Genomic DNA, 111,676 nt, shown 5'->3' with positions numbered 1-111,676 from the left:
CTGTTCTCCCCGGCCTACTTCGAGCCGGAGCGGTTCACGACGCCCGAGTGGACGTCCGTCGTGGCGATGAAGGAGAGGATCACCCCGGTACGGGTTGCTGAGGTCGTCTCACCGGCGATCCTGCGCCCCCTGATCAGCCGGGACCTGTTCGGGCTGGGGGAGGAAGCCGCCCGCCGGGCATTGCTGGAGGCGGTCAACGGGCCGTCCCGCCCGACCAGCCCGCCCGCCTTCCCCGGAGCCCCGCCCACTCCCCCCGGGGCGTTACGGCAGCTGGGTGGCAGCGGACCCCGCCTGCCCGGCTCGCTGCCCCGGGTATGGAACCTGCCCGCCCGCAACGCCTCCTTCACCGGCCGGGACACCCTCCTGGTCCAACTGCGCCAGACGCTGGCGGCAGGCGGGCGGGTGGCGGTGCAGGCGTTGCACGGACGGGGCGGGGTCGGCAAGACCCAGCTCGCGATCGAGTACGCCCACCGCTTCGCCGGCGAGTACGAACTCGCCTGGTGGATCGCCGCCGAGGACCCCGCGCTGATCCCCGACCAGCTGGCCCAGCTCGCCACCCGCATCGGCGCCGCACCTGCCGACGCACCCTCCGCCGACGCCGTGGACGCCCTGCTGGGTGAGCTGCGTACCCGCTCCCGCTGGCTGCTGATCTTCGACAACATCGAAGACCCCGCAGCTCTGACTCCCCACCTGCCGGGGGGTGGCGGCCATGTGCTGATCACCTCACGCAACCCGCACTGGCACACCCATGCCGCGCCACTGAACGTCGACGTGTTCACCCGGGCCGAGTCCCTCGCTCTGCTGCGGACCCACGGCGCGGCCCTGAACGAGACCGACGCCGATCAGCTCGCCCACACCCTCGACGACCTTCCGCTGGCCCTCACCCAGGCCGCCGCCCTCCTCACCGACGGCCTGTCAGCGGCCGACCTAAGCGCCGAACTGGCCCGCAACACGGCCGCGGTGCTGGCGCAGGGGCACCCAGTCGGCTACCCGGTCTCGCTGGCCGCGCAGGTCCGTCTCACCACCAGCCGCCTGGCATCCGACCACCCCGGCGCAGCCGCCCTGCTGTCCGCTCTCACGCTGCTGGCACCCGAGCCCTTCCCCGTCACCACCTGCGCCGGCCATCTCCCCGACAACACCTCAACCCCCTTGGCGGAAGCGTTGGCCACCCGGCTGACCACCGGCACAGCGCTGCACGCCATCACCCGACACAGCCTGGCTCGAACCCAGGACGGCACCATCCAGCTCCACCGCCTCAACCAGACGGTCCTGCGCGACCAGCTCACACCCGACCAACGCGAGCAGACGGGCCAGGACGCCGAGGCTCTGCTGGCCGCAGCAGCTCCCGGAGACGTCCTCCTTCCCTCGACGTGGCCTGTCTGGCGGGTACTGCTGCCCCATCTCCTCACGGTGGATCCGGTCCTGATCACCACCGAGGCAGGACGGGATGCGGTCCGTGACGCATGCTGGTACCTGCTGGAGCGCGGCGAGGTCCACCCGGCGCGGGATCGCCTCCGGCACTTGCATCACACCTGGTCTCGGCAACTCGGTCCGGACCACGAGGGGACCCTGTGGACCGCCCAATACCTCGCCCACGCCCATGCCAACGCCCAGGACCATGCGCGGGCCCGCTCACTGGACGAGGACACTCTGCGGCGCCGCCGCCTTCTCCTGGGTGAAGACCACCCCCACACCCTGATCAGCGCCCACAACCTGGCCGTTGATCTGGCGGAAGTGGGACAGCCGGAGGAAGCCCGCGCCCTGGACGAAGACACCCTGAACCGACGGCAACGAGTCCTCGGCGAAAACCACCCCGACACCCTGACCAGCGCTACCAACCTGGCCCTACGGCTGGCGGAAGTGGGACAGCCGGACGAAGCCCGCGCCCTCTCCGAAGACACCCTCAACCGACAGCAACGAGTCCTCGGCGAAAACCACCCCGACACCCTGATCAGCGCCTCCAACCTGGCCGTCCAGCTGGCGGAAGTGGGACAGCCACAGAAGGCCCGCACCCTCGCCGAAGACACCCTCAACCGACGGCGACAAGTCCTAGGCGAAGACCACCCCGACACCCTGACCAGCATCAGGTTCTTGAAGCACTTGGATCAAAAACAACAGGATCCCGGTGCCGAAGAGTGACCAGGCAGCTCCGCCCGAGCAGCAACACCAAGGGGCCGACGCCAAACCCCCGTCGGCCCCACATCCCAAACCCAGCGGAAAACCCGCCCCGCCCTACCCCCTACAGCACCGGCAAGTTCTTCCGCAGCTCAAACGCCGTGACCTCGCTCCGGTACTCCTCCCACTCCGCCTTCTTGTTGCGCAGGAAGAAGTCGAAGACGTGCTCGCCGAGGGCCTCAGCGACAAGGTCACTTCGCTCCATCAGGGTCAACGCCTCGCCGAGGTTCTGCGGCAGCGGCTCGATGCCCATCGCGCGGCGTTCCGCGTCGGAGAGGGCCCAGACGTCGTCCTCGGCGCCCGGCGGGAGCTCGTAGCCCTCTTCGATGCCCTTGAGGCCGGCGGCGAGGAGGAGGGCGTAGGCCAGGTACGGGTTCGCGCCGGAGTCCAGGGAGCGGACCTCGACCCGCGCCGAGCCCGTCTTGCCGGGCTTGTACATCGGGACGCGGACCAACGCACTGCGGTTGTTGTGGCCCCAGCAGATGTACGAGGGGGCCTCGCCGCCGGCGCCGGCCGTGCGCTCGGAGCCGCCCCAGATGCGCTTGTAGGAGTTGACCCACTGGTTGGTGACCGCGGAGATCTCCGCCGCGTGCTTCAGCAGGCCCGCGATGAACGAGCGGCCGACCTTGGACAGCTGGTACTCCGAACCCGACTCGTAGAAGGCGTTGCGGTCGCCCTCGAACAAAGACAGGTGCGTGTGCATTCCGCTTCCCGGGTGTTCCGAGAACGGCTTCGGCATGAAGGTCGCCTGCACGCCCTGCTCCAGCGCCACCTGCTTCATGACCAGTCGGAAGGTCATGATGTTGTCCGCCGTGGACAGGGCGTCGGCGTAGCGGAGGTCGATCTCCTGCTGGCCGGGGGCTCCCTCGTGGTGGGAGAACTCGACCGAGATGCCCATCGACTCCAGCATGGTGATCGCCTGGCGGCGGAAGTCCATGCCCACGTTCTGCGGGGTGTGGTCGAAGTAGCCGGAGTTGTCGGCGGGGGTGGGGCGGGAGCCGTCGAGGGGGCGGTCCTTCAGGAGGAAGAACTCGATCTCCGGGTGGGTGTAGAAGGTGAAGCCCAGGTCGGAGGTCTTGGCGAGGGCGCGCTTCAGCACGTAGCGCGGGTCCGCGAAGGACGGGGAGCCGTCCGGCATGAGGATGTCGCAGAACATGCGGGCCGTGCCGGGGGCCTCGGCGCGCCAGGGCAGTACCTGGAAGGTGGAGGGGTCCGGCTTGGCGATCATGTCGGACTCGTACACGCGGGCGAAGCCCTCGATCGCGGAGCCGTCGAAGCCGATGCCCTCGTCGAAGGCCTGTTCCAGCTCGGCGGGGGCCACGGCGACGGACTTGAGGAAGCCCAGCACGTCCGTGAACCACAGCCGTACGAACCGGATGTCGCGCTCCTCCAGTGTCCGGAGCACGAACTCCTGCTGCTTGTCCATCTTCCGCTTCCCCATCCTTGCTGGTCAGGCCGCCTGTCCTCGTACCGCAGGAGGCGGTCGGGCACCTGAGCATCCCACCACAACACCATTTCGTGCGCGTTGCCGACCTTGATCGACCGGCCGTCCTCGGGCTGAACGGCTCACGAACGGCAGGTGTCCCGCGCCGATGCCCGCGTGATGCCCATCTGCTGACCATCTTGCCTGCTCGGACTGACATTCGTAATGCCTGGCATGGGGGCATCGCGCACTTCCGCGGTCTTTGCTGTGGGCACCCTTCGAGAACCCTTTCCTCCCCCACTACGATCGGTGGGTCCCGACCTTCCCGTCCCTTCCCCCAAAAGGACACACATTTCATGGGTTCCGCGAAGAACACCGGCAACGCGGCGCGCAAGGCCCGCATCGAGGAGATGCGGCGCGCCGAGCAGGCCCGCGAGCGGCGCGCCAAGCTCGTGAAGATCGTGGCGAGCACGGTGGTCGTCGCCGGTCTCGTCATCGGCGGGGTCGCCGTCGTGCACGCGCAGTCCGGCAAGAAGGACAGTTCCGCGGGCGACTCCAAGAGCGGCGACGGCTCGGGGCACTTCGTGGCCGGCGCGGACGGCGTGAACACGTGGAAGGGGACGCTGGGCCGCACCCACGTCTCCGGCACGGTGAACTACCCGATGCGCCCGCCGGTCGGCGGCAACCACAACCCGGTCTGGCTGAACTGCAACGGCGACGTCTACACCAAGGCCGTCAAGGACGAGAACGCGGTGCACGCGCTGGAGCACGGCGCGGTCTGGGTGACGTACAACAAGAAGGCCTCGGCGGCCGACGTGAAGGCGCTCGCGGCGAAGGTGAAGTCGACGCCGTACTCGCTGATGAGCCCGTACGACAGCCAGAAGGACCCGATCATGCTGTCGGCGTGGGGGCACCAGCGCACCGTGAAGAGCGGGAGCGACCCGGACGTGAACAAGTTCTTCGCCGAGTTCGTGCAGGGCAAGCAGACGCCGGAGCCGGGTGCGGCCTGCACGGGCGGGCTGTCGCAGTGAGGCAGGTGGGACTGATCGCGGGGGCCGCGGCGGTGGCGCTGGTCGCGGCCGGCGCGATCACCTACGCGGTCGCCGAGGACGGGAGTGGATCGACCAACTCCCCCACTCCTACGGCGGATTCGGCGGACGCCGGGTTCGCGCGGGACATGGCGGTCCACCATCAGCAGGCCGTCGAGATGTCGTACATCGTGCGGGACCGTACGAAGAACGTGGAAGTGCGGCGGCTCGCATACGACATCGCACAGACGCAGGCCAATCAACGGGGCATGCTGCTGGGCTGGTTGGACCTGTGGGACCTGCCGAAGGTGTCGGCGGATCCGCCGATGACCTGGATGGGCATGGGTGACATGGCGTCCGGGAAGGACGGTGCGCTGATGCCGGGGATGGCGACCAACACCGAGCTGAAGAAGCTGAATTCACTGAGCGGCAAGCCCGCCGAGGTCTTCTTCCTCCAGCTCATGACGGACCATCACAAGGGCGGGATCCACATGGCCGAGGGGTGTGTGGAGAAGTGCACGGTGGGGGTGGAGAAACGGCTGGCGCAGGGGATGGTGGACGCGCAGCAGTCGGAGATCCAGTTGATGGCCGACATGCTCAAGGAGCGTGGCGCAAAAGCGCGTTCGTAAAGCATCCCCGGTCGTTCGTTACACGCCCGTAAGGAAAAAAGCCCTCAATTCGCCCTGAGTGACGGTTCCTTGGGTTTCTCTTGACTTTCGCGTTCCCCTGGCATGAACGGTTCATCGAAAGAGTGGCCCCCACGTGTGATCCATCCACGGACCCTCCCGCCGCAGGTTCCGTGCGGATCCCGCATGACCGACCACTCCATGCGTCGAACCGCATAGCAGGGGGTTTTATGAGATCCAATCGCGCCACCATGCGCGCCGGCGTGAGCATGGCAGCGACACTGCCCATGATCGCCGGCGCTCTGGCGCTCGGTATACCCGCGGCGCACGCCGCGGACACCCCGGGCAGGGACGCCCTCGCGGGCACCAAGCCCGCGTGGGCGACGGCCAAGGCGGACAAGGGAGCCACCTCCGACAGCTCCAAGGTCTCCGCCCGGGTCTACCTCGCCGGCCGGAACGCCTCCGGTCTCGCGGCGTACGCCAAGGCCGTCTCGGACCCGAGTTCGGCTCTGTACGGCAAGTACCTGAGCGCCGCTCAGGTGCAGCAGCGCTTCGGCGCCACGACGGCCCAGGTGACCGCCGTCAAGTCCTGGCTGAAGTCCGCCGGGCTGAAGGTCACCGGCACCACGCAGCACTACGTCACCGTCTCCGGTGACGTGGCCGCGGTCGAGAAGGCGTTCAGCACCTCGCTGCACAACTACTCGAAGGGCTCGAAGACCTACCGCGCCCCGTCGAAGACGGCCTCCGCGCCGGACAGCCTCAACGGTGCCGTCCTGACCGTCACCGGTCTCGACAACGCCCCGCACAAGGCGAACCACGACGACACGCTGCCGGGTCCGACCGCGGTGTTCAAGAACTCGGGACCGTTCTCCTCGTACTACGGCTCCAACACCGCGACCACCCTGCCCTCGGCGTACGGCCAGAAGATCCCGTACGCGATCGAGGGCTACACGGGCAAGCAGCTGCGGGCCGCCTACGGCGCCGGCAAGTACACCGGCAAGGGCGTGCGCGTCGCCATCACCGACGCCTACGCCTCGCCGACCATCGCGTTCGACGCGGCCACCTACGCGAAGAACCACGGCGACGCCAAGTGGAAGACCAGTCAGCTGAAGCAGGTCCTGCCCAGCGACTACACCAACACCGGCGCCGACGAGTGCGACGCCTCGGGCTGGTACGGCGAGGAGACCCTCGACGTCGAGGCCGTGCACGCGGTGGCGCCGGACGCGAACGTCACGTACGTGGGCGCCGCTTCCTGCTTCGACGACGACCTGCTCGACTCGCTCAGCAAGGTCGTCGACAACCACCTGGCCGACATCGTCTCCAACTCGTGGGGCGACATCGAGGCCAACCAGACCCCGGACCTCGCGGCCGCCTACGACCAGGTGTTCCAGCTGGGCGCGGTCGAGGGCATCGGCTTCTACTTCTCCTCCGGTGACAACGGCGACGAGGTCGCCAACACCAAGACGAAGCAGGTCGACACCCCCGCCAACTCGGCGTGGGTGACCGCGGTCGGCGGTACCTCGCTGGCCGTCGGCAAGGGTGACAAGTACCTGTGGGAGACCGGCTGGGGCACCGAGAAGGCCGCGCTGTCGACCGACGGCAAGAGCTGGACCAGCTTCCCCGGCGCCTTCACCTCGGGCGCGGGCGGCGGCACCAGCAAGACCGTGGCCGAGCCCTTCTACCAGAAGGGTGTCGTCCCGGACGCGCTCGCCAAGGCCAACAGCGCCACCGGCAACCGTGTCGTCCCGGACATCTCGGCGATCGCCGACCCGAACACCGGCTTCAAGGTCGGCCAGACGCAGACCCAGGCGGACGGTTCGGAGTCGTACAGCGAGTACCGGATCGGCGGCACCTCGCTCGCCTCCCCGGTGATCGCGGCGGTTCAGGCCCTGGCCCAGGAGGCGCGCGGCGGCAAGGCGATCGGTTTCGCCAACCCGTCCATCTACGCCAAGTACGGCACGAAGGTCTACCACGACGTGACCGACAACCCGACGGGCTCCGGCCTGGCGGTGGCGCGCGTGGACTTCGCCAACGGCTACGACGCCACCAACGGCCTGCTGACCTCGGTCCGCAGCCTCGGCAAGGACAGCTCGCTGTCCGCGGTCAAGGGCTACGACGACGTGACCGGCGTGGGCACGCCCGCGAACGGCTACGTCGAGTCGTTCGTCTCCCCCAAGGGTCACCACTGACCTGGTAGGCGATGGGCGAGTCACCTGTTGATGGGGTGGCGTGGGGTATTCGACACCCCGCGCCACCCCATCGCGTCTCACTGACGATTACAGTGGACGCGTGCCTCCACTGAACTTCTGGTCGATCTATCAGCACGGCTTCGCCCGCGTCGCCGCCTGCACGGGCCACACCGTGATCGCGGACCCGCACGCCAACGCCGAAGCCGTCCTGCGCCACGCCCGCCGCTGCGACGAGGAGGGCGTCGCCGTCGCCGTCTTCGCGGAGATGGGCCTGTGCGGCTACTCCATCGAGGACCTGCTCCTCCAGGACGTACTGCTCGACCAGGTCGAGGAGGCGCTGCGGGACGTGGTGACGGGGTCCGCGGACCTGCTGCCGGTGCTGGTCGTCGGCGCCCCGCTGCGCCACCGCAACCGGATCTACAACTGCGCGGTGCTCGTGCACCGGGGCCGGATCCTGGGCGTCGTACCGAAGTCGTACCCGCCGAACTACCGCGAGTTCTACGAGCGCCGCCAGATCGCCGACGGCGCCGACGAGCGCGGCGGGACGATCCGCGTCGGCGGGGAGGAAGTCCCGTTCGGCGTGGACCTGTTGTTCGCGGCGCGGGACGTCCCGTCCCTCGTGCTCCACGCGGAGATCTGCGAGGACATGTGGGTGCCGGTGCCGCCGAGCGCGGAGGCCGCTCTGGCGGGCGCGACCGTCCTCGTCAACCTCTCCGGCAGCCCGATCACGGTCGGCCGCGCGGAGGACCGCAAGCTCCTCTGCCGCTCGGCGTCCGCGCGCTGCCTCGCCGCGTACGTCTACGCGGCGGCCGGCCTCGGCGAGTCGACGACGGACCTGTCCTGGGACGGCCAGGCGATGATCTACGAGAACGGCGTCCTGCTGGCGGAAACCGACCGCTTCCCGCTGGGCGACGAGTACGCGGTGGCCGACATCGACCTGGACCTGCTCCGTCAGGAGCGGCAGCGGATGGGCACGTTCGACGACAACCGCCGCACGCATCGCGCGCGGACGTCGGACTTCCGGACGGTCGGCTTCGAACTCGCGCCGCTGCTCACGGACTTGGGCCTCCGTCGCCGCCTGGAGCGCTTCCCGTTCGTGCCGGCCGACGCGGAGCGGCTCGCGCAGGACTGCTACGAGGCGTACAACATCCAGGTCGAAGGCCTTCAGCAACGGCTCGCGGCGATCGGCGGCCCGAAGGTGGTCATCGGGGTCTCCGGGGGCCTCGACTCGACACACGCGCTGATCGTCGCCGCGCGTGCCATGGACCGCGCGGGCCGTCCGCGCAGCGACATCCTGGCCTGGACGCTGCCCGGTTTCGCGACGAGCGACCACACGAAGGACAACGCGCACGCGCTGATGCGGGCGATCGGCGTGACGGCGGCGGAGCTGGACATCACGCCCACGGCCCGCCTGATGCTGAAGGAGATGGGCCACCCCTTCGCCTCCGGCGAGCCGGTGTACGACATCACCTTCGAGAACGTGCAGGCGGGCCTGCGCACGGACTACCTATTCCGCCTCGCCAACCAGCGCAACGGCATCGTGCTGGGCACGGGCGATCTGTCGGAACTGGCACTGGGCTGGTCCACGTACGGCGTCGGCGACCAAATGAGCCACTACAACGTCAACTCGGGCGTACCGAAGACCCTCATCCAGCACCTGATCCGCTGGGTGGTGAGCAGCGACCAGTTCGACGAGGAGACAGGCAAGATCCTCACCGCGATCCTCGACACGGAGATCAGCCCCGAGCTGGTCCCCGGCGAGGAGATGCAGTCGACGGAGTCGAAGATCGGCCCGTACGCCCTCCACGACTTCACGCTCTTCCACGTCCTGCGCTACGGCTTCCGCCCGTCGAAGATCGCGTTCCTGGCGTGGCACGCGTGGCACGACGCGGGGGCGGGGGCGTGGCCGCCGGGCTTCCCGGAGGAGAAGCGGGTGGCGTACGAACTGCCGGAGATCCGGCGGTGGTTGGAGGTCTTCTGCCGCCGCTTCTTCGGCTTCGCCCAGTTCAAGCGCTCGGCGATGCCGAACGGGCCGAAGGTCTCGGCGGGGGGTTCGCTGTCGCCCCGGGGGGACTGGCGCGCGCCTTCGGACGGGTCGGCCACGGCCTGGCTGCGCGATCTGGAGCGGTTCGACTAGTCACTGACCGTTCGGCGCCTCTCCCGAAGGCCGACGGTACGCGAGGCCTCCGGGAGGGTGCAGCCGGGAAAGTGTGTCACTTCGCACAGAAGTGTCATACTTTCTTACGTAGGGTCCCCGCCCCGCTGGTGCGCTTTCGGACCCCTGCGGTCTCACCGGACCTCCACGAGGAGGTCCCGCAGGGTCAGATCGGTGCCGACCGCAGTACGAGGGCGTTCCTTCATCGTCGAGGTGCATCGCAGCTTGTTGCCGTGGAGAACCCCTCAACTGCCCGAAACGAGTGGGTGGGTGGGCAAAAATCAGTGGTGCAGCGCCGGGGACTGTTCGGGGACGTGGGCTGCGACCAGGCGTTCGCGGCCCGGTACCGCTCGGCGTCGGTCCACGCTCCACGCCGTGGCGGCGACTCCCAGTCCCAGCACGGCCAGTACCGCTCCGGCCAGCGCGGGCGACGTCGCGCCGAAGCCCGCCGCCAGGGCGAGGCCGCCGATCCAAGCGCCGCCCGCGTTGGCCAAGTTGAAGGCCGCCTGGTTGGCGGAGGAGGCCAACGAGGGGCCCGCTGCGGCCTTTTCCATCACCATCAGCTGGAGCGGGGAGCCCGTCACGAACGCCGCTACGCCCAGGAGGACGACCGCCAGGGCCGCCGTCCACTCCGTGGTCATCAGGAGGGGGAAGAGGGCCAGGACCGCGCCCAGGGACACCAGGCCGCCGAAGAGGGTGCCTCGGAGGGAGTGGTCCGCGAGTCGGCCGCCGACCAGGTTGCCCGCCGTCGCGCCCACGCCGAACAATGCCAGCAGCAGCGTCACGCTGCCGTCGGCGAAGCCCGCCGCGTCCGTCAGCATCGGCGTGATGTAGCTGTAGGCGGAGAAGAGCGCGCCGAAGCCCGCCACCGTCGTGCCGAGAGCCAGCCAGACCGGGAGGGACCGGAGGGCCGCCATCTCGCGGCGCAGGCCCACCGCCGGGGCGTGTGCGTGGTCGTGCGGGATCAGCAGGGCCAGCGACGCTATCGCCGCCAGGCCGATCACGCTCACCGCGAGGAACGTGGCCCGCCAGCCCAGGTGTTGGCCCATCAGCGTGGCCGCGGGCACGCCCACGATGTTGGCGACCGTGAGGCCCAGGAACATCAACGAGACGGAGCGCGCCTTGCGTTCGGGCGCCACCATCGTCGTAGCGACCACGGCCCCCACGCCGAAGAAGGCGCCGTGCGGCAGGCCGCTGAGGAAGCGGGCGACGAGGAGGTAGTCGTAGTTCGCCGCGAGGGCGGAGAGGGCGTTGCCCGCCACGAACAGGACCATCAGGCCGATCAGGACCGTGCGGCGGGACAGGCGGGCGGTGACCGCCGCGAGCAGCGGGGCGCCGATGACGACCCCCAGCGCGTACGCCGAGACCAGGTGTCCCGCCGTGGGGATCGAAACGTGGAGGTCGTCCGCGACCTCGGGCAGCAGGCCCATGATCACGAATTCGGTGGTGCCGATACCAAAAGCGCCGACGGCCAGGGCGAGCAGGGCCAGGGGCATGGAAGTGCCTGTGCCTTTCGAGGGAGAGCGGAGCTCCGTACTGAACGAGCTTAAGTTCAGTTACGGAACAAAGACTCCCAGGTGCTCTATTCCACGAGGTTAAGAGCCCGTGTCCAGGTTCACACGGGCCGCGATCGGGAGATGGTCACTGCCGGTCCTGGGGAGGGTCCACGAGGTGACCGGTTCCACGCCCTGGACCATGATCTGGTCGATCCGCGCCATCGGGAACGAGGCCGGCCAGCTGAACCCGAAGCCGTCGCCCGCCGCGCCCTGCGTCGAGCGCATCTGGGAGGTGACGGCGTTCAGCGAACGGTCGTTCATCGTGCCGTTGAGGTCACCGAGGAGGATCTTCCGCTTCAGCGGCTCGGCGGCGATGGCCTCACCGAGCGCGTCGGCGCTCGTGTCGCGCTGCCGGGCCGTGAACCCGGCCTTCAACTTCACCCGCACCGACGGGAGATGGGCGACGTAGACCGCGATCCGCCCCTCGGGGGTGGTGACGGTGGCGCGCATCGCGCGGGTCCAGCCCAGCTTTATGTCCACGGCCTGGACGGCGGTCATCGGGTCCTTGCTCCACAGGCCGACCGTGCCCTCGACCGCGTGGTACTTGTACGTCGACGCGAGGGCCTTCTCGTACGTCGGGACCGCCGAGGCCGTCAGCTCCTCCAGGGCGACGATGTCGGCGCCGGACGCGGCCACGTCATGGGCCGTACCGGCCGGGTCGGGGTTGTCGGCGTTGACGTTGTGAGTGGCCACGGTCAGGTCGCCGCCGGTGCCGGTCTTGTCGGTGAGCAGCAGCCCGCCGAAGAGGTTCAGCCAGACGACCGCCGGGAGTACGACGGCGATCAGCGCGGTCGCCGACTTGCGGACCAGGCCGAGGATCAGCAGCAGCGGGATCGCGATCCCGAACCAGGGCAGGAAGGTCTCCGTGAGGCTGCCGAGGTTGCCGATCCGGTTCGGGATCCGCGAGTGCAGCAGCATGACGAGGGCCAGGACGACCGCCAGCGCGGCGAGGATCAGACCCCGGCGCCAGATCCTCCGGTCGCCGCGCCAGCCGTCGAACAGTCTGTTCCGCAGGCGCCGAAGTCGGTTTCCCTGCGGCTCGTCCCCCGAGCCGCCGTCGTCCGTCTCCGCCACATACGCCTGCTGTGCCATACCGTCGCCTCACTACCTGCCGTGCACACCATCGTCCCCGTGCCTACGACCCTAGGGGATGATCGGTTCCGATCCGCCGTCCCATGACGGCCGTACTGGCACGAGGACGAACAAGTCGGCGCCGCGGGTTCCGAATCCGGGTCCGTAGGCCCCGTTTGTGACGAGACGCGCACATACGGGTCCGCTAGGGCTTGGCCGGGCGCAGGGCCACCAGCACGGTGTCCACGAGGAGTTCGGACAGGCCCTCGGGGAGGTCGGCGTCGAAGCGCATGACGGTGCGCAGGAGCATCGGGCCGACCAGCATGTCGTTCATCAGCTCGGGGTCGAGGTCGGTGCGGAGTTCGCCGTTCTCCTGGCCCCGGCGCAGCAGGTCGACCTGCTTGCGGCGGCGGGGCTCCACGACGGTCGCGTGGTAGGCGGCCCACACCTTCGGGGTGCTCTTCATCTGCGCGTACACGTTGTGCAGCAGGGCCGAGGAGCGGGTCATCAGGCCGCGCTGGCGCAGCTGTTCCATCATGGCGACGAGGTCGTCGCGCAGGGAGGTGCCGGGCAGTTCGGGGTCGTGCGGCTCCGCCTCGCGGACGACGTCGACGAACAACTCTTCCTTGCCCGGCCAGCGGCGGTAGATGGTGGCCTTGCCGACACCGGCGGTGCGGGCGATGCGCTCGATGGAGAGTTCGGCCAGTGGCACGCCCTCCTCCAGGAGCTTCATCACGCCTTCCGTGATGGCACGTTCGACGGCCTCGCTGCGCGGGCGCCCCCTGGTGGGGGCGCACTGCCGGGTCCCGTTGTCGGTGCCGGTGGCGGTGCCGGTGGCGGTGCCGTTGTCGGCAAGGCTCACTTCACTCCGTCCCTTCGCTGTCACCCCGTTTTGCCGTCTGTGGTGATTGTCGTCGCTATTCGCCCACGACGACCAACTCCTGTTCCTCCTTGCCCTCCTGACGGACCGTCGGCTTCCCGGGCAGGAAGAGGAACGCGACCACCGCTCCTACGACCGCGACGCCCGCGCCGCACAGGGCGGTGACGTGCATGGCGTGCAGGAAGGCGTCGTTGGCCGGGGTGATCAGGGCCCTGCCCTGCGGGCCGAGCTTGGCGGCGACACCGAGGGTGGCCTCGATGGACTCGCCGGCCGTGTCGCGCAGGGCGGCCGGCACCGAGCCGAGCTTGCCCTCGATGCCGTTGCGGTAGGCGGTGGAGAGCACCGAGCCGAGTACGGCGATGCCCAGCGCGCCGCCGACCTGGCGGAAGGTGTTGCTCAGCGCGGACGCGGAGCCCGCCTTCTCGCGCGGCAGGGCCTGCATGATGACGACGCTGGTCGGGGTCATGACGTGTGCCATGCCGGTGCCCATGAGGAAGAAGACGACCTCCAGGATCCAGATCGGCGTGTCCGCCTTGAGGGTCGCGAACGCGGAGAGCGTCCCGGCGAGCAGCAGCAGGCCGACGCCGGTCGTGATCCGGTTGCCGAAGCGGTCGACGACCAGCCGGGCGCGCGGCGCGAAGATCATCTGCGCGGCGGCCAGCGGCAGCATCAGCAGACCGGTCTGGAGCGGCGAGTAGCCGCGCACGCTCTGGGTGTAGAAGACCGAGAAGAAGGTCACGCCCATCAGCGCGAAGAAGACCAGCGCGATGGCGGCGATCGCGGCCGAGAACACCTTGTTCTTGAAGTAGGTGACGTCGATGGAGGGGTGGTCGCTGCGCTTCTCGAACCAGACGAACCCGGCGAGGACCACGACACCGGCGAGGATCGTCGACAGCACCTTGGGCGCCGTGAAGTCGGCCAGTTCGCCGCCCTCGATGATGCCGTAGACCAGCAGGACGAGGCCTACGACGGACAGGATCACGCCGATCGGGTCGAGGCGGCCGGGCTTCGGGTCGCGGGAGTCGGGGACCAGCCAGATCATCAGGGCGAGCGCGACGATCACGATCGGCACGTTGATCAGGAAGACCGAGCCCCACCAGAAGTGGTCGAGGAGGACACCGCCGGTGATCGGGCCGATCGCGATGGCGAGGCCGACGCCGCCGGCCCAGATGCCGATGGCCTTGGGCTGCTCCTCGCGCTCGAAGACGTTCATGAGGACGGCGAGGGTGGCGGGCATCACGAAGGCGGCGCCGAGCGCCATCAGGGCGCGGAAGCCGATGAGCTGGTCGGGCGAGCCGGACTCGGCGGCCAGCGCGGAGCCGATGCCGAACACGAGGAGACCGCCGAGCAGGACCTTCTTGCGGCCCAGCCGGTCGCCGAGGAGGCCGGCGGTGAACAGCAGACCGGCGAAGACGAGGGTGTAGGCGTTGATCGCCCACTCCAGCTCGCTCTGTGTCGCGCCCAGGCCGGTCGGAGCCGGGGTGGAGATGGTCTTGATGGCGACGTTGAGGATCGAGTTGTCGAGCACCACGATCAGCAGGCTCAGCATCAGCACGCCGAGGATGGCCCAACGGCGACGGTGCACCGCTTCGGGTATCCGGGTGCCCGGGACGGGTGGAGTGGTCATGCGGTCCAGACTAGGGAGTCCCGGGCGAATTCCGATACGAGACCGTGCCGTATCGTAAATCTTTTACTCAGACCTTACGTACGGGCCGCACGTGATGTGGGTGACGTGGGCCCCTCTGGCCCTCCGTGGCACGAGGTGCCACCATGGAGGGGATCTGGGGACGCCGTGAGGGTGCCTCAAGATGACTGAAGGAGCCGTTGCAATGACGCAGCTTTCGGCTGCCCAGACTGGGAAGACCAGCTCCTCCGACGGCAGCAAGGCGCTGTACGGAGGCAAGGGCACACGCCGTATCACCGTTCGCGACATCGCCCTCGCCAAGGAACGCGGCGAGAAGTGGCCCATGCTCACCGCCTACGACGCGATGACCGCGTCCGTCTTCGACGAGGCCGGGATCCCGGTCATGCTCGTCGGCGACTCGGCGGGCAACTGCCACCTCGGGTACGAGTCGACCGTGCCCGTCACGCTGGACGAGATGACCATGCTGTCCGCCGCGGTCGTACGGGGCACACAGCGCGCGCTCATCGTCGGCGATCTGCCCTTCGGCTCCTACCAGGAGGGTCCGGTGCAGGCGCTGCGCTCGGCGACCCGGCTGGTGAAGGAGGCGGGCGTGGGTGCCGTGAAGCTGGAGGGCGGCGAGCGGTCGCACGAGCAGATCCGGCTGCTGGTCGAGTCCGGGATCCCGGTCATGGCGCACATCGGTCTCACCCCGCAGTCCGTGAACTCGATGGGGTACCGCGTGCAGGGGCGCGGCGAGGAAGCCGCCCAGCAGTTGCTGCGGGACGCCAAGTCCGTGCAGGACGCGGGGGCGTTCGCGGTGGTTCTCGAACTGGTACCGGCGGAGCTGGCGGCCGAGGTGACTCGGGTGCTGCACATTCCCACGGTCGGGATCGGGGCGGGGGCCGAGACCGATGCCCAAGTCCTGGTGTGGACCGACATGTTGGGGCTGACGGGCGGCCGGATGCCCAAGTTCGTGAAGCAGTACGCCGATCTGCGGGCCGTCATGGGCGACGCGGCGAAGGCGTTCGCGGAGGACGTGGTCGGCGGGACGTTCCCGCTGGAGGAGCACTCGGTCCACTGACCGGTTGAGAGCCACTGCGGCACCATGGCAGCCCGCCGAACTTCCCCCGTCGGCGGGCTGCCTCTTTGTCGCCCACAACACGAAAGCCCCGTACGGCAGTTGGGCGGCGGGAGCATTTCGACGGCCATGGAAATGCTTGCCGCGGCTCGCTCGCCCCCGAAGGCTGGAGCACACGGCAGGGAGTTGTCACGCGTTGACGCCTCTCGCCGCATCGACCACCAAAGGGGATAGCTCATGCGAAAAAGGCTGATCACCGGAATGACGGGAATCGCCACGCTCTGTGCTCTGCTCATGACTCCGCTGACGACGGCGACCGCGAACGCCGCTCCGCTGAGCCCCGCGACCTACCGCGGCACCTACCTCCTCAGAGGGGACGTGCTGGCTCCCGGCGACTACATCACCTCCAGCGGTGGCGACTTCACGCTCATCATGCAGAGGGACGGCAACCTGGTCGAGTACAACAACGCCGGTAGCGGGTACGCGTGCTGGGCGACCAACACCAATGGACAGCCCGGCAGTTACGCCACTTACCAAGGCGATGGCAACTTCGTGGTGTACACCGGCGGTGGCAGCGCGCTCTGGGCGAGCAACACCGTCGGCGACAGGGGCACAACCGTGGACATCAGCGAGAGCCTGCGAGATTTCGGCTCGCTGTATGTCGGCCTGACGAGGGTCCACCTCTACTGCTGACACATCCGCTGACATCCGCTGGCACCGGGCTTCCATGAGGCCCGGTGTCCGACGGGTGGGCGGGCAGGTGGGCGGGTGTACAGCGGTCGGTGTCGGTCGGCTGTAGGCCGCTGTCGGTGGGATGTCGGTGTTCTGTCGGCAGGCCCTGGCACTGTCATCGGCATGACGCGAATCGACAACACTCCCAGCGGCACGGCAGTGACCGTGCGGGGGCTGGTCAAGCACTACGGCGAGACCAAGGCGCTGGACGGCGTCGACCTGGACGTCCGGGAGGGCACCGTGATGGGTGTGCTCGGGCCGAACGGTGCCGGTAAGACCACCCTCGTACGCATCCTGTCCACGCTGCTCGCCCCCACCGCCGGCGAGGCATCCGTCGCCGGCTACGACGTCCTGCGCCAGCCCCGCCAGCTGCGCCGGGTGATAGGCCTCACCGGCCAGTACGCCTCCGTCGACGAGAAGCTCCCCGGCTGGGAGAACCTCTACATGATCGGGCGGCTGCTGGACCTCTCCCGCAAGGACTCCCGGGCCCGCGCCGACGAACTCCTTGAGCGGTTCTCGCTGACGGACGCCGCCAAGCGGCCCGCGAGCACCTACTCCGGCGGTATGCGGCGGCGGCTCGACCTGGCCGCCTCGATGATCGGGCACCCGCAGGTGCTGTTCCTCGACGAACCGACCACCGGTCTCGACCCGCGCACCCGCATGGAGGTGTGGGACGAGGTGCGGTCCATGGTCGGCGGCGGCGTGACCGTGCTGCTCACCACCCAGTACATGGAGGAGGCCGAGGCCCTCGCCTCCGAGCTGACCGTGGTGGACCACGGCAAGGTCATCGCGAACGGCGGGATCGACGAGCTGAAGGCGAAGGTCGGCGGACGGGCACTGCGCATCCGGCCGACCGATCCGCTGCAACTGCGGCCGCTGGCCCGCGCGTTGGACGAGCTGGGCATCACCGGACTCGCCACCGTCACCGTGGACGTGGAGAGCGGAACGGTCCTGGTACCGATCCTCAGCGACGAGCAACTGACCGCCGTGGTCGGCGCGGTGAGCGCCCGCGGCCTCACCATCGCCTCCATCACCACCGAACTGCCCAGCCTGGACGAGGTGTTCCTGTCTCTCACGGGTCACCGCGCAAGCGCCCCGCAGGACTCCGTGCCCACCCCCGACCGCGAGGAGGTCGCCGTATGAGCGCCGTCGCCGTGAACTCCGCCGCCGCTCTGGCGGACCCCCGTATCCCGCTGCGCAACCATCTGCGCCACACCGGTGCCCTGATCCGCCGCAATCTGCTGTGGATCCGGCAGGACCCGGAGTCGATGTTCGACGCCATCCTGTTCCCGGTCATCTTCACGCTGCTGTTCGTGTACGTCTTCGGCGGCTCGATCGGGCAGTCGCTCGGCGGCGGGCAGGAGGCGTACGTGCAGTACGTCGTGCCCGGACTGCTCGCCATGATGGGCATGAACATGGCCCAGGGAGTGGGTACCGGCTTCAACACCGACTTCCACACCGGGGTCATGGACCGGTTCCGCTCGCTGCCCATCGGGCGCGCCTCGGTGCTGATCGCCAAGATCTCGGTCGAGATGATGCGGATGCTGGTCGCGTCCGCCGTGCTGATGGTCGTCGGTGTCCTCGTCGGCTTCCACATCCACCACTGGCTCGGCATGTTCGCCGCGATCGGACTGTCCGCGGTGTTCGGCTCGGCCCTGATGTGGGTGTTCCTCACCCTCGGCGTGACCATGAAGAGCGCGCAGTCCGTGCAGGCCATGGGCTTCCTGGTGCTGATGCCGCTCCAGTTCGGCTCGTCGATCTTCGCGCCGACCGGTTCGATGCCGGGCTGGCTTCAGAACTTCACCGACTACAACCCGCTCTCCGCCCTGGCGGACGCGGCCCGCGGGCTGATGGTGGGCGGCCCGGTCGCCCACGGCGTGTGGCTGACGCTGGCCTGGTCGGTGGGGCTCACCGCGGTGATGGCCCCGATCTCGATCTACAAGTTCCGCACCAAGACCTGACCGGGCATGCGTCCCGTCCCAGCGGGTTCGTGCCGGCTCACACCAGGGCGGCGGCCTCCTTCGCGGAGAGGCCGCCGCCTTCGGCGTACCCGGCCGCGCACTCCTCGTAGGCCGCGTCGCCGAGCACGGCGCGCGCGTGTTCTTCGGCCCGGCGGTAGACCTCGCGTTCCAGGGAGGTCCGGACATGCCCGGGCGGCAGCAGCGCCTTCGCGGAGACCAGGCAGCGGACGCCGTCCCGGGCCCGGTCGCCGCCGGCGGACTCGGTGAGGGCGACCGCGGCGATCCCCAGGTACAACGAGGTCATGTGCGGGGCGATGGCCTCGGACAGCGGGTCACCGGCCCGCTCCAGCGCCTTGCGGATCTTGTCCAGGGATTCGTCGTACTCGCCGTCGAGCGCCGCGACCCAGGCCTCGGAGCCGAGGATGAACGCGTCGAAGACGATGAAGTGCGCGATGTGGAACTCCTCGCGCAGCAGGCGCAGTTCCTCGCGCGCCTCCGCGATCCGGCCGGACATGGCGAGGCGGCTCGCGAGGAACATCCGGGCGGCGGGCATCGCCTCGGTGGCCACGCCGTGCGGCCGGTCGATGACCTCGCGCAGGATGCGCTCGCCGCGTTCGAACTCGCCCTCCTCGATGAGCACACTGCCGAGCCGGGCGCCGAGTACGGCCGTCTGCCCATGGGCGCCGAGCCGTTCGGCGTGCTCGATGGCGGCCTCGTAGTCGGCGGCGGCGAGCCGGTACTGGCCGACGCGTTCCCGGGCCTCGGCGCGGGCGGAGAGCGCCTCGGCGACGCCCCAGATGTCACCGATGCGAAGGAAGATCTCCAGCGACTCGTCGGCGTCCCGGGCCGCGTTTCCCGCCCAGTCGGTGCGGTTGGCGAGCATGTTGGCGCGCATCTGGAGGGTGGTGGCGAGCTCCCACTCCATGCCGGGGGTGGTCCGGCAGGTGTGGACGTCGGCGTCGAGGATCTCGGGCAGCCGCTGCACGCTGCCGCTCAGCATCACCGCGAAGAACCAGAACATGCCGGGCGTACGGCAGGTCTGCGGCAGCCCCGGTTCGTAGACCTGGGCGATGAGGCGCAGTTTCTCCTTCGCGGCCGGTGCCTCCCAGGCGTCCAACTCCGTGTCCATACAGGCCAGATGGGCGAGGTGGAGGCCGCGCCGGGCCTCGGAGAGGAGTTCTCCGGTGAGCGGGGGCGGGATGTCGGTGCAGCGCTGCCAGACCGGTGCGGCGCGCTGGACGGGGGCGGCGAAGGGGTCGGGGCCCAGGGCCATGACCTCGACGCACCAGTTGCGGGCCTCGATGCGGACGTCGCGCATCTGCCAGTACCAGATCAGCGACAGCACGAGGCAGATGGCCTCCTGCTCGTCGCGCTCGGCGACGGCGTGCCGCAGGGCGGTGCGGAGGTTCTCGTACTCGCGCTCCAGCCGCTCCACGGCGGCGAGTTGGCCGGGGCCGCGCAGCAACGGGTCGGTGGTGCGGGCGAGTTCGCGGTAGTACGTCAGATGGGCGCGTTCGGCGGCGGGGCGGCGGCCGGACTCGGCGAGCCGTTCGCCCGCGTACTCGGCGACGGTCTCCAGGAGCCGGTAGCGCATCTCGCCCTCGCCCGAAGGGGCCGCCACGACAAGGGACTTGTCGACCAGGGAGCCGAGCGTCTCGAACGCGACGGGTCCGCACACGGCCTCGGCGGCGGCGAGGTCGCAGCCGCCCGCGAACACGGACAGCGTACTCAGCACGTCCCGTTCGTCCGCGTCGAGGAGGTCCCAGGACCAGTCGACCACGGCCCGCAGGGTCTGCTGCCGGGGCAGGAGCGTACGGCTGCCCGAAGTGAGCAGCCGGAAGCGGTCGTCGAGCCGGTCCGCGATCTGACGCGGCGTCAACATCCTTAGCCGGGCCGCCGCCAGCTCGATCGCGAGGGGCATCCCGTCGAGGCGCCGGCAGATCTCGGCGCAGGCCTCGATGTCGTCCTCGACCGTGAACCCCGGCCGGGCCGCCGCGCCCCGCTCGGCGAGCAGCCGTAGCGCGACGGGGTCGGGCAGCGGCTCCACCGGGCGCAGCAACTCCCCCGGTACGCCCAGGGGTTCGCGGCTGGTGGCGAGCACGGTGAGTTCGGGGCAGCGCTCCAGCAGGGCCTCCACGAGGCGGGCGGCGGCGTCCACGACGTGCTCGCAGTTGTCGAGGACGATCAGCATCCGGCGGCGCCCGCAGTGTTCGGCGAGCCGCTCCACGGGGTCGTCGTGCCGGTCTCCCCCGGCGGCCCGGATCGCCTCGGCACCGGCGCCGTACAGCACGGTCTCGCGCGCCCCGAGGGCGGTGAGCACGGCCTCCGGTACGGCCTCGGGGTCGTCGACGGGGGCGAGTTCGGCCAGCCACACCCCGTCCCGCGCCGCGTCCCGCACCCCTTCGGCGGCCTCCTGCGACAGCCGCGTCTTCCCGGCCCCGCCGGGCCCGAGCAGCGTCACCAGCCGGGCGGCGACGAGATCGGTCCGGATGACGTCGATGTCGGCCTCCCGCCCGACGAAGGAGGTGAGGCGGGCGCGGAGGTTGCCGGGGGGTGGTGAGGCGGGGACAGCATCGGCCTCGGTCCGCACGGGGATGGTCCGCGCCCCGCTCTCCCCGTCCGCGGACCGCAGCAACTCCCCGTGCAGCGCCCGCAGTTCAGGCCCCGGGTCGGAACCGAGCCGGTCGGCCAGCAGGTGTCGTACGTCCTCGTAGGCGGCCAGCGCCTCGGCCGTGCGGCCGGTGGCTCGGAGGACCTGGAGGCGGAGGGACTGGAGGGGTTCGTCGAGGGGGTGGGTGTCGCACAGGGCGGTCAGTTCGGGCAGGGCGGTGTCCGCTTCGCCCAGGGCCAGGCCCGCAGTGAGGCGGGCGCGGCGGGCGTCCAGGTGGCGGGTCTCCCAGCGGGCCGCCTCCGCCGTACGGTCGGGCAGGTCCGCGAGGGCCGGGCCGCCCCACAGGGCCAGCGCGTCGTCCAGGGCCTCGGCCGCCTTCGCGGGGTTGCCGTCGGCCAGCGCCCGCAGCCCCTCGCCGGTCAGCCGCTCGAAACGGTGCAGGTCGATGTCGTCGGCGGCGACGGCGAGCCGGTAGCCGCTCTCCGTGGAACCGACCGCGTCCGCGCCGAGCGCCCGGCGCAACCTGCCCACCAGCGCCTGGAGCGCGCCCGTCGCGTCCGCGGGCGGGTCGGCGCCCCACACCTCGTCCACCAGGAAGCTCGCGGGCACGGCCCGGTCGGGCCGCAGGGCGAGCACGGTGAGCAGGGCGCGCAGCCGCGCCCCGCCGACCGGGACGGGAGTGCCGTCGGGGCGGAGTGCCTGGGTGGTGCCGAGGATGCGATAGCGCACGGGGTCCATTGTCTCCGGTGGCGACGGAAGCGGTCACGGGGTTGTGGCGGCGCGGCGCCGGGCAGGGCGTACGGGAGCCGCCGCCCCTGAAATGGGGGGTGACGGGATCGCGGATCGCGTGCCAGAGTCCCATGCGCCCACCTTCCCCGGAACCGGTGGCCACCCGCGAGACGTTTTCCCTTGTGCCCGGTACCGTCGGGCTTCGCGATCCACCGACCCCCAGCAGGGAGCCCGCCCCCATGACCGCCACCACCACCCGCCCGAGCGACCGGCGGATCAGTCCCGTCTTCCTCGGGATCCTGGCCGTCACGGCGGTGACCGGCTGGGCCACCTGGAGCGGGTTCGCCGAGAAGCCGGGCATCGCCGTGTTCCTGTTCGTGACGGCCGCCTGGATCGTCTCCCTGTGTCTGCACGAGTACGCGCACGCGCGCACCGCGCTGCACAGCGGTGACATCTCGATCGGCGGGAAGGGCTATCTGACCCTCAACCCGCTGAAGTACACGCACGCGCTGCTCAGCATCGTGCTCCCGGTGATCTTCGTCATCATGGGCGGCATCGGTCTGCCCGGTGGCGCGGTGTTCATCGAACGCAACCGCATTCACGGCCGTTGGAAGCACAGCCTGATCTCGGCGGCGGGCCCGCTGACGAACGTCCTGTTCGCGGCGGTCTGCACGGCCCCGTTCTGGCTGCACGCCCTCGACGGGGTACCGGCCGACTTCCAGTACGCGCTGGCCTTCCTGGCCCTGCTCCAGGTGACCGCCGCGATCCTGAACTTCCTGCCGGTGCCGGGCCTGGACGGCTACGGCGTGATCGAGCCCTGGCTGTCGAACGACGTCAAGCGCCAGGTGGAGCCGTTCGCGCCGTTCGGCCTGCTGTTCGTGTTCGCGCTGCTGTGGGTGCCGTCGATCAACCGGGAGTTCTTCGACATGATCGACGCGGTCCTGCGGGGCCTTGGCGTCAGCAACTGGGAGACGTCGAACGGCTACAGCCTGTACCAGTTCTGGCGCTAGGAAAGGTCTCAGGCCGCGCGGCCGCGCTTCAGGTAGTACCAGCACATGTTGGACGAGAGACCGGCCAGCAGGACCCACACGATGCCGATCAAGCTGCCCTCCACGAAGGAGACGACCGCGGCCGCCACGGCGAGCAGGCAGACGACGAGGGCGTAGAGGGCGAGGCGGGGCATGGGATCGGCTCCTGTCGGCAGAACAGATGGGGACACTGGCGGGTCGGTCGCCACCAGTGTCCCCCACCCGCTCAGACGTCCGTGACGCGCAGTCCCGCGTGGGCCTTGTAGCGGCGGTTGACGGAGATCAGGTTCGCGACCAGGGACTCCACCTGGTGGGCGTTGCGCAGCCGCCCGGCGAAGACACCGCGCATGCCGGGGATACGGCCGGCCAGCGCCTGCACGATCTCGACGTCGGCGCGCTCCTCGCCGAGCACCATCACATCCGTGTCGATCTCGGCGATCTCCGTGTCCATCAGCAGGACGGCCGACAGGTGGTGGAAGGCGGCGGCGACCCGGGAGTCGGGCAGCAGGGCGGCGGCCTGTTGGGCGGCGCTGCCCTCCTCCGGCTTCAGCGCGTAGGCGCCCTGCTTGTCGAAGCCGAGCGGGTTGACGCAGTCGACGACGAGCTTCCCGGCCAGTTCCTCGCGCAGCGACTCCAGGGTCTTGCCGTGGCCGTCCCAGGGCACGGCGACGATCACGACGTCGCTGCGGCGCGCGGTCTCCGCGTTGTCGGCGCCCTCGACCCCGTGGCCGAGTTCCTCGGCGGCGGCCTGCGCGCGGTCGGCGGCGCGGGAACCGATGATCACCTTCTGGCCGGCCTTGGCGAGCCGGTAGGCGAGGCCCTTGCCCTGCGGCCCGGTCCCGCCGAGCACGCCGACGACCAGTCCGGAGACGTCGGGAAGGTCCCACGGGTCCTTGGCGGGGGCCTTCGCCGGGGGCGTCGCGGGGGTCTGTGCAGCACTGTCGGTAGAGGTCATGGGCCGACTTTACGTCCGCCCCGGCGCACGTACCGGCTCAGGTGAGGTCCGTCACGGCACCGTTCGGCTCAGCCGAGGTCCGCCACCGGCACCCGGCGGAACGTGATCGTCTCGTACGCCCCGAAGTCCCCGGTCTCGTAGAGGAGTCCGAGCGTGTCGTCGTCGACGCGGACGAGGTCGGAGTAGGCGGCCGGCAGGCCGTCGACCGTGTACACCGGGCGCCAGGTGGTGCCACCGTCGGCGGAGGCGCGCAGGGTCATCAGGGCGCGGGCGGCCGGGTCACCGGGGCCGGAGTACAACAGCAGGTCGGGGTCGCGGAGTTGGAGGACGCTGCCCTCGCAGACGGGGGCGGCGAGGCCGGCCTGCGGGCGGAAGGGCTTGACGAGGGTCTTCCCGCCGTCCTCGGAGTGGGCGTCGGCGCGGTTGCCGGGGGACGTCGAGTCGTTGCGGGTGTTGAAGTAGACGCGCCCGTCCGGGAGTTCGGCGGCGGTGGTCTCGTTGCAGTTGATGTAGCCGTCGGTGTTCTCGTCGACGTAGCCGAGGTACCAGGTCTCGCCGCGGTCGTCGCTGAGCAGGCAGTGGCCGCTGTTGTACTTGGGCTCGTTGCCGACGTCGGTGCCGGTGGGCGGGACGGTGTGGTTGCCGGGGACGACCACGCGGCCGGTGCTCAGCTGGATCGCGTGCCCGGGGGTGGTGGCGTACCAGCGCCACTCGGGCTTCTTCACCTGCCCGGTGATCTCCTTGGGGGTGGACCAGGTGACCCCGTCGTCGTCGCTGTACCGCACCCACACCCGCCGCCCGTCGGCCGCCTTCACCTTGCCGCGCAGGATGGCGTCCTCGCTCGCGGCGGCGGCCGAGCGGACATGGACGAGCAGGATGCGGCCGGTGTCCAGGACGACGGGGGCCGGGTTGCCCGCGAGGTCGGCGCCGTTGTCGGCGGCGACGGTCAACGGGCCCCAGGTGCGCCCGCCGTCGGTGGAGCGGCGCAGGACGATGTCGATGTGGCCGTAGTCGCTCGCGGAGGCGATCCGGCCCTCGCAGAACGCGAGGAGGGTACCGGCGCGGGAGACCACGACCGCCGGGATCCGGTAACTCGCGTAGCCCCCTTGCCCCGCGCTGAACGGAACGGTGACTTCCGCGGTGTCCGTCATGAGGTGGCTCCTTGCGCGACGTGACGTGACCGACGTGACATGACGTGCGGTCGATGAGCCCGCACCATCCCCAAGTTGGGCGAATTCGTGGTGAACTCCACGTCACGAGTGGCCGGTTGCGGCAGGATGCGCGGACATGGACGCCGTACGGGTCGCGCTGCTTCGTGAAGTGCTCGCCGGGACCGAGTGGTTGGGGGCCACCCGTCGGTTCGCGGGGGTGCTGCGCGGGTCCGTGGTGACGCACGGGGGCGGACTGCTGCTGGTGGGCACGCCCGCGTACGAGCCGTGGCATCTCGCGGCCCATCTGGTCGACGAGGCCGCCTGGTCGGGCACACCGGAACTGGCCCCGACGCTCGTACGGCACGACGCGCGCCCCTCCGACCCGGCCCATCTGGCCGTCGGACTCGGCCGGATCGAGGCGGCCCGGCGCGGCGAGACGCTGCTCGTGGTGTCGCCGGAGGGGCCGGGTGATCCGCTCCTTGAACGGGTGCACGACGCGCGCCGGGCCGGCGCGACCGTCCTCTCCCTCGGCTCCGGGAACAGCGAACTGGCGTCCCTGGCCCACGAGTCACTCACCGTCCCCGAGGGCACCGACCTCGATCTCGACACCATGCAGCATCTGGTGAGCGCGGCGGCCGGGGAGAACGTGCTGCCCGCGGCGCGGGGACGGCGGCGGTTCCGGGACCGACTCTCCCGCCTCACCGACCAGTTGACGGCACCGCCACCCGCCCGCTGGTAGGCACAAAAGCAGTTGCCCGCGGCGACTCCCCCGCCCAACGATGCTCTGTTGTGACCGCCTCCGGCCTGCGTGCCCTCCTCCCCGACCTCTCCCCCTGGCACGCCTCCGCCGACTTCCGCAGGCTCTGGCTCGCGGGCCTGATCTCGAACTTCGGGAACTTCCTGACGTTCGTCGCGCTCCCGGTGCAGATGAAGGAACTCACCGGCTCCGCCGCGGCGGTGGGCGCGATCGGGGCCGTAGAACTCGTGCCGTTGATCGTGTTCGGGCTCTACGGCGGTGCGCTCGCCGACGCGTGGGACAAGCGGAAGCTGATCGTGTGGACCGAGGTCGGGCTCGGTGTGCTGTGCGGGGCGCTGCTGTTCAACTCGCTGCTGTCGAAGCCCGCCGTGTGGCCGTTGTACGTGATCGCGGCACTGACCTCCGTCCTCGGTTCGGTGCAGCGGCCCGCGCTGGACTCGCTGTGGCCGCGGATCGTGGCCCACGAACACATGACGGCCGCGTCCGCGCTCAACTCCCTGCGCTGGACGGTCGGCGGGGTCATGGGACCGGCGCTGGCGGGTGTGGTGGTGGCGTTCGCGGGCCTGCCCTACGCGTACGCGGCGGACGTGCTGACGTTCGTCGTGTCCGTGGTCCTGATCTTCCGCATCGCCGCCTCCCCCGGGGCTCATGAGGCGCGGAAGCCGTCCCTGCGGTCGATCGCGGAGGGCGCCCGGTACGCGTGGAGCCGCAAGGAACTCCTCGGAACGTACGCGATCGACCTCGCGGCGATGTTCTTCGCGATGCCGCTGGCGGTGCTGCCGTTCCTCGCGGACGACCTGCACGCGGAGTGGGCGCTCGGGTTGATGTACTCGGCGGTCCCGGCCGGTGCCCTGCTGGTGAGCGTGACCAGCGGCTGGACCTCGCGGATCCACCGGCACGGGCGGATGGTGGTGCTGGCCGCCGCGCTGTGGGGCGCGGCGATCGCGTGCGCGGGTGCCGTGGCCAACGTATGGCTGGTGCTGCTGTTCCTCACCCTCGCGGGCGGCTGCGACATGGTCAGCGGTGTCTTCCGCGGAGTGATGTGGAACCAGACGATCCCGGACGAGCTGCGCGGCAGGCTCGCCGGGATCGAGCTGCTGTCCTACTCGGTGGGCCCGCAGCTGGGGCAGGTCAGGTCTGGTGGCATGGCCGCGCTGTCCGGGGTGCGGACCTCGGTGTGGGCGGGCGGGCTGATGTGCGTGGGCGCGGTGGGGCTGCTGGCGGCGGGACTGCCGAAGCTGATGTCGTACGACGCGAGGACGGACGAGCACGCGCTGCGGCTGAAGGAACAGCGCGCGGCCACGGCCGCCACGGCCGAGGTCTGATCAGTCGTCCTCCGCGCTCCCCTTCGTGGCGTCGTGCCACTTGGGGTCGTTCTCCCACTCCAGGTTGCGCTCGCGGGCCGTCTCCATCGCGTGCTCGGCCTCCGCGCGGGTGGCGTACGGCCCGAAGCGGTCCTTGGCGGGGCACTCCGGCCCCTCCTCGACCTTCTTGTGTTCGAGGCAGTAGTACCACTCGCCGGGCTTCCCGACGGTGCGCTTCTTGAACAGGGCCATGAACGGCTCCTTTCACCACGATCAATGTTCCCCCATGTCCGCTGGTTAGACTCGCTGACATGTCTGGCCAGTCGCTGCTCGTACCAGGGGAGCTCTCTCCCACCCGTTCCGTGCCCGGAAACATCCGTCGCCCCGAGTACGTCGGCAAGCCCGCGCCGACCCCGTACACGGGGCCGGAGGTGCAGACCCCCGAGACGATCGAGGCGATGCGGATCGCCGGGCGGATCGCCGCGCGGGCGATGGCGGAGGCCGCGAAGGTCATCTCGCCAGGGGTGACCACCGACGAACTCGACCGCGTGGCGCACGAGTACATGTGCGACCACGGCGCCTATCCGTCGACGCTCGGCTACCGCGGCTTCCCCAAGTCCCTGTGCACCTCCCTCAACGAGGTGATCTGCCACGGCATTCCGGACTCCACGGTGCTGCGCGACGGCGACATCATCAACCTCGACGTGACGGCGTACATCGGCGGGGTGCACGGCGACAACAACGCGACGTACCTGGTCGGCGACGTCGACGAGGAGAGCCGCCTGCTGGTCGAGCGCACCCGCGAGTCCCTGGACCGCGCGATCAAGGCGGTCAAGCCTGGCCGCCAGATCAACATCATCGGCCGGGTCATCGAGTCGTACGCCAAGCGCTTCGGATACGGCGTAGTCCGGGACTTCACCGGCCACGGCATCAACTCGTCCTTCCACTCCGGCCTGATCGTCCCGCACTACGACAGCCCGCACGCCACGACGGTCATCCAGCCCGGGATGACGTTCACGATCGAGCCGATGCTGACGCTGGGGACGTACGAGTACGACATGTGGGACGACGGGTGGACGGTCGTCACGAAGGACCGGAAGCGGACGGCACAGTTCGAGCACACGCTGGTGGTGACGGAGACGGGGGTGGAGGTGCTCACGCTGCCGTAGCGGTGGTGACGCCCTGCACGCGCGGTCCTTCCTCGTAGTCGGCGACGGCCTTCACCTGGACTGGTTGGTGAACTTCGTGGTCGACGCTCGATGGGCTCGACACGGAAGGTCAGGCGGAGAGCTGCGCGAGCAGTTCCTCGGTGGTGAGGACGGCGTGTGCGTAGGTCGGCCCGTTGACGGCGTGGGCGGTGTGCATCGCCTCCGCGCTGAAGGCGGCGGTGGCGTCCTTGACCAGGGTGACGTGGTACCCGAGTTCCATGCCGAAGCGGCCGGTCGCCTCGATGCAGGTGTTGGCGACGAGCCCGATGAGGACGATGCGGCGCACGCCGTGCTGTTTGAGCCGCAGGTCGAGGTCGGTGTTGGCGAAGCCGCTGGATCCCCAGTGCTCGTGGGCCACGACATCGCCCGGCTGGGGCTGGAAGTCGTCGTGGAACGTTCCGCCCCAGCTGCCTTTGGCGAATGCCTCCGCCTTCGCCGTGGCGAGCTGATAGGGCGTGGGGAAGTCGAAGGAGACGTAGTCGCCGGGCTCCCAGCGGTTGTGCGGGACGAAGAAGATCTTCAGTCCCTGGTCCCGGGCGGTCGAGATCACCTGCCGCAGGTGATCCAGGAGCCCCACTTCCTCGGCGATCGCCTTGACGCGGGGCCAGAGTTTCCCGCCCTCGCTGAGGAAGTCGTTGTAGGGGTCGACCAGCAGGATGGCGGTGGTCGAGGCGTTGTTACCCATATCGATTCGTTCTCCTGTCCCGCCGATTCGTTCTCCTGTCCCGCCGTCATCCGCCGCGCTTGGCGACGGCCTGCCTGGCTCCGTACCAGAGCACCCGCGGATTGTCGCGGTCCCCGTGCAGCTCCAGCATCGCGGCGACGATGTCCGCCACGGTCTCCCGCTCGTCCACGATGCGGCTGAAGTCGCGCAGGTACTGCCGGCTCTGCTCGATGGTCGCGGGGGTGTCGGGCGCACCGACCCGCTTGTGGCCGGAGACCACCGTGGTGGGGTTCAGCGCGGCGATGGCGTCGAGGTTGGCGATCCAGGCGGCGCGGGAGTCGGCGTCGGTCTCGGCCGTCATCATGTGGACCTGGTTGTAGACCACGTCGCCTGCCACGACCGCGCCGATCGACGGGGCGTACACGATCGCGGAGTGTTCGGTGTCTCCCTGGCCGACGTCGATGACCTGGAGTTCGTGGCCGTCGAGTTCGACGCCGCCGCCCTCCAACAGGCTTGGAAGCACCGGGCTTTCCGGGATCTCACCGGGGAAGCAGGTGTGCCAGTACGCCCGCAGGCCCTCGTCCGTCGACTCGAAGCGGGCGCGGTCCAGCACCTTGGCCGTCGCCAGGCCCCGGGCGTCCGGGAAACGTTCGAGCAGCCGGGCCAGCCCGATCCAGTGGTCGGAGTGTCCGTGGGTGATCAGGATCGAGGTGACGCGCTTGCCGTGGCTCTCGGCCCAGTCGGCCAACGCGTCCACCTGGTCGTAGGTGATGAGCGTGTCGACCAGCACCGCGTCCTCCGCTCCGGCGATGAGGGTGCTGCTCATCGGCGACCAGAGGGGCTGATCACCCGCTCCTTGCGACGAGGCGCCGACGAACGGTCGCATGGGCGCCACGTGGACGTCGATGCCGAGATCGGACGGGGAAGTCATGACGGACTCCTTCGGATGTGACGTATGCCGGTCGGGGCGGGCGTCAGGCCTTGCCGAGCAGTGCCCGGACATGCTGGACGATCTCCTCGTTGGTGTAGGCGTGGCCTGCGATGCCCCAGCCGCCGGGAACGGCCTCGGTCAGGGAGACCCAGGTGCGCTCCTCCAGGGACGGATCCCCGGCGGCCTCGGCGACCAGGGCGGTGAAGTCCTTGACCAGCCCGAGCTGTTGTTCGCGGTCGAGTGCGCCGGCGTTGGTGGTGACGTGCACACGCACATGGCTGCTGTCGCCGCCGGCGGTCGAGAAGGAGTCCGGTGTCAACTCATGGACGAACGCTGCGGTGTTGTCGCTGAAGAAGGGGATCTCGGGCACCTTCTCCCATCGCATGATCGTCCGGGCCAGTTCCTGGGCGAGGGTGTGCTTGTCGCTGAACGTGCCTGCGGGGGCGTACACGTCGATCATCGGCATGACGAGTTCCTCTGGGATCTGTCGGCGACGCCATCAAGATGATGACCGTCATCCACTTCGATGAGGATGACAGATATCATCTTGTTGAGCAACGCGTCACCGGCAACCGGAGGTTTCATCGTGGGTACGTCCCAAACGGCCAAGGCGGAGACCCATGACCGCATCCTCGACATCGCCGCGGCACGGATCCGCCGCGACGGTGTCGCCGGTCTCGCCGTCGCCGAGATCATGAAGGAGGCCGGACTGACCCACGGCGGCTTCTACCGGCACTTCGCCTCACGGGAGCAACTCGTCGCGGAGGCGGCGCAGCGGGCACTGAGCCGGGGCAGCGAGTGGACGGTCGCCTCCGGCGAACTCGGCGGCCGACGGGGATACGCCAAGCTCGTCGACGGCTACCTCAGCACCTGGCACCGGGACCACCCGGAGTCGGGCTGCGGCGTGGCCGGTGTCGCCGCGGACGTCTCCCGCGACGACGGCCCAGCTCGCGCCGGCTACACGCGACAGGTCAAGGAGGTCCTCGCCGTGCTGACCGACCTCATCGACGCCCCGGCCCCCCGGACCGGCGAACGCGAAGCGATGCTCACGCTCAGCGCCCTGGTCGGCGCGATCTCCATCGCCCGGGCCGTGGACGACCCCGACCTGTCCGAGCAGATCATGTCCGACGTCGCGACCGCACTGCGCGAACGGACCCGAACCGACGACAAGGACACTTCAAGCCCCAGATGACCATGCCCACCTGCGGGTCCACGGGTCCCTCTTGTACGCTTTTACCGACAGGGTGTCGGCAACCTGTTGACTTAGGTAAGGCTTGCCTTAGAGGATAGGGCTCATGGACTCCTTCTCGACAGTCATCCGCACCGCGTCCCACGAACAGCACGTGGAGGCCGAGACCTCAACCTTCATGAGCGATCTGCTCGGCGGCCGACTGGGCGTGGACGCGTACGCCCGCTACACCGAGCAACTGTGGTTCGTGTACGAGGCGTTGGAGACCGGTGCCGAGCGGCTGACGGCGGATCCGGTGACCGGACCGTTCATCCAGGGCGAGTTGTTCCGACTGCCCGCGCTGGAGCGGGACCTGGCGCATCTGCGGGGTACGGACTGGCGGTCGGGGCTGACGGCACTCCCCGCGACCCAGGCCTACGCGGACCGGGTGCGCGAGTGCGCGGAGTCATGGCCGGCCGGTTACATCGCCCACCACTACACGCGCTACCTCGGCGACCTCTCCGGCGGCCAGATCATCCGCGACAAGGCGGAGCGGACATGGGGGTTCGCGCGGCGGGGAGACGGCGTGCGGTTCTACGTCTTCGAGGAGATCGGCAACCCGGCGGCGTTCAAGCGGGGGTACCGCGAACTCCTGGACGGCATCCAGGTCGACGATCTGGAGAAGCAGCGGGTGGTGGCGGAGTGCAAGCGGGCGTTCGCGCTCAACACCGGGGTGTTCCGGGCGTTGGGCGAGGAGTTTCCGCTGAGCGCGTGACGGGTCCGTCCGTCACAGGAAGCGCAGTCGCTCCATCGCCGTACGCACGTCATCGACCCAGCGGGCGTGGGCGGGGACCTGTTGAAGCGCCGCCACTTGGCAGTCGACCAGCGGCAGCAGAACCCACTCACCACGGAGCCCCTCGGTGAGAGGCGCGATGCTCAAGTACCTAAGCGCCATGGGCGTATCCCACCGGGTCCAGGTACTGGCGGGCTTCCATACCAGGAGCTGTTCGACGCCGCGCGCACGTCCGCGCTCTCTCCTGTGGAATCCCTCGCCGTCATCTGACACAGGGCCAAGGAGTACCGGGCATGAACACCGCACGCCACAGCACGCCGGACCTGTCGGGCGCGGGGTGGCGGTGCAGCAGCTACAGCGGTGGCAACAACGAGTGCGTCGAACTCGCCCTCAACATCCCCGCCTTCGCCCCCGTCCGCGACAGCAAGAACCCCACCGGGCCGGCCATACCCTTCGGCCGCGCCGCCTGGCGTGCCTTCGTCGCGCAGGTCAAGTAACGCTGTTCCCAAGGGCGTTCAGCGTTCCAGGAACACCCGCCCCCCGACCTCCACCCAACCCCCTGGCTGTGGAGCCGTAAGCAGCTGCGACCCCGCGCCCTGCGTGATGTTGAGGGCGCGGCCCAACTGGTCCGTCAGCAACAGCGCTGCCGCGCCCGTCGCCTCGTCCTCGTGGATGCCGTCGTCTCGGCCGGGGAAGGCGCGGGCGCGGATGCGGCCCGCTGCCTCGTCCTCCCAGGCCCAGGCGTAGATCCACTCGCCGGGCGGGGGGACGGGGAGGGCGTCGACCTCGGTGGCGGTGGCGTACTGGCGCAGGGTGCGGGGCGGGGCCCACTCCGGGAGGGCCTCGATCCAGCTGAACTCGCCGTCCAGGCGAGCGCCAACTACCCCTGCTGGCGTGACCAGTTCGGGTATGTCCAGGAGCCAGGCCGAGCCGACGCAGGGGTGGCCGGCGAAGGGCAGGCGGGTGGTCGGGGTGTAGATGTCGATGACTCCGCGCTCAGGGTCGTCGACGAACACCGTCTCGCTGAAGCCGAGTTTCCCGGCGAACAGCTGTCGTTCGTCCGGGTCCGGCATGACGGAACCCTCGCGGACGACGCCGAGTTCGTTGCCGTATCCGCCACTTGGGCCGCAGAAGACACGCAGTACGTCGTAGTCGGTCACGAGGGAATTGAAGCACCCGCCAGGGCGGTCCCGTACATCGGCACGGGACCGCCCCGGCTCGGCCCTACGCCTCCGTACGCCGCCTGCGCATCGCGAGCACCACGCCCGCGCCCGCCGCCACCGTCACCGCGGCTGCCGCGCCCAGTGCCGTCGCCGGGATGCCGGAGCCCGTCGAGGCGAGGGAGCCGGTCGCGCCGCCTGTCGTGGAGCCCGTGACGCCGCCCGAAGTCGAGCCCGTCGTACCGGAGTTGCCGGAGGAGCCGGAAGAGCCCGTGCCGCTCGTCGACGTCGGGTCGTCCGAAGGGAGCGTGGCGTCCGCGGTGAGGGCCACCGACAGGTCGAGGGGGTCGAGGGTCGCGCCGGTCTCGTAGAAGCCGCCGAAGGCCTTCGCGCCTGCCGCGGTCAGGGTGGTGGTGACGTCGTCGAGGGTGATGACGTCGTCCTTCGCGGTGAGGTCGGTCGAGGTCGACTTCAGGTCGGCCAGGACCACGTCCTCGGACTTCTCGCCCAGGCTCGTCACGTCCGCCGTCAGTTTGCCGGAGCCGCCGTCGAGAGTCGCCTTGAGGTCGGTGAAGGTGAGGTCGAGGCCGTAAGTGCCGTTGTCCTCATGGCCCTTGAAGTTCACCGCACCCTCGAAGGCGGCGGAGAGGGTGTCGGCGTCCGTGTCGTAGCTGCCGGTCGCGCCGGTGAAGGTGAAGACGCCGTTGGCGGTCGCCTGAGCCGCGCCGTTCGACGTGGTGATCTTGCCGTTGGCGACGCCGCCCACGACGTAGGAGCGGAAGGACTCCTTGACGCCCCAGGTGAGGGTGCCGTCCGCGATGTCGCCCTTGGTGGCGGCCGGTTCGGAGGCGGTGTCCGAGGGGCTCGCGGTGTCGGAGGGTGTGGTGGACGGGGTCGTACTCGGGGTGGCCGTCTTGGTGGGGGTGGGGGACGGGGACGGGGACGCCGACTCCGTCGACGAGTTGGACGGGGTCGGGGACGTAGTCGACACCGGCTTGACCGCCGACAGCGGGTCGCCGGCCGCGTTGGCGTACGACGGGCTGCCGAGGAAGTCGGCCGCCGCGCTGGTCAGCGTGGTGGCCAGGTTCGTCAGGTCGGCGCTGGTGGGCGCGGCGACCGTGGCGAGCGTCACGTCCTGCTGCTTGGCGCCGCCGTTGGAGACCAGGTCGGCGGTGAGGGTGCCCGCCGCGCTGTCGTACTGGAAGTCCGACATCTCCCGCACGAATCCGTGCGCCGTCGACTTGGCGGTGACCGTGCCCTTGAAGGTGAGGTGCAAGGTGTGGCCTGTGGTGTCGTAGGTGCCCGTGCCGTCGGTGAAGGTGAAGGCGCCGTTCTCGGTGGCCTGCGAGGCGCCGTCCGTCGCGGTGAAGGAGCCCGCGGCGGCGCCGATCACGTAGCCGCGGTACGACTGCTTGATGCCCCAGGTCAACTCGTAGCCGCTGAGCGGGACTTCGGCCGCCGACGCGGTGGTCGTGGCGAGCGCGGTGGCGCCGAGCGCGGCGGCGGTCGCGACAGCCGCGGCGAGGGCGAAGGACGGGCGAGGTCGTCTGACGGGCATGTCCGTGGTTCTCCTTGAGAGATGAGTGGGTGGTCCGCCTGCGGGCGGATGAGATGCGGGGGGGTCAGTCCTCTTCCGGTCCGGAAGAGGGCCTGGTGCGCCTGCGGACGACCAGCACGGACACCGCGGCCACCAGCAGCAGGGCACCGGCCCCGAGGCCGATCGGCAGGGCGGCCGAACTGCCGCTGCCGGAGGTGGAGTTGTCGGCCACCGGTTCGGCCGAGACCGTGGGCTTGGCCGACTGTCGCGTCGGGGTCCCGGTCGGCGTGGGGGTGGTGCCCAGGTCGGGCAGGGCGGGCAGTTTCGCGTCGTCGGTGAGGGCGACGGCCAGGGACACCGGGTCCATGGCGGTGCCCGCCTGGTACATCCCGCCGAAGGCCTTGGCGCCTTGCGCGGTGAGCTTCGCGGGGGCCTCGGTGAGCTTCGCGAGCCCCTTGACCGCCTTGAGGTTCTTGGCGGTGAAGGTGACCAGCGGGACCTTCTCGCCGGTGAAGTCGCCATCGGCGCCCGCCACATCGGCGTAGAGCGTGCCCTTGCCGTCAGCGACGGTGACCCGGACTCCGCTGAGTTTCAGGTCCAGGCCCTGCGCGCCGGTGAAGCTCACCGCGCCCTTGAACGAGGCCGTCAACTCCCCGTCCTTGTACGTCCCTTGGCCGTCGGGGAAGCGGAAGAGGGCGCCACCGTCCTCGGCTCCCGCCGACAGCGTCCACTTGCCCTTGGCGATGTCCCCGGTGACGTACTCGCGGAAGGTGCGGCGCACGCCCCAGTCGACGGCGCCGTCCGCGATCGCGCCGCTCGAAGTCCCCTTCTTCGTCGCCGACTTGGAGGGCGTGGGCGTGGCCGCCTTCTTCGTGGCCGCCGCCTTGACGTCCGCCGAGAGACTCACCGGGTCCAGGACCGTGCCGGCCGTGTAGTAGCCGGCGAAGGACTTGGCTCCCTGTGAAGTGAGCGTGGCGGGAAGGTTGTTGAGGACGACGGCGGTGCCGCCGCCCTTCATGTCGATGCCGCCCAGGGAGAGGTTGGCGAAGGGGACCTGGGATGAGGTGGTGACCGTCCCTGTTCCCTTCGCCTTGCTGGTGACGTCCAGATAGAGGGTGCCCGTCGAGCCCGAGATACGGACCGTGGGGCGGCTCAGGGTGAGGTCCAACTCGTAGCTGCCGTCGGTCTTCCGGTGGCCGACGAAGTGCACACCGCCCGCGAAGGACGAGCGGAACGCGCCCGTCGAGCCGTCGTACGAACCCGTCGCCGAGGGGAAGCGGAACTGGCTGCTGCCCACGGTCGCCGCGCCGCCCGTCAGCGAGTAACCGCCGTTCGCTATGGGGCCGGTGACATAGCTCTGGAACGAGGACTTGATGCCCCAGTCGAGCCTGCCGCCCTGCACGGTTCGGCTCTCGGCGTGGGCGAGGGCCGCCGGGAGGAGGGCGCCGAGGACGGCCGCGAGCAACACGGTGACCAGGGCTCTTGGGCGCGCGGGCATGGGTGGGTCCTCCGGTGACGACAGCCGGTAGCGAACGAAGGTAAGGCTAACCTAAGCTTTCTTCACCAGAAACGACAGTGTCCGAGTGGAACAACAGGGTTCGGGGGAACCGACAGTGTCCGAAGGACCGAGAGAGACGGGCGGGACCGTGCCACGCTTGCGCACACGACTGGCGGGAGCACTGTTGACCGTGCTCGCGCTCACGCTCACCGGATGCGGGGGCACCGGCACCTCCGCGGCCACGTCGTCCTCTACGACCGCTGCCGCAGCCAACCGCGTGGAACCGCTGAGCGACGCTCCCGAGCCTCAACTCCCGGTCACCGTAAGCTCGGCGGACGGCAAGAAGGTCACCGTCGGTGAGGCGCGGCGCATCGTGCCGCTCTCCGGCAGCCTCAGCGAGATCGTGTTCACGCTCGGTCTCGGTGACCGGGTCGTCGCCCGGGACATCACCGCCACCTTCCAACAGGCCGCGAAACTCCCGCTGGTGACCCGCAACCACGATGTCTCCGCCGAGAGCGTGCTCTCCCTCAAGCCCGATCTCGTGCTCGCCGAGAAGACCACCGGGCCGTCCGAGGCGATGGGCCAGATCCGCGCGGCCGGTGTTCCCGTCCTGGTCGTCGATCCGGCGCAGGGGCTGGCGGATGTCGGTCCGCGGATCCAGGCGGTGGCCGACGCGCTCGGCGTACCGGCCGCCGGCAAGGAGCTGACCGAGCGCTCGGAAGACCGGATCGCCGCCGTGCGCAAGGCGATTCCGGCGCACGAGGAGAAGCCGCGGGTCGCGTTCCTCTATCTGCGCGGGTCCGCGTCCGTGTATCTCATCGGCGGTAAGGGCTCGGGCGCGACCTCGCTCCTGGAGGCGGCCGGGGCGGTCGACGCGGGCGCGGAGTCGGGGCTGGAGCAGGACTTCACGGCCATCACCACCGAGGCGCTGGCGAAGGCCGCGCCGGACGCGATTCTCGTCATGACCAAGGGACTTGAGTCGGTCGGCGGGATCGACGGGCTGGTGAAGATCCCCGGCGTCGCGCAGACCCCGGCCGGGATGGACCGGCGGGTCGTGTCGATCGAGGACGGGGTGCTGCTCAACTACGGGCCGCGCACCGACCAGGTACTCAAGTCGATCGTGGCGCAGTTGTACGGGGACGACACCAAGTGAGACGCGAGTACAGCACCGCCTGGCTGCTCACCGCCGGGCTGGTCCTCGCCCTTCTCGTTCTCGTGCCGGTGGCCGCGGGGCTGGGCGCGTACCCCATCCCCGTCGGTGATGTGCTCTCCTCCGTCCAGCACCGACTGGGGCTCGGCGGGGGCGCGTTGGAGCGGGTACCGGAGTCGGTGTTGTGGAACGTGCGGTTCCCGCGCATCGTGCTCGCGCTGCTCGTCGGGGCCTCCCTCGGGTGCGCGGGGGCGTTGATGCAGGGCGTGTTCGGGAATCCGCTCGCCGAACCGGGGGTCATCGGGGTGTCCTCGGGGGCGGCGGTGGGCGCGGTCGCGGTGATCGCGCTCGGGCTGGACTTCCTCGGCAACTGGACGGTGTCGGCGGTGGCGTTCGTGACGGGGCTCGCCACGGTCCTGCTGGTCTACGCGATGTCGCGCTCGGGCGGCCGTACGGAGGTCGTGACGCTGATCCTCACCGGGATCGCGGTGAACGCGTTCGCGGGGGCGCTGATCGGGCTGTTCCTGTTCTTCGCGGACACGGCGGCCGTCAACCAGATCACGTTCTGGCAGCTCGGCTCGCTCTCCCAGGCGACCTGGCCGAAGGTGCTCGCGGTTCTGCCGTGCGCGGTGGTCGGTCTGACCCTCGCGCCGTTGTACGCCGGCCGGCTGGATCTGCTGGCCCTCGGTGAACGGCCCGCGCGCCACTTGGGAGTTGACGTGGAACGGCTCCGGGTCGTGCTGGTCCTGGTCATCGCGTTGCTCACGGCGGCGGCGGTCAGTGTGTCCGGGATCATCAGTTTCGTGGGCCTGGTCGTGCCGCATCTGCTGCGGATGGCGGCGGGGCCGGGGCATCGGTTTCTGATCCCGGCGAGTGCGTTGTTGGGGGCGCTGGTGTTGCTGGCGGCGGACCTGACGGCCCGCACGGTTGCCGCTCCGGCGGAACTTCCGCTGGGGGTCTTGACGGCACTGCTCGGGAGCCCGTTCTTCTTCTGGTTGCTGCGGAGGACGCGGCGCAGGCAAGGGGGGTGGGCGTGAACCAGGTCCCATCGAGACTGCCACGGGATGTGTGTTGGGGGGTGCGGGTCGGTGGGGGTTGGCCGCGCAGTTCCCCGCGCCCCTGTTGCTCCTGCCGTCAGTTCGCCACCGCCCGCCGGTTCTTCTCCGCCGCAGCTGCCCCCAGCCCCCACCCGCAAGGAGCCCGCGTATGAGACTCCTCCGTCGTCGTCCCGACGTCCCCTCCCCCGTCGAGCCAGGCGATGTCCTTGCCGAGGCCGAGGACCTGCATGTCAGGCTCGGCCGGCGTACCGTCCTGCATGGGGTGTCCGTGCCCGTTCGGGCCGGTGAGGTGTTGGCACTGGTCGGGCCCAACGGGGCCGGGAAATCGACCCTGTTGGGCGCGCTCGCCGCCGATCTGCCGGCCGCCGCAGGGGTCGTACGGATTCATGGGCGGCCCGCCACGGAGTGGTCCGCGGCCGAACTCGCCCTGCGGCGGGCGGTACTTCCCCAATCGGCCACGCTCTCCTTCCCGTTCACCGTCGAGGAGGTCGTGCGGATGGGGCGGGCGCCGCACGCGACCACCCCCGCCGAGGACGATCTCGCCGTGGCGGAGGCGATGGCGCGGGCGGAGGTCACGGACTTCGCGCTACGGCCGTTCTCGGCGCTCAGCGGCGGCGAGCGGGCCCGGGTCGCGCTCGCCCGGGTGCTCGCCCAGCGGGCGCCACTGGTGCTGCTGGACGAACCGACGGCCGCGCTGGACCTCCGGCACCAGGAACTGGTGCTGCGGCTGTGCCGGGAAAGGGCGCACGCGGGGGACGCGGTGGTCGTGGTGCTGCACGATCTCGCGCTGGCCGCCGCCTACGCGCACCGGGTCGCGATTCTGCGCGCCGGTCGTGTCGCCGCCGACGGTCCGCCGGGGGACGTTTTCACCGAGGCGTTGCTTTCGGACGTCTACGACCAGGCAGTTGAGGTGTTTCCGCATCCGCGAACGGGGGCGGCCGTCGTGGCTCCGCGGCGGCCCGCTTGACCTTCCATTGACCGTCCCTTGACATCCATTTTTCGCCGTCGAGATCAAGCCGTGTCTGTGATTTTTCTGTGGGAGGTGAATACCCACCCGGACGGGTATGAGTGAGGTAAGCCTCAGGTAAGTTAGGGCAGCCTCACCACACTGCCTCACCAGACACTCCCGCTTGGAGCCTGCATGCGTGCCGTCCGACTTCCCGTCGTCACCGCTGTCGCCGCCGCGGCCGCACTGACCGCCGTCACGGCGTGCACCGCGAAGAGCGACGCCAAGGACGGTGACGCGATCCAGGTCACCGCGGCCGACTCCAAGTGCACGACCTCGACCAAGTCGATACCGGCCGGCCACGTCACGCTGAAGATCGAGAACACCGGCTCGAAGGCGACCGAGGTCGAGATCCTCTTCCCGGACGATCGGATCGTCTCCGAGAAGGAGAACATCGGGCCGGGGACGAAGTACACGCTCACCGCCGAGGTGAAGGCCGGGTCGTACGAGATCGCCTGCCGCCCGGGCATGAAGGGGCACGGTGTACGGCAGAAGCTGACCGTCACCGGGGGCAGCGTCGCCAAGCGTGATCCGAAGCTGGACGCGGCCGTCGCCGCCTACCGCGAGTACGCGCAGAACGAGGCCGACGCGACGATCCCGAAGGTGGAGACGTTCGTCAACGCCATCAAGGCGGGCGACCTCACCGCCGCCAAGAACGCCTACGCCCCCTCCCGCGTCGGCTGGGAGAGCACCGAGCCGATCGCCGAGTCGTTCGGGGACATCGACCCGAAGACCGACACCCGCGCCGACGGCCTGGAGAAGGGCCAGAAGTGGACCGGCTGGCACGCGCTGGAGAAGGCGCTGTGGCAGGACAAGAAGATCGGCGCCGAGCAGAAGACCCTCGCCGACGAGCTGCTCACCGATCTGAAGGACTGGCAGAAGCGGGTCGGCAAGGCCGAGATCACCCCGACCTCGATGGCCAACGGCGCCAAGGAACTCCTCGACGAGGTCGCCACCGGCAAGGTCACCGGCGAGGAGGACCGTTACTCGCACACCGACCTGAGCGACTTCAAGGCCAACGTCGACGGCGCGAAGAAGGCGTACGAGCTGCTCAAGCCGGTCGCGCAGAAGAACGACGCGGCGCTGACCACCGAGCTGGACAAGCAGTTCGCCGCGATCGACACGCTGCTCGACAAGTACCGCTCCACGTCGACCTCGGACGGCTTCGTGTCGTACGACAAGGTCACCAAGGACCAGCGCAAGGAGCTGTCGGACGGGGTCAACGCGCTCGCGGAGCCGCTGTCCAAGCTCGCCGCCGCCGTCGTGAAGTAGGCGATCACCATGGCCGAAACCCCGAAATCCGAAGCCCCGAAATCCGAGAGCCCGTCCCGCCGTTCGCTGATCGGCTGGGGCGGTGCCGGGCTCGCGCTCGGTGCCGTCGCGGCCGGTGGTGCGGTGGCGATGACCCGGGTCGGCGAGGACGTCGATCCGGCGGGCGCCGACACCGGTGCCGCGGTCGCCTTCCACGGCGCCAACCAGGCGGGCATCGCCACGCCCGTGCAGGACCGGCTGCACTTCGCCGCGTTCGACGTGAAGACCGACGACCGCGCCGAGTTCGTGCGGATGCTGAAGGACTGGACGGCCGCCGCCCGGCGGATGACCGGCGGGCACGCGGTCGGCGAGGGGGCCTACGGCGGGCTCGCCGAGGCACCGCCGGACGACACCGGCGAGGCGCTGGGCCTGAAACCCTCGCGGCTGACCCTCACCATCGGCTTCGGGCCGTCGTTCTTCGAGAAGTTCGGCCTCAAGGACGCCCGCCCCGAAGCCCTGGTCGACCTGCCGCGGTTCCCCGGCGAGAACTTCGACAAGTCCCGTACGGGCGGCGACCTTTGTGTGCAGGCGTGCGCGGACGATCCGCAGGTCGCCGTGCACGCGATCCGCAACCTGGCCCGGATCGGCTTCGGCAAGGTCGCCATCCGCTGGTCCCAACTCGGCTTCGGGAAGACCTCGTCGACGACCCCCGGGGCCCAAACCCCGCGCAATCTCATGGGGTTCAAGGACGGCACCCGCAACATCGCGGGCACCGAGACGGACCGGCTGAAGAAGTACGTGTGGGTCGACGAGGGGGATGCCGGTAAGAACTCGGCCTGGATGACCGGGGGTTCGTATCTCGTCGCCCGGCGCATCCGGATGAACATCGAGACCTGGGACCGGACCTCGCTCCAGGAGCAGGAGGACGTCTTCGGCCGCGACAAGGGCGAGGGCGCGCCGGTCGGCAAGGCCAAGGAGCACGACGTACCGTTCCTGAAGGCGATGAAGCCCGACGCGCACGTCCGGCTCGCGCACCCCGACTCCAACGGCGGGGTCACCATCCTGCGCCGGGGCTACTCCTTCACCGACGGCACCGACGGCCTCGGCCGACTCGACGCGGGGCTCTTCTTCCTGGCCTACCAGCGCGACGTGCGCAAGGGGTTCATCCCGTTGCAGCGCAACCTGTCGGCGACCGACGCGCTCAACGAGTACATCCAGCACGTGGGTTCGGCGGTCTTCGCCGTCCCGCCGGGCGTCCGCGACAAGGACGACTGGTGGGGCAGCACGCTGTTCTCCAAGGAAGCCAAGGAAGCCAAGGAGTCGTAGACCGTGTTCTCCAACTATCTGATCGGTCTGCGCGAGGGCCTGGAAGCCAGCCTCGTCGTCTGCATCCTGATCGCCTATCTGGTCAAGACGGAGCGGCGGGACGCGCTGCGGCCGATCTGGATCGGCATCGTCGTCGCGGTGCTGATCGCGATGGGTTTCGGGTGCGCGCTCGAATTCGGCTCCCAGGAGATGACGTTCCAGGCGCAGGAGGCGCTCGGCGGTTCGCTGTCGATCCTCGCGGTCGGGCTGGTGACGTGGATGGTGTTCTGGATGCGGCGCACCGCCCGGCACCTCAAGTCCGAACTGCACGGCAAGCTGGACGCGGCCCTCGCGATGGGCACCGGCGCACTGGTCGCCACCGCGTTCCTGGCCGTCGGCCGTGAAGGCCTGGAGACCGCGCTGTTCGTGTGGGCGTCGGTGCACGCGGCGAGCGACGGCACCCCGCGCCCGCTGATCGGCGTGGGCCTCGGCCTGACCACCGCCGTGTTCCTGGGCTGGCTGTTCTACCGCGGTGCCCTGAAGATCAACCTCGCCAAGTTCTTCACCTGGACCGGCGCGATGCTCGTCGTGGTCGCGGCCGGTGTGCTGGCCTACGGCTTCCACGACCTCCAAGAGGCCGACTGGATCCCGGGGTTGACGAATCAGGCCTTCGACATCAGCGGCACGATCCCGCCGGACAGCTGGTACGGCACCCTCCTGAAGGGCGTCTTCAACTTCCAGCCGGACCCGACCGTCCTACAGATCACGGTGTGGCTGCTGTACCTGATCCCCACGCTCACCCTGTTCTTCGCCCCGGTAGGGTTCGCCTCCGGGAAGGGGAAGGTGAAGACACCTGATGAGCAGGGATCGCAGCCCTCGAAGGCTCCGCAGGCTTGACCGGCGCGTACTCATAGCGGCCTCGATGACCGCTTTGTCGCTGACGGCGAGCGGATGCGTGGTGGTCCACGGGGAACGCGAGGTCCTCCCGGCCGCCACGCGCGCCGAGGCCGCCAAGGCGCTCCAGCAGTTCACGACCGCGTACAACGCGGCGGACAAGGCCTACGACAGTGCCCTGGACGCCGCTCATGTCACCGGCGCGCTCGGTGACATCGACGCGGCACGGCTGAAGGCGGGGCACACCAACTACCCGTCGGGGAACCCGAGTTACTCCCCGCTGGAGCTGACGGACGCGAAGTTCACCATTCCGAAGAAGGCCGGCTGGCCGCGCTGGTTCCTCGCCGACACCGCCGCCAACAAGGGCGGCAGCGCCCGCTGGCTGCTGGTGTTCACCCGCAACGACCTGTCCGAGCCGTGGCAGGTGTCGTATCTGACGCTGCTCGCGCCCACCGCCGTACCGAAGTTCAGGACCGACAAGGACGGCTGGGCCGAGGCCGTGTCCACGAACTCGGCCGAACTCGCCGTAGCGCCCGGGGAGTTGAGCCAGCGCTATGTGACGTATCTGAAGAGCGGCGGGACGGACTTCGCGGACGGCGCGCACACCAGCGCGTGGCGGGCGGACCGCGAGAAGGCCACCAAGCCCGGTCTGGCCGTCCAGTTCCTCGACGAACCGGTGACGAACGGCGACTACGCGCCGCTGGCACTGCGCACCGCGGACGGCGGGGCGCTGGTGTTCTACACCACGCGCTACTTCCAGAAGGAGACCGCGGCGACGGGCACCTCGGTACCGGCCCAGAACAAGGACGTGCAGGCGCTGACGACGGGCGCCGTGCAGCAGTCCCTCACCCTCCAACTCATGTCCAACCAGGTGGCGTTGGACCCGAAGCGGGGCGGCAGGGTGTCCGTGCTGGGCCGGATCGAGGGGCTGACCTCCGCGCAGGGCGGCTGACGATCAGGCGGTCAGGAACTCTTGGCGGTCAACGGCCCAGTGGCCAGGCCGCGTCGGCGTGGTCGGGTTCCTGGCCCGCGTGGCGGGCGCAGGCGTCCGTGAGGGTTTCCAGGAGGGTCAGCGGGTCGGGCAGCGGATGCTCGGGGCCGCGTACCCAGTGCACGGACTGGTTGTCGCCGGGCAGTTGGGCCGGGGGGACCAGGACGTAGGAGCCGCGGCAGTGCCAGCGCAGCCCCGGGTGTTCGTCCATCGTCTCGGGGTGGCAGTCCAGTTCGCACGGCCACCACTCGTCCTCGTCCTCGGGGGTGCCGCGGGTGAGGGTGAAGAAGAGCAGCCGTCCGTCGTCGCTCGCGGCGACCGGTCCGACCTCGATACCGGCGGCGAGCAGCCGCTCCAGCGCCTCGCGGCCGGCCGCCAGGGGGACGTCGAGGACGTCGTTGACCATGCCGGTCGCGGTGATGAAGTTGGCCTGCGGCTGGTGGCGGGCCCAGCGCTCGATCTGCGCGCGGTCGGTCGTGGACTGCGTCTGCCAGGCGAACGACACCGGGTGCCGGGCGGGGGTGGGACAGCCCACACGGTCGCACGAACATCGGTACCCCGGGGCGGGGTGCGCGGCGGGCGCGAGCGGCAGTCCCGCTCCGGCGGCGGCGAGCAGCAGCGCCTCGCGCTCACTGCCGTCGGCGGCCTCGTCCTGCGGGCGGCGTCCGCGCAGCCACGAGGAGAGTCTGCCCTGCCGACCGGTCCGGCCACCGAACGTCGCGCTCATCTATCTCCTCGCCTCGCTGTTGTCGCCCTGCTGTTCTTGTCCTGCTTGTTGTGCGGACTTGTCGTACGGAGAACCTCCCCCATCGTCGCACCATCCTGCGCCCGGGGAGGCGGTACCCCACATGCGGGGTAGGTGGGACGAGACACACCCATCCTGAAAAATGTGACACTTCCGGCGCAAGTGTCACACTTCTTCGGACCAGGGGTCCCCCCAGCTCGCGTCCCGTGCCGTCTTGTACAGGCCGCCGTGGCGTTTGGTGACCGTCGTGCGGCGCAACTGCTCGTCTCGCTCGCAGAGGTCGAGGAGTACCTGCCCCTTGCGGATCTGCGGACGCCGTACGACCCGGGCGGGGGCGGGTTCGACGGGGAGGCGGGTGGCGGCGACGTAGCTGAACTTCTCGTCCTCGTACGGCAGCGAGCCGCCCTTGACCTGGCGGTGCAGGGAGGAGCGGCTGACCCGGGTCGAGAAGTGGCACCAGTCCTCGCCGGGGACGATCGGGCAGGCGGCGCTGTGCGGGCAGGGGGCGGCGATGTGGAACCCGGCACCGATCAGCCGGTCGCGGGCCTCGATGACACGGGCGTAGCCGTCCGGGGTGCCGGCCTCGACGATCACGACGGCCTGGGCGGCGGACGCGGCGGCGTCGACGAGGGCGGCGCGGTCGGGGACGGTGAGTTCGTTGAGGACGTAGGAGACGGTGACGAGGTCGGTGGGGTCGAGGGTGAGCGCCGAGCCGATACGGGCGCGCCGCCAACTGGCGTTGCGCAGGCCGGGGTTGGCGGCGGCCAGCTCTTTCCCGAGGGCGAGTGCGGGCTCGGCCCAGTCCAGTACGGTCACCGGGCGGTCGCCGGACCAGGTGGCGGTGACGGCCCAGGTCGCGGCGCCGGTACCACCGCCGACGTCGGTGTGCCCCTGCGGAGCCCAGCCGGGCACGGCATCGGCGAACGCGTCCAGCGCGGAGCGTACGGCCTCGAAGGTCGCCGGCATCCGATAGGCGGCGTAGGCGACGACGTCCGCACGGTCCCTGAGGATGGGGGCGTCGGTCGGGGTGGCCCCGCGATACTTGCCGATCAGGCGCTCCACGGCACCGGCGGCCTGCCGGGGCGGAAGCCCGCCGAGCAGGGCGGCGAGAGCGGTACGGAGGGTTTCGGCGGGGGCCACGGGGTCGTTCACCCGCCGATTCTAAGTGGCCCTGGCCGGCTCAAAAACCTCGCACCGCCCGCGCCACCCGCGTCCCCGCCGCCGCCCTGGGCCCGCTGTCCGGGCCCCTTCTCCGGGGATGGACGGTGTTCGCCAGCAACACCAAAAAAGTGTCCGTCGCCGGATCCAGTACCACCGACGTGCCCGTGAACCCCGTGTGCCCCGCCGCCCCCCGCCCCGCCAACTCCCCCATGAACCAGGCCTGATCGACCCCGAAGCCGAGCCCAGGTGGGGTCAGGAGCAGCTCCACATAGTCCGCGCCGAGGATGCGGGCGGGGCCGTAGGAGCCGCCGGCCAGCAGCGTGCGGCAGAAGATCGCCACGTCGCGGCCGGTCGAGAAGAGGCCCGCGTGGCCCGCCACTCCCCCCAGTGCCCAGGCGTTCTCGTCGTGGACGACGCCCCGCAGCATGCCCCGGTCCGCCTTGGCCCACGGGCGGCGCTGGTCCTCGGTGGCCGCCGCGCCGGGGCAGGGGCCGAAGTCGGTGGACGTCATGCCCAGGGGGCGGGTGATGCCGTCGTGGACGAGGACGTCGAGGGTGCGTCCGCTGACGCGTTCCAGGACGAACTGGAGCAGGAGGAGGTTCAGGTCCGAGTACAGATACTCGCCGGGCTCCCCCACCGGCGCCTCCGCCCGCAGCATCGCCAGCCGTTCCGTGTCGTCCGCGCAGTCGTACAGCGGGAGTTCGGGGCGCAGGCCGGACGTGTGGGTGAGGAGCTGGCGGACGGTGATGTCGTGGCGGGCGGCGGCGCGGAAGTCCGGGAGGTAGGCGCCGACGCGCGCGTCGATGCCCAGGGTGCCCCGCTCGATCTGCTGCATCGCGGCGACGGACGTGAAGAGCTTGGTGAGGGACGCCAGGTCGAAAGGGGTGTGGACCGTCATCGGGACGCGGGAGGACGGCGGCAGTTCCACACCCGCGTCCGTCTCCGGGTCGTAGGCCGAATACCGTACGGCCCAGCCCGCCGCCTCCTCCACGGCGATCACCGGGCCGCGCCCCGCGACCACGACGGTGCCCGCCGCCCAGGGGCGGTCGCCGGTGGTGAGGTCGTGGACCTCGCGGATCAGGTGACGGAGCTCCCCGGGGTCGAGGCCCGCTCGTTCCGGTGTGTCGCTGCGCAGTCTGGGGGCGCTCAGCTGCCCACTCCCTCCGGAGTCGTACGGGTGTTCCAGGGTCGGCACATTCCCACGAAGCAGGCCACCGCCACCAGTGCGGCCGCCAGTTGGACGACGGCCATCGGGACGGCCGTGTGCTCGCCCGCGATGCCGACGAGCGGGGAGGCCACCGCGCCGATGAGGAAGGAGGACGTGCCCAGGAGCGCGGAGGCGGAGCCCGCGGAGTGCTTGGTGCGCATGAGGGCGAGGGTCTGGGCGTTGGGGAGGGTCACGCCCATCGCCGACATGAGGACGAAGAGGGCGGCGGCCACCGGGGCCAGGCCCACCTCGCCGAACGCGCCCGTCGCCATCAGCAGGAGCGCGGTGGCGGCGGCCACCACCACCGCCAGGCCCGCGCCCAGCACCTTGTCCATGGAGACCCGGCCGACCAGCAGCTTGCCGTTGATCTGGCCGACCGCGACCAGGCCGACCGAGTTGACGCCGAACAGCAGGCTGAAGGTCTGCGGGGAGGCGCCGTAGATCTCCTGGACGACGAAGGGGGACGCGGAGATGTAGGCGAACAGGGCGGCGAAGGCGAAGCCGCCGGTGAGCATGTAGCCGGTGAAGGGGAGATCGGCGAGGAGGCCGCGCATGGAGCGGAGGGCCTCGCGGGTGCCGCCGCTGTGCCGGTCGGCGGGTGCGAGGGTCTCGGGGAGGCGGGTCCAGACGAGGACCGCGAGGGCCGCCCCGACGAAGGTCAGGATCACGAACACGCCCCGCCAGTCCGTCACCCGGAGGATCTGGCCGCCGACGAGCGGCGCGACGACGGGGGCGACCCCGGAGACCAGCATGAGGGTGGAGAAGAAGCGGGCCATCGCGACGCCGTCGTAGAGATCGCGGACGACGGCCCTCGCGATCACTATTCCGGCCGCGCCCGCCAGGCCCTGGAGCAGGCGGAAGGCGACCAGGAACTCCACGTTCGGCGCGAACGCGCACAGGGCGGTCGCGACGACGTACACCGCGAGACCGGTCAGCAGCGGGCGTCTTCGGCCCCATCTGTCGCTCATCGGGCCGACCACCAGCTGCCCGAGCGCCATGCCGGCGAGGCACGCGGTGAGGGTGAGCTGGACGGTCGCGGCGGGCGCGTGCAGGGCGCGGGTGACCGCCGGGAGCGCGGGGAGGTACATGTCCATCGACAGCGGCGGGGTCGCGGTGAGGCCGCCGAGGATGAGAATGACGAGGAGGCCCGCTCTGCGGGTCGCCGTGAGCGACGACGGCGGTACGGCGGACTGCTGCGCGGCCGGTGCCTGCGCCCTCTGCTCGGGCATGTGCCCCTCCCTCCCTGGCTGGTCCGCCACCTATGCTCTCAGCTCGTACAGGGTGCCGAGGGTCTGGTGAACGAGGGTGGGGCCGCGATGACGGAAGAGAACGTGCGCTGGGGAGTCCTGGCGACCGGTGGGATCGCCGCCGCGTTCACGGCGGCGCTGGTGGATCTGCCAGACGCCGAGGTGGTCGCGGTGGCCTCTCGGACGGAGGAGTCGGCGAAGGCGTTCGCGGAACGGTTCGGGATCGAGCGGGCCTACGGCGACTGGGACGCGCTGGCGGCGGACGGGGACATCGATGTCGTCTACGTCGCCACCCCGCACTCGGCGCACCGCGCGGCGGCCGGTCTCTGTCTGGAGGCCGGGCGGAACGTGCTCGTCGAGAAGGCCTTCACCCTCAACTCCCTTGAGGCGACCGAACTTGTCGCCCTGGCGGCTGACCGCGGCAGCTTCCTCATGGAGGCCATGTGGATGTACTGCAATCCGCTGGTGCGGCGGCTGAAGGCGCTCGTCGACGACGGTGCGATCGGTGAAGTGCGTACCGTCCAGGCCGACTTCGGGCTCGAAGGCCCCTTCCCTCCGTCACACCGGCTGCGGGACCCCGCGCAGGGCGGGGGCGCACTGCTGGACCTCGGGGTGTACCCGGTGTCGTTCGCGCACCTGTTGCTCGGTGAGCCCGCCGACATCAAGGCGTCGGCCGTGCTATCCGCCGAGGGCGCCGATCTCCAGACGGCGGCGCTGTTCTCGTGGGACAGCGGCGCGCTGGCGGCGCTGCACTGCTCGATCGTCGGGGGTACGGGGACGTCGGCGTCGGTGACGGGTTCGCTGGGGCGGATCGACATCCCGGACGGTTTCTTCCACCCGGAGCGGTTCGTACTGCACCGGGACGGCCGTGACCCCGAGGAGTTCGTCCTCGACCCGGCGGACGGGCCGCGCAACACGCTGCGGCACGAGGCGGCCGAGGTGATGCGGGCGCTGCGGGCCGGTGAGACCGAGTCGCCGCTGGTGCCGCTTGAGGGCACCCTCGCGGTGATGCGCACGCTGGACGCGGTACGGGAGCGGATCGGGGTGCGGTACCCGCAGGAGGGCTGACTCGTAGGCTGCGGCCCATGGACGCAGAACAGATGAGGACCGCCGTGGTGACCGGCGCGGGCTCCGGGATCGGCCGCGCGGTCACCGTGGAACTGCTGCGCGCGGGCTGGTCGGTGGCGCTGGCCGGCCGTCGCGCCGGGACGCTGGAGGAGACGGCCGCGCTGGTGCCCGAGGGTGCCTCCATCGCCGTAGCGACGGATGTGGCGCGGCCGGAGGACGTGGACGCGCTGTTCGACGCGACGGTGGAGCGGTTCGGGCGGGTGGACCTGCTGTTCAACAACGCGGGGACCTTCGGGCCCGGTGGGGTGCCGGTGGAGGAGCTGCCGTACGACGCGTGGCGGCATGTGGTGGACACCAATCTCAACGGGGCGTTCCTGTGCGCGCAGGCGGCGTTCCGGCGGATGAAGGAGCAGGTGCCGCAGGGCGGGCGGATCATCAACAACGGGTCCATCTCCGCGCATGCGCCCCGGCCGCACTCGGTGGCCTATACGGCGACCAAGCACGCGTTGACGGGGCTCACCAAGTCCCTTTCGCTGGACGGGCGGCCGTACTCGATCGCGGTCGGGCAGATCGACATCGGGAACGCGGCGACGGACATGACGCGGCGGATGGAGACCGGGGCGTTGCAGGCCAACGGGGTGGTAGCCCCGGAACCGGTGATGGATGTCGCGGATGTGGCGCGGACGGTGCGGCACATGGCGGAGCTGCCGTTGGCGGCGAATGTGCAGTTCGCGACGGTGTTGGCGACGTCGATGCCGTATGTGGGCCGTGGCTGAGGCAAGTTGCACAAACGGAATTTGACCGTCCGCACCGTTGCGCCCGGTTACTGACTTATGCTCAACTCTTCTCCACCAAAGCTTCACAGTTGGGGGACTGAGCTTCCGTAGGCCAAACCCGAGGGGGGAGGCGGCAGTCGTTCCACTGCCCGGGTGGGGGTGGGCCTCGCGTGGGACCGCGAGGTGTCACACCGGGCGGTGGAACGGCTGTCGCACAGTCTCAACTCCCGTCTTCCTCCAGGGACTTCGCCGCCGCCACGGCCGCCCGCCGCTTCCGCAGCGCGAACGCGCCGCCCGCGAGCAGGACCACCGCCCCGGCCGCGCCCTCCAGCAGATGCCAGGGCGAGGAACCGTCCGACGACGTGGCCGCCGCGCCCGTCGCCCCCGGAGCCCCCTTGGCACCCTTCCCCGACGGCGTCGGGCTCGCGCTCGCCCCGCCCTCGCTCAGCGGGTCGACCAACGTGCCCACCGCGCGGGCCGAACTCCCTTTGCCGAAGCCCCAGTCGAGCAGCGCCTCGGTCTCCTTGTAGACCTCGTTGCCGCCGTTGGCCGGGTGCATCACGGTCACCAGCAGGGTGCGGCCGTCGCGGGTGGCGGCGCCCGTGAAGGTGTTTCCGGCGTGGCTGGTGTAACCGTTCTTGACGCCGATCATGCCCTGGTACGGGCGCAGTCCGTAGGCGCCGGTGAGCAGGCGGTCGGTGTTCTGGATCTGGAAGGTCTTCTTGCCGCCGGCCGGGAAGTTCGCGGTCCTGGTGGAGCAGTAGGCGCCGAAGTCGTCGTCGTGCAGGCCGTGCCGGGCGAAAAGGGTGAGGTCGTACGCCGACGAGACCTGCCCGGGGTGGTCGAAGCCGTCCGGGCTCACCACATGGGTGTCCAGGGCCTGGAGGTCCTTCGCCTTGGCCTGCATCTCGGCGACCGTCCTGGCGATCCCGCCGTTCATGTGGGACAGCACATGCACGGCGTCGTTGCCGGAGCGAAGGAAGACGCCCTGCCACAACTGGTGGACGGTGTAGGTGATTCCGGGCTTGACGCCGACCATGCTGGAGCCGGACGGGACGTCGGCGAGGTCGGCGTCGGTGACCCGGTAGGTCCGGGTCCGCTCGAACTTCCCCAGCACGGTGTCGGCGAACAGCATCTTCAGCGTGGACGCGGGCGCGAGCCGCTGATGCGCGCGGTACGAGGCGAGCACCTCACCGGTCTTGTGGTCGGCGACGAGCCAGGAGCGGGCGGTGAGTTTCTTGGGCAGACCGGTGGCACCACTCGTCTGGATCCCGTCGCGGGCCAGACGCTCACCGCCTATCACTGTCGCCGCGGACGCTGGAGTGGCCGCCGCCACGGGAAGGGCGGCGGCGGTCAGACCGAGAGCGGCACGCCGGGTGAGCCGAGAGGAATCGCGCATCCGGGGACCGTACAAAATCGGGGCCGGGCGGTGCACGGCGGGGGTGGCGAAAAGAAGCCGCCGCGAAGGCGCGGCACCCCACACCAACAGGCCATTGAACTGGGGTTTCCTGGCAGGACGCCCTCCGCAGCTTAGGAATGAGCTGTCTGACACAATTCTGATTTCGGGCGTCTTTTTCTCAGGCCAGACACATCCTTTACTCAGGTCGACTCAAAGGTTCCTCCATAGCTTGTGGCCGCGCCCACAGCGGGCGCCAAGAACCTTTGGGGAATGGGATGTTTGGCATCTATCTCAAGCGCGAGCTGAGCCGGCGCAAGAAGGCGGCCCTGGTCATCGCCATGGGTCTGGCGCTCGGTATCGCGCTGGTCATCACCGTCAACTCGGTGTCGGCCGGCATGAGTCAGGCTCAGGACAAGGTCCTCAAGTCTCTGTACGGTCTCGGAACTGACATGACCGTGACCAAGGCGCAGTCGGCCCCCAAGGCCGGCAGCTCACAGGGTCCCAGCTTCAAGTTCGGCGGCACCTCCACCAGCAGCTCGCAGAGCTCGGACCGGGTGAACACGCAGGGCGGTCAGGTCCTCGCGTCCTCCCTGGTCACCAAGGTCGCCGCGCAGAAGGGCGTGTCCAGCGCGGTCGGCTCGCTCACGCTGAACGTCACCAAGGTCGACGGCTCCTTCACCCAGGGCAAGGCGAAGTCCTCCACCACGTCCGGTTCCTCCTCCGGTTCGCAGCAGGGCGGCCCCGGCGGCGGTGGCGGAACCAGCAGCACCGGCGCGCCGCAGGTCCAGGGCGGCGGCGCCAACTTCAACGTGAACTCGTACTCGGTCGCCGGCATCGACGTCACCAACCAGACGCTCGGCCCGCTGTCCACGTCGAAGATCACCTCCGGCAAGACGTTCACGACCTCGCAGACCAACGCGAAGGTCGCCGTCGTCAGCGCGTCGTACGCCAAGTCGAAGAAGTACAAGGTCGGTTCGACCTTCTCGATCTCCGGCACCAAGTTCACGGTCATCGGCGTCGCGACGCCGAACAGCAGCGAGTCCACGATCGACGTGTACCTGCCGCTGAAGCAGGCGCAGACGCTGGGCGACTCGAAGAACAAGGTCACCACGATCTACGTCAAGGCGACCGACTCCAAGCAGATCTCGACCGTCAAGACGACCATCCAGAAGAACATCTCGGGTACGACGGTCACCACCTCCGCCGACCTCGCGTCCACCGTGTCCGGCTCGCTGTCCACCGCCTCCAACCTGGCGACCAGCGTCGGCAAGTGGCTGTCCATCGCGGTCCTCATCGCCGCGTTCCTGGTGGCCGCGCTGCTCACCTCCTCCGCCGTGTCGCGCCGGGTGCGTGAGTTCGGCACCCTGAAGGCGCTCGGCTGGCCGAGCCGCAAGGTCACCCGGCAGGTCGTCGGCGAGTCCATGGTCAACGGTCTGATCGGCGGCGGGCTCGGTATCGCGCTGGGCCTCGCGGCGGCCTACACGGTCACCGCGATCAGCCCCAAGCTGACCGCGCAGCTCGGCTCCACCGGCGGCGGTGGCGGCCAGGGCGGCCCCGGCGGCGGTCAGGGCGGCCCCGGCCAGCAGGCCACCCAGAACACCCTGGAGATCGCCCTGAACGCGCCGGTCTCGCTGACCACGATCGCCCTCGCGGTGGGCCTGGCCGTCACCGGCGGTCTGATCGCCGGCGCGATGGGCGGCTGGCGTGCCTCCCGGATGCGTCCGGCGGACGCGCTGCGCAGCGTGTCGTAGGACGGCGGCTGCCGCGGAGCGGTCGCTGTCACAGGCCGCCGCACCCCCTGATCCGGGGCGCCGCCTCCACTCCCCCCGGGAGGCGGCGCCCCAACACTCTTCTTCTTCACGGACTCATCGACGGAGATCCCATGTACAAGCTCACCGGCGTCACCAAGCGCTACACGCGGGGCAAGGAGACGGTCGAGGCGCTGCGCGGCGTCGACCTGACGATCGAGGACGGCGACCAGCTCGTCATCCAGGGCCCCACCGGCGGCGGCAAGTCGACGCTGCTCCAGATGATCGGCGGCCTGGACCGCCCCACCGAGGGCAGTGTCGAGCTGGACGACGTCAACCTCGCCACCATCAGCGAGGCCAAGCTGACCCGGCTGCGGGCCGAGAAGATCGGCATCATCTTCCAGTCCTTCAACCTCATCCCGACGCTCACCGCGCAGGAGAACGTCGAGACGGCCCTGGTCCCGCTCGGCGTCAAGCCGGCGGAACGCCGCGAGCGGGCGGCGGAGGCGCTGACGTCGGTAGGCCTCGGCGACCGCCTCAAGCACGCCCCGTCCGAACTCTCCGGCGGCCAGCAGCAGCGCGTGGCGATCGCCCGCGCGCTGGTCAAGAAGCCGAAGGTGCTCCTCGCCGACGAGCCCACCGGCAACCTCGACGAGGGCACCCGCGACGACATCATGGGCCTGCTCGAAGGCCTCTGGCACGAGTACGGGCTGACCTTCATCATGGTCACCCACGACTCGTCGATCGCCCGCCGCGCCCCGCGCCTGGCCACCATCAAGGCCGGCCAGATCACCCTCACCGAACAGGGCCGCGGCACCGGCCAGTTCGCCCCTCAGCAGAGCAACTCCGGCCAGCAGTACGCGCAGTACGGCAACCAGGGCTACTGAGCCCGCCCGCCGATCCCGTCGGGGCCGTTCACCTCCCGAGCACCTGGTCGACCTCGGCCAACTGCCCGGCGGTGAGCGGCCCCTTCGCGATCGCGCCCGCGTTCTGTTCGGCCTGGGGGACCGAGCGGAAGCCCGGGATCGGGACGGTGTGGGGGCTGCGGGCCCACAGCCAGGCGAGGGCGCCCTGGGCGGACGTACGGCCCTCGGACGTGAGGATCTCGCGGAGGGCGTCGACCTGGGCGACCCAGTCCTCGTCGGCCCCGGCGCCCTGCTTGAAGCCCTGCATCCAGGCGGGCGGGGTGTTGCGGATGTCGCCGGCCTCCAGGGTCCGCCCGGCGGCCTGCTTGCCGGTGAGCAGGCCCATGGCCAGCGGGCTGCGGTTGATGCTGGCGAGCTCCAACTCATCGCACAGCGCGAACATTTCGGGCGCGTCCTGGAACACGTTCGCCGCGTGCTGTACGGCGGCACAGTGCTCCCCCTCGGCGAACACGGCGGCACGCGCGGGGTCGTCGGTGCTCCAGGCGTAGGCCCGGATCAGCCCCTCCCGCACGAACTCCTCGCACTGGTCCCGGAGTTGGGCGGCACACCCCAAGTCGGCGTCGGACAGGTGGAGTTGGTAGAGATCGATGTGGTCGGTGTCGAGGCGCCTCAACGACGCGGTGAGCGCGCGGCGGGCGTACTCCGGGGAGTCGTCGGAGCCGGTGAGGGTGCGGGTCTCCTCGTCGAAGACGTTGCCCCACTTGGTGGCGAGGACCACGTCGTCCCGGCGCTTGCCGAGCGCCCGGCCCAGCACGCGCTCACTGTGCCCGGCGCCGTAGGTGTCGGCGGTGTCGAAGAAGGTGACCCCCAGGTCGAGGGCGCGCCGGACCGCCCGTACGGACTCCTCGTCGTCGACCTTGCCCCAGCCCAGCGGCTGCCCGCTCGCGTCCTGCCACTCCCCGCCGATGGCCCAGCAGCCGAAGCCGAGAGCGCTCACGTCGATGCCACTGCGTCCCAGGGTCCTGCTGTTCGTCTCCATGCCTGCGGACACTAGGAGTTGGAGCGCACTTCAGGGCAAGGGTTTTTACGTCGCTCAGGCCTGCCCGGTCTCGAAGCGGGCGATCCTGCCGTCCTCGCCGACCGTGAAGCGCCACGCGGTGCGCATCTCGCCCCAGGTGTCGTTGGCGTAGCCGGCGACGAGGGAACGGCCGCCGTCGGACTCCCGCTCGACCTCCATGTGGCCGTGGGAGGAGAAAATCTCCCGGTCGATCCAGTCGGTGAGGTCCCGCTCGGAGCCGTCGTCCGACATCGTCGCGTCCGGCGTGAGGAGCGCCAGGAAGGCGTCGCGGTCATGGGCGTTGACGGCGCTGACGAAGGCCCGGACGGATGGATCGCTGAGTTTGGCTGGCTGAATCGTCATGCGGGCCAGACTCACACCGTTCCCCGGGGGCCGCCACCCGAACGGCGGTCCCCGCAGGCCCGCCGCAGGCCGGAGGTGCGACGGTGGAGGGACCGTCCGCGCCGTCCGTCCGGGGAGTCACCGTGACCTGTTACGACCGACAAGATCTGGGCCTGCTGCTGCTCCGGCTGGGTACCGGCGGTGTGCTGGCCGCGCACGGTTCGCAGAAGCTGTTCGGCTGGTTCGGCGGGGGCGGGATCGAGGGCACCGGCGCGGCCATGGAGGCGATGGGCTACTCCCCCGGCAGGCGCAGCGCCACGATGGCGGGCCTCGCGGAGGCGGGCGGCGGCGCGCTCCTCGCGATGGGTCTGGCGACCCCGGCGGCGGGCGCGGCGGCGGCCGGTGCGATGGCGGGCGCGACCGCCGTGCACGCGCCCAACGGGTTCTTCGCGGCGGGCGGCGGCTACGAGTACGCGGCCTCCCTCGCCCTGACCGCGGCCGGCCTCGCGATCACAGGGCCGGGCCGTATCTCCCTGGACCACACGCTCGGCCACGCCGTCAACCGGAACTGGATGGTCCCGGCGGCCCTCGCGGTGACCGGGGCGGCGACGGCCGTGGTGGTCGGGATGCGCAACCGACGGGTGCGGGAGTCGAAGTCGGCGGAGTTCGGGCAGGAGACGCTGTTCGACGAGTAGGGAACCGATGGCAGGCTGGACGCATGAATGATCAGAAGGACCAGCCCACCGCGCTCTGGACCGGTATCGAGGACCTCTGGACCTGGGTGGACACGAACCGTCCCCTCGACGGCCGGGAGGGGCTCCTCCTGCGCATCCTGAAACTGTCCGAGGAGGTCGGCGAGGTCTCCGAGGCGGTGATCGGGGTGACCGGTCAGAACCCGCGCAAGGGCGTCACCCACACCTGGGACGACGTCCAGGCCGAACTGTGCGACGTCGTCATCACCGCGCTGATCGCGCTGCGCACCCTCACCCCCGACACGCAGGAGGTCTTCACCCGTCACCTGGCCCGGGTCATGGACCGCTCCCTCGGCCCGTCCGCCGTTGTTCACCCTCAGGACCTGCCCGCGCCGCGCCAAGTTGGTGACATCCACTGAGCCTTCTCGTCGACACCGAGCCGACGAAGGGGTCCCAGTGCAGGACTACGTTTTCTCCAGCGGGCGCAGGACGGTCGCCGTGGCGGGCACCTGCCTCGCCCTCGCCGCCCTCGGCCTGAGCTTCGACACCCAGGCGCACGCGGCGAGTTACGGCACACCGACGATCTCCCTCTCGGCCACCTACCTCTCGGGCGCGGTGGGCGGCGTCGGCGATCCGACGGTCCAGGTGACGGTCGCTCAGAGCGGCGCGGACGTCAGCGCGTTGACGGTCGCGGCGAGCAAGAGCAGCAAGACGTCCGTGGCGCCGACGAGCGCGGTGACCGTCACCGGCACCGGCGCCACCCGCCAACTCGCCGTGGCGGCAGCCGCGCAGGGCTACACCGACCTGACCGTGAAGGTCACGGGCCTCGGCGGCAAGACGGCCACCAAGACCCTCCACTACGCGGCCTCGGCGTCGGTCCAACAGCCCGCCGACACCCGCTACTTGACCGGCTCCAGCGACGCCTCCGCCGCGGTCGACGTGGGCGGCGGCTACGTCGTCGTAGCGGATGACGAGTCCAACGTCCTGCGCCTGTACGACCGTTCGGCATCCGGCGCTCCGCTGAAGACCTGGGACTTCAGCGACGACATCGACGTGTCCAAGGAGATCGACATCGAGGGCGCGGCCCGCGTCGGCGACACGATCTACTGGACAGGATCGCTCGGCAACAACAAGGACGGCGAGTACAAGGCGGCCCGCAACACGGTCTTCACCACCAAGGTGACCGGCACCGGCGCCAACACCGTGCTCTCCTACGGCAGTTCGTACGGCAAGCTGCGCGACAACCTGGTCGCGTGGGACAAGGCGAACGGCAACAAGTACGGCTTCGCCGCGGGCACGGCGGACGGCGAGATCCCCAAGGAGATCGACGGATTCAACGTGGAGGGCCTGGAGTTCGCGCCCGGCTCGACGACCACGGCGTACATCGGCTTCCGCGCGCCGCTGGCCCCGGCGGTCGCGGGCGGCAAGGCGCTCCTCGTGCCGGTCACCAACATCGACAAGGTGGTCGCGAACGGCACGGCGGCGACCTTCGGCACGCCGGTCGAACTGGACCTCGGCGGCCTGTCCGTGCGCGACATCCGCAAGAACACGGCGAACCAGTACCTGATCGTCGCCGGTTCCTGGGCCGCCGACGACAACTCCGACCCGTACGCCCTCTACTCCTGGACCGGCAACGCGGCCGACAAGCCGGTCAAACTGCGTGACCTGCCGACCACGGACCCGGGCGCCTGGGAGGCGGTCGTCGACGTACCGGACCTGACGGTGGCGGGCGCCCGCGCCCAGCTGATCACCGACGACGGCGCGGCCGACCTGTACGGCGACGGCACCGAGGCGAAGGACCTCACGCACCCGGAGTGGCAGAAGTCCCGCTCGACCTGGTTCACGGTCACCGGCTGACGGGCGAAGCCTTCCCATGCCGCGCGCCCGGTCGGGAGGCCGGGCGCGCGGCACCCTGGCACCCTGGTCCTCGACAACACCGTCGAGGACGAAAGCCGAGTCATGACCACCGAGAAGCTCACCGTAGGCGTCCTGGGCACCGGCATCATGGGCGCCGCGATGGCCCGCAACCTCGCCCGCGCCGGACACACCGTCCACGCCTGGAACCGCACCCGCGCCAAGGCCGAACCGCTGGCCGACGACGGCGCGCACGTCACCGACACCGTGGCGGAGGCCGTGCGCGACGCGGACGTGATCCTCACCATGCTCTACGACGGCGACACCGTCCTCGACGTGATGCGCGAGGCGGCGCCCGTCCTGCGCCCCGGCGCCGCGTGGATCCAGTCGACGACCTCGGGCCTCGAATCGGTGGCCGAACTGGCCGCGTTCGCCGGCCGCCACGAACTGGTCTTCTACGACGCCCCCGTGCTCGGCACCCGCCAGCCCGCCGAGGCCGGTCGGTTGACGGTCCTCGCGGCGGGCCCGGAGTCCGGCCGCGCGACGGTCACCCCGGTCTTCGACGCGGTCGGCGCCCGCACGATGTGGGTCGGCGAGGACGGCGCGGCGGCCACCGCGACCCGCCTGAAGCTGGTCGCCAACAGCTGGGTCCTCGCCGTGACCAACGCGGCGGGCGAGGCCCTGGCCCTCTCCAAGGGCCTGGGCGTGAACCCCCAGAGTTTCCTCGACCTCATCGCCGGCGGCCCCCTCGACATGGGCTACCTGCACGCCAAGTCGGCCGCGATCCTGGGCGACCAACTGACTCCGGCGAGTTTCGCGGTCACGACGGCGGAGAAGGACGCCCGGTTGATCGTGCAGGCGGGCGCGGCGAACGGCGTACGGCTGGATGTGGCGGCGGCGGGCGCGGAACGGTTCGCGCGGGCGGCGGCACAGGGGCACGGCGACGAGGACATGGCGGCGGCGTACTTCGCCAGCTTCGACTGAGCGTCACCATTGCGTCACAGCCCGTACGTCGGCGAAACCCCGGGCGCGACGGGCCTGTCTCTCTCCGCGAGTACCGGTGAGAGCCGGTCCGCACCAAGCGAGTTCGGGGGACGTCATGCAGAGGATCAGCATCCGTGGGGGCGCGGTGGCGGCGGTGGCCGTGGTGGCGGCGACGTTGGGGCTGACGGGGTGTCAGCCGGGGGATGCCGAGTCGGGGTCCGACGTGTCGTCGACGGCGGCACCGACCGCGACCAAGTCAACAGCCACGGCCACGACAACGGCCACGACAACGGCGACGGCCACAGCAACGACCGGCTGTGCGGCCAACTCCCTTGAGGCGAGCGCCTACCAGGCCGCCGACCGGCCGCAGGGCACGGGCACCGGGGCGGCGGTCGTGCGGTTCACGAACACCGGCGCGAAGGCGTGTGTGCTGCGGGGACACCCCACCGTCGCCGGTGCGGCGAACGGGTCGCCGGAACTCAACGTCCCGCTGAAGGTCACGCCCGCCGGTACCGCCTCCCCCGTACAACTGGCCCCCGGCGGCCGGGCCTGGCTGAAGCTGACCTTCGCGCAGGTGCAGGGCGAGGGGGACGGCTACTGCGAGTCGGGGTCGGCGCCGGTGATCTACCCGACGATGGTGATCGGACTGCCCGGCGCCGGGAAACACCAAGTCGCCCTTGACGACGGGCAGTTCGCGGAGTGCGACGGCACGGTGACCGCGACCGCCGTATCGGCGACGCGGCCCTCATGACCGTACGGCTACACCGCTACACCGACTGGCGGTGGTCGCCCGACGCCTCCGCCGCCAGGCCCCGCATGACGTGTTCGAGGAGGGCGAGCAGGACCGACTTCACCGACTCCCGGTCTCGGGCGTCGCACAGGACGAGCGGGATGTCGGGGGCGAGGTCGAGGGCGGTGCGGATCTCCTCGGGGTCCTCCTCGCAGATGCCGTTGAAGCAGTTGACGCCCACGGCGAAGGGGATGCCGCGGTGCTCGAAGAAGTCGACGGACGGGAAACAGTTCTCCAGCCGCCGGGTGTCGGCGAGGACGACCGCGCCGAGCGCGCCGCGGGACAGGTCGTCCCACATGAACCAGAACCGGTCCTGGCCCGGGGCGCCGAAGAGATAGACCACGAGGGCCGAACTCAGCGTGATCCGGCCGAAGTCCATGGCGACCGTGGTCGTCGTCTTCTGCTCGACGCCGGCGAGGTTGTCGATGCCGACGCTGGCCTCGGTGATGAGTTCTTCGGTGCGCAACGGCGTCGTCTCGCTGATCGCGCCGACGAGCGTGGTCTTGCCGACGCCGAAGCCGCCCGCGACGAGGATCTTGGCCGTGGCTGCGTTGGGCGCGACGGTGGTGGCGCGGCGGTCAGATTCTGCGAATGCCATCGATCACTGCCTGGAGGAAACGGGCGTCGGGAGTACCGGCCGCGGTGGGCGGGGAGACGGAGACGAGTTCGTTGTCCAGCAGGTCATCGAGGAGGACCCGGATCACCGCGACGGGCAGATCGAGCCGGGCGGCGACCTCCACGAGTGCCGTAGGGGTGCGGCAGAGCGCGAGCAGCCGGTTCTGTTCGGGCTGGAGACGCTGGTCGCGGGTCGGCGGCCGGACCGTGCTGATCAGGGTGATCAGCTCGATGCCGGAGTGGGCGGTCGGGGTGCGGCCGCCGGTCACCGTGTACGGGCGGACGAGCAGCGCGGGGTCTTCGTCCTCCCAGGGATCTTCCTCCGACCAATGTCTCATTCATGCTCACCCGCGAAGGGCACACCGCTGTACTCCGGGAACCGGGGGGCCGCGCTGAGGAACTGCCCCACCTGCCGTACGACCATGGTCATTTCGTAGCCGACGTTGCCGACGTCGACCTCGGAGGTGGCGAGTACGGCGAGCCGGGCGCCGCCGCCCGCGGTGGTGACGAAGAGAAACAGATCGTCCATCTCGATGACGGTCTGCTGCACCCGGCCGCCGCCGAAGTGACGGCTGGTGCCGAGCGCGAGCGAGTGAACTCCCGAGGAAATGGCGGCGAGTTGCTCGGCGTCCTCCTGGGCGAGCTTCTCGGAGGAACCGACGAGGAGTCCGTCCTCCGACAGGACGATGGCGTGCAGGGTCTGGGGGATCCGCTCGATCAGGTTGTCCAGCAGCCAGGCCAGTCCGCCGTGCGTGGTGTTGGGCGCAGTCATGGGTTGTTCCTTGTCGGACGGGGACGGGTGGGCAGCTGACGCCGCTCGGGCGGGGTGGTGGACCAGTTGGCCGGCGGGAACTCGTCTTGCGGGGCCGCCGGGCGGCCGGGCGCGGAGCTTTCCCTGCCCATCGCCGACGGCCAGGCGGGCATGGGCACTTCCTCCTGGGCACGGGCCCGACGGGTACCGTCCCGGAGCGCGGCGAGCATCGACCGCGCCTGCTCGGGCCGACGTTCCGCCTCCCGCCCCGGACCGTGGTCACCGTCGGCCTCCACGACCCGGTCCCGCAACTGCGGCGCGAGATTGGCCTGCCGCACCCGCCGCGGCAACCGCCCGGAACCGCCCCGGGCACCCGCGCCGGGCAGCCCTCCCGCCCGGGACCCGAGCGAAGCCGCACCTCCACCGGGACGGGACCCACCGGGCAACACACCGCCACCGGGACGGAAACTGACAGAAGCCACGTCTCCGGCACGAAGCCCCGCGGAGAGCGTCTCGCCGGTGTGAGAACCCGCGTACGGCGCGTCCCCCATGTGGGAACTCGCGTACGGCGACTCCCCGGTGTGGGGGGAGCCCACGTACGGCGACTCCCCGGTGTGAGAGCCCCCGGAGGGCGCGTCCCCCGCCTGGGAACCCGGGGACCGCGTCTCCCCGGCGCGAAGACCGGCGGGGGCCGCATCCCCGGCACGAAGGCCGTCGGAGGGCGTCTCCCCCGCGCGGGAACCCGCGGATGCCGCGCTCCCCGTGCGGGACCCCAACGCCCGCATCTCCCCGATGCGGGACCCCTTGGACGGCGGGTTCCCCTCTCGGGAACCCCCGGAGGGCCTGTCCCCTGCGTCTCGGGAACCCCCGGAGGGCCTGTCCCCGGCGCGAGAGCCCACGGAGGGCATGTCACCGGCGGAAGGCCCGACCTCGTGGGAAGGCGCCGCTTCGTAGGAAGACCCGACCTCGTGGGAAGGCGCCTCATAGGTGGGCGCGGTCTCGCGGGACGGTGTGGACTCGTAGGAGGGCGTGTCCTCCTGGGGCGCTGTCGTGGCGGTGACAACGGGGCCCACCGCCGAGGCGTTCCGTGTGCGGCGGGTGCGCATCGGCATGCCGCCCGCCGTCACCCCCGCGCGGGGCGGGCCGCCGACCGGGCCGGTGGGCTGGCCGGGGGCCGGGAACGGTTCGGTGGGGGAACCGGCCACCGACGCCAGGTGGCGTTCCGCGCGGGCGTCCAGCGGGGACGGTATGCCGTCGGCCACCGGCTCGGTGAGGGCCTGCGGGAGTACGACGACGGCGAGCGAGCCGCCGTACGACGAGGCCTGGAGGCTGGCGGTGATGCCGTGGCGCTGGGCCAGGTGGCCGACGGTGAAGAGGCCCAGGCGCGGGTCCTCGCCGAGGGTGGTGAAGCTGAAGTCCTTGGGGTGGTGCAGGAGTTCGTTCGCCGCCGCGTACTCGTCCACCGCGAGGCCGAGCCCCCGGTCCTCGACCTCGACGGCGTACCCCTGTGCCACCGGCAGTGCGCGGACGCGTACTTCGGTGTGCGGCGGGGAGAACGTCACGCCGTTCTCGATGAGTTCGGCCATGAGGTGGATGGTGTCGCCGACCGCGGGGCCCAACACGGCGATGGGCGGGAGGGGTTCGACGACGACCCGGGTGTAGCCCTCGATCTCGGAGACCGCGCTGCGCAGCAGGTCCGCGAGCGGCACCGCGTGCTTCCAGCGGCGCCTGGGGGCCGCGCCGGAGAGCACGGTGAGGCTCTCCGCGTTGCGCCGCATCCGGGTGGCGAGGTGGTCCACGCGGTAGAGGTCGGCGAGGAGTTGGGGGTCCTGCTCCTTGCGTTCCATGGAGTCGATGACCGTGAGCTGACGGTGCACCAGGAGCTGGATGCGGCGGGACATGTTGTGGAAGACGAGCCGCGCGCCCTCGCGCAGCGAGGCCTGTTCCAGGGCGACGCTCACCGCGGTCCGCTGGGCGCTGTTGAAGGCCTCCGCGACCTTGCCCAACTCGTCGGTGCCGTAGTCGAGTTCGGGCAGGTCGTCGAGTTCGGCGCGCTTGCCCTGGGTGCGCAGCCGGGTGATCAGTTCGGGCAGTCGCTCTTCGGCCAGTTCGAGGGTCTCGGTACGCAGGCCGGACATCCGGCCGAGGAGGGAGCGGGTGATGCGCCAGGACAGCAGGGCGACGGCGAGTACGGCGACCAGGGCGACGACACTGCCCCACATCGCCTTGACGAGCACCATGTGGGTCCGGTGCGCGGCGTCCTTGGTGACCTGCGCCAGGAACTGCCCCTCCACGGCCTGCACCGCGGCGGACACCTGCCCCGGGGCAGCCGCTCGGGCAGCCGCTGGGCGCGCCACGTCGATCGTGCCGTCGTGCGCCACGGTCGCCGTGCCGACGGTCGTCTCGAAGGCCGCCATGGCGTCCCCGTTCTGCCCGCCCATGGCCGTCCCGAGTGCCGCCGCCAGATCCGCGGGCAGATACGGTTCGACCTCGTTGGACAGCACGGAACCCCGAACCGCCGCGGCCGAGGCCAGGGCCGCCCGCTCCTGGACACTCAGCTTCCCGGAGGCGGCGACACCGTCGAGGATCGATTCCTCCTGCGTCAGCGCCTCCGTTCCGCGCAGGAACGCCAGAGCGTGGCTGGCGCCGGCCGCGGTGGCCGCGTCGCCGGCGTCCGTGTTCAGCGTCCCGAAGAGGTTCAGCACCGACGTCACGGTGTCGGAGTAGACGGTGTAGGCGTGCTGCCGACTGCCCTTCCCCGCGTCCACCGTGACCCGTTCGGCGGCCAGGTCGGAGAGTTGTCTCCGCACGGTCGCCAACTCGGCCCGGTACTGGGTCGATCCGTCACTTCCGGAAGCGGCGTCCGCCTTGCGGAAACCGGCGAGCACGGCGTCGGTCCGGCGCCGCTGCGCGACCAGCGCGGTGCGGCTGCCGTGTGAGGCCAACAGGCCGACCGTCAGCTGCCGTTCCTTCTGGAACTCCCCGATCGCGGGCACCAGCGCGTAGGTGGTCTTCGCCGGCTGTCCCTCCTGGTTGGCCTTGTGCCACTGGTCGAACAGCGCGTAGGAACCACTGACCCAGAGCAGGACCATCGCCGCCGCGGGCACCACCGCGAGCGTGATGAGCGAGGCACGGATACTGCGCCCGCGGCCGGTACCGGGTGCCTTCTGCGCGGACGTACCCCGGTGTCTGCTCACTTCACCCACCGGTGTCCGACGGCGCGACGATGGAGGCGGGCTGCGGTGAGGAACTGCGACACCGGTGATTTCCTTTCCGGGGTGGCGCGTGACGCATCGAATCGCGGGCATACGTCAACACGCCTGCACAGACTGGGGAGTTGGCGGCGTAGCACGGCACGTACGCCAAAGACGGGCTGCGGTTTCCCGACGGGCGCCCGAGCCCCCCGCGCAGTTGGTCAGTTATGAAACCGAGCCATCCGACCCGGGTCAAGGGACCCCACAAACACTCCAGGCGCAGCCGTTTAGGGCGTTCAGTACACTATGCGCGTAGACAATCCGGCGGCCCGCCCGCCCAACCGGCCGCCCACGAAGACGTTTTGGCTGACTACCCTGGGTGAAGTGCGGGGCAGAGGGCGGCGCGGGTGGCATGGAGGACGCGACGGGAGCGGCGGGGCGGGGCACTTGAGGCCGACTCAAGTGTGACCTAGTTCACAGCATAAACACCGGTCGTGCACACCAACTCCACGGACTTCCGCGGCCGTTGCTCACGCCCGCCCCGGCGCCTCCAGCAAAGCCAGGGTCTGCGCCCCGAGCGATGTCATGCCGTACGTCTCGGCCCCGCGCGCCGCCTCCCGCAGCAGCCGGACCGCGTGCGGCTCGCTGCCCGGACCGCCCGCCCGGCGCGTCGCGCGGGCCTGGGCCAGGCGGAGGCGGGCGAGTTCGGGCTGCGAGGAGCGGGCCGGGACCGCCGCCTGCCGGAAGCGGTCGAGTGCGGTCTCCGGCTCCCCCGCCGCCAGCGCCAGCAGCCCGCTGGCCCGGGCCGTCGGGCCGACCAGGACGCTGGGCCAGCCGCCCAGGGCGATCTGCGGCCCGTTGTCGTGCGGCGCGAGGCGCGCCCGCAGCGGGGGCACCGCCTGCGCCAACTCGGCCTCGAATCCGCCTTCGAGGTCCAGCGACCCGCAGACCTCCGCCAGCAGGACCAGCGCGGGCACCGCCCAGCCCGACGGCGGGAACCGGTCGACGTCGGCGACACAGCCGAGGAACAGGTCGGCCCCCTCGGCGTGCTGCCCGGTCTCGCACAGGGCGAGGGCCAGCCCGGCCCGCCAGACGGGGAAGTAGGCGTGGCGCTCGACGTCACCGGCCAGATCGGAGGTGAACAGCTCGTGCAGGCGGCCCTGTTGGCGCAGCAGCCAGTAGGCCTGGCCGAGCCGGGTCTGCGTCAGGTTGTCCGCGGGTACGGCGTAGTCGGCGCGGAGGAGTTCGATGAACTTCAGGGACTCCACGAAGATCCACTCGGCGGCGGCGTCGAACCGGCCGTGCCAGAGGTCGAGCAGGGCGTCGAGGGTGTACCGCTGCCAGAGGGCCAACGCGCTCTGGGTGTCCGCCGCGTGCTTGCGGTACTGGTTGGCGGTGGCCAGGGCGCTGAAGATACGGCCGTTGCGCAACTGGTCGATGGCGACGGCCATGAGCGCCTCACCGCGGAAGTACGTCGAGTCGTGCCGGGCCGCGGCCTCGCGCAGCCGCTCGGAGAGATCCAGTGACTCGGGCGCGCCCATGAAGTCGTAGCGTGCCCACCGGCATTCGGTGAGGACCTCGCAGCGCACCTCGTCGTCGCCGTCGTCGGGTAATCGGCGCAGCGCGTCCTCGGCGAGCCGGGCGCCCTCGGCGGGACCGGCGAGCCCCGCCGCGGTGTCCTGGCTGACCGCCAGGGCCATCTTCTTCGCCAGATGGGCTTCGAGCCGTAGCCGCAGCCCCGCGGCCTCGGGGCCGCCGTCGCCCTCCAGCGCGGCCAGGCACCCCTTGATCGACTGGATCAGCTCACGGTCGACCTGCCCGGGGTCGGACCAGCGGCGCGCCAGCCTGATCACGGCCTCGGCCTGTGCCCTCGGGTCCCCGGCGGCGCCGCGATAGGCGGCGGTGTAGTGCCGTTCGGCCTCCCGCATCTCGCCCGCGGCATGGCTGAGATCACCGCGCCGCAACAGCCGTAGGAACTCGGCCCGTTCGAGCGTGGGGGCCGAACGCCCGTCCTTCCCTGGGGACTTGACCAGTCGGACGGTCTCCCCGCGAACGGCCCTCGGCGGTGCGTCGGAGCCGGATGGTGGCACCAGGCCTGCCAACGCACCCTTGGCGCCCAGGACTTCGTCGCACAGCTGGGCCAGCTCCAGGGACGCCCTGCGGCGTCCGTTCTCGACCCGGCTGAGGAAACTGCGGCTGCAGTACACCTTGCCGGCCAGTTCGCTCAGCGACATACCGGCCGCGATGCGGCGCCGGCGCAACTCCGCGCCGAATCCGTCGTGCTCGATGACCATCCCCCCAACAACACGCCGGCCGACCGGTGTTGCCAAATACCCGCTGGCAACACCCGACCCCTGCGGACCGGCACGATTACCGACGAAGCTGTCTGTGCCGGGAGCCTACCGGGCACAGGGGCGTGCCTATTGGCGGAACAGGAGCACTGGTCATGCCTTCGGGCGAACCTGCGGCATCGACTGGGGGTCGATATGCCGGAGGCACTCGATCGCAGCACACTCACCACGTGCTCCGCCCGGCACCCAAAGCTGAATGACGACGGGGGGATGGGGGGTCCACGGTCCGGGGCGCGCGGGGGGCGCTCCGGACCCCGGATCCTGTCGTCACGTCAAGGGCCGAGCCGCCCGGTCAGAACCCGGCTGCCCGTGCTGCCGTGTACACCTCGGCGTTCACGTCCTTCAGTTCTTCCGCGTCCCGGGCGGCCCACGAGAGGTCGACCAGGAACTCGTCGAGGCCGATCCCGTCGTACGCCATCAGGTCGCCGACGATCTGCTCGACGTCGCCCTGGAAGGGGCGGCGGTCCGGGCCGTCGTACCGCTTCGCGGTGTAGTCCGGGTTGACGCGAACCACCGTCCGCAGCGGGCGGGTTCGGCCCCGCTCGGCGGCGAGGTCCTGCAACTGGCGCCAGCTCGCGGCCACTTGGGCGGGGCCGTCGGCGTACGGCAGCCAGCCGTCGGCGTGGTCGACCAACCGGCGCATGGACCGCGGGGAGTTGGCCGGGACGAGGATCGGGATCGGGCGGGCCGGCTTCGGCCCGACGACGGCCGAGGCGATCCTCGTGATCCGACCGTTGTTGTAGACCACCGGGTCCGGACCCCACACCGCCCGGCACACCTCGAAGACCTCGTCCATGACCTTGCCGCGCTCCGCGAACGGCCGTACCCCGGCGGCGGCGTACTCGTCGAGGGACCAGCCGCTGCCGAGGCCCGCGACCACCCGGCCGCCACTCGCCGCGTCCAACGTGGCCAGGGACTTGGCCAGTTGGAAGGGGATGTGCAGCGGGGCGACCAGTACAGCGGTGCCCAGTTCGGCCCGCCCGGTGGCCGCCGCCGCGAGGGTCAGCGTGACCAGCGGCTCGGCCACGCCCCGGTAGGCGTCGGGCCACGGCAGGCCGGGGACGCCATAGAGCGGCTGGGTCTGGGGTTCCGGGAACAGGGCGCGTTCGTACACCCAGAGGCTGTCGTATCCGATGGCCTCGGCGGCGCGGGCCACGTCGGGCACGTCCTTGCCGAGGTCGTACTGCCGATTCTGCGGGAGACCGATTCCCAGCCGGGTCGTCATGCCGATGCGTTCCTCTGCGGTCGGTTGCGCGATCAAGTCGGTGTGGTGGCGAAGTGGCCGTTCGTCAGCGGCCGGACAGCAGGCGCGGCATGGCGGTTGCCGAGTCCTCCTGGCCCATCGGGGCGGTGCGTACGGCTGGGGGCACCAGTTCGAGGACCTCGACGCGGGTGTCCGCCGGCTGGACGCGAAGGCTCTCGGTGGAGGAGTGGACGGCGGCCTTGGTGGCGTTGTACGTCGGGGCGACCGGCAGCGGGACGAAGGCCGGTCCGGAGGGGACGGTCATGATCGTCGCCCGCGGCCGGGTGGCGAGGTGTTCGGTCAGCGCGGCCACGAGGCGGATGGTGCCGAGGAGGCTGGTCGCCACCGTCGCTTCCGCCACGGCGAGGAAGTCGGGGTGGTGGAGGAGGTCCTCCGGCAGCATCGTGCCGGCCATCGTCACCAGGACGTCGAGGTCGGGAAAGCGTATGAACAGTTGGGCAGTGACGTCCCGGACGGCGGCCGGGTCGGTGACGTCGAGCGCGGCGGACTCGATGCCGGGGTGCTCCGAGACGAGCTCTTTCAGTCTGTCCTCGCGGCGCCCGGAGACGATGACCCGGTTGCCTGCGGCGTTCAAGGGGTTCCCCACCTGAGGAAGGACGCTTGTTGAAGGACACTGGGACGGGCCGCGGCGGGTGATGCGGGGCCGTGGGGCCGTGGGGCCGGGCATCACTCGCCGCGAGTGGCTCAGTGCTGGTTGACGGCCGAGGCCCAGTCGAAGTTCACGCCCATGTCGGCGTACATCTTCGAGTAGCCGACGAAGCAGTCGAACTTCTCGACCTTGCCGTTCTTCAGGTACCAGAAGTCGGCGGTGGGCGCGTCGACCTTCTGGCCCTTGCCCTTGACGACGCCGCCCGTCGGCGACTGGAGCTGGCCGTCGAACGTGCCCTGGATCGACAGCTCGATGCTGACGGTGTCGCCGTTCACGGTGATGCGCTTGAGGTCACGGTGAACGTTGGAGAAGAGGCTCTTCATGTACGGCAGCACGCTGCCGAGCGCCTCACCCCGGTAGGCGACACCGGGGACCATGTCGTTGAAGACGCCGTCCTTGGCAAAGCTGTTGACGAAGGTCGGGACGTCGATGTGGCTGCCCTCGGCCACGTAGTAGTCGCGCAGGACGATCGCGAGGTTGGTCTTCTCGTGCTTGGTCAGGTGACGGTCGGTGAGCGGCAGCGCCGCGAGCTGACGCGCGGTCAGGGTCGGGGCGGCGTCCTTGTGGTGTGCGGGACTCGCGGCCTGTGACGGCACGGCGGCGATGGAAAGACCACCCAGAACAGCTACCGCGGTCGCGGCGGTGATCGACTTCCGGCTGAGCAGCTTCATGGCGAAGTTCCTTCACGTCTGATCTCGGGATCCGGGAGCCGCACAGCAGCGGTCCCCCTCGCTCTCTTAGTAAATCAAGCGATGGCTTGACTTTATGAACGGCCGGAGCAAGCTGTCAAGCCACTGTTTGAATTGTGTGGCCCGCCGCGCGCCCGCCGGGGCACCCATCAGGCACCCATCACTTGACGATGCAGTCAAACAAATGATTGAGTACATGGCGTGACAAGGGAGAACAAGACGGACCTGCGCCGGGAGGCCGGTCAACGCACACGGGACGGGCTCCAGTCGGCCGCCCTGGAGTTGCTCGCACAACGAGGCCAGGAAGGCGTGACACTCCGCGAGATCACGGATCGCGCCGGGGCCAACGTCGCGGCGGTGAGCTATCACTTCGGGTCGCTCAAGGCACTGTGCGACGCGGCGATCGAACACGCGCTGGAACGGTATCTGGACGCCCAGATGGCGGCGATCGACTCACTCGGCCCCGACGCGGCACTTGAGGAAGTGGCCGCGGCGTTCGCCGGGCCGATGATGCGCGCGTTCGCCGCCGGCGGGCAGGACCTGGCCGTGATGCGAACCGTGGCCCGCATCGGGATCGAGCCGCCCCAGGGGTGGGAACGCCTGACCGGCAAGTTCGAGAAGAGCCGCCGGGACGTGCTGCGGGTACTGGCGCCGAACATCCCCGGGGTCGACGAGGAAGAACTGATCTTCCGTACGCGCTGCGCGGCGGGACTGCTGAACTGGCTCGCCCTGGCGCCCATCGGCACGGAACTGGCGGCGATGTCTGCGGAGCGGTTGGAGCGGCAGTTGGTGCCGGTGGTGGCGGGGGCGTTTCGCGGGAGTGGGCGGTAGCGGCACGTCTGCCACCGCGCTCGTCCGCGGGTTTACGGCCTGCTCGGCTCGGTCAGCCGACCACGTAGTTGAGCTGCTGGTCGCCGCGCGTCACGATCATTGAGGCGACCCTCCCGCGCAGGTCCGCGTTGCTGATCACCGGCTGGGCGCCGGTGCCGTTCGGGTCCGTCGCGTCCGTCGCGTCCGGGCGGACGATGTGCGGCGCAGCGCCGCGGCGGACTTCCGGCGCATGCCACGGTCCGCGTTCAACATCAGGTTGCGGACGGTGCCGAACAGCCACGGCCGCGCGTTGTCGGGCCGTTCGCGCCGACGTCACCACGCGGCGAGGAACGTCTCGCCGTCGACGTTCAGACGGTGAGGACGAGCTTGCCCTGAAGGTGACCGCCGTCGAGCAGTCGGTGCGCGTCGGCCACGCGCTCGAACGGGAACGTCTCCTGCACATGGACCCGGAGCCTGCCCTGTTCGACGAGGTCGACGAGGCCTCGCAGGGCGACCGGATCGGAGTCGACTGCGATGCCGCTGAAGCGCATACCGGCCGCCTCGTACCTGGCGATGAGCGCCGGATCGTCCTCGGCGACCGCCGTCACCAAGTGACCGCCCGGGCGCAGCACTTGGAGCGAGCGCCCGGCGGTTTCGCCGCCGATCGTGTCCAGTACGACGTCGATGTCACGGACCGCCCGGGCGAAGTCGACCGCCGTGTAGTCGATCACCTCGTCGGCGCCGAACCCCTCGACGAACTCCCGCTTGCGCCCGCTCGCGGTCGCGATGACGTACGCGCCGAGCGCCTTCGCGATCTGGACCGCGACATGGCCGACCCCGCCACCACCGCCGTGCACCAGGACCCGGTCGCCCTCGCGCACACCGGCGAGGTCGACCAGTCCCTGCCACGCCGTCAGCCCGACGACCGGCAGAGCCGCCGCCTCGACGTGCGAGAGCGACGCCGGCTTGCGCGCCAGATGCAGCGCCGGCGCCGCCACGACCTCGGCGTACCCGCTCGCCGCCCGCGGGAACAGCGGCATCCCGAACACCTCGTCGCCGGGCCTCAACCGCCATGTCCCCGGCGCCTGTTCGACCACGCCGCTGATGTCCCAGCCCAGGACGAAGGGCGGCGGGCCGAGCAGCGGGAACTCACCGGCACGCAGCCGGGCCTCCAGCGGGTTCAGCCCGATCGCCCTGACCCGGACGAGGACCTCGGTCGGCAGGGGCCGGGGCTCGGGCGCGTCCACGACGGTGAGCACCTCGGGACCGCCGAGGGTCTGCTGGGTGATGACTCGCATGACTGACATGGCTGACATGACTGACATGGCTCTCCTGGTTCGGGAAGGGGGGAGAGCACCAGGCTAGGTTTCCGACAGGAACCGGCAGGTACCTTGGCGCCATGAGCGGTTTCGGTCCCGGCGATCCCTTCCTCGCCGACTGTCCGGCGCGTCTGGCGGTCGAACTCATCGCCGACAAATGGACGGTGGTCGTCCTCTACGGCCTCAGCAGAGGCCCGGTCCGCCACGGCGAACTGATCGAACTCATCGGCGGCATCTCCCGCAAGATGCTCACCCAGACACTCCGACGACTACAGGCGCACGGACTCGTCCGCCGCCACGCCTACGCCGAAGTGCCGCCCCGTGTCGAGTACGAACTCACCCCGCTCGGAGCGACCTTGATCGACCCGATCCACATACTGACCGAGTGGGCGAGGGCCAACGGCGACGCGGTGCTCGACGCACTCGACGCACTCGACGCACTCGACGCCGAACCCGACGGAGGGCCCCGACCGGCACACAAGGCCAGTTCAGAAGGTGCTACTCCTCTCCGGTGAGCCATCCGCGTGTCACGGCCCGAGCACCAGCTTGAAACCGGCTTCGAGCATGCAGTGCCTCCATCAGATCAGCGGCGATCCGGCGTGCTGTGCGAGGTGACACGCCAAGACGCTTCGCTATCGCCTCATCGGTGAAGCCTCGCCCCAGTAGGCGAAGCACTTCCGACTCTTGGCTCGTCAGGCCCTGTTCGTCCCGCTGGCCGGCAGGGCTTCCGAGGGGCCTACTGTTCTCCCAGACCGCTTCGAAGAACGCGCTGAGTGCGACAAGTGCACCGCTGCCGGTGAGGATCATGGCACCGGCGGCGCTGTTGTCGCCGTCCGTGGGCAGGACAGCGAGCTTGCGGTCCAGAAGCATCAGGCGGATGGGCAGAGACGGCGCGGTTCGAACCTGGCCCCCGAGTTCCGTGAGCCACTTCGCGTACTTCAGCGTGGGCGGACTGTTGCGGACACTGTCCAGGTACACCGTCCGCATCTCCACGCCGCGTCTGAGCAACTCGGCATCCTGAGGTCTGGCGGCTTCCATGCTCGCGGCGCTCTGGCCACCGCCCGGGGCCAGCGTCATCACCTCGTTCCGGACCTCACGGCACAGCACGTTGATCCGATCGCGGATCTCGTCGATCCCCTCAAGCTGTTCGACGTCGGCGGAGTGTTTGCGCGGGCGGGACGCCACGAACTCCGCCATCAGTTTCGCGGCGGCAAGTCTGGTCTGTTCGACTCGTTGCTGCTCGGCGGCCAGCCGTTCCTCCTGCCGAGCGACCAGAACCTGCATGCTGACGGCGGGATCCACAGCCCGGAAGCATTGCGGATCATCCATGGCTTGGCGCACCAACGCCAGCTCGCTGAGGCGGTCGAGCGCCTCCCTCAGTGAAGCTTCGGAGATGCCGAGGTGCTCGCGGAGCGTGGCTAAGTCGGCCTGAGGTTGGCCGAGCATGGTGCGGTAGACGTTCTCGGCGGTCTCGTCCAGGCCCAAGGTCTCCAGCACAACAGGCTCCTCCTTCGGGGGACGCGCGATTAACAGATGATCCAACACCAGGTGGCTGTGAACAACGCCGAGGCGACTGGATCTCACGCGGAGATGACCGTTTCCGTCCCCCGCATAAAGCGTCCAAGCGTGCGCCTTGTGACCCTTGTGCCAGTCTCGGAGGGTGAGCGGATGTACCTCATCCACGTCCGCATCAGCACACCGCACGACTTCGTCCCGCCTGATCTGCTGAGCGATCTCTTTCTCGTCCGCGCCGTGCCCGAGGACGCGGTTGACCATGTCAGCGTGCACACCAGGCAGCCGGGCACGGTCACTGTCGGTCTGTTCGTCGCGACGGACTCCCTGTTGAGCGCCGAGAGGATCGCCCTCGAAGTGGCAACGCGGACCGTGAGTACCGAGCCGACCTTGGACGATTGTCGTGTCACGAGTTGTTCGGGCGCCCTGGTCGGTCTGTTCTTCGACCGTGAGGCCGGGGTCGGCGGCGGATGCAATGGACGGACTATGCAACTGCCTGATTAGGTCAGCGACGAGTGCTGACAAATGACAGTCGCGGCGGTGAAGCTGAATTCGTTCACAAGGAACCACTCAGCCTTTCTTCGGTTCCCGCCCATCCATGTGATCACTCCACGGGGGTCCAGTCATGTATCGCACCTGCAAAACCATCACGAAGATCACCCTTTCTCTGAGTCTCGCCACATGCGTTTCAGCCGGAATTGTCGAGGGCACGCAAAATCACGCCTCGGGTTCACCTGTGGCTTCAGCGGCAGGGAACCCGGCGCCCTCTTCCCCTGACACCACAGGCTGGGATTAAGAATCCGCGTGATTCCTGATCCGTCGCGGCAAGGGAGACTCGATTGCTAAAATATCCTCCGGTCCAAATCAGCGGCGGATACCGGCTTGAGGGAAGAGCCGACCTACAGGGTGCGAAAGGGTGCGCCACTCTGCTCTCCGCAGCCATCTTCATTGCAGATGGCCAGGTTTCGCTGACCAATATGCCGTCGATCCTGGACGTCGATGTTGTTGCACAGATAGCGCAAGAAATCGGTCATGGAGCAGTAATCAGTGAACGGCGGTTTGATTTCACCCCGAACTCGCCGAACAAGATTCCGACTATCTCCACACGGCTCGGGCGCCGACTGCGCATAACACCTTCGCTGGCAGGAGCCATTCTGGCCAAGGAGGGGAAAGTGCGGTTTCCCCTCCCCGGCGGCGACGCCTTCTGCCCACGCCCCATCAACCAACACCTCACCGCCATGGAGGCCGCTGGCGCCACCATCGAAAAAGACGGCGCTACCCTGACCGCGCGACTGAACGGCGACCGTCCCACGGCGTTCAAGTTCTCAGCGGGAACCAGGAACGGGCCCAGTCTTGGCGCAACTGTCACAGCACTGCTGTTGGCTTCCCGGGCCCGGGGATCCTCTTTGATCACCGACCCGAGCCCTGAACCCGAAGTCGAGCATGTGGTTGCTTTTCTGCGCGGGTGCGGCATCACAATGCAGCGTCGGTTCGACGGCGCGATCGAGGTCATCGGCGAGCCAACCGTACTGGGCACACAGCACACGCTGCCCCCCGACCGACTTGAGGCGGGAACCCTCGCCATCGCCGCCGTGCTCACCGGCGGTTCGGTGGTCCTCGACGGCTTTCTTCACCAAGATCTGCCGGAAACCTTCTGGTCGCTTTTATATGAGGCCGGCGCAGAGATCACAGTAAATTCAAGCGGATGCTCAGTCACCATGACCGGACGCCCTCAGGACCGTACGCGAGTTCGCCGCATCATCACCGCGCCTCATCCAGGGTTTCCAACCGACCTGCAACCACAAGCCACCGTACTGGCCACGCAAATGGCAGGGATCACGCGTATCCGTGAAGGCGTGCACGAACTCCGATCGAGTCACGTGCAGGGCCTGACCCGTTTCGGGGCGAGCGTGACCGCACAGGGTCGCACCATGACGGTAGCCGGGCCAACGCCTCTTAGGGCTACTAACGTGATCGGCGAGGACATCCGGTGCGTGGTCGCATACATACTTGCGGCCCTTGTGGCAGACGGATGCTCAACGATTCATGGTACCTATCATCTTCGAAGGGGCCACGGCGACCTGATTGGTTCACTGCGATCCCTTGGCGCTGACGCGACGCAACAAGAACAGGGAGTTCCGTCACATGGATGATATGCGTTGGAAAGTACCGGAGAACGGCGCCCTGATCGCACTTTGCGGACTGGACGGATCCGGAAAGACCACGCAGGCCGAGCTGCTGGAAAAGCATCTGGCGGCCAGCAGAACCGTATACCGGACTCGACCAGTTACAGCGCATTTCCGTGACGATCCGACCCTCAATGCCTTTCTTCACGAGCAACTGTCCGAAACCGACATGGTGGACGTAGTACCGGAACTCGTGCTGTTCAGCGCGATGGATCGACTGCGTCACATGCGCACTTCGATGCTGCCGTGGATGCGTGAAGGGGCGGTCGTCATATCGGATCGCTATGTGTACAGCTCGTACGCCTGGATGGTCGCGCGAGGTATCCCAGATCTGGAGTGGGTGGCGCAGCTGAACCGGTATCTCCCTGAACCTCAACTGACGGTCTACCTGGACATACCCGCGGAGTTGGCCGTCGAGCGAATCCGTAGCCGAGGAGACAAGCCTCGATGGGAGGAAATCGACCACGCTCGGATGTCGAGAGTGCGCGAGATCTTCCTGGCACAAGAGTGGGGAAAGAGCCCCAATTACCACGTCTTGGACGGGCAACAGCCGATTCACGTGCTCGCAGAGCACATCAGCCGCCTCACGGACGAGGCACTACGCAAAAGAGACGCTGAACTGGGCGCTACAGGACAGACCGAATCCCTGGAGGACTCGGACATCCGTCGGCTCTGATCTCCCCGCGACCCGCGCCCACCGGATGATCCGGATCATCCGGATCCGTGAGCGCCAAGGCATTCCCATCCTCACGGTCAAGAAAAATAGACCCTGACCTACGAAAACAAAAAGCGGCAGACGAGCCGGGCCGTACGCCGGGTTCTGTTTCCGGGGGGACCTCACGGTCCTCCCGGCGACGGCCATCCATCTAGGACCGGTGTTGCCACCGGCCTCGTGCGGTCTACCCGCGGACTCGGGCGGGCAGCCCTCGAACGTCCGCGCAGAGCACGCTTTTTACGGCGGCGCTCCTTTTGACCTTGCTCCGGGTGGGGTTTACCTAGCTGCCCAGGTCACCCTGGGCACTGGTGGTCTCTTACACCACCGTTTCACCCTTACCGAGGAGCGCCCTCTTTCAAGAGCACAGCCCCGGCGGTCTGTTTTCTGTGGCACTGTCCCGCGGGTCACCCCGGGTGGCCGTTAGCCATCACCCTGCCCTGTGGAGCCCGGACGTTCCTCGGGAAGCTCCCGCTAGGGGCACTCCACGCGGCCGTCCGCCCGGCTCGTCTGCCGTGTCGACCATGCTACCGGGCGGGCACCACCCTTCGAACCGCCGTCCTGCGGACCCGTGCCCTTGCGGCCAGCGCCCTTCTCACCGCTCCCCGCCGTCGCCAGCACCGACCCCGCCAGGATCAGCGTGAACGCCACCCCGATGCCCACTGTCAGGTCCTCGCCCAGGAAGAGCGCGCCCGCCGCCACCGCGACCGCCGGGTTGACGTACGTGATCACCGTCGAGCGGGTCGGGCCGACCTCCTTGATCAGTTCCAGGAAGGCCACGAACGCCACCGCCGTGCAGATCACGCCCAGTCCGGCGAGGGAGGCCAGGACCTGGGGAGAGGGGACCGACGACGGCCAGGTGACCGCCGCCGCCGGGGCGTACACCAGCGCCGCCAACGCCAGGCAGGGCGCCGTCAGTTGGAGAGTCGGGACGTCCTTCAGGTAGCGCGCCGCTATCAGCGGCGCCGTCGCGTAGCCGAGCACCGTCAGCAGCACCTCCGCCAGGGAGCGCGCGTCCCCGCCCGTCAGATGCGGGACCGTGAGGACCGTGACCCCGGACAGGCCGAGCGCCAGGCCCGCCACCCGGCGCGCACCCAACCTCTCCGCGTCGCCGAAGAAGCGCGCCATCAGCACCCCGACAATCGGTACGCCCGCGATCAGCAGACCCGCCGTAGAGCTCGACAGGTGCCGTTCCGCGTCCGTCAACGTGAACCACGGGCCGACGATCTCTATGCACGCGAAGGCCAGCATCGGGCGCCAGTGCGACCGGACCACACGAGTCAGACCGCCCTGTCGTAGCGCGAACGGGAGCAGGAGTACAGCGCCCAGGGCGCACCGTGTGAAGACGACCATGGACGGGGAGAGCGGGGCGTCCACCGCCACCTTGATCATCAGGTAGGGGATGCCCCACACCACTCCCATCAGGGAGAACAGGAACCAGCCGCGTGCAGTCATACGGCGAGGATGCGCCGCCGCCTCATCGGGCGTCTTGAACGCTGTTGCGGTAGGCCGCCGGGGTCACCCCGAGCACCCGCCGGAACCAGCGGGTCAGATGCGCCTGGTCGGCGAAGCCCACCTGGGCCGCGACCTCGGCGGGGCGCCCGCCCGCCTCCAGCAGGCCGCGCGCCCGCGTGACCCGGTACTGGGCGAGCCAGGCGTACGGCGGTATCCCCATCGTCGTACGGAAGGCTCGGAGGAGTTGGTAGCGGGACAGGTCGAAGTCCGCCGCCAGCGACGCGAGCGAGGGCGGGGTCAGGAGTTCGTCCGCGAGGCGGTCCCGTACCGCGTGTGCCACCCAGGCCGCGCCGACGAGGAGGTCCGGTGCCGGGCGGGATGTCGAGTGGCGGCGGGCCAGGGCCGTGAGCAGCCACGGGAGGCGGGACTCGGCCTCCAACGGGTCGGGGCAGACGCTGAGTTCGGTGTGCGCGAGGCGGAACGCGCGGGCGAGTTCGGCGTCGTCGAGGAGCGGTTCGCGGAAGTGCGGGACGCCGCCGAGGGTGCCGTCGGTCAGGAGTGCCGGGTCGGCGTAGAGGGCGCGGTAGGCGTAGCCGGCGGTGGTGCTGCCGGGGCCGCCGGTGTGCATTTCGCCGGGGGCGAGTACGACGATGGAGCCGGGGGTCGTACGGATGTGGCCGCCGCGGTAGTCGATGAGTTCGGAGCCGTCGACGCAGACGCCGATCGTGAACTCCTCGTGGGCGTGCGGGGCGTAGACGTGCCGGTCGAAGCGGGCGGTCAGGAGGTCGAGCGGCGGGCCGCGGTGGCCCAGTCTCGCCCTCGTCCACAGGGCCTGTTCGCGTGCGTTCACCAGTGGGTCCCCCCTTTCCTCAAGAGTGCAACGCGACGGGGGGTGCCCGCTATGCCGGGGTGAGCGCCCGCTCCAGGATGTCGAGGGCCGCGTTCATCCGGGCCTGGTGGTCCTCGGTCGTCGCTTCGCCGCGTTCGCCCGCGAGCAGGCGGCGTGCGGTGGTGACGTACACCGATCGGTACGCGGCGACGATCAGGGCCGCGGTCAGGGCGGGGTCGGGGGTGTCCGGGGCGGTCTCGGCGAGGGCGTCGGACAGGGCGTTCTCGATCTCCTCCAGGCCTTCACGGGCGCGGGCGCGCAGGGCCGGCGATTCGATCACGACCTGCCAGAAGGCCGGGAAGTTGTCGTTGGGACCGGCCAACGGGTGCTGCTGGTCTCGGAGTTCGAGCGTGAGGCGGCGCAGCGCGGCGAGCGGGGTCTCGCCCGGGGCGCGGTGGCGTACCGCCCCGCTGAGCACCTCGACCGCCTCCGGGATGCGGTCGAGGAACAGGTCCTCCTTGCGCGGGAAGTAGTTGAAGACGGTCATCGTCGACACCTCGGCGGCGCGTGCGACCTCCGCGACCGACACCCCGTCGAAGCCCCGCTCCTTGAACAGGCCCGTGGCCACGTTCGAGATCCGCTGCCGGGTCGCCCGCTTCTTGCGCTCTCTCAGGGAGAGCTCGCCCTCACTCATGAGAACAGTGTAGCGAACATAATTTTTTAGTGACTACACTCATGGGCATGGGCACTGACACGAACACCGAGAAGACCACCGAGAAGGACACCTACTACGACGTCGTCGTCTCCGGAGCCGGTCCCGTGGGCCTGCTGCTCGCCGCCGAGCTGACCCAAGGCGGGGCCCGCGTGCTGGTCGTGGAGCGGCTGGCCGAGGTCGACGAGACGATCAAGGCCGGCGGCCTCAACTCCACGGCCACCGTGGCCCTTTACCGGCGCGGACTGCTCCCCGAGCTGACCCGGATCCACGAGGAGGCGATGAGCCGCTTCAAGGAGTTCAAGCGGGCGCACGGAGGGGACGACAACAACCCCGTGCCGCCACCGAAGTTCGCCGGCCACTTCTCCGGGATCATGCTGCGGGCCGACCTGCTCGACGAGACGGACCCGGCGTTCGCCGACCTCGGCCCGGTCGACCGCGTCGGACTCGTCCCGCAGGCCCCGCTGGAGCGGCTGCTCGGCCGACATGCCGACGCGCTCGGCGTCGAGGTGCGCAGGCAGGCCGAGTTGACCGGCTTCGACGCCGACGAGGAGGGCGTGACGGTCCGCCTCTCCCCCACGGACGGCTCCGCGCCGTACGCCGTCCGGGCCGGCTGGCTGGTCGGCTGCGACGGTGGCCGCAGCCTCGTACGCAAGCTCAGCGGGATCCAATTCCCGGGCACCGCACCGGAGATCACCGGCTACCAGGCCATCGCCGACATGACCGGCACCGAGCCGTTGCGCGGCGGCTGGAACACCACCGACGTGGGGACGTACGCCTTCGGCCCGTTGCCGGGACGGATCCTCACCGTCGAGTTCGACGGACCGCCCGAGGACCGCCAATCCCCCGTCACCGTCGAGGAGTTGCAGGCGAGTGTGCGCCGGGTGACCGGCGTCGACGTGACCGTGCACAAGATCCACTCCTCGACCCGGTTCACCGACAACTGCCGTCAGGCGGACACCTATCGCGCGGGCCGGGTGCTGCTCGCGGGCGACGCGGCGCACGTCCACTCGCCGTTCGGCGGGCAGGGGCTCAACCTCGGCGTCGGGGACGCGATGAACCTCGGCTGGAAACTCGCCCTCGTCGTGCGCGGCCAGGCACCGGTCGAACTGCTCGACACCTACACCGCCGAGCGGCATCCGATCGGTGTCTGGGTGCTCGACTGGACGCGTGCCCAGATCGCGGTGATGCGCCCCGAGCCGCACTCCCGGGCCCTGCGCTCGGTGGTCACCGACCTCGCGGGGACGGTCGACGGGACGACGTATCTCGTCAAGCGGATCTCCGGCGTCTGGCAACGCTACGACCTCCCCGGCGACCACCCGCTGACCGGCCGCAGCGCCCCCGACCTCGAACTCGCCGACGGCAGCCGCCTCGCCGACCACCTCCACAACGGCCGCGCCCTCCTCCTCGACCTCGCCGACGACCCGAAACTCCGGGCCCGCGCGGACGGCTACGAGAGCATGGTGGACGTCCTGACCGCCTCCTGCCCCGGACGCCCGGAACTCACCGCCCTGCTGGTGCGCCCGGACGGGTTCACGGCCTGGGCGGCGGACACGGACGGCACCGAGAACGATCCGGCCGAAGCACTGCGGCTCTGGTTCGGCGCGCCGGTCGATGCTTGACCCTGCCGCGACGTCAGCGTTTCTACTGGTCCCATGCGGATCGGAGAACTCGCCGAGACCGTCGGCGTCACCACGCGGACCGTCCGGCACTACCACCACCTGGGCCTGCTGCCGGAACCGGAGCGGCGCTCCAACGGCTACCGCGACTACGGTCTGCGGCACGCCGTCGTCCTGGCCCGGATCCGGCGGCTCACCGAGCTGGGCCTGGGGCTGACCGAGGTACGGGACGTGCTCGCGGACGACGTGGGCCGGGACCTCGTCGAGGTGCTCACCGAACTCGACGAGGACCTGGCCCGGCAGGAGTCCGCGATCCGGGAGCGCCGGGCCCGGCTGCGCGCCCTGCTGGACTCGGGAGACCTGTCCGCCGAAGGACCCGTCTCTCCCGAACTGGCTGCGGTGTTCAGCGAGTTGACCCACACCTCGGCGCTCCCCGCCGACTCGCCGATGGCCGCCAAGGACCGCGAGATGCTCGCCCTGCTCGACACCGTGGCGACCCCCGCCGAGCGGGCGCGGATCATGGATCTGGTGGGCGGCGCCGTCGCGACACCGGACGCGGTCGCCCGGGCCCACGAGGCGTACGCGCTGCTCGACGCGCTCGCCGACACCGGGCTCCCCGTCGACCCCGCCGACCCGCGCGTGGACGAGGCGGCCCGCGCCCTCGCCGCCTGCGTTCCCGACACGCTGCTCCCCGAGGGGAACCCGGTCGACCACGACAGCGGCTTCCTGCGCGCCTTCTACGCGGACTTCGCACCGGCCCAGGCGGAGGCGATCCGCCGGGCGCTGCGGATCGTCACGCGCGGGTAGGAATGAGAAGTGACCGCGGTCAAGCAGGCGCGAACCGTACCTTCGACGTCCCCGGGTCCGCCTGTGTGAGCCGGACCCGCAGCCGCTCCCCCAGCGGCAGCGGAGTCGTACCGCCCTCCAGGCGGGCGACGACGGCCGGAGCGTCCAACTGCACCTTCCCCACGGTGGGTTGACGTTCCTCCACGTCGACCACATAGCCGTCGAAGAGGTCGCCGACACGGTCCTTCAACAACGCCGCCTCGACAATGTCGACGCACTCGCGCTCGACCGTGCCCGCGAGACGCGTGCCGTCCGCCATCTCCTTGGGCAGGGCGTCGAGTCCGGCCAGGACCCAGGCGGGCGGGGACGACGGAGAGAGGCAGATCTCGGCGGCGTAGCGGTCGACGAGGCGTCGTAGCGGAGCCGTGCAGTGGGTGTAGGGGGCGGCGACGGCCGCGTGGGTGGTGATGGGCGGGAGGTCGCCGCCCTGGAAGACCGTGTAGCCCGCGCCGCGCAGCAGGGTCGTGCACTCCTGGAGGAAGGCCGCGTGGTGCGGGAGGTGCGGGTCGAGGGAGCGGATGAGCTGGGCGTACGACACATGGTGCGGCCAGTCGATGCCCAGGGCGTGGGCCGTGCGGTGGAGGCGGCCCACAGCACCGTCGGGGGCGGCGGGCAGGGTGCGCAGGACGCCCGTGCCGTGCGCGAGCATCAGGTCGGCGGCGGCCATGCCGGTGAGCAGGGAGATCTGGGCGTTCCAGCCGTCGGCGGGGAGCGGGGCGCGGTAGGCGAGTTCGTAGGTGTGGTCGCGCTCGACGATCTCCTGCTCGGGCACGTTGAGGGAGATGCCGCCGCGCTCCACCTCCAGCCGTTCGCGCGCCTCGCCGATGTCCTTCAGCAGCGCGACCGGTTCCTCGGCGGTGCCCGCGTCGATCCGTCGCTGCACGGTCGCGTAGTCGAGCTTGGCCCGGCTGCGCACGAGCGCCCGGTGGACGTCGACGGCGACCGTACGGCCGTCCGCGTCCAGGTCGATCGTCCACAGCACCGCCGGCCGGGTCACGTCCGGCAGCAGACTCGCGGCGCCCTCGCTGAGCAGGGGCGGGTGCAACGGGGTCTTCTCGTCGGGGAAGTAGAGGGTGGTCACACGGCGGTGGGCCTCCGCGTCGAGCGCCCCGCCGGGGACGACGAAGGCGGCGACATCGGCGATGGCGTACCGAACGCGGAAGCCGGTGCCCCGGCGGGACAGGTGCATCGCCTGGTCGAGGTCCATGGACGTGGGCGGGTCAACGGTGAAGAAGGGGATGTCGGTCGCGTCCGGGACCGGGGGCGGCGCCGCCGCGGCGGCCCGTTCCGCCTCGGCGAGCACCTCCGGCGGGAAGCTCTCGGGTACGCCGAGTTCGGTGCGGAGCGCGGTGAGGGCGGCGCGGAGCGGGGCTTCGGGGGTGCCGGTCACCCGGATACGGCGGCTGGGCATGACACGAGCGTAGGCACAATCCGCCCGGCCGCACCCTTTACGCTGGCGCAGCACCCACCGTAAGGAGAAACCCACCGTGCTCGTCCTGCTGCCGCCCTCCGAAGGCAAGGCCTCCTCCGGCCGCGGTGCCCCGCTCAAGCCGGAATCACTGTCGCTGCCGGGACTCGCCGACGCCCGCGCGGCCGTACTCGACGAACTCGTCGACCTGTGCGCGGCCGACGAGGACAAGGCACGCGAGGTGCTCGGCCTGAGCGAGGGCCTGCGCGGCGAGATCGCCAAGAACGTCGACCTGCGGACCGCCGGCGCGCGACCCGCCGGGGAGATCTACACGGGTGTCCTCTACGACGCCCTCGACCTGGCTTCCCTGGACCCCGCCGCGAAGAAGCGCGCCGCGCGCTCGCTGCTCGTCTTCTCCGGTCTGTGGGGCGCGGTGCGCGTGACGGACCGGATCCCTTCGTACCGCTGCTCGATGGGGGTACGGCTGCCGGGGCTCGGCGCGCTCGGCGCGCACTGGCGGGCGCCGATGGCGGCCGCACTGCCCGAGGCCGCGGGCAACGGGCTGGTGCTGGATCTACGGTCCTCCGCGTACGCGGCGGCGTGGAAGCCGAAGGGCGAGGTCGCGGGGCGGACGGCGACCGTACGGGTGCTGCACGCGCCGACGCGGAAGGTCGTCAGCCACTTCAACAAGGCGACCAAGGGTCGGATCGTGCGCAGTCTGTTGAGCGCGTCGGCCGCGCCCGGGACGCCCGCTGAACTGGTGGACGCGTTGCGGGAGTTGGGGTACGAGGTGGAGGCGGAGGCACCCGGGCAGGCGGGGCGGGCCTGGTCGCTGGATGTGCTGGTGGACGAGATTCACTGAGCCCCCCAATTCACTATTCACTGAGTCCCCCCAGGGTGCGTTGCATTCTGCGCAATGACCTTTGCGCAGAATGCTTCCGCTCGGCAGGATGAGGCCATGGCTACCCCCTCGGCTTCCTCCTCGCTGCTCGATCTCGCTCCCGTCCTGCCCGTCGTCGTCATCGAGGACGCGGCCGACGCCGTACCGCTCGCGCGGGCACTGGTCGCCGGGGGGCTGCCGGCGATCGAGGTGACGTTGCGGACGCCGGCCGCGCTGGAGGCCCTGCGGGCGATCGCGGACGAGGTGCCGGGGGCCGTCGTCGGGGCGGGGACCGTACTGACCGCGGGGCAGGTGAAGGAGTGCGTGGCGGCGGGGGCGCGGTTTCTGGTGAGCCCCGGGTGGACGGATCTGCTGCTGGAGGCGATGCAGGGGGCCGGAGTGCCGTTCCTACCGGGGGTGTCTACGACGTCGGAAGTCGTGGCGCTGCTGGAGCGCGGGGTGCGGGAGATGAAGTTCTTCCCGGCTCAGGCGGCGGGCGGTACGGCGTATCTCCGCGCGCTGGCCGGGCCGTTGCCGCAGGCGCGGTTCTGCCCCACCGGTGGGATAGGGGTCAACTCCGCGCCGGACTACCTGGCGTTGCCCAACGTCGGCTGTGTGGGCGGGAGTTGGATGATCCCGGCGGACGCGGTGGCCGCGCGGGACTGGGGGCGGATCGAGGCGCTGGCCCGCGAGGCGGCGGCGCTCAGCGCAGGTGGGACGTGTCGTTGAACAGCCGTACGCTCGCGTTGCCGTCCGCGTAGTACGCCACCGTCGAGATCGAGGCGGCCGAGAGTTCCATGCGGAACAGGGACTCCGGCGGGGCGCCCAGGGCGAGTTGGACGAACGTCTTGATCGGGGTGACGTGCGTGACGAGCAGGACCGTGCGGCCCGCGTAGGCCGCGACCAGCTTGTCGCGGGTGGCGGCGATACGGGTCGCCGTCGCCGCGAAACTCTCGCCGCCGCCGGTGGGTTGGGCCGTCGGGTCGGCCAGCCAGGTCGTCAGGTCGTCCGGGTGGCGCTCCCTGACCTCGCCGAAGGTCAGGCCCTCCCAGGCACCGAAGTCCGTTTCGCGCAGACCCTCTTCGATCGTCACGTCCAGACCGAGGCGGTCCGCCACGGCCGCGGCGGTCTCGCGGGTGCGGGTGAGGGGGGACGCGAGGATGTGCTGGATGGTGCCGCGGGCCGCCAACGCGGTTGCCGCGCGGGCGGCTTGGTCCTGGCCGACGGGTGAGAGGGAGGGGTTGGTGCCGCCGCTGCCGGAGAAGCGCTTCTGGGGGGTGAAGGGGGTTTCGCCGTGGCGGAGGAGGACGAAAGTGGCGGGGGCGCCCATGTCTGCGGGGGCCCAACCTGCGCTGGGGGCGGCCACGTTGCGGGCGGCTCGGACGTCAGTTTTGTCGGTTGTCGTCATAGTGCGGGGCGGTGGGGGCTGGTCGCGCAGTTCCCCGCGCCCCTGGGAGGCGGCTGCGCCGCCATCGTCCATCGCCTTGTTCGCCAGCCTGTCCGCGTGTTTGTTCCGCTCCCTCGGGATCCATTCGTACGTCACCTGATCCACCGGAAACACCGCACCCGCCTCCGCCGCCAGTGGCTTCATATCAGGGTGTTTGATCTTCCAGCGGCCCGACATCTGTTCCACGACCAGCTTGGAGTCCATGCGGACGTGGATCCGGGCGGTGGGGTCCAGGGCGTGGGCGGCGCGGAGGGCCGCGATCAGGCCTCGGTACTCGGCGACGTTGTTCGTGGCGACGCCGATGTACTCGGCCGCCTCCACCAGGGTCTCCCCCGTCGTCGCGTCGATGACCAGGCTGCCGTAGCCCGCGGGACCCGGGTTGCCCCGGGAACCGCCGTCCGCCTCGACGATGAACTCCCGCACCGCTGACGCTCCTTGGAAGACTTACAGACCGGACTCGGACGTGCGCACCAGGATGCGGCGGCAGTTCTCGCAACGGACCACCGTGTCGGGGGCCGCCGAGCGGATCTCGTTGATGTCGGTGATGGCGAGTTCCTGGCGGCAGCCCTGGCAGGTGCGCTGGTAGAGCTTGGCCGCGCCGATGCCGCCCTGCTGCTGGCGGAGCTTGTCGTAGAGCTTGAGGAGGTCCGCGGGGATGGTGGCCGCGATGACCTCGCGCTCCTTCTCCGCCTTGGTCTCATCGGCTTCGAGGGTCTCGTCGGCGGCGTTGCGGCGGGCGGTCGCGTCGTCGATCTTGCCCTGCACGGAACCGACGCGCTCGGTCAGTTCGGCGGTGCGCTCCTGTGCGGACTCACGGCGCTCCATGACCTCCAGGACGATGTCCTCCAGGTCGCCCTGGCGCTTGGCGAGGGAGACGATCTCGCGCTGGAGGTTCTCCAGGTCCTTGGGCGAGGTGACGGCGCCGGAGTCGAGGCGCTGCTGGTCGCGGGTGGCGCGCTGGCGGACCTGGTCGACGTCCTGCTCGGCCTTGGTCTGCTCGCGGGCGCAGTCGCTCTCCTCGGTCTGCACGGCCACGAGCAGGTCGCGCAGCTGGGTGAGGTCCTTGGTCAGCGCGTCGATCTCGGCGTGCTCGGGCAGCGAGTTGCGCTTGTGCGCGAGCTGCTGGAGGCGTACGTCGAGGGCCTGGACGTCGAGAAGTCGGATCTGGTCGGCGGGCGCGGCGTTCAGTTGGGGGCTCCCATTGAGTCTGGTGTGGCGGTGGACGCCGCGTGGGCGGTCCAGGGGTCGGTGACCGTCTTGGAGACGTGGACCCTGAGGTCCCATCCCTCGCGGTCGGAGATCTCGTCGAGCTGGGCGGCGGCCAGCTCGCACCAGGGCCACTCGGTGGCCCAGTGCGCCGCGTCGAGCAGCGCGAGAGGACTGTGGGCTCGATCCGCAATAAATTCTGCCGCCGGGTGGTGGCGGAGGTCCGCTGTCAGGAACGCGTCCACGCCCGCCGCGCGTACGTCGTCGAAGAGGCTGTCGCCGGAGCCGCCGCTGACGGCGACCGTGCGCACCAGCGCGTCGGGATCGCCGGCGACGCGGATGCCCTGCGCGGTGGCGGGGAGGCGCTCGGCTGCGCGGGCGGCGAGTTCGCGGACGGTCAGGGGGTGGTCCAGTTCGCAGACCCGGCCCAGGCCCCGGCGGCCGTCCGGGTCGGTGGGGTCCGGCACGAGGGGTCGTACGACTCGGAGGTCGAGCGCGCCCGCGAGGGCGTCGGAGACTCCCGGATCGGCGCGGTCGGCGTTGGTGTGGGCGACGTGCAGCGCGATGTCGTGCTTGATCAGGGTGTGCACCACGCGGCCCTTGAAGGTGGAGGCCGCGACCGTGGTCGTACCGCGAAGGTAGAGGGGGTGGTGGGTGACCAGGAGGTCGGCGCCCAGCTTCACCGCCTCGTCGACGATCTCCTGGACCGGGTCCACGGCGAACAGCACGCGTGTGACGTCCTGGTCCGGGTCGCCCGTGACCGTGCCGACCGCGTCCCAGGACTCGGCCCGTTCGGCGGGCCACAGGTTCTCCAGCGCGGCGACGACTTCGGACAGGCGGGGTGCGGACTGACGGGATACGGGCTGACGGGGCACGGGCAAAGGCTACCTGGCCGCACTGCGGGGCTGAACCGCTGAAGCGGCCGTAGACGGCCTACGGTCCCGTTCAGCACACCGGCCCCGGTTTCCTCAGGCGAATCGTTACTTGGCCACCCTTATGTGTGATGAGGCTGCTCATCGGTCCCACGTCCGTACGTACGAAAACTAGTTTCGTCGCCGGAGGTGACCGAACCATGACGGCCTGTGCGATCGAGCCCACGGCGGCGGACGAGGACGGGGAGACGGACGGGGGGACGCGGACCGATGGTGCCGCGGGCACCGCGTGCGCGATCAGCGCGGACGGGGCGTACGCGGCCCGCCTCGCGCCGGCCGGCGACTGTCTGTTCCCGGAGCGGTGGACCCTGGACGGCCCGGAGCCGTACGCGGTGCCGCTGCCCGGCAACCAGCCGGAGGAGCCCGGCAGCGAGGTGCAGCCGATGGGCGACGGGCGGGTGCTGATCCGGCGGCTGGTCGACGGGCGGCACGCGTTCTCGCTGCTCTATCCGACCGGACCGGGCACCGGTGAGCTGCCGCTCGGCGCGATCGAGTGCCCGGACCCGGACACCCGGCTGCGGCTGCTGCCGCCGGCGCCGGGCGGCGAGAAGGCGTACGCCCTCGCCGTGGGCCGGCGGTCGACGGCCGTGTGGCTGGTGGCGGGGGGTGCCTTCGGGCCCGAGCATCTCGCGATGGTCCCGGGGCGCTGTTCGGGCGGGGTCTGGCTCGACCGGACGGGGCGGATGCTGGCGCTGGACCGCGAGGTCGGCGGGCGGACCAAGGCGATCGTGGTCGACCTGGAGCGGGACGGGGAGGTGTCGCCGCTGCTCCAGATCGCCGCGGACAGTGACGACCGGCTGCTCGCGGCCGATCCCGACAGCGGGCTGCTGCTGATCCGCTCGGACGCGCCGGCGCCCGGGCGGGAGGAGCGGCTGGGCTGGGGGGTGATCGGCTCCACGCTGCCGGTGCGGTTCCCGGAGTGCCTGCGGGTGCCCGACTGCACGGTGACGCCGTTCGCGATCCAGCCGGGGCAGGTGCTGATGCCGGAGAACTGCGGGGTGGCGCTGCGCATCGACGGGCCGGGCGGCAGCTGGCTCGGCGTGTGGCGGCCCACGGACCGGCAGCTGCTCCAACTCCCGGCGCCCGAGGGGTGGTTGGCGGGCGCCGGGCTGTGGAGCGAGGACGGGGTGCTGCAACTGCCGTACGCCACACGGGAAGTGCCGTGCGGTGTGGTGCGGTTCGCGGTGCCCAGGGGGGCGGGGGACAACGGGGGCCCGGGGGCCGGGGGGACCCCTGGGGTAAAGGGGGAAACCGGGGGTACGGGGGAAACACGCCCGGGGGATCCGGTTCGGGACGGGACGGTGGGCGCGCCTGGGGAGGCCGCGCCCGAGCCGTCGCGACCGTCCGAACCGGATCCTCCGGTGCCGGTCGCACCGCGTCCGGTGCCGTTGCGGGAGGCGCCGCTCAAAGGCCGGGTGGCGGTCGGGTAACAAAGTGGTGCGGCTCGGTAACGAAGTCGTTCCGGACGGCGGTCCGCCTCGCTTCGGCCCCGGAACGGCTGGATAAGATCGCCGAGCTGTATGAAAGATCTTGTTACTACGGGGTGAAGTTTCCGATGAACGACACGAGCACCGCACAGACGATCTCCGCCGACGCCCAGGACACCTCCGGCCACGGCAAGCACCGGGGCCCGGTCTCGGCGCAGGACGGCGACGCCGCCGCCCACGGCCGTCACCGCAAGCCGTCCGAGCAGTCCGATTACGCGAGCGCCTGACGGTACGTCAGGCACCCTGCACCACACGGCCCCGCACGTCTCCGGACGGGCGGGGCCGTCGCGTTCCCTATGCTCCGCCCGGCTCCCGCTTGAGCCCGAGCACCTCGGCCGCCGCGAACGTCTCCTCCGCCGGTCGCCTCGCGTAGTGCGGAGTGAGTACGGCGTCCAGCTCGTCGTAGGTGAAGGTGTCCTGCTTGCTGTCGAACTTGGCCTGCACGTGCGGGCGTTCGACGATCGCGACCATGCCGCCGTGGACGACGAGCAGCTGTCCGTTGATCCGGGCGGCGGCGGGTGAGGCCAAGTAGCCCACGAGCGGGGCGACATGTTCGGGGGCTAGAGGGTCGAGGCCGTCTTCGGGCTCCTGGAAACCGGCGAAGACGTCCTCGGTCATCCGGGTGCGGGCGCGCGGGCAGATGGCGTTCGCGGTGACGCCGTACTTGGCCAGCGCGAGCGCGGTGGAGGTGGTCAGGCCGACGATTCCGCCTTTCGCCGCCGCGTAGTTGGGCTGTCCGGCGGAACCGGCGAGGAACGCCTCGGAGGAGGTGTTCACGATCCGCCCGTACACCGGCGCGCCCTTCTCCTTGGACCGGCGGCGCCAGTGCGCGGACGCGAAGTGGGTCGTGTTGAAGTGGCCCTTGAGATGGACCCGGATCACCGAGTCCCACTCGCCCTCCGTCATGGAGAAAACCATGCGGTCACGGAGGATGCCCGCGTTGTTGACGAGGATGTCGAGCCCGCCGAACTCGTCGAGCGCCAACTCGACCAGCTGGCTCGCCTGTTGGCTGTCGGCGACGTCCCCGGTGTGGGCGACGGCCCGGCCGCCCGCCTCGCGGATCTCTGCGGCGACCCGTTCGGCGGGGCCCGCGGAGGCCTCGCCGGAGCCGTCCCGGCCGGGCTGGCCGTAGTCGTTGACGACCACGGCCGCGCCGAGCCGGGCGAGTTCGAGCGCCTCGGCCCGGCCGAGCCCGCGCCCGGCGCCGGTGACGATCGCGACCAGGCCCTCAAGTGGCAGCGTCATGACCGGCCTTCAGATCTCGATGCAGGTGCGCAGGGCCGTCCCCGAACGCATCTGGTCCAGGGCCTCGTTGATGTCCGCGAGCGGCACCCGGTGGGTGATCAGGCCCTCCAGGTCGACGCGGCCCGCCCGCCACAGGGCGATCGTGCGCTCGTAGGAACGCAGCACGTCTCCCCCGCCGTACATCGAGGGCAGGATGCGCTTCTCGTCGAAGAACAGCTCGAACATGTTGAGTTGGAGGAAGTCGTCCAGCGCGCCCGCGCCGACGATGACGAGGGTGCCGCCGCGCCGGGTGTTCTCGTAGGCGGTGCGGGCGGTGGCGGAGCGGCCGACGACCTCGAAGACGTAGTCGAAGCCCTCGCCCGCGGTGACCTCCTGCTTGGCGGCGGGCAGCTCGTCCGGTGAAACCGCCCTGGTGGCACCGAACTTGAGCGCGGACTCGCGGCGCGAGGCGACCGGGTCGACGGCGACGATCTCGGCGGCGCCCTTGAGCCGGGCACCCTGGATCGCGGAGATGCCGACGCCACCGCAGCCGATCACGGCGACCGACGAACCGGCCTCCACATCGGCGGTGTTGAGGGCGGCGCCGAGTCCGGTGGTGACACCGCAGCCGATGAGGGCGGCGATGTCGAAGGGCACGTCGTCGGGGATCGGGACCGCGCATCCGGCGTCGACGACGACCTCCTCGGCGAAGGTGCCGGTGCCCGCGAAGCCGAACACATCGCCGCCGGGGCGCCTGAAGTTGGGGGTGCCCGCGTTCATGAAACCGGCCAGGCACAGCTGGGTCTGGCCGCGCTTGCAGGCGGCGCACACACCGCAGGCCGGCAGCCAGCAGACGACGACCCGGTCGCCGGGCTTCAAGTGGCTGACGCCCTCGCCGACTTCGAGGATCTCGCCCGCGCCCTCGTGGCCGGGCACGAACGGCGCGGGCTGCGGCAGGACACCGGCCATCGCGGACAGGTCCGAGTGGCACAGCCCCGTGGCGCGCACCCGGATCCTGACCCGGCCGGGTCCGAAGCCCGTCGTCTCGACGTCGTCGAGGACTTCCAGTTTGTCCTGGCCTATCTCGTGCAGTACGGCTGCGCGCATGGGGCGCTCCCCTCGACTCTGCTCAACTCGGGCCTGGTTCAGGAGTGTTCGACGATCGTGTCGGCGAGGACGGGCGCGTCGTCCCGCTCGACGGCGCTCACCGCGACGCGCACCTCGCTGTCGCCGAGGCGCCACATGCGGATGCGCAGCGTCTCGCCGGGGAAGACGACTCCGGCGAACCGGGTGTCGTAGGCGCGCACCCGGGTGACATCGCCGTCGAGCAGGGTGTCGACGACGGCCTTGAGCGTCATGCCGTAGGTGCAGAGACCGTGCAGGATGGGCCGGTCGAACCCGGCGAGCTTGGCGAACTCGGGGTCGGCGTGCAGCGGGTTCCAGTCGCCGGAGAGGCGGTAGAGGAGGGCCTGGTCCTCGCGGATGTGCCGCTCAACCACCTTGTCCGGGGCGCCTGTTGGCGGTTCGAGGCGAGTGGAAGGGCCGCGGTCGCCACCCCATCCCCCCTCCCCCCGTACGAAGATCTGGGCGTCGTTGGTCCACAACGGGCCGTCGGCGTCGGCGACTTCGGTGCGCATGACGAGGACGGCCGCCTTGCCCTTGTCGTAGACGGCGGCGATGTTGCCGGTGCTGGTCGCGGTGCCCTTGGCCGGGATGGGGCGGTGCAGGCGCAGGGACTGGCCGCCGTGCAGGACGCGGGCGAGGTCGACCTCGATGCCGGGCATGGACAGGCCGCTGATCACGCCGGGTGAGCCGTTGCCCGCGACGGTGGCGAAGCTCGGCAGGACGTGCAGCCGGGACTCCAGGGTGTAGCGCAGCTCGTCGGGGTCGGTCGCCGGGGTGCCCGCGCCGAGGCCGAGGTGGTAGAGCTGGACGTCCTTGGTGGTCCAGGAGATCTCGCCGGTCCGGGGTTCGGCCGCGAGGGCCAGGGCTGCGTCGATGGGCATGGGGCTCCTGATCGCCGGTGGTCGAAGACCTCGGTGCGGCCGTCCGCACCGTCGGCCGCACCGAGGTCGTCACGGGCCGACCTAGAACGCGTTCCAGTCCGGCGACCCTTGTATAGCCGAGCGTCCCTTACTTGTGAAGGCTCCTGACACCGTGTCAGGTCGGGGTGCCGCGGCTGCGGACCGGTGACATTTGTCCTGCCCGAGTCCGTACAAGCGCATCTGCCGCGCGAGGAGTGCGGCTTCGTAGCGTCGTACCCATGACACAGACAGGTGGGGCAACCGGCGGGGCAGCCGGCGGGACCGAGCGGGCCGTGTCCTTCGCGGGGGCGGTCAAGACCTTCGGCGCGGTGCGTGCCGTCGACGGGGTGGACCTGGAGATCGGGCGCGGCGAGACGGTCGCGCTGCTCGGCCGCAACGGCGCGGGCAAGTCGACGGCGATCTCGCTGCTGCTCGGGCTGAACGCGCCCGACGCCGGCACGGTCGAACTGTTCGGCGCGGCACCGGAGTTGGCCGTACGCGGCGGCCTGGTCGGGGCGATGCTGCAAGAGGCACGGGCGGTACCCCGGGTTACGGTCGGCGAGTTGGTCACCTTCGTCGCCCGGCGCTATCCGGCGCCGATGCCCGTAGCGCGGGCCCTGGAGCTGGCCGGGATCGGCGAGTTGGCCGGGCGGCGGGTGGACCGGCTGTCGGGCGGGCAGACGCAGCGGGTGCGGTTCGCCGTGGCGCTGGCCGGGAACCCGTCGCTGATCGTGCTGGACGAGCCGACCGCCGCGCTGGACGTGGAGGCGCGGCACGCGTTCTGGCAGTCGATGCGGGGCTTCGCGCGGCGCGGCCACACGGTCCTGTTCTCCACCCACTACCTGGAGGAGGCCGACGCGCACGCCGACCGGATCGTCGTCATCGACCGCGGCCGGATCGTCGCCGACGGCACCGGCGAACAGCTCAAGCGGGCGGCGGGCGGCAGCCTCGTCTCCATCGACCTGGCGGGCCGCCCCACGGAGGGCCTGGACCGGTTGCCGGGCGTACGCACCCTCGAAGTCCGGGGCGACCGCGCCCGGTTGCGCACCGACGACTCGGACGCGACGGTACGCGCACTGGCGGACCTGAACGCGATCCTCGGCCTGGAGGTCACACCGGCGTCGCTCGACGACGCGTTCCTGGCACTGACAGCACGTGAACTCGAACTCGATCTGGAGACGGTCCGATGATCGACTACCTGCGCCTCGAAGTCCGCCGCACCCTCCGCGACATCGGCTTCGTGATCGGCGGTATCGCGATGCCCGTGATGATGTACCTGCTGTTCACGAACCTCGGCGGCGACGACAGCGGCTACAAGGCCACGGCGATGGTCGGTATGGCCGCCTACGGCGCGGTCGGCTCCGCGCTCAACACCGGGGGCGGGGTCGCCGAGGACCGGGCGATCGGCTGGCTGCGGCAGTTGCGGGTGACGCCGATGACCCCGCGCCAGGTGGTCCTGGGCCGGGCGCTGACCGGTTCGGTGACCGTGCTGCCGGCGATCGTCGCGGTGCTCGCGGCTGGCGGTCTGGTCAACGGCGTACGGCTGGCCGTCTGGCAGTGGGCGCTGATCGCGCTGCTGCTGTGGCTCGGCTCGATCCCCTTCACCCTGCTCGGCCTCGGCAACGGCTACGGGCTCACCTCCCAGACCACCGGCGTCGCCAACATGGCCTGCAACCTGGGGCTCGCGGTGATCGGCGGCCTGTGGTTCCCGATCAGCCTGTTCCCCGGCTGGCTGCGCGCGGTCTCCGCCTACACCCCCACCAACCGCTTCGCCGAACTCGGCACCTCCGTCGCCGACGGGCACGCCCCGGCACTCGGCGCGATCATCGTCCTGACGGCCTGGCTGCTCGCGTTCGGTTCGTACGCTGTGCTGGCGTACCGCCGGACCGGGCGGACCGTGTGACCGGGGGAGCGGGAGAGATGACCTGGATGCGAGGGATCAGATGCCAGGTACGCGCCTGGCGGGTGGCGCGGGCCAAGTGGCGGGCGGACATGGCGGAGTTCAAGGTCGCGCAGAAGGAGGCGCGCCGGAAGGGCGAGTGGCCCGAGAACCCGGGTCCGCCGCCGAGCGGCTTCTCCCTGCTGCCGTGGCTGCTGATGGGCCTGGGCTCCTTCTCCAACCTCCTCCAGGGCAAGGCCGACAACCCCTGGATCGGCGGCCTGGGCCTGCTGACCTTCAACTCCCTCTACATCTATGTGGTGTTCCGCTCGTTCGTGAAGGAGAAGCGCGAGGCGGTCTCGACCCGGGTGGCGCTCGTCGTGATGGGCCTGGTCACCTGCGGCCTCGCCCTCGGCTACGGCGGCAGCTGGCTGTACTTCTTCCCGCTGCTCGGCCTCGCCACCGGCGCCTGCCTGCGCGGCCCGCGCCTCGGCCAGGTCGGCCTCTCGCTCACCGCGCTCGCCGCGGCGGTCTCCATCTACCGGGCGGGCTGGGACGCGATCAACGTCGCCTATGGCACGTTCCTGTCGACGATGGTGACCGCGGCGATCCTCTCCCTCTCCGAGGCCGTACGCGAACTGCGCGCCGCCCGCGAGGAGTTGGCCCGCCGAGCGGTGGCGGAGGAACGGATGCGCTTCTCCCGCGACCTGCACGACCTGCTCGGCCACACCCTCTCGGTGATCGTGGTGAAGTCGGAGGCGGCCCGCCGACTGGCGCCCCGCGACATGGAGGCGGCGCTGGAACAGATCACCGACATCGAATCGGTCGGCCGGCAGGCGCTCACCGAGATCCGCGAGGCCGTCACCGGCTACCGCGAGGGCAGCCTCGCCACCGAACTGGACCGCGCCCGCTCCGCGTTGTCCGCCGCCGACATCGACCCGGTGGTCCGCCAGTCGGGCCCGCCGCTGACCCCGCAGACCGAGGCCCTGCTCGGCTGGGTGGTCCGCGAGGCGGTGACCAACGTCGTACGGCACAGTAGCGCGGCCCGCTGCGAGATCACCCTCGACGGCGTCCTGGACCGCGCCCGCCTGACCGTCGCGGACGACGGCACCGGGTACGCGGGAGCGGCGACCGGTCCCACCGAGGGCGTCGGCGGAACCGGCCTGAAGGGCCTCACCGAACGCCTCGCGGCGGCGGGTGGCTCCCTGCGGGCCGGCCCGTCGCCACGCGGCGGTTTCACCGTGACCGCCGAACTCCCGGTGGAGGCAACCGACTTGGCACCCTCCGTAGTGGCTACGGCGCCCAGGGAGCCGTGACGACCCAACTCACGTCGTCCGTCCACGAGGTAGCGCTGTCGAAGGCGTTCGAGCCGCCGTCGCTCGCTATGTAGACGTTGTAGTTGTAGTGCCGGAGGTATCTGGTCGGGTAGTTGTACGACGCGAACGAGGTGCCCGTACCGCTCTTGCCGGTCGACGCGCAGAACGTGGCGTCCTGTCTGAACTGCGCGGTGCCGACCATGGGTTGGCGGTAGAGCTGGTAGTTGTAGTGGCGCAGGAAGTCGCCGGGATAGTTCCGCGACTCGAACGAATAGCAGGAGCTGTCGGCGAGTCCCCGGCGGACGATCCAGGTGGCGTCGCCCTTGTCGAGGGCCGCGCTGCTGGACGTGATGGCCGAGAGAACCGCCGCGTTGTTCTGGTGGCGGATGTAGTCGGCCGTACAGCACGAGGTGGTCGCGCGGAGAGAGATCTCCGACCCGGCCGCCAGTGTGCCGGTCGTGCCAGTGGTGCCGCCGTAGCCGACGGACACGATGTTCGCCTGTACGGAGTTGTCGGCGGCGTCCGTCGGGATGCCGGCCGTCATGACGCCCTCGAAGAACGACCCGATGGAGCCGTTGCTGTTGTCGCCACCGGTGCCCAGGACGATCGCGCCCTCCTGGTGCATGGGCGAGTAGCCGCTCGTGGTGGGCTCACCCCCGGAATAAGTGGTCGTGAGACTCCCCGACTGGGCGTTTCCGTATTTCAGCGCGAAATGGTCCTGACCGTTGTTTTTCAGCAAAGCGGTGACGAACGGTATCGCCCCGGTACCGGTGTTCGCCGTGTTCTTGCTGTACCCGGAGTCCGACTGGAACAGCCCGTTCTCCAGGTCGGCCTGCACCCAGGGACCGCTGCCGTAGCAGGGCGCGAACCAGCACTCGGTACCGAAGTTGATCGCGTCCATGTGCCCGTTGCCGGTGTCCTGGTTGTTGGTCTCGGCGTTGCCGTAGTCGAAGCAGCAACTGCCGTTGACGTGCGTGCCGGAGGTCACCATGTACATCCCCTCGGCGGCGCCGTTCGTCGCCACGCCCGAGGTGGAGTTGTCGCGGTAGCCCATCCCGGCGGAGATCTCCAGGCCGTAGACCTGATGCCCGCCGACGGTCACCGGCAGGGCGTCCGCGGGCGCCCCGACATCGGCCACGCCCGCCCCGCCCGCGCCCTCGATCGTGAGGTCGTTGTGGCGCGCGGACTGGTCGTAGATCTTGGTGATGATGCACGTCGTACCGGAGCAGAACGAGTCCTGGGCCGCCGCGTTGGCGTATCCCCCGGCTGCCAGCAGCCCGATGTTCGCGGTGGCGCTGTCGGAGGCGCGCTGCACTTGGTAGAGCGAGCCGTTGTACGACGAGTAGAGCGCCCGGACGAGGCTGTGCGCGGCGACGCACGGTGTCCCGGCGGTGGCGTAGATGTCGCACGGGAGCGAGGTGGCGGCCGACGCCTGCGGAACGCCTACGGCCAGTGCGAGGACGGTCACGAGCGCGGACAGTGCGGCCAGGGTGGCGTTTCTCAGCCGGCGCGGCCGGGTGCGGAGGAGTCTCAGCGGTCTCAATAACACGGTGCACCTCTTTTTCTGGAGGGGCTGGTTTTCCTGGAGGGGGTGGTCGATATACCGGACACCGTTCGATCGAAATACCGAACCCATTCGCGATCGAAATGTCGAACCCATGTCGAACTGTCGAAAGTTTTCCGAAAGCGGCTCTGTTCGGGGAATTGCATGGCGCCGGCGGAATGCCGAGGCGATTGTTTGCCCGCAGCCGAAGACCGTCAAGACTCGCGGACGCGAACAATGAAGAGTTTTTGATAACCGCTCCGGGCCTTACCCTTGCCCCGTGGATGAGATGCCCCGGGACCACCGGCCCGCCAAGTCCGTCAGAGTGCTGCTCGCCGAGGACCAGGGCATGATGCGCGGCGCCCTCGCCCTGCTGCTCGGCATGGAGGCGGACCTGGAGGTCGTCGCCCAGGTCGGGAGGGGCGACGCGATCGTGGACGCCGCCCTGATCCACCGTCCCGACGTCGCCCTCCTGGACATCGAACTCCCCGGCATGAGCGGCCTCGACGCCGCCGCCGAACTCCGCGAACAGGCCCCCGACTGCCGGGTGTTGATCCTCACGACCTTCGGCCGCCCCGGCTACCTCCGCCGGGCGATGGAGGCGGGCGCGGCCGGCTTCCTGGTGAAGGACGGCCCCGTGGAGGACCTCGCCGCAGCGATCCGCCGCGCCCTGACCGGCGAAACGGTCATCGACCCGGCCCTGGCCGCCGCCGCCCTGAGCGCGGGCCCGAACCCGCTCACCGCCCGCGAATGCGACGTCCTCAAGGCCTCGGTGGACGGCGCGACGGTCTCCGACATCGCCACAAAGCTCCACCTCTCCGAGTCCACCGTCCGCAACTACCTCTCGTCGGCGATCGGCAAGACGGCCACCCGCAACCGCATGGAGGCGATGCGGGAGGCCCGGCAGCAGGGTTGGCTGTAGCCCCCAGCCCCCCCGGCCCTACGCTTTCGGGGCTCGGCGGAACAACGCCGTCCAGAGGAAGTCCTCACCGAAGCACGGAGATTCGACCGCCTCGTCACGCATCCGGCGCAACTCGACCACCTCCAGCTCCCCCTCCGACTCCCCGAAGATCCACCGCAACTCGTCGGCCGTGTAGGCCAGTCCGCCGTGCAGACCGGAGCCGCCGTAGAGTTCGGCGTCGGGCAACTCCGAGCCCATCCCGCCCGCCGCGAAACAGGTCAGCGCGAAGTGGCCGCCGGGGGCGAGGACTTGGTCCAGCAGGGCGAGGTAGCTGATGCGCCGGTGCGGGGGCAGGTGGTGGAAGCAGCCGGAGTCGTAGACGAGGTCGTAGGGGCCGGGAAGCTCCGCGCCAACGAGGGCGAACGCGTCCCCGCAGTGGAACCGGACCCGGACTCCCGAGTCACGGGCCCTCTCCTCCGCCCACGCGACAGCGGCCGGCGACAGATCCACCCCGTCCACCTCGAAGCCCCGCGCGGCCAGTTGAAGGGCGTTGCGTCCCGGTCCGCACCCCAGGTCCAGGGCACGGCCACCCCCGGGTATCAGCCCCCGGTCGAGATACCCGACCAGACTCTCGTCCGGCTTCGCCACGAAGAACGGCACCGGTTTGCCGCGGTCCGCATAAAAACCGTCCCACCAGGAGGCACCCCGAGAACTCCAACGATCGACCTCTGGCGCGAACAGCCCATCCAGGAGCCGAAGCACGTCATCGACCGTGCGGATGTCACGCCCTTGCCGGTTCCCGTCCATCCGGTTCCCCTCTCCGAGGCGTCGATCGTAGGAGCGGACGGACCGGAGGCCCAGGTCGGCATGGATCCGTGATGTCCTCGCACATGCCGTCAACATCCTTGTACGAGGCGGAAGTCGGCGCCGAAAGCCCGCCATGCCGGAGGCAGGGCGAAACACCGCAGGCATCCGCGGACTATGCCGCCGCCTTCTGCCGAGCAAGCTCCCGCGCCCGCTCGTTCAGCTCCCGCACCCTCGGGTTGCTCGCGTACGGCCGGATGCGTCGCCTCATGATCTGGAAGTGTTCGTCAGCGCGGGCCGACGAGAGTTGTTCGTAGTCGTCGAGGAACTCCCCCCACGTGGCGCACGCGGCTTCAAGGTGGCCGATCTCAAGTTGCCGTTGCGCGAGCAGGCCGTTCGCGTGGGCGTTGCCCTGCTTCTCCATCGAGGGCCGTGCCCGGTTCGACGCCTTCATCGCTTCGATCGAACCGGGAACGTCTCCGAGGGCGTACAGCACGCTCGACACGTGGAACTCGTAGGCCGCCCGGTCGTAACCGCCCACGGCGTCACGGCGGTTGTCTGCCTGGGAGAGTGCGGCTTCGGTCTCGCGGAGCCGCATGTGGGCTTGTCGCCGGTCGCCCACCAGGGCCGCGCCGTGCGCTTGCTGTCCCCGGAGGAAGGCTTGCAGCCTCGGGCCGGACTGCGGGGCCGCTTCTGCTGCCGAGTCGGCGAGTTCGAGGGCCTTGTTCGCGTGCTTCAGGTTGGCGGCCTGAAGGGCCATGCCTCGCAGTGTGCGGCAGTAGGTGACTTCGTCGCCGCCCGCTTTCGCCAGGCCGAGGGCCTGGCGGTAGTACCGCTGCCCCAGCCCGTGGGCCTTTTCGTACATGGCCATCCATCCCGTGAGGTACACGAGATCGGATGCGGCGGCCCGCATGTCGTTCTTGACGTCCTCGGTTCCGTCTGCCCGGAGGTAGGAGGAGACCGAGTTGACGATGAACGCTGCGGCCATCGGGCGCGCGTGCGCGCCCCCCAACTCGTCGAGGATGTCGGCGATCTTGTCCGTCATGCTGCGGACAACGGCCACGTCTCCGGGCCCGATCCTGACGGTTCGGCCTGCGGCCTGATGCTCCAGCCGCTCCAGTGTCTCGTCGGCTTCGTCGAAGCGCGATACGGCGAGCGTTGCCGAGTAGAGCGCGGTCGTGAGAACCGCTCGGCGCGATGGGTCCATGTCTGCCCTTCCGGTATCGACCAGACCCTCAATAGAGGTCAGCGCGTGCTCAGGCGCAACGTCCAATCCGGACACGATCGGTGAAGCCCCAAGTCCCGCTTCCTCGTGGGTGATTGAGCGCCCGATGCGTCGCGCGAGAGCTTCGACGACGGCCGGCCGGACGGGTTTCCGGGGCATCGCTCCGTTCAGCCAGTGCTTCACGGCCGACTCGTCGTAGCTGAGCAGTAGACCACGCTCGGCGCCAACTCGGTTGACGTTCAAGGCCAGTTGCTTGTACGTCCACCTGGCTTCTTCGAGGAGTCGGGCAAGACCCTCGTTCGGCTCTCGGTTCGGCACGACACCACTCCCCGCTCCGCCAACGGCTGAACCCTGGAGGCGTCTTCGTCTTCTCCCAGCCACCGGCCATCCCGGGCGCCTACGGCCCGCAGGGCATGTACAAGGGTGGCTTCGCCGGACCGGCAACGTACACCTACCGTTACAGCTACACACCCGCGATGTGGAGAAGTCACCTACTCTCGGCGGGCTTCGTCGAGGCCGTGTCGCGCGTCCACGCGGCCCCCGATGCCGGTCACATCGGAACCCTGATCGTTCGCGCCGTGCGCGCCATGGCCCCTTAGGTCCCCGGCGCCCGGGTGAAAGAGACAGGTAGCCTGCCCGGCACCGGGGACCCCGCCTCGGCGCGTCAGCGGAAGGAGCGAACCCCAGTTGCAGGACACAGTGAAGGCCAGTGAGCTGTTGGCCGTGTACGAGGTCGAGTTGCTGGTCCGTGCGCTCCTGGAGTGGGGTGGTCCCGCGCGCTGTAGCGATCAACTCGCCGTAGGAATGGGGTTTGCCGGGCAGCGGGATCTGCTCGACCAGTGTCGGAGACTCCGGAGCGCGCTGAGCGAAGACACCCCGCTCGGTGCGGCGGACTGGGCGCGGGTCCTGCTGGCCACGGAGATCGTCTTCGTCAGTGACCTCGCCGGGTCGGGTGTCGACTGGCAGACCACCACCGGGCGCGACGACGAGACGACGATCAGGATGCTGCGGGTGATTCAGCGGAAGCTGGCCCGGACCGTCAGCCCCTACTACGGGATGCGACCGGCCGAGTAAAGCAGGACGATGTGCCGTCGGCCGCTCCCCCGGACCCGCCGTGGGAACGGCCGGACAGCTCCTACTTCCTGCTTCTTGTTTCCTACCTCCTACCTCCTACTTCGTCACCTTCACCGCGTCGAACGACGTTCCCTCCGGGGCGACGCACACGAACCAGTTGTCCGGAGAGCCGGCCGCCGGGCGGATCGTCGCCTCGTCGCTGTTGACGTCGGCCCCCGAAGCCACCCTGTGGGCCTCGGTGGACGTGCCGTCCTTCCAGGTGCACTGGACCGTCCGCGTCGTCTTGGCGACCTGGCCGACCACCAGCCGCTGGGGGCCGTCGGTCTTCTTCGGGTCCAGAGTGGACGCGCCCGACTTGAGGTCCGTGCCCGCCATGGTGTCCTGCGGGGAGGCCGAGTCGCCCATCAGCAGGCTCGGGTCTCCGCTCCCGTACGACTGCTTCACGAAGTACGTGACCTTGCCGACCAGTGCGGACGCGTTGTCCCTGTCCCAGGGCTCATCGCCACGGATGGACATGGCGGTCAGCTGGGCCTGGGCCTCCGCCTTGGTGCGGGGGGCACCCCACACCTCGACCGTGACGTACCAGTCCTTGCCCTTGTCGGTGCCCGTCCCGAGCATCGTCTCCTGCGGCAGGTACACGTGCCGCTCCTCCGGCGTCGACGGCCGGGTCGGCTTCTGGGAGACCGCGGGCGTCACCTCCGCCCCGCCGTTGTCGCGCAGCGAGGCCAGTGCCAGGGTGCCCGACGCGCCCGTGATCACCAGTGCCGCGGCCGTGGCGAGCGCCCAGCGGCGGGCCCGGCGGCGACGGCCGCCGCGGATCACCGCCTGGTAGGGGGCTATGCCGATCTCGACCTCGTCCGCCGCGTCGGCCAGCAGGAAGGCGATGTCTCTGTCCGTCATGGTGTGGTTCGTCTCCCGGTCCGCGCTCATCACTTCGACCCTCCCTGCGTCACCGTCTCGGCGAGTCCTGGTATGGCGCGGAGTTTCGCGATCCCCTTGGCCGCGTTGCTCTTCACCGCGCCGACGGAACAGCCCATCGCCTGCGCCGTCTGTGTCTCGGTCAGGTCCTCCCAGTACCGCAGCACCACCGCCTCCCGCTGCCTCGGGGGCAGTTGGGCCAGTGCCTTCAGCAGGGCGTTGCGGTCCTCGGCCTGGGCGATGCGGTCACCGGTGTCGGCGATCTCGCGCACCAGTCCCGAGTCGTCCTTCGGGGCCAGGAACTCCTTGAGCCGTCTGCGGTGTTTGCGTGCGTGCGCGTTGATCATCACGCGCCGTACGTACGCCTCCGGATCGTCCGCCGAGCCGACCTTGCGCCAGGCCACGAAGACCTGTTCCAGCGTCGACTGGACCAGGTCCTCCGCGGCGTGCTGCTCCCCCGTCAGTAGAAATGCCGTCCGCATCAACCGCGGCCAGCGGCCGGTGACGAAGCTCTGGAACTCGTCGTCCCGAGTCCCCCGAGCCTCCTTGCGATCCCCCATGGGCACCTCCTAGATGTCTAAAGGAGTCCACGAGCCGCCCGGATCGTTGCCTCACTTCTCGAAACTCGTGGAAGTCGTGCCCTCCGAGTTGGTGGAGGCCGTCCCCTCGGCCACCTTCGCGGCCACTGTCGGCCCGGCCCCCTTCGCCCACGGCAGCCACACCAGCATCAGCACCACCCCGCCGAGCAGCACCCCCGCCCCCGTACGGAAGGCCAGCGCGTACCCCTCCGTCAGCGCCTCCGGCACACCGCCGTCGGGCCCCGCCGTACTGATCACACTGACCGCGCCTCGCGTCCCGCCCACCCCCAGCGCGTTCGCCGTCCGCGCCGCCGCGATCGTCGACATCACGGCGAGGCCCAGCGAACCCCCCATCGTGCGCGAGGTGTTGATCAACCCGGAGACGAGACCGGCCTCGCCCGGCGCCGCCCCCGAGGTGGCGAGTGCGGCGAGCGGGGTGGCGGTCAGGCCCGCGCCCAGCATCATCAGGATTCCGGGGAACATGATCTCGGTGAGGTAGCCGCCCCGCGCGGTCATCTGCGACTGCCAGCCGAAGCCGACCGCCGCGATCAGCGTCCCGAGGACGGCGACGTTGCGCGCGCCGAGGACCGGCATGAAGCGGGGCGCCGCCTTGGAGCCGACGAGGACGGCCAGGGAGCTGGGCACCAGGGCGAGTCCGGCCTCCAGCGGGCTGTATCCGAGGACGTTCTGCGCGTACAGCGTCATGAAGAACCACATGCAGAACATCGCGGAGCCGCTCAGGAACATCGCCGCGTTGGCCGACGACACCGCCCGCGACCGGAACAGCCCGAGCGGCATCAGCGGAGCGGCCGTGCGGGCCTCGACGACCAGGAAGAGCGCGACCAGCGCGAGTCCGGCGGCCAGCGGGACCAGGGTCGCGGCGGCCGTCCACCCCTCGGCCTCGGTCTGCGAGATGCCGTAGGCCAGCAGCCCGAGGCCCGCCGTGACCAGGACGGCGCCGGGCAGGTCGAGCCGCCGCCCGTCCCCGGCCCGGCTCTCCGGGAGCCAGCGCAGTGAGCTGAGCAGGACGACCGCGCCGACGGGCACGTTGATCAGCAGCACCCACCGCCACGACAGGGTGTCCACGAGCACTCCGCCGACGAGTCCGCCGGCCGCCCCGCCGCCCGCGCCGACCGCGGTCCAGGTGGCGATGGCGCGGGCACGGGCCGCGCCCTCCGGCACCGCCGAGGTGACGATCGTCAGCGTCGAGGGCGCCAGCACGGCGGCGCCGAGTCCCTGCGCGGCCCGCGCGAGAAGCAGTTGCCAGCCGTCCTGGGCCAGTCCCCCGGCCAGCGAGGCCAGCGTGAACAGCGCGAGCCCGACCAGGAACATCCGCTTGCGGCCGTAGAGATCACCGGCCCGCCCGCCGAGCAGCATGAACCCGGCGAAGGCGATGGCGTACGCGTTGACCACCCATTGCAGTCCCGACGCGCTCATGCCCAGGTCGGTCCGCATCGACGGCAGCGCCACGTTGACGACGGACACGTCGAGCACGACGAGGAACTGTCCGGCACACGCGAGCGCCACCACCAGCCAAGCGGGCGGCGGCGCACCCCTGCTGAACAGGCGGGATATTCGGGAGGCATCATCGGCTCGGGACATGGTCGTCATACTCTCAACCGGCCCACGCCCCCGGCATCGGCATTTCGCCTCAGCCGTACCACCGCCGTAGGACCTACGTCGCCCGCAGCAAGGTCACCACGGCCGCCCCGCCCAGCCCGATGTTGTGGGCGAGCCCGACCTCGGCCCCCGGCACCTGCCGCTCCCCCGCCACGCCCCTCAACTGCCAGACCAGCTCGGCGACTTGGGCGATCCCGGTGGCTCCCAGCGGATGCCCCTTGGAGATCAGCCCGCCGGACGGGTTCACCACCCACCGCCCGCCGTACGTCGTCCCCCCGGACTCGACGAGCTTCCCGGACTCCCCGGGCGCACACATGCCGAGCGCCTCGTACGTCAGCAGCTCGTTGACCGAGAAGCAGTCGTGCAGTTCTACGACGTCCACGTCGTCGATGCCGAGTCCGGAGCGTTCGTAGACCTGGCGGGCGGCGGCCCGGGACATGGGCTGTCCGACGACGTCGATACAGGAGCCGGAGGAGAAGGAGTCTTCGGTGTCGGTGGTCATGGCCTGGGCGACGATCTCGACGGGAGAACCGGCCAACTCCCGTTCCTGCGCGAAGCGTTCGGAGACGACGACCGCCGCCGCGGCTCCGTCCGAGGTCGGTGAGCACTGGAGTTTCGTCAGCGGATGGTGGACGACCCGGGCCGCGAGGATGTCGTCGACGTCGTAGACGTCCTGGAACTGGGCGTACGGGTTGTGCGCGGAGTGCCGGTGGTTCTTGGCGGCGACGGCGGCGAGCTGGGCCTCGGTCGTGCCGTACTTCTCCATGTGTTCGCGGGCCGCGTCGCCGAAGATCTGGGCGGTGGGCGGGGTCATCTCGAAGCCGTGGCGGGCGGCCATGATCCCGTAGTGCCGGGCGACGGGGGACGTAGCGAAGTCTCCTCCGTCGGTGCCGCCCCCGAGCGCGCCGCGCTTCATCTTCTCGAAGCCCACCGCGAGCACGCAGTCCGCCGCCCCGCCCTCGACGAGTTGCCGGGCGAGCATAAGGGCGGTCGAACCCGTGGCGCAGTTGTTGTTGACGTTGTAGACGGGGATGCCGGTGAGACCTAGCTCATAGGCGGCGCGCTGGCCGGCGGTCGAGGGCTGGAAGCAGTAGCCGATCGGAACCTGTTCTACGTCGCCGTAGGAGATCCCGGCGTCCGCGAGGGCGGCGTTGCCCGCCTCCCTCACCATGTCCCAGTACTGCCACTCGCGGCTCTCCGGCTTCTCGAACTTGGTCATCCCGACGCCGGCGACATAGGCCTTCATGGCGGGCGAGATTAGAACACGTTCCAGTAAATGGCCAGAGCTGACGGTGGGTCAGATATTCATGGGACGGTCAAAGATTCGTTAGTACGCCGAAGCATCGGAATAGTTGCCCATGCATACGAGGTTTACCGTGCACTTATCCCGCACGGATCACTCACACACTTACGGCCTGGAGGCCTCACTCCATGACGCACACGTCGACCGACCAGCCCGCACGGAGGCCGTCCGGCGCCATCGTGCCGGTGCTCGCCTTCGCGGGCATCGTTGTCGCGGTGATGCAGACCCTGCTCGTCCCGGTCATCAAGGACCTGCCGCAGCTGCTGAGCACCGAGCCCAGCAACGCCACCTGGGTCCTGACCTCGACGCTCCTTTCCGGAGCCGTCGCCACGCCGATCATGGGCCGCCTCGGCGACCTCTACGGCAAGCGACGGATGCTGATCACCAGCCTGGCCATCATGGTCGTGGGCGCCCTCGTCAGCGCCCTCACCAGCGATCTCCTCACCATGATCGCGGGCCGAGTGCTCCAAGGCTTCGCGATGGGCGCGATACCCCTGGGCATCGGCCTGATGCGCGACATGCTGCCCCGCGAGAAGCTCGGCTCGGCCATGGCCCTGATGAGCTCCTCGATCGGCGTCGGCGGCGGCCTCGCGCTCCCCCTCGCCGCCCTGGTCGCGCAGCACGCCGACTGGCACGCCCTGTTCTACGGCGCCGCCGGCCTCGGTGTCCTCGCCATCGTCCTCACCCTCCTCGTCGTACCGGAGTCCCCGATGCGCGCCGAGGGCACCTTCGACGTACTCGGCGCGATCGGCCTCTCCGCCGGACTCGTCCTCTTCCTGCTCCCCATCACCAAGGGCAGCGACTGGGGCTGGACCTCCGGCACCACGCTCGGCCTGTTCGCCGCGTCCGTCGCCGTCCTGCTCCTGTGGGGCGTGATGGAGCTGCGCCTGAAGGCCCCGCTGGTGGACCTGCGCACCACGGCCCGTCCGGCGGTCCTCTTCACCAACCTCGCCTCGATCATGGTCGGCGTCTCCTTCTACGTCGTCTCCCTCGTCCTGCCCCAGCTCCTCCAGCTGCCGAAGGCCACGGGTTACGGTCTCGGCCAGTCGATGGTCACCGCCGGTCTGCTGGTCGCGCCGCTGGGCCTGACGATGATGTTCACGGCGCCCGTCTACGCCCGACTCTCGGCGAGGTACGGCCCCAAAGTCACCCTGATCATCGGCATGGTGATCATCGGCGTCGGCTACGGCGCGGGCATCGGCCTGATGAGCGCGGCCTGGCAGAGCCTGGTCATCGCGGTCGTGCTGGGCGCGGGCATCGGGCTCGCGTACTCGTCGCTGCCCGCGCTGATCGTGGGTGCGGTGCCGGCGTCCGAGACCGGTGCGGCGAACGGGCTCAACACCCTGATGCGGTCCATCGGTACGTCCGTGTCGAGCGCCGTGATCGGGATGGTGCTGGCCAACACCGCGAACCATGTGGGCGGGGTCGCGATCCCCACGATGCATGGATTCCGGGTGTCTTTCATGATCGCTACGGGTGCGGTCGCCGTCGGCCTGCTGATGGCCCTCTTCCTCCCCAAGCCCAACCGGGCGCCGCAGTTGAACTTCAGCAGCGAGGAGGAGGCCAATCTGGAGCGGGCGGAGGAGATTCTGCGGGCGTTCCGGGGGCGGGTGTTGGGTGCCGACGGTTCTCCTGTCGCCCGTGCCAAGGTCACGCTGATCGACCGGCGGGGGCGGCAGGCCGGCGCCACGTTGTCCTCCGAGGACGGGAGTTATGTGCTCGCGGTGCCGTCCGAGGGGGCGTATGTGCTGGCCGCACGGGCGGTGGGACATGGGCCGTTGGCCTCGTCCGCGACGCACGGCGGTGACGGGGTCGCAGTTGACCTGGATCTTTCGTTGCCCGGTGAGAGTGTCAGCGCGTAGTCGGTAGTTTGTCGGGTGCGGGTGCGTGGGGGCTGGTCGCGCCCACGCGGCGCAGCCGCATATCGACACAGCCCCGCGCCCCTAAAAGACAATGCCCTACGCCCGATCGAGAGGTCCCCTATGACCCCGGCACCCAAGCCCGAAATCCTCGCCGCGTTCGAGGCCGCCAAGGGGTTCATGCCGGTCGGTGAAGGGCTCGCCCTGTACTCCGCCGCCGTGGAAGCCGGAAGTCTCGGGCTGCCGTTGCTGGAAGTGGGCACGTACTGCGGGCGTTCCACCGTCCTCCTCGCCGATGCCGCTCGTGCGGCCGGTGTCAGCGTGCTCACGCTCGATCATCACCGGGGCAGTGAGGAGCAGCAGCCGGGGTGGGAGTACCACGACCCGGAGACCGTCGACCCGGAGATCGGGCTGATGGACACGTTGCCCACGTTCCGCAGGACCCTGTACCGGGCGGGGCTTGAGGAGCACGTGGTGGCGCTCGTCGGGCGGTCGCCGCAGGTGGCACGCGTCTGGGGCACTCCCCTCGCCCTCGTCTTCATCGACGGCGGTCACACCGACGAGCACGCGAACGCCGACTACGAGGGTTGGGCGCCCCATGTCGCCGAGGGCGGGCTGCTCGTCATCCACGACGTGTTCCCGGACCCCGAGGACGAGTTCACCGGCCAGGCCCCGTACCGCGTCTACCAACGGGCCCTGGAATCGGGCGCGTTCACCGAGGTGTCGGCGACGGACTCGCTTCGGGTGCTACGGCGGACAGGCACCGGCGTCTGAGACCGGCCGCGACTCCTGGCGGCGCTCGTCGCCGCTTCGGCGGGACCGTGCCACCGGGCCGCTAGGGTGGCTCACGTGTCGTACGTAGGTCCGGACTTCGATCCTTCGCAGCCCCGTCGTTCCCGTCGAGGGCCCCTGACCGTGGCGCTGGCCGCGCTGGTGCCGGGGGCGCTGATCGGGTGGTTCGTGTACGAGGCGGTGGGCGGCCCGGGTGACTCGGGCGGGGCGGCGGCCGGTTCACCGGCGTCGGCGTCCAGCGCGCCCGTGTCCCCCTCGGGCACCGCCTCGAACGACGACAAGCCGCCGAACTCCCGGCCCCTCACGGGCAAGGTCGTCGTCATCGACCCGGGGCACAACGTCACCAACTTCCAGCACACCGCCGAGATCAACCGCAAGGTGGACATCGGCACGAACTGGAAGGAGTGCGACACGACCGGGACGTCCACCAACTCGGGTTACGCGGAAGCCCAGTTCACGATGGACGTGTCCCACCGGCTGCGGAAGATCCTGGAGTTGCAGGGCGCCACGGTGAAGCTGACCCACGACGGCGGCTCCCCTGCCTGGGGCCCGTGTGTCGACCAGCGGGCGAAGATCGGCAACGACGCGCACGCGGACGCCGCGATCTCCATCCACGCGGACGGCGCCCCGGCCGGCGACCGCGGCTTCCATGTGATCCTGCCGGCCTCCGTGCACGCGGGCGGCGCCGACACCCGTGCGATCGTCGCCCCCTCCGCCGTTCTCGGTCGCAACATCGAGAGCGACTACCGGCGCGCGACGGGCGAACAGCCGTCCAACTACGTCGGCGACGGCACCGGTCTCGTCACGCGTAAGGACCTGGGCGGTCTCAATCTGTCAACGGTTCCCAAGGTGTTCATCGAGTGCGGCAATATGCGCGATAGCAAGGATGCCGCACTGCTGACGAACGGCGCCTGGAGACAGGCGGCGGCGCAGGGAATCTCTGAGGGAATCGTGAGTTTCCTGCGCGGGTAGCGATCAGCGGGCTGATCCGGGCGGACACCCTGGCAAGGTGGACGATAGGGTCAACCGACGACGAGACGACCTACGAAGGACCTGAAGTGAATATCCGCTCCCTCACACGAGGCGACGGTGTGGTGATCGGAGCAGCGGTATTGCTCTTCATCGCGTCGTTCCTCAAGCTCTATTCCGTCTCCGGGTACAACGTGGACGTGACCGCGTGGACCAACCTCGGTGACGCCCTCGGCACTTATGTCGGCGGCGTGATCGGTGCCGCTCTCATCGTCGTCAACCGCGCCCTGCCCCAGCCGCGCAAGATCGTGGGACTGGACCTCGGGACGGTCGGCGCCGCGTTCACCGTGCTCTCCGCGTGGACCCTCTTCTGGTCGCTCGTGGACACCCCGGACGGCGCCAGCGCCTCCTCCGGCCTCATCCTCGGCTTCATCGCGGCCCTCGCCCTGGCCGGTGCCGCCGTCGCGACGCCCCTGGTCCCGGCCCTCCAGGCCGCGCTCGTCCCCGCCCCCAAGCCGGCCGCCCCGCAGCCCTACGGCGCCCAGCCGCCCGGTGGTTACGGCTACCCGGGCGCCGGTGCGCCGCAGCCGACGTACGGCACTCCGCCGCAGCAGGCGCAGACGGCGCAGCCGTTCGGTCAGCCCCAGCCGCAGCCGACGCCCCCTCCGGGCGGGGAGTTCTCGCCGTTCTGGTTCGCCGTGCCGGTGGCCAGGCCGCTGTTCGGGGAGGACGGTTCGCCGTCGCCGATCGCCGAACTCGCGCCGGGTACCTGGTACTTGGCCGTCGAGCAGCGCGGTGCCGCGCTGATCGCGCAGACGCAGGACGGCCGTCGTGGCGTACTACAGGACACCTCCGGGATCCAGCGCGGCTGAGCCCCGCACCGTCTCCCGCGGCCCCTCGCCCTTCCGGGTGGGGGGCCGTTGTCGTACAGTCGCAGCCGTCCCGTCGACTTGCTGACGATCCGTCAGATTGCTGACTGTGGAGGCGATATGCGGCTCGGTCTCGCACTCGGGTACTGGGGGCGCGGGCCCTCCGCCGACCATGTGCCGCTGGCCCAGGAGGCGGAGCGGCTCGGATACGACTCCGTGTGGACGGCCGAGTCGTGGGGTTCCGATGCCTTCACTCCCCTGACCTGGATCGCCGCGCAGACCTCAAGGATCAAGCTGGGGACGGCGGTTGCGCAGATGGCGGCCCGCTCGCCGACCACCACCGCGATGCACGCGCTCACCCTCGACCATCTGTCGGGCGGACGGATGATGCTCGGACTCGGGCTGTCGGGCCCGCAGGTGGTGGAGGGCTGGTACGGGCGGCCGTTCCCCAAGTCGCCGCTGACCGCGACCCGGGAGTACGTCGAGGTCGTACGGCAGGTGCTGCGGCGGGAGGCGCCGGTCGAGGTGGACGGCCGATTCCACGCGCATCCGTACCGGGGCGCGGACGGAACGGGACTCGGCAAACCCCTCAAGTCCATCACCCACCCCCTCCGCCCCGACCTGCCCATCCTGCTGGGCGCCGAGGGACCGAAGAACGTGGCGCAGACAGCCCAGATCGCCGACGGATGGCTGCCGTTGTACTGGTCACCGAGCCGACCCGAGGTCTACGGCACGACCGACTTCCGCGAGGGCTTCCTGGTCGCGCCCATGGCGCAGGTGAAGGTCTGCGACGACGTCGCCGAAGGCCTGCTCCCCGTGAAGATGATGCTCGGCTTCTACATCGGCGGGATGGGCCACGCGGCCCGCAACTTCCACGCGGACCTGATGGCACGCATGGGGTACGAGGAAGAGGCCCGGCACATACAGGAGTTGTTCCTCGGCGGTCGCCGGGAGGAGGCCGTCCTCGCCGTGCCGGACGCGTTCGCCGACGAGATCTCGCTGATCGGCCCGCGTGAACGGATCGCGGAGCGGCTGGAGTTGTGGCGCAAGGGCCCGGTGACGGACTTGCTGGCCCTTGCGCCCGACCCGCATACTCTGCGGGTGTTGGCGGAGCTCAACTCCTAGGAGCCGAAGGAGACTTAGCCTCCCGCGAGCTGCCCTGCCGACGGCACCTTGTCGGTCACCTCGGCGCCCGCGCTCTTCCCGGCGTCCTTGACCTTGTTGATGATGTCGTCGAAGGAACTCGCCGTCGCGTCCGTCGAGTCGCCCTTGCGGAGCTTGGACGGCAGGTCCTTGAGGGAGTCGATGCCGGCGGTCAGCGGGGCGAGCGCCTTGGAAAGCGTGGGGTCGCCCTGGGCGTTCTTCTTGGCCGCCTTCAGTCGGTTGTACGCGAACGCGCCCGCCAGACCCGCCTTGACGAGGGCGAACCTGCGTCCACTCGCGCCCTTCTTGAACTTGCCTGCCTTCCAGGGCTTCACGATCCACTGGTAGGAGGCACCGGCGGCGAGGCCCGCGTTCGCGACGAAGCGGGTCTTCGCCAGCTTCTGGCGCTCTGCGGTCGTGCTCGGGCTCGGGGTGGCGGCGGCAGCGGCCACGACAGCCGCGGTGTTCTGCGTGGCGTCCTCGGTGGCGCTGCCGCAGGCGGTGGCACCGGCGAGCAGGGCGCAGCACAGGGTGAGCGCCACGAAGAGGCGCCGTATCGGTACGGGCACGGAATCCTCCGGGGTTTTCCCCGAGTGGGTGTCCTTACCCCGGCAGCCTCACCCGGCCCGGGCGGTTGCGCCACTCGGGGACGCCGTTCGAGTTTCCGCGCCACCTGGTTTCATCGGCGCCGGAGCGGCAACCCGGTTGGCATGTCCCCCTACTACCGACGCGGTTCGAATTCCGCCGGCAATGTCATCGTGATCATTGCCGACATCATGGCCCTCATCCTGGGGCTCTGGATCCTGATGTACCTGCTGGACGCCAACCGCGCGAACGACCTCGTGCAGTTCGTCCACCGCACGGCGGACTGGCTGGCCGGCTGGTCCCGTGACCTGTTCACCTTCGACGAGGCGTGGGCGCGGGTCGTGTGCGGCTACGGTCTGGCCGCCATCGTGTACCTCTTCATCGGCCATGCGATCGCCAACCGGGTACACCGTTCCTGAGGATTGGCGACTGCGGGCCGGTGGGGGCTGAGCGCGCAGTTCCCCGCGCCCCTAAAAGACACGGCGAGCCGGAGTTTTTAGCGTACCCCAGGAAATACTTGTGGGTAACAACGTCTAGTCGTGACCGATTCGTGGTCCTACGGTTCATCCATGCCGAACCTGCCCGATGCCGTGC

105 protein-coding genes, 1 other RNA gene and 3 pseudogenes (1 of these 109 cut by a window edge) are annotated in these 111,676 nt (G+C 70.1%); 55 read left to right on the top strand and 54 right to left on the bottom strand.

The window, feature by feature from the left end:
- A protein-coding gene (gene fxsT, locus ACWIHT_RS37365; RefSeq protein ID WP_456172894.1) for an FxSxx-COOH system tetratricopeptide repeat protein crosses the window boundary here: on the top strand, positions 1–2,139 show its 3' portion. Its footprint begins 192 nt before the window's first position; 2,139 of the gene's 2,331 nt are visible here — the last part of the coding sequence; its start codon lies off the left edge, out of view; the stop codon is at positions 2,137–2,139.
- Between the two features lie 100 nt (positions 2,140–2,239).
- On the opposite strand, the gene glnA is transcribed toward fxsT, so the two are convergent.
- Positions 2,240–3,601 (bottom strand): type I glutamate--ammonia ligase, encoded by a 1,362-nt coding sequence (gene glnA, locus ACWIHT_RS37360; RefSeq protein ID WP_019067303.1) that lies wholly within the window; start codon positions 3,599–3,601, stop codon positions 2,240–2,242.
- Between the two features lie 353 nt (positions 3,602–3,954).
- On the opposite strand from glnA, the gene ACWIHT_RS37355 reads away from it, so the two are divergent.
- From ACWIHT_RS37355 to ACWIHT_RS37340, 4 genes are all read left to right on the top strand, one after another.
- Positions 3,955–4,629, top strand: a complete 675-nt coding sequence (locus ACWIHT_RS37355) for a DUF3105 domain-containing protein (RefSeq protein ID WP_456172892.1) — start codon at positions 3,955–3,957, stop codon at positions 4,627–4,629.
- Positions 4,630–4,634: 5 nt separating this feature from the next.
- Positions 4,635–5,255, top strand: a complete 621-nt coding sequence (locus ACWIHT_RS37350; protein WP_456172890.1) for a DUF305 domain-containing protein — start codon at positions 4,635–4,637, stop codon at positions 5,253–5,255.
- A gap of 227 nt (positions 5,256–5,482) precedes the next feature.
- Positions 5,483–7,441: a S53 family peptidase gene (locus tag ACWIHT_RS37345; RefSeq protein ID WP_456172889.1), complete on the top strand. Its 1,959-nt coding sequence runs from the start codon at positions 5,483–5,485 to the stop codon at positions 7,439–7,441.
- Between the two features lie 100 nt (positions 7,442–7,541).
- Positions 7,542–9,578: an NAD(+) synthase gene (locus ACWIHT_RS37340; protein WP_456172888.1), complete on the top strand. Its 2,037-nt coding sequence runs from the start codon at positions 7,542–7,544 to the stop codon at positions 9,576–9,578.
- 299 nt (positions 9,579–9,877) lie between these two features.
- On the opposite strand, the gene ACWIHT_RS37335 is transcribed toward ACWIHT_RS37340, so the two are convergent.
- The 4 genes and pseudogenes from ACWIHT_RS37335 to ACWIHT_RS37320 form a co-directional block, all read right to left on the bottom strand.
- Positions 9,878–11,092, bottom strand: coding sequence for an MFS transporter (locus tag ACWIHT_RS37335; RefSeq protein WP_456172887.1), 1,215 nt, complete (start codon positions 11,090–11,092; stop codon positions 9,878–9,880).
- Positions 11,093–11,191: 99 nt separating this feature from the next.
- Positions 11,192–12,143: pseudogene (locus tag ACWIHT_RS37330) on the bottom strand (endonuclease/exonuclease/phosphatase family protein).
- A 285-nt stretch (positions 12,144–12,428) separates the two neighbouring features.
- On the bottom strand, positions 12,429–13,085 hold the full coding sequence (locus ACWIHT_RS37325; protein WP_456172885.1) for a TetR/AcrR family transcriptional regulator: 657 nt from the start codon (positions 13,083–13,085) through the stop codon (positions 12,429–12,431).
- Positions 13,086–13,140: 55 nt separating this feature from the next.
- Entirely contained in the window at positions 13,141–14,730 is a 1,590-nt protein-coding gene (locus ACWIHT_RS37320; RefSeq protein WP_456172883.1) for an MFS transporter, read from the bottom strand.
- A 202-nt stretch (positions 14,731–14,932) separates the two neighbouring features.
- Between ACWIHT_RS37320 and panB the strand changes: the two genes are divergently transcribed.
- From panB to ACWIHT_RS37300, 4 genes are all read left to right on the top strand, one after another.
- The gene (gene panB / locus ACWIHT_RS37315; RefSeq protein ID WP_456172881.1) at positions 14,933–15,808 is read left to right on the top strand and encodes a 3-methyl-2-oxobutanoate hydroxymethyltransferase; all 876 of its coding nucleotides are present in this window, start codon (positions 14,933–14,935) and stop codon (positions 15,806–15,808) included.
- A gap of 234 nt (positions 15,809–16,042) precedes the next feature.
- Positions 16,043–16,498 (top strand): hypothetical protein, encoded by a 456-nt coding sequence (locus ACWIHT_RS37310; protein WP_456172880.1) that lies wholly within the window; start codon positions 16,043–16,045, stop codon positions 16,496–16,498.
- A gap of 162 nt (positions 16,499–16,660) precedes the next feature.
- Positions 16,661–17,680 (top strand): ATP-binding cassette domain-containing protein, encoded by a 1,020-nt coding sequence (locus ACWIHT_RS37305; RefSeq protein WP_456172879.1) that lies wholly within the window; start codon positions 16,661–16,663, stop codon positions 17,678–17,680.
- On the top strand, positions 17,677–18,498 hold the full coding sequence (locus ACWIHT_RS37300; RefSeq protein ID WP_456172878.1) for an ABC transporter permease: 822 nt from the start codon (positions 17,677–17,679) through the stop codon (positions 18,496–18,498). Before ACWIHT_RS37305 ends, ACWIHT_RS37300 begins: the two co-directional genes overlap by 4 nt.
- Positions 18,499–18,535: 37 nt before the next feature.
- Here the strand turns inward: ACWIHT_RS37300 and ACWIHT_RS37295 are convergent, their stop codons facing one another.
- Positions 18,536–21,847: an AfsR/SARP family transcriptional regulator gene (locus ACWIHT_RS37295; RefSeq protein WP_456172876.1), complete on the bottom strand. Its 3,312-nt coding sequence runs from the start codon at positions 21,845–21,847 to the stop codon at positions 18,536–18,538.
- 230 nt (positions 21,848–22,077) lie between these two features.
- Between ACWIHT_RS37295 and ACWIHT_RS37290 the strand changes: the two genes are divergently transcribed.
- Positions 22,078–22,848, top strand: coding sequence for a site-2 protease family protein (locus ACWIHT_RS37290; protein WP_456172875.1), 771 nt, complete (start codon positions 22,078–22,080; stop codon positions 22,846–22,848).
- Positions 22,849–22,856: 8 nt separating this feature from the next.
- Here ACWIHT_RS37290 and ACWIHT_RS37285 read toward each other — a convergent pair whose 3' ends face one another.
- From ACWIHT_RS37285 to ACWIHT_RS37275, 3 genes are all read right to left on the bottom strand, one after another.
- Positions 22,857–23,021 carry a hypothetical protein gene (locus tag ACWIHT_RS37285; RefSeq protein WP_456172873.1) on the bottom strand — a complete coding sequence of 55 codons (165 nt, stop codon included), beginning with the start codon at positions 23,019–23,021 and terminating at the stop codon, positions 22,857–22,859.
- Between the two features lie 71 nt (positions 23,022–23,092).
- Entirely contained in the window at positions 23,093–23,821 is a 729-nt protein-coding gene (gene npdG, locus ACWIHT_RS37280; protein ID WP_456172871.1) for an NADPH-dependent F420 reductase, read from the bottom strand.
- A 68-nt stretch (positions 23,822–23,889) separates the two neighbouring features.
- A complete protein-coding gene (locus ACWIHT_RS37275) occupies positions 23,890–24,972 on the bottom strand; it encodes a sialidase family protein (RefSeq protein ID WP_456172870.1) in 1,083 nt (360 codons plus the stop codon).
- 136 nt (positions 24,973–25,108) lie between these two features.
- Here ACWIHT_RS37275 and ACWIHT_RS37270 point away from each other — a divergent pair, with 136 nt between their 5' ends.
- Together ACWIHT_RS37270 and ACWIHT_RS37265 are read left to right on the top strand one after the other, a co-directional pair.
- Positions 25,109–25,711, top strand: coding sequence for a hypothetical protein (locus tag ACWIHT_RS37270; RefSeq protein ID WP_456172868.1), 603 nt, complete (start codon positions 25,109–25,111; stop codon positions 25,709–25,711).
- 50 nt (positions 25,712–25,761) lie between these two features.
- A complete protein-coding gene (locus tag ACWIHT_RS37265; RefSeq protein ID WP_456172867.1) occupies positions 25,762–27,054 on the top strand; it encodes an MFS transporter in 1,293 nt (430 codons plus the stop codon).
- On the opposite strand, the gene ACWIHT_RS37260 is transcribed toward ACWIHT_RS37265, so the two are convergent.
- Positions 27,055–27,285: a hypothetical protein gene (locus ACWIHT_RS37260; RefSeq protein ID WP_043686978.1), complete on the bottom strand. Its 231-nt coding sequence runs from the start codon at positions 27,283–27,285 to the stop codon at positions 27,055–27,057.
- Positions 27,286–27,344: 59 nt separating this feature from the next.
- Here ACWIHT_RS37260 and map point away from each other — a divergent pair, with 59 nt between their 5' ends.
- Entirely contained in the window at positions 27,345–28,202 is an 858-nt protein-coding gene (gene map / locus ACWIHT_RS37255; RefSeq protein ID WP_201050608.1) for a type I methionyl aminopeptidase, read from the top strand.
- A gap of 109 nt (positions 28,203–28,311) precedes the next feature.
- On the opposite strand, the gene ACWIHT_RS37250 is transcribed toward map, so the two are convergent.
- The 3 genes from ACWIHT_RS37250 to ACWIHT_RS37240 are packed head-to-tail and all read right to left on the bottom strand — an operon-like array spanning position 28,312 to position 30,302.
- Entirely contained in the window at positions 28,312–28,926 is a 615-nt protein-coding gene (locus ACWIHT_RS37250; RefSeq protein WP_456172865.1) for an isochorismatase family cysteine hydrolase, read from the bottom strand.
- A 46-nt stretch (positions 28,927–28,972) separates the two neighbouring features.
- On the bottom strand, positions 28,973–29,836 hold the full coding sequence (locus ACWIHT_RS37245) for an MBL fold metallo-hydrolase (RefSeq protein ID WP_456172863.1): 864 nt from the start codon (positions 29,834–29,836) through the stop codon (positions 28,973–28,975).
- A 43-nt stretch (positions 29,837–29,879) separates the two neighbouring features.
- A complete protein-coding gene (locus tag ACWIHT_RS37240; protein WP_456172862.1) occupies positions 29,880–30,302 on the bottom strand; it encodes a tautomerase family protein in 423 nt (140 codons plus the stop codon).
- Between the two features lie 120 nt (positions 30,303–30,422).
- Here ACWIHT_RS37240 and ACWIHT_RS37235 point away from each other — a divergent pair, with 120 nt between their 5' ends.
- Both ACWIHT_RS37235 and ACWIHT_RS37230 read left to right on the top strand, forming a co-directional pair.
- Complete coding sequence (locus ACWIHT_RS37235; protein WP_456172860.1) at positions 30,423–31,028, top strand: TetR/AcrR family transcriptional regulator; 606 nt, start codon at positions 30,423–30,425, stop codon at positions 31,026–31,028.
- A gap of 103 nt (positions 31,029–31,131) precedes the next feature.
- Positions 31,132–31,779 (top strand): biliverdin-producing heme oxygenase, encoded by a 648-nt coding sequence (locus tag ACWIHT_RS37230; protein WP_456172859.1) that lies wholly within the window; start codon positions 31,132–31,134, stop codon positions 31,777–31,779.
- A gap of 12 nt (positions 31,780–31,791) precedes the next feature.
- On the opposite strand, the gene ACWIHT_RS37225 is transcribed toward ACWIHT_RS37230, so the two are convergent.
- On the bottom strand, positions 31,792–31,944 hold the full coding sequence (locus ACWIHT_RS37225; RefSeq protein WP_456172857.1) for a hypothetical protein: 153 nt from the start codon (positions 31,942–31,944) through the stop codon (positions 31,792–31,794).
- Positions 31,945–32,090: 146 nt separating this feature from the next.
- On the opposite strand from ACWIHT_RS37225, the gene ACWIHT_RS37220 reads away from it, so the two are divergent.
- Complete coding sequence (locus ACWIHT_RS37220) at positions 32,091–32,294, top strand: DUF397 domain-containing protein (RefSeq protein ID WP_456172856.1); 204 nt, start codon at positions 32,091–32,093, stop codon at positions 32,292–32,294.
- An 18-nt stretch (positions 32,295–32,312) separates the two neighbouring features.
- On the opposite strand, the gene ACWIHT_RS37215 is transcribed toward ACWIHT_RS37220, so the two are convergent.
- The 3 genes from ACWIHT_RS37215 to ACWIHT_RS37205 form a co-directional block, all read right to left on the bottom strand.
- Positions 32,313–32,957: a PhzF family phenazine biosynthesis protein gene (locus ACWIHT_RS37215; protein WP_456172854.1), complete on the bottom strand. Its 645-nt coding sequence runs from the start codon at positions 32,955–32,957 to the stop codon at positions 32,313–32,315.
- 64 nt (positions 32,958–33,021) lie between these two features.
- Positions 33,022–34,515 carry an HtaA domain-containing protein gene (locus ACWIHT_RS37210; protein ID WP_456172852.1) on the bottom strand — a complete coding sequence of 498 codons (1,494 nt, stop codon included), beginning with the start codon at positions 34,513–34,515 and terminating at the stop codon, positions 33,022–33,024.
- A 64-nt stretch (positions 34,516–34,579) separates the two neighbouring features.
- A complete protein-coding gene (locus ACWIHT_RS37205) occupies positions 34,580–35,992 on the bottom strand; it encodes an HtaA domain-containing protein (protein WP_456172850.1) in 1,413 nt (470 codons plus the stop codon).
- 157 nt (positions 35,993–36,149) lie between these two features.
- Here ACWIHT_RS37205 and ACWIHT_RS37200 point away from each other — a divergent pair, with 157 nt between their 5' ends.
- From ACWIHT_RS37200 to ACWIHT_RS37170, 7 genes are all read left to right on the top strand, one after another.
- Positions 36,150–37,145, top strand: a complete 996-nt coding sequence (locus ACWIHT_RS37200; RefSeq protein WP_456172848.1) for a heme/hemin ABC transporter substrate-binding protein — start codon at positions 36,150–36,152, stop codon at positions 37,143–37,145.
- On the top strand, positions 37,142–38,179 hold the full coding sequence (locus ACWIHT_RS37195) for a FecCD family ABC transporter permease (RefSeq protein WP_456172846.1): 1,038 nt from the start codon (positions 37,142–37,144) through the stop codon (positions 38,177–38,179). The genes ACWIHT_RS37200 and ACWIHT_RS37195 overlap by 4 nt, the downstream gene beginning before the upstream one ends.
- 169 nt (positions 38,180–38,348) lie before the next feature.
- Entirely contained in the window at positions 38,349–39,167 is an 819-nt protein-coding gene (locus ACWIHT_RS37190; protein WP_456172845.1) for a heme ABC transporter ATP-binding protein, read from the top strand.
- 174 nt (positions 39,168–39,341) lie between these two features.
- Complete coding sequence (gene efeO, locus ACWIHT_RS37185; RefSeq protein WP_456172843.1) at positions 39,342–40,478, top strand: iron uptake system protein EfeO; 1,137 nt, start codon at positions 39,342–39,344, stop codon at positions 40,476–40,478.
- A gap of 9 nt (positions 40,479–40,487) precedes the next feature.
- A complete protein-coding gene (efeB, locus tag ACWIHT_RS37180) occupies positions 40,488–41,783 on the top strand; it encodes an iron uptake transporter deferrochelatase/peroxidase subunit (protein WP_456172841.1) in 1,296 nt (431 codons plus the stop codon).
- A 3-nt stretch (positions 41,784–41,786) separates the two neighbouring features.
- Entirely contained in the window at positions 41,787–42,659 is an 873-nt protein-coding gene (gene efeU / locus ACWIHT_RS37175) for an iron uptake transporter permease EfeU (RefSeq protein WP_456172840.1), read from the top strand.
- Positions 42,619–43,608, top strand: coding sequence for a hypothetical protein (locus ACWIHT_RS37170; protein WP_456172839.1), 990 nt, complete (start codon positions 42,619–42,621; stop codon positions 43,606–43,608). The genes efeU and ACWIHT_RS37170 overlap by 41 nt, the downstream gene beginning before the upstream one ends.
- Before the next feature lie 28 nt (positions 43,609–43,636).
- Here ACWIHT_RS37170 and ACWIHT_RS37165 read toward each other — a convergent pair whose 3' ends face one another.
- The 4 genes from ACWIHT_RS37165 to ACWIHT_RS37150 form a co-directional block, all read right to left on the bottom strand.
- Complete coding sequence (locus tag ACWIHT_RS37165; protein ID WP_456172837.1) at positions 43,637–44,374, bottom strand: bifunctional DNA primase/polymerase; 738 nt, start codon at positions 44,372–44,374, stop codon at positions 43,637–43,639.
- Positions 44,375–44,557: 183 nt separating this feature from the next.
- Entirely contained in the window at positions 44,558–45,544 is a 987-nt protein-coding gene (locus ACWIHT_RS37160) for a small ribosomal subunit Rsm22 family protein (protein ID WP_456172835.1), read from the bottom strand.
- Positions 45,545–45,572: 28 nt separating this feature from the next.
- Positions 45,573–46,748 carry a serine hydrolase domain-containing protein gene (locus ACWIHT_RS37155; protein WP_456172834.1) on the bottom strand — a complete coding sequence of 392 codons (1,176 nt, stop codon included), beginning with the start codon at positions 46,746–46,748 and terminating at the stop codon, positions 45,573–45,575.
- The gene (locus ACWIHT_RS37150; RefSeq protein ID WP_456172833.1) at positions 46,700–47,989 is read right to left on the bottom strand and encodes a multidrug effflux MFS transporter; all 1,290 of its coding nucleotides are present in this window, start codon (positions 47,987–47,989) and stop codon (positions 46,700–46,702) included. Before ACWIHT_RS37150 ends, ACWIHT_RS37155 begins: the two co-directional genes overlap by 49 nt.
- Positions 47,990–48,076: 87 nt before the next feature.
- Here ACWIHT_RS37150 and ACWIHT_RS37145 point away from each other — a divergent pair, with 87 nt between their 5' ends.
- Together ACWIHT_RS37145 and ACWIHT_RS37140 are read left to right on the top strand one after the other, a co-directional pair.
- Positions 48,077–49,075, top strand: a complete 999-nt coding sequence (locus ACWIHT_RS37145; protein WP_456172832.1) for a Gfo/Idh/MocA family protein — start codon at positions 48,077–48,079, stop codon at positions 49,073–49,075.
- 17 nt (positions 49,076–49,092) lie between these two features.
- Positions 49,093–49,851: an SDR family oxidoreductase gene (locus tag ACWIHT_RS37140; protein ID WP_456172830.1), complete on the top strand. Its 759-nt coding sequence runs from the start codon at positions 49,093–49,095 to the stop codon at positions 49,849–49,851.
- 220 nt (positions 49,852–50,071) lie between these two features.
- On the opposite strand, the gene ACWIHT_RS37135 is transcribed toward ACWIHT_RS37140, so the two are convergent.
- The gene (locus ACWIHT_RS37135) at positions 50,072–51,250 is read right to left on the bottom strand and encodes a D-alanyl-D-alanine carboxypeptidase family protein (protein ID WP_456172828.1); all 1,179 of its coding nucleotides are present in this window, start codon (positions 51,248–51,250) and stop codon (positions 50,072–50,074) included.
- A gap of 275 nt (positions 51,251–51,525) precedes the next feature.
- Between ACWIHT_RS37135 and ACWIHT_RS37130 the strand changes: the two genes are divergently transcribed.
- Positions 51,526–53,001, top strand: coding sequence for an ABC transporter permease (locus tag ACWIHT_RS37130; protein WP_456172826.1), 1,476 nt, complete (start codon positions 51,526–51,528; stop codon positions 52,999–53,001).
- Positions 53,002–53,132: 131 nt separating this feature from the next.
- Complete coding sequence (locus ACWIHT_RS37125; protein WP_456172824.1) at positions 53,133–53,885, top strand: ABC transporter ATP-binding protein; 753 nt, start codon at positions 53,133–53,135, stop codon at positions 53,883–53,885.
- 28 nt (positions 53,886–53,913) lie between these two features.
- Here the strand turns inward: ACWIHT_RS37125 and ACWIHT_RS37120 are convergent, their stop codons facing one another.
- Together ACWIHT_RS37120 and ACWIHT_RS37115 are read right to left on the bottom strand one after the other, a co-directional pair.
- The gene (locus ACWIHT_RS37120; protein WP_456172822.1) at positions 53,914–54,903 is read right to left on the bottom strand and encodes an aldo/keto reductase; all 990 of its coding nucleotides are present in this window, start codon (positions 54,901–54,903) and stop codon (positions 53,914–53,916) included.
- A 54-nt stretch (positions 54,904–54,957) separates the two neighbouring features.
- Positions 54,958–55,284 (bottom strand): nuclear transport factor 2 family protein, encoded by a 327-nt coding sequence (locus ACWIHT_RS37115; protein ID WP_456172821.1) that lies wholly within the window; start codon positions 55,282–55,284, stop codon positions 54,958–54,960.
- Between the two features lie 122 nt (positions 55,285–55,406).
- Here ACWIHT_RS37115 and ACWIHT_RS37110 point away from each other — a divergent pair, with 122 nt between their 5' ends.
- The 5 genes from ACWIHT_RS37110 (at position 55,407) to ACWIHT_RS37090 (ending at position 59,544) form a co-directional block, all read left to right on the top strand.
- Positions 55,407–55,958, top strand: coding sequence for a DoxX family protein (locus ACWIHT_RS37110; RefSeq protein ID WP_456172820.1), 552 nt, complete (start codon positions 55,407–55,409; stop codon positions 55,956–55,958).
- Between the two features lie 23 nt (positions 55,959–55,981).
- Positions 55,982–56,374 carry a MazG-like family protein gene (locus ACWIHT_RS37105; protein ID WP_456172819.1) on the top strand — a complete coding sequence of 131 codons (393 nt, stop codon included), beginning with the start codon at positions 55,982–55,984 and terminating at the stop codon, positions 56,372–56,374.
- Positions 56,375–56,411: 37 nt separating this feature from the next.
- Entirely contained in the window at positions 56,412–57,812 is a 1,401-nt protein-coding gene (locus ACWIHT_RS37100) for a hypothetical protein (RefSeq protein ID WP_456172817.1), read from the top strand.
- A gap of 63 nt (positions 57,813–57,875) precedes the next feature.
- A complete protein-coding gene (locus tag ACWIHT_RS37095) occupies positions 57,876–58,793 on the top strand; it encodes an NAD(P)-dependent oxidoreductase (RefSeq protein WP_456173009.1) in 918 nt (305 codons plus the stop codon).
- 115 nt (positions 58,794–58,908) lie between these two features.
- The gene (locus ACWIHT_RS37090) at positions 58,909–59,544 is read left to right on the top strand and encodes a DUF4232 domain-containing protein (protein WP_456172815.1); all 636 of its coding nucleotides are present in this window, start codon (positions 58,909–58,911) and stop codon (positions 59,542–59,544) included.
- Positions 59,545–59,560: 16 nt separating this feature from the next.
- Here ACWIHT_RS37090 and ACWIHT_RS37085 read toward each other — a convergent pair whose 3' ends face one another.
- The 8 genes from ACWIHT_RS37085 to ACWIHT_RS37050 all read right to left on the bottom strand — a co-directional run bounded on the left by ACWIHT_RS37085 (position 59,561) and on the right by ACWIHT_RS37050 (position 69,078).
- Positions 59,561–60,181, bottom strand: a complete 621-nt coding sequence (locus ACWIHT_RS37085) for a GTP-binding protein (protein ID WP_456172814.1) — start codon at positions 60,179–60,181, stop codon at positions 59,561–59,563.
- Positions 60,162–60,536: a DUF742 domain-containing protein gene (locus ACWIHT_RS37080; protein ID WP_200714322.1), complete on the bottom strand. Its 375-nt coding sequence runs from the start codon at positions 60,534–60,536 to the stop codon at positions 60,162–60,164. The genes ACWIHT_RS37085 and ACWIHT_RS37080 overlap by 20 nt, the downstream gene beginning before the upstream one ends.
- Positions 60,533–60,970 (bottom strand): roadblock/LC7 domain-containing protein, encoded by a 438-nt coding sequence (locus ACWIHT_RS37075; RefSeq protein WP_456172812.1) that lies wholly within the window; start codon positions 60,968–60,970, stop codon positions 60,533–60,535. Before ACWIHT_RS37075 ends, ACWIHT_RS37080 begins: the two co-directional genes overlap by 4 nt.
- On the bottom strand, positions 60,967–64,146 hold the full coding sequence (locus ACWIHT_RS37070; RefSeq protein WP_456172811.1) for a nitrate- and nitrite sensing domain-containing protein: 3,180 nt from the start codon (positions 64,144–64,146) through the stop codon (positions 60,967–60,969). The genes ACWIHT_RS37075 and ACWIHT_RS37070 overlap by 4 nt, the downstream gene beginning before the upstream one ends.
- Positions 64,147–64,673: 527 nt before the next feature.
- Entirely contained in the window at positions 64,674–66,437 is a 1,764-nt protein-coding gene (locus ACWIHT_RS37065) for a helix-turn-helix domain-containing protein (RefSeq protein ID WP_456172810.1), read from the bottom strand.
- 349 nt (positions 66,438–66,786) lie between these two features.
- Positions 66,787–67,719, bottom strand: coding sequence for an LLM class F420-dependent oxidoreductase (locus tag ACWIHT_RS37060; protein WP_456172809.1), 933 nt, complete (start codon positions 67,717–67,719; stop codon positions 66,787–66,789).
- A 64-nt stretch (positions 67,720–67,783) separates the two neighbouring features.
- On the bottom strand, positions 67,784–68,332 hold the full coding sequence (locus tag ACWIHT_RS37055) for an SDR family NAD(P)-dependent oxidoreductase (RefSeq protein WP_456172807.1): 549 nt from the start codon (positions 68,330–68,332) through the stop codon (positions 67,784–67,786).
- Between the two features lie 110 nt (positions 68,333–68,442).
- A complete protein-coding gene (locus tag ACWIHT_RS37050) occupies positions 68,443–69,078 on the bottom strand; it encodes a nuclear transport factor 2 family protein (RefSeq protein ID WP_456172805.1) in 636 nt (211 codons plus the stop codon).
- Positions 69,079–69,297: 219 nt separating this feature from the next.
- Between ACWIHT_RS37050 and ACWIHT_RS37045 the strand changes: the two genes are divergently transcribed.
- Positions 69,298–69,927, top strand: a complete 630-nt coding sequence (locus ACWIHT_RS37045) for a TetR/AcrR family transcriptional regulator (RefSeq protein ID WP_456172803.1) — start codon at positions 69,298–69,300, stop codon at positions 69,925–69,927.
- Between the two features lie 52 nt (positions 69,928–69,979).
- Here the strand turns inward: ACWIHT_RS37045 and ACWIHT_RS37040 are convergent, their stop codons facing one another.
- Positions 69,980–70,207 (bottom strand): hypothetical protein, encoded by a 228-nt coding sequence (locus ACWIHT_RS37040; protein ID WP_456172802.1) that lies wholly within the window; start codon positions 70,205–70,207, stop codon positions 69,980–69,982.
- 67 nt (positions 70,208–70,274) lie between these two features.
- Positions 70,275–71,204, bottom strand: coding sequence for an NADP-dependent oxidoreductase (locus tag ACWIHT_RS37035; protein ID WP_456173008.1), 930 nt, complete (start codon positions 71,202–71,204; stop codon positions 70,275–70,277).
- Between the two features lie 101 nt (positions 71,205–71,305).
- On the opposite strand from ACWIHT_RS37035, the gene ACWIHT_RS37030 reads away from it, so the two are divergent.
- Positions 71,306–71,740 carry a winged helix-turn-helix transcriptional regulator gene (locus tag ACWIHT_RS37030; protein WP_456172800.1) on the top strand — a complete coding sequence of 145 codons (435 nt, stop codon included), beginning with the start codon at positions 71,306–71,308 and terminating at the stop codon, positions 71,738–71,740.
- Here the strand turns inward: ACWIHT_RS37030 and ACWIHT_RS37025 are convergent.
- Positions 71,724–72,722, bottom strand: coding sequence for a helix-turn-helix domain-containing protein (locus tag ACWIHT_RS37025; protein ID WP_456172799.1), 999 nt, complete (start codon positions 72,720–72,722; stop codon positions 71,724–71,726). The two genes, ACWIHT_RS37030 and ACWIHT_RS37025, sit on opposite strands and share 17 nt — an antisense overlap.
- Positions 72,723–72,893: 171 nt before the next feature.
- Here ACWIHT_RS37025 and ACWIHT_RS37020 point away from each other — a divergent pair, with 171 nt between their 5' ends.
- From ACWIHT_RS37020 to tmk, 3 genes are all read left to right on the top strand, one after another.
- On the top strand, positions 72,894–73,241 hold the full coding sequence (locus ACWIHT_RS37020; RefSeq protein WP_456172798.1) for a hypothetical protein: 348 nt from the start codon (positions 72,894–72,896) through the stop codon (positions 73,239–73,241).
- A 335-nt stretch (positions 73,242–73,576) separates the two neighbouring features.
- Positions 73,577–74,890 carry a UDP-N-acetylglucosamine 1-carboxyvinyltransferase gene (locus ACWIHT_RS37015; RefSeq protein ID WP_456172797.1) on the top strand — a complete coding sequence of 438 codons (1,314 nt, stop codon included), beginning with the start codon at positions 73,577–73,579 and terminating at the stop codon, positions 74,888–74,890.
- Positions 74,883–75,599 carry a dTMP kinase gene (gene tmk / locus ACWIHT_RS37010; RefSeq protein WP_456172796.1) on the top strand — a complete coding sequence of 239 codons (717 nt, stop codon included), beginning with the start codon at positions 74,883–74,885 and terminating at the stop codon, positions 75,597–75,599. Before ACWIHT_RS37015 ends, tmk begins: the two co-directional genes overlap by 8 nt.
- 117 nt (positions 75,600–75,716) lie before the next feature.
- Here tmk and rnpB read toward each other — a convergent pair.
- From rnpB to ACWIHT_RS36990, 4 genes and pseudogenes are all read right to left on the bottom strand, one after another.
- Positions 75,717–76,144, bottom strand: an RNA gene (gene rnpB, locus ACWIHT_RS37005) — RNase P RNA component class A.
- A gap of 163 nt (positions 76,145–76,307) precedes the next feature.
- Positions 76,308–77,027, bottom strand: a pseudogene (locus ACWIHT_RS37000) (DMT family transporter); the annotation flags it as partial.
- Between the two features lie 85 nt (positions 77,028–77,112).
- Positions 77,113–77,940: an AraC family transcriptional regulator gene (locus ACWIHT_RS36995; protein ID WP_456172795.1), complete on the bottom strand. Its 828-nt coding sequence runs from the start codon at positions 77,938–77,940 to the stop codon at positions 77,113–77,115.
- A gap of 49 nt (positions 77,941–77,989) precedes the next feature.
- Entirely contained in the window at positions 77,990–78,613 is a 624-nt protein-coding gene (locus ACWIHT_RS36990; RefSeq protein WP_456172794.1) for a TetR/AcrR family transcriptional regulator, read from the bottom strand.
- Between the two features lie 47 nt (positions 78,614–78,660).
- Between ACWIHT_RS36990 and ACWIHT_RS36985 the strand changes: the two genes are divergently transcribed.
- Positions 78,661–80,253: an FAD-dependent monooxygenase gene (locus ACWIHT_RS36985; protein ID WP_456172793.1), complete on the top strand. Its 1,593-nt coding sequence runs from the start codon at positions 78,661–78,663 to the stop codon at positions 80,251–80,253.
- 33 nt (positions 80,254–80,286) lie between these two features.
- Positions 80,287–81,057, top strand: a complete 771-nt coding sequence (locus tag ACWIHT_RS36980; RefSeq protein ID WP_456172791.1) for a MerR family transcriptional regulator — start codon at positions 80,287–80,289, stop codon at positions 81,055–81,057.
- A 19-nt stretch (positions 81,058–81,076) separates the two neighbouring features.
- Here the strand turns inward: ACWIHT_RS36980 and ACWIHT_RS36975 are convergent, their stop codons facing one another.
- Positions 81,077–82,507, bottom strand: a complete 1,431-nt coding sequence (locus ACWIHT_RS36975) for an RNB domain-containing ribonuclease (protein ID WP_456172789.1) — start codon at positions 82,505–82,507, stop codon at positions 81,077–81,079.
- 76 nt (positions 82,508–82,583) lie between these two features.
- On the opposite strand from ACWIHT_RS36975, the gene yaaA reads away from it, so the two are divergent.
- Together yaaA and eda are read left to right on the top strand one after the other, a co-directional pair.
- Positions 82,584–83,366, top strand: coding sequence for a peroxide stress protein YaaA (gene yaaA / locus ACWIHT_RS36970; protein ID WP_456172788.1), 783 nt, complete (start codon positions 82,584–82,586; stop codon positions 83,364–83,366).
- A gap of 96 nt (positions 83,367–83,462) precedes the next feature.
- Positions 83,463–84,113: a bifunctional 4-hydroxy-2-oxoglutarate aldolase/2-dehydro-3-deoxy-phosphogluconate aldolase gene (gene eda / locus ACWIHT_RS36965; protein WP_456172787.1), complete on the top strand. Its 651-nt coding sequence runs from the start codon at positions 83,463–83,465 to the stop codon at positions 84,111–84,113.
- On the opposite strand, the gene ACWIHT_RS36960 is transcribed toward eda, so the two are convergent.
- Genes ACWIHT_RS36960 through ACWIHT_RS36950 form a run of 3 tightly spaced genes read right to left on the bottom strand, consistent with a single transcriptional unit; the run spans position 84,088 to position 86,912 of the window.
- On the bottom strand, positions 84,088–85,254 hold the full coding sequence (locus tag ACWIHT_RS36960; RefSeq protein ID WP_456172786.1) for a bifunctional RNase H/acid phosphatase: 1,167 nt from the start codon (positions 85,252–85,254) through the stop codon (positions 84,088–84,090). The genes eda and ACWIHT_RS36960 overlap by 26 nt on opposite strands.
- 21 nt (positions 85,255–85,275) lie before the next feature.
- Positions 85,276–86,019, bottom strand: coding sequence for a zinc ribbon domain-containing protein (locus ACWIHT_RS36955; RefSeq protein ID WP_200717009.1), 744 nt, complete (start codon positions 86,017–86,019; stop codon positions 85,276–85,278).
- A complete protein-coding gene (locus ACWIHT_RS36950; RefSeq protein ID WP_456172784.1) occupies positions 86,016–86,912 on the bottom strand; it encodes a Nif3-like dinuclear metal center hexameric protein in 897 nt (298 codons plus the stop codon). Before ACWIHT_RS36950 ends, ACWIHT_RS36955 begins: the two co-directional genes overlap by 4 nt.
- Positions 86,913–87,109: 197 nt before the next feature.
- Here ACWIHT_RS36950 and ACWIHT_RS36945 point away from each other — a divergent pair, with 197 nt between their 5' ends.
- Both ACWIHT_RS36945 and ACWIHT_RS36940 read left to right on the top strand, forming a co-directional pair.
- The gene (locus tag ACWIHT_RS36945) at positions 87,110–88,399 is read left to right on the top strand and encodes a hypothetical protein (protein ID WP_456172783.1); all 1,290 of its coding nucleotides are present in this window, start codon (positions 87,110–87,112) and stop codon (positions 88,397–88,399) included.
- Between the two features lie 125 nt (positions 88,400–88,524).
- Positions 88,525–88,683, top strand: a complete 159-nt coding sequence (locus ACWIHT_RS36940) for a hypothetical protein (RefSeq protein ID WP_456172781.1) — start codon at positions 88,525–88,527, stop codon at positions 88,681–88,683.
- A gap of 67 nt (positions 88,684–88,750) precedes the next feature.
- On the opposite strand, the gene ACWIHT_RS36935 is transcribed toward ACWIHT_RS36940, so the two are convergent.
- From ACWIHT_RS36935 to ACWIHT_RS36925, 3 genes are read right to left on the bottom strand one after another with little or no spacing between them, the layout of a single operon-like run.
- Positions 88,751–89,701, bottom strand: a complete 951-nt coding sequence (locus tag ACWIHT_RS36935) for a 3-oxoacyl-ACP reductase (protein WP_456172780.1) — start codon at positions 89,699–89,701, stop codon at positions 88,751–88,753.
- 9 nt (positions 89,702–89,710) lie between these two features.
- Entirely contained in the window at positions 89,711–90,787 is a 1,077-nt protein-coding gene (locus ACWIHT_RS36930) for a Zn-dependent alcohol dehydrogenase (protein ID WP_388112130.1), read from the bottom strand.
- A 38-nt stretch (positions 90,788–90,825) separates the two neighbouring features.
- Positions 90,826–91,686: a MaoC/PaaZ C-terminal domain-containing protein gene (locus ACWIHT_RS36925; protein ID WP_456172779.1), complete on the bottom strand. Its 861-nt coding sequence runs from the start codon at positions 91,684–91,686 to the stop codon at positions 90,826–90,828.
- 257 nt (positions 91,687–91,943) lie between these two features.
- Here ACWIHT_RS36925 and ACWIHT_RS36920 point away from each other — a divergent pair, with 257 nt between their 5' ends.
- From ACWIHT_RS36920 to ACWIHT_RS36910, 3 genes are read left to right on the top strand one after another with little or no spacing between them, the layout of a single operon-like run.
- The gene (locus ACWIHT_RS36920) at positions 91,944–92,894 is read left to right on the top strand and encodes an ABC transporter ATP-binding protein (RefSeq protein WP_456172778.1); all 951 of its coding nucleotides are present in this window, start codon (positions 91,944–91,946) and stop codon (positions 92,892–92,894) included.
- A complete protein-coding gene (locus ACWIHT_RS36915) occupies positions 92,891–93,607 on the top strand; it encodes an ABC transporter permease (RefSeq protein ID WP_456172777.1) in 717 nt (238 codons plus the stop codon). The genes ACWIHT_RS36920 and ACWIHT_RS36915 overlap by 4 nt, the downstream gene beginning before the upstream one ends.
- A gap of 17 nt (positions 93,608–93,624) precedes the next feature.
- Positions 93,625–94,899 (top strand): sensor histidine kinase, encoded by a 1,275-nt coding sequence (locus tag ACWIHT_RS36910; protein ID WP_456172776.1) that lies wholly within the window; start codon positions 93,625–93,627, stop codon positions 94,897–94,899.
- On the opposite strand, the gene ACWIHT_RS36905 is transcribed toward ACWIHT_RS36910, so the two are convergent.
- Entirely contained in the window at positions 94,877–96,442 is a 1,566-nt protein-coding gene (locus ACWIHT_RS36905) for an alpha-L-arabinofuranosidase B (protein ID WP_456172775.1), read from the bottom strand. The genes ACWIHT_RS36910 and ACWIHT_RS36905 overlap by 23 nt on opposite strands.
- A 289-nt stretch (positions 96,443–96,731) precedes the next feature.
- Here ACWIHT_RS36905 and ACWIHT_RS36900 point away from each other — a divergent pair, with 289 nt between their 5' ends.
- Complete coding sequence (locus ACWIHT_RS36900) at positions 96,732–97,364, top strand: response regulator (protein ID WP_456173007.1); 633 nt, start codon at positions 96,732–96,734, stop codon at positions 97,362–97,364.
- An 18-nt stretch (positions 97,365–97,382) separates the two neighbouring features.
- On the opposite strand, the gene ACWIHT_RS36895 is transcribed toward ACWIHT_RS36900, so the two are convergent.
- Together ACWIHT_RS36895 and ACWIHT_RS36890 are read right to left on the bottom strand one after the other, a co-directional pair.
- A complete protein-coding gene (locus ACWIHT_RS36895) occupies positions 97,383–98,150 on the bottom strand; it encodes a class I SAM-dependent methyltransferase (RefSeq protein ID WP_456172773.1) in 768 nt (255 codons plus the stop codon).
- Between the two features lie 172 nt (positions 98,151–98,322).
- Positions 98,323–99,690, bottom strand: coding sequence for a hypothetical protein (locus tag ACWIHT_RS36890; protein WP_456172772.1), 1,368 nt, complete (start codon positions 99,688–99,690; stop codon positions 98,323–98,325).
- A gap of 14 nt (positions 99,691–99,704) precedes the next feature.
- Between ACWIHT_RS36890 and ACWIHT_RS36885 the strand changes: the two are divergent.
- Together ACWIHT_RS36885 and ACWIHT_RS36880 are read left to right on the top strand one after the other, a co-directional pair.
- Positions 99,705–99,971: pseudogene (locus ACWIHT_RS36885) on the top strand (SAM-dependent methyltransferase); the annotation flags it as partial.
- A gap of 88 nt (positions 99,972–100,059) precedes the next feature.
- On the top strand, positions 100,060–100,446 hold the full coding sequence (locus ACWIHT_RS36880) for a hypothetical protein (RefSeq protein ID WP_456172771.1): 387 nt from the start codon (positions 100,060–100,062) through the stop codon (positions 100,444–100,446).
- 96 nt (positions 100,447–100,542) lie between these two features.
- Here the strand turns inward: ACWIHT_RS36880 and ACWIHT_RS36875 are convergent, their stop codons facing one another.
- From ACWIHT_RS36875 to ACWIHT_RS36860, 4 genes are all read right to left on the bottom strand, one after another.
- On the bottom strand, positions 100,543–101,346 hold the full coding sequence (locus ACWIHT_RS36875; protein ID WP_456172769.1) for a hypothetical protein: 804 nt from the start codon (positions 101,344–101,346) through the stop codon (positions 100,543–100,545).
- A 29-nt stretch (positions 101,347–101,375) separates the two neighbouring features.
- Positions 101,376–101,924 carry a SigE family RNA polymerase sigma factor gene (locus tag ACWIHT_RS36870; protein ID WP_456172768.1) on the bottom strand — a complete coding sequence of 183 codons (549 nt, stop codon included), beginning with the start codon at positions 101,922–101,924 and terminating at the stop codon, positions 101,376–101,378.
- Between the two features lie 51 nt (positions 101,925–101,975).
- On the bottom strand, positions 101,976–103,553 hold the full coding sequence (locus tag ACWIHT_RS36865) for an MFS transporter (protein ID WP_456172766.1): 1,578 nt from the start codon (positions 103,551–103,553) through the stop codon (positions 101,976–101,978).
- A 64-nt stretch (positions 103,554–103,617) separates the two neighbouring features.
- Entirely contained in the window at positions 103,618–104,808 is a 1,191-nt protein-coding gene (locus ACWIHT_RS36860) for a lipid-transfer protein (protein ID WP_456172764.1), read from the bottom strand.
- 185 nt (positions 104,809–104,993) lie between these two features.
- Between ACWIHT_RS36860 and ACWIHT_RS36855 the strand changes: the two genes are divergently transcribed.
- From ACWIHT_RS36855 to ACWIHT_RS36835, 5 genes are all read left to right on the top strand, one after another.
- Positions 104,994–106,727 (top strand): MFS transporter, encoded by a 1,734-nt coding sequence (locus tag ACWIHT_RS36855; protein WP_456172762.1) that lies wholly within the window; start codon positions 104,994–104,996, stop codon positions 106,725–106,727.
- Positions 106,728–106,847: 120 nt separating this feature from the next.
- Positions 106,848–107,498, top strand: a complete 651-nt coding sequence (locus tag ACWIHT_RS36850; RefSeq protein ID WP_456172760.1) for a class I SAM-dependent methyltransferase — start codon at positions 106,848–106,850, stop codon at positions 107,496–107,498.
- 75 nt (positions 107,499–107,573) lie between these two features.
- A complete protein-coding gene (locus tag ACWIHT_RS36845) occupies positions 107,574–108,488 on the top strand; it encodes an N-acetylmuramoyl-L-alanine amidase (RefSeq protein ID WP_456172759.1) in 915 nt (304 codons plus the stop codon).
- A gap of 86 nt (positions 108,489–108,574) precedes the next feature.
- Positions 108,575–109,357, top strand: coding sequence for a hypothetical protein (locus ACWIHT_RS36840; RefSeq protein WP_456172757.1), 783 nt, complete (start codon positions 108,575–108,577; stop codon positions 109,355–109,357).
- Positions 109,358–109,474: 117 nt separating this feature from the next.
- Positions 109,475–110,479 carry an LLM class F420-dependent oxidoreductase gene (locus tag ACWIHT_RS36835; protein WP_456172756.1) on the top strand — a complete coding sequence of 335 codons (1,005 nt, stop codon included), beginning with the start codon at positions 109,475–109,477 and terminating at the stop codon, positions 110,477–110,479.
- Between the two features lie 14 nt (positions 110,480–110,493).
- On the opposite strand, the gene ACWIHT_RS36830 is transcribed toward ACWIHT_RS36835, so the two are convergent.
- Positions 110,494–111,066, bottom strand: coding sequence for a hypothetical protein (locus ACWIHT_RS36830; protein ID WP_456172754.1), 573 nt, complete (start codon positions 111,064–111,066; stop codon positions 110,494–110,496).
- A gap of 141 nt (positions 111,067–111,207) precedes the next feature.
- On the opposite strand from ACWIHT_RS36830, the gene ACWIHT_RS36825 reads away from it, so the two are divergent.
- Positions 111,208–111,501 carry a hypothetical protein gene (locus tag ACWIHT_RS36825; RefSeq protein WP_026178313.1) on the top strand — a complete coding sequence of 98 codons (294 nt, stop codon included), beginning with the start codon at positions 111,208–111,210 and terminating at the stop codon, positions 111,499–111,501.
- Positions 111,502–111,676: the final 175 nt, after the last annotated feature.

Source organism: Streptomyces sp. NPDC002276, assembly GCF_053891435.1.
The sequence above is the reverse complement of the archived record's forward strand: the minus strand, read 5'-3'. Positions and strand labels throughout refer to the sequence as shown.

What these genes read in the sequence shown, in the direction of transcription:
- glnA (WP_019067303.1), bottom strand. Translation starts at nt 3,601, where the DNA reads ATGGACAAGCAGCAGGAGTTCGTGCTCCGGACACTGGAGGAGCGCGAC.
- ACWIHT_RS37355 (WP_456172892.1), top strand. Translation starts at nt 3,955, where the DNA reads ATGGGTTCCGCGAAGAACACCGGCAACGCGGCGCGCAAGGCCCGCATC.
- ACWIHT_RS37345 (WP_456172889.1), top strand. Translation starts at nt 5,483, where the DNA reads ATGAGATCCAATCGCGCCACCATGCGCGCCGGCGTGAGCATGGCAGCG.
- ACWIHT_RS37335 (WP_456172887.1), bottom strand. Translation starts at nt 11,092, where the DNA reads ATGCCCCTGGCCCTGCTCGCCCTGGCCGTCGGCGCTTTTGGTATCGGC.
- ACWIHT_RS37320 (WP_456172883.1), bottom strand. Translation starts at nt 14,730, where the DNA reads ATGACCACTCCACCCGTCCCGGGCACCCGGATACCCGAAGCGGTGCAC.
- panB (WP_456172881.1), top strand. Translation starts at nt 14,933, where the DNA reads ATGACGCAGCTTTCGGCTGCCCAGACTGGGAAGACCAGCTCCTCCGAC.
- ACWIHT_RS37310 (WP_456172880.1), top strand. Translation starts at nt 16,043, where the DNA reads ATGCGAAAAAGGCTGATCACCGGAATGACGGGAATCGCCACGCTCTGT.
- ACWIHT_RS37305 (WP_456172879.1), top strand. Translation starts at nt 16,661, where the DNA reads ATGACGCGAATCGACAACACTCCCAGCGGCACGGCAGTGACCGTGCGG.
- ACWIHT_RS37300 (WP_456172878.1), top strand. Translation starts at nt 17,677, where the DNA reads ATGAGCGCCGTCGCCGTGAACTCCGCCGCCGCTCTGGCGGACCCCCGT.
- ACWIHT_RS37295 (WP_456172876.1), bottom strand. Translation starts at nt 21,847, where the DNA reads ATGGACCCCGTGCGCTATCGCATCCTCGGCACCACCCAGGCACTCCGC.
- ACWIHT_RS37290 (WP_456172875.1), top strand. Translation starts at nt 22,078, where the DNA reads ATGACCGCCACCACCACCCGCCCGAGCGACCGGCGGATCAGTCCCGTC.
- ACWIHT_RS37285 (WP_456172873.1), bottom strand. Translation starts at nt 23,021, where the DNA reads ATGCCCCGCCTCGCCCTCTACGCCCTCGTCGTCTGCCTGCTCGCCGTG.
- npdG (WP_456172871.1), bottom strand. Translation starts at nt 23,821, where the DNA reads ATGACCTCTACCGACAGTGCTGCACAGACCCCCGCGACGCCCCCGGCG.
- ACWIHT_RS37275 (WP_456172870.1), bottom strand. Translation starts at nt 24,972, where the DNA reads ATGACGGACACCGCGGAAGTCACCGTTCCGTTCAGCGCGGGGCAAGGG.
- ACWIHT_RS37270 (WP_456172868.1), top strand. Translation starts at nt 25,109, where the DNA reads ATGGACGCCGTACGGGTCGCGCTGCTTCGTGAAGTGCTCGCCGGGACC.
- ACWIHT_RS37260 (WP_043686978.1), bottom strand. Translation starts at nt 27,285, where the DNA reads ATGGCCCTGTTCAAGAAGCGCACCGTCGGGAAGCCCGGCGAGTGGTAC.
- map (WP_201050608.1), top strand. Translation starts at nt 27,345, where the DNA reads ATGTCTGGCCAGTCGCTGCTCGTACCAGGGGAGCTCTCTCCCACCCGT.
- ACWIHT_RS37250 (WP_456172865.1), bottom strand. Translation starts at nt 28,926, where the DNA reads ATGGGTAACAACGCCTCGACCACCGCCATCCTGCTGGTCGACCCCTAC.
- ACWIHT_RS37245 (WP_456172863.1), bottom strand. Translation starts at nt 29,836, where the DNA reads ATGACTTCCCCGTCCGATCTCGGCATCGACGTCCACGTGGCGCCCATG.
- ACWIHT_RS37240 (WP_456172862.1), bottom strand. Translation starts at nt 30,302, where the DNA reads ATGCCGATGATCGACGTGTACGCCCCCGCAGGCACGTTCAGCGACAAG.
- ACWIHT_RS37230 (WP_456172859.1), top strand. Translation starts at nt 31,132, where the DNA reads ATGGACTCCTTCTCGACAGTCATCCGCACCGCGTCCCACGAACAGCAC.
- ACWIHT_RS37220 (WP_456172856.1), top strand. Translation starts at nt 32,091, where the DNA reads ATGAACACCGCACGCCACAGCACGCCGGACCTGTCGGGCGCGGGGTGG.
- ACWIHT_RS37210 (WP_456172852.1), bottom strand. Translation starts at nt 34,515, where the DNA reads ATGCCCGTCAGACGACCTCGCCCGTCCTTCGCCCTCGCCGCGGCTGTC.
- ACWIHT_RS37205 (WP_456172850.1), bottom strand. Translation starts at nt 35,992, where the DNA reads ATGCCCGCGCGCCCAAGAGCCCTGGTCACCGTGTTGCTCGCGGCCGTC.
- ACWIHT_RS37190 (WP_456172845.1), top strand. Translation starts at nt 38,349, where the DNA reads ATGAGACTCCTCCGTCGTCGTCCCGACGTCCCCTCCCCCGTCGAGCCA.
- efeO (WP_456172843.1), top strand. Translation starts at nt 39,342, where the DNA reads ATGCGTGCCGTCCGACTTCCCGTCGTCACCGCTGTCGCCGCCGCGGCC.
- efeB (WP_456172841.1), top strand. Translation starts at nt 40,488, where the DNA reads ATGGCCGAAACCCCGAAATCCGAAGCCCCGAAATCCGAGAGCCCGTCC.
- ACWIHT_RS37170 (WP_456172839.1), top strand. Translation starts at nt 42,619, where the DNA reads ATGAGCAGGGATCGCAGCCCTCGAAGGCTCCGCAGGCTTGACCGGCGC.
- ACWIHT_RS37165 (WP_456172837.1), bottom strand. Translation starts at nt 44,374, where the DNA reads ATGAGCGCGACGTTCGGTGGCCGGACCGGTCGGCAGGGCAGACTCTCC.
- ACWIHT_RS37150 (WP_456172833.1), bottom strand. Translation starts at nt 47,989, where the DNA reads ATGCCCGAGCAGAGGGCGCAGGCACCGGCCGCGCAGCAGTCCGCCGTA.
- ACWIHT_RS37145 (WP_456172832.1), top strand. Translation starts at nt 48,077, where the DNA reads ATGACGGAAGAGAACGTGCGCTGGGGAGTCCTGGCGACCGGTGGGATC.
- ACWIHT_RS37140 (WP_456172830.1), top strand. Translation starts at nt 49,093, where the DNA reads ATGGACGCAGAACAGATGAGGACCGCCGTGGTGACCGGCGCGGGCTCC.
- ACWIHT_RS37135 (WP_456172828.1), bottom strand. Translation starts at nt 51,250, where the DNA reads ATGCGCGATTCCTCTCGGCTCACCCGGCGTGCCGCTCTCGGTCTGACC.
- ACWIHT_RS37130 (WP_456172826.1), top strand. Translation starts at nt 51,526, where the DNA reads ATGTTTGGCATCTATCTCAAGCGCGAGCTGAGCCGGCGCAAGAAGGCG.
- ACWIHT_RS37125 (WP_456172824.1), top strand. Translation starts at nt 53,133, where the DNA reads ATGTACAAGCTCACCGGCGTCACCAAGCGCTACACGCGGGGCAAGGAG.
- ACWIHT_RS37120 (WP_456172822.1), bottom strand. Translation starts at nt 54,903, where the DNA reads ATGGAGACGAACAGCAGGACCCTGGGACGCAGTGGCATCGACGTGAGC.
- ACWIHT_RS37115 (WP_456172821.1), bottom strand. Translation starts at nt 55,284, where the DNA reads ATGACGATTCAGCCAGCCAAACTCAGCGATCCATCCGTCCGGGCCTTC.
- ACWIHT_RS37105 (WP_456172819.1), top strand. Translation starts at nt 55,982, where the DNA reads ATGAATGATCAGAAGGACCAGCCCACCGCGCTCTGGACCGGTATCGAG.
- ACWIHT_RS37090 (WP_456172815.1), top strand. Translation starts at nt 58,909, where the DNA reads ATGCAGAGGATCAGCATCCGTGGGGGCGCGGTGGCGGCGGTGGCCGTG.
- ACWIHT_RS37085 (WP_456172814.1), bottom strand. Translation starts at nt 60,181, where the DNA reads ATGGCATTCGCAGAATCTGACCGCCGCGCCACCACCGTCGCGCCCAAC.
- ACWIHT_RS37080 (WP_200714322.1), bottom strand. Translation starts at nt 60,536, where the DNA reads ATGAGACATTGGTCGGAGGAAGATCCCTGGGAGGACGAAGACCCCGCG.
- ACWIHT_RS37075 (WP_456172812.1), bottom strand. Translation starts at nt 60,970, where the DNA reads ATGACTGCGCCCAACACCACGCACGGCGGACTGGCCTGGCTGCTGGAC.
- ACWIHT_RS37065 (WP_456172810.1), bottom strand. Translation starts at nt 66,437, where the DNA reads ATGGTCATCGAGCACGACGGATTCGGCGCGGAGTTGCGCCGGCGCCGC.
- ACWIHT_RS37060 (WP_456172809.1), bottom strand. Translation starts at nt 67,719, where the DNA reads ATGACGACCCGGCTGGGAATCGGTCTCCCGCAGAATCGGCAGTACGAC.
- ACWIHT_RS37050 (WP_456172805.1), bottom strand. Translation starts at nt 69,078, where the DNA reads ATGAAGCTGCTCAGCCGGAAGTCGATCACCGCCGCGACCGCGGTAGCT.
- ACWIHT_RS37035 (WP_456173008.1), bottom strand. Translation starts at nt 71,204, where the DNA reads ATGCGAGTCATCACCCAGCAGACCCTCGGCGGTCCCGAGGTGCTCACC.
- ACWIHT_RS37030 (WP_456172800.1), top strand. Translation starts at nt 71,306, where the DNA reads ATGAGCGGTTTCGGTCCCGGCGATCCCTTCCTCGCCGACTGTCCGGCG.
- ACWIHT_RS37020 (WP_456172798.1), top strand. Translation starts at nt 72,894, where the DNA reads ATGTACCTCATCCACGTCCGCATCAGCACACCGCACGACTTCGTCCCG.
- tmk (WP_456172796.1), top strand. Translation starts at nt 74,883, where the DNA reads ATGGATGATATGCGTTGGAAAGTACCGGAGAACGGCGCCCTGATCGCA.
- ACWIHT_RS36990 (WP_456172794.1), bottom strand. Translation starts at nt 78,613, where the DNA reads ATGAGTGAGGGCGAGCTCTCCCTGAGAGAGCGCAAGAAGCGGGCGACC.
- ACWIHT_RS36985 (WP_456172793.1), top strand. Translation starts at nt 78,661, where the DNA reads ATGGGCACTGACACGAACACCGAGAAGACCACCGAGAAGGACACCTAC.
- ACWIHT_RS36980 (WP_456172791.1), top strand. Translation starts at nt 80,287, where the DNA reads ATGCGGATCGGAGAACTCGCCGAGACCGTCGGCGTCACCACGCGGACC.
- ACWIHT_RS36975 (WP_456172789.1), bottom strand. Translation starts at nt 82,507, where the DNA reads ATGCCCAGCCGCCGTATCCGGGTGACCGGCACCCCCGAAGCCCCGCTC.
- eda (WP_456172787.1), top strand. Translation starts at nt 83,463, where the DNA reads ATGGCTACCCCCTCGGCTTCCTCCTCGCTGCTCGATCTCGCTCCCGTC.
- ACWIHT_RS36945 (WP_456172783.1), top strand. Translation starts at nt 87,110, where the DNA reads ATGACGGCCTGTGCGATCGAGCCCACGGCGGCGGACGAGGACGGGGAG.
- ACWIHT_RS36940 (WP_456172781.1), top strand. Translation starts at nt 88,525, where the DNA reads ATGAACGACACGAGCACCGCACAGACGATCTCCGCCGACGCCCAGGAC.
- ACWIHT_RS36935 (WP_456172780.1), bottom strand. Translation starts at nt 89,701, where the DNA reads ATGACGCTGCCACTTGAGGGCCTGGTCGCGATCGTCACCGGCGCCGGG.
- ACWIHT_RS36930 (WP_388112130.1), bottom strand. Translation starts at nt 90,787, where the DNA reads ATGCGCGCAGCCGTACTGCACGAGATAGGCCAGGACAAACTGGAAGTC.
- ACWIHT_RS36925 (WP_456172779.1), bottom strand. Translation starts at nt 91,686, where the DNA reads ATGCCCATCGACGCAGCCCTGGCCCTCGCGGCCGAACCCCGGACCGGC.
- ACWIHT_RS36920 (WP_456172778.1), top strand. Translation starts at nt 91,944, where the DNA reads ATGACACAGACAGGTGGGGCAACCGGCGGGGCAGCCGGCGGGACCGAG.
- ACWIHT_RS36915 (WP_456172777.1), top strand. Translation starts at nt 92,891, where the DNA reads ATGATCGACTACCTGCGCCTCGAAGTCCGCCGCACCCTCCGCGACATC.
- ACWIHT_RS36910 (WP_456172776.1), top strand. Translation starts at nt 93,625, where the DNA reads ATGACCTGGATGCGAGGGATCAGATGCCAGGTACGCGCCTGGCGGGTG.
- ACWIHT_RS36900 (WP_456173007.1), top strand. Translation starts at nt 96,732, where the DNA reads ATGCCCCGGGACCACCGGCCCGCCAAGTCCGTCAGAGTGCTGCTCGCC.
- ACWIHT_RS36895 (WP_456172773.1), bottom strand. Translation starts at nt 98,150, where the DNA reads ATGGACGGGAACCGGCAAGGGCGTGACATCCGCACGGTCGATGACGTG.
- ACWIHT_RS36875 (WP_456172769.1), bottom strand. Translation starts at nt 101,346, where the DNA reads ATGACGGACAGAGACATCGCCTTCCTGCTGGCCGACGCGGCGGACGAG.
- ACWIHT_RS36870 (WP_456172768.1), bottom strand. Translation starts at nt 101,924, where the DNA reads ATGGGGGATCGCAAGGAGGCTCGGGGGACTCGGGACGACGAGTTCCAG.
- ACWIHT_RS36865 (WP_456172766.1), bottom strand. Translation starts at nt 103,553, where the DNA reads ATGACGACCATGTCCCGAGCCGATGATGCCTCCCGAATATCCCGCCTG.
- ACWIHT_RS36860 (WP_456172764.1), bottom strand. Translation starts at nt 104,808, where the DNA reads ATGAAGGCCTATGTCGCCGGCGTCGGGATGACCAAGTTCGAGAAGCCG.
- ACWIHT_RS36855 (WP_456172762.1), top strand. Translation starts at nt 104,994, where the DNA reads ATGACGCACACGTCGACCGACCAGCCCGCACGGAGGCCGTCCGGCGCC.
- ACWIHT_RS36850 (WP_456172760.1), top strand. Translation starts at nt 106,848, where the DNA reads ATGACCCCGGCACCCAAGCCCGAAATCCTCGCCGCGTTCGAGGCCGCC.
- ACWIHT_RS36835 (WP_456172756.1), top strand. Translation starts at nt 109,475, where the DNA reads ATGCGGCTCGGTCTCGCACTCGGGTACTGGGGGCGCGGGCCCTCCGCC.
- ACWIHT_RS36825 (WP_026178313.1), top strand. Translation starts at nt 111,208, where the DNA reads ATGTCCCCCTACTACCGACGCGGTTCGAATTCCGCCGGCAATGTCATC.